This is a genomic window from Tardiphaga sp. 862_B3_N4_1, from assembly GCF_051811085.1.
GTDB lineage: Bacteria > Pseudomonadota > Alphaproteobacteria > Rhizobiales > Xanthobacteraceae > Tardiphaga > Tardiphaga robiniae.
Genome location: NZ_JBPWQB010000001.1, coordinates 2504782 through 2618782 on the forward strand (window position 1 = coordinate 2504782; position 114001 = coordinate 2618782).

Sequence of the window (114001 nt, forward strand, 5' to 3'; positions counted from 1 at the left end):
TAACCGCGCCTCCGCAGCCGGCCTCGTCGCCGCCGGCGGCATCATCGCGCCGGTGATCCCGCCTTCGATCGGATTCGTGATCTTCGGCGTTGCCGCCGGCGTTTCCATCTCAAAATTGTTTCTCGCCGGCGTGGTGCCGGGCCTGATGCTCGGCGGCAGCCTGTGCTTTGCCTGGTGGTGGGTTGCACGCAACGAGAACTCGGTGAGCCCGCCGCGCCAGAGCCTGGCGCAGATCTTTCGCGCGCTGATCGACGGCTTCTGGGCCTTGATGTTGCCGATGATCATCATCGTCGGCCTCCGCTTCGGCATCTTCACACCGACCGAAGCTGCCGTCGTCGTCGCAGTCTATTCCTTCATCGTGGCAACGTTCGTCTATCGCGAGCTAACACTGGCGCAGCTGATGAACATCCTGATCAGTTCAGCCCAGATCACCGCCGTGGTGATGTTCCTGGTCGCGGCAGCGCTGGTGTCGTCATGGCTGATCACGGTGGCCGAAATTTCCGGCCAGATCGTCGAACTGGCCCGTCCCTTCATGGGCAACCAGACGCTATTGATGATCGTGTTGATGATCATTGTCGTCATCGTCGGCACCGCACTCGACATGACCCCGACCATCCTGATCCTGACGCCCGTGTTGATGCCCATCGTCCGCGAGGCCGGCATCGACCCGGTCTATTTCGGGGTGCTGTTCATCATCAACAACGCGATCGGACTGATCACGCCACCCGTCGGCGTAGTGCTCAATGTGGTGTGCGGCGTGGCGAAGGTGAGCATGGACGAGATCATGCGCGGCGTCTGGCCGTTCATGATCGCACAATTGGTGGTGCTGGCGCTGCTGACGCTGTTTCCGTCGCTCGTGATGGTGCCGGCGAAGTGGCTCGGCGGCTAGAAGGAAGTTCGATAATGAAACGCGTGATGATCCTCAACGGTCCCAACCTCAACCTGCTCGGCGTGCGGGAGCCGCATATCTACGGAACCACCACGCTCGACCAGATCAAGGCCAGTTGCGAGGAACAGGCGGTCAAACTCAAATTGACGCTGGCGTTCCACCAGTCGAACCACGAGGGCGTATTGGTCGATCTCATCCAGTCGGCCCGTCAGGATGCCGACGCCATCATCATCAATCCCGCGGGCTATTCGTTCACCTCGATCGCCATGCTCGACGCGATGAAAGCGTTCGAGGGACCGATCCTGGAGCTGCACATTTCGAACATCCACGCGCGCGACAAGTATCATCGCCATTCGGTGCTCTCGCAGGCTGCCACCGCTGTGATCTGCGGTCTCGGACCGTACGGCTATGTCGCAGCGATGCTGGCGGTCGCGCAGATGCCCACGCGTTGATCGCGCCGGGCCGATGCGGCCTTCATTCGCGGATCAACATGCTCTGGGGCTTGGTGAGTACGTCGGGGTGGAGAATGGCGGCAAGGGTCGCTGCAGGTAGCAGACCTTTTTCCAGCACCAGATCGTAGACGCTGCGGCCGGTCGCATGGGCCTCGACCGCGACGGCGGTGGCATTGGCGTAGCCGATATAGGGATTGAGCGCAGTGACGAGACCGATCGAATTCTCGACATAGGCGCGGAGACGTTCGCGGTTCGCGGTGATACCCGCGACACAACGTTTTTCCAGTGTCAGGCAAGCCTCCCGCATATGACTGACGCTCTTGAACAGGCTGTGCGCGATGATCGGCTCGAACGCGTTGAGCTGAAGCTGGCCGGCCTCGGCCGCGAAGGTCACCGTGAGATCATTGCCGATCACCTCGAAGGCAACCTGGTTCACGACTTCCGGAATGACCGGATTCACCTTGCCCGGCATGATCGAGGAACCTGCCTGTACCGCCGGCAGATTGATCTCGTTGAAACCGGCGCGCGGACCGCTCGACAGCAGCCGGAGGTCGTTGCAGATCTTGGAAATCTTGACGGCCACACGCTTGAGCACGCCTGAGAGCTGAACGAACGAACCGCAGTCCTGCGTGGCCTCGATCAGGTTTACAGCGGTGACCAGCGGCATGCCGGTGATGGCAACGAGATGCAGGCAGACCAGACGCGCGTAGTCGGGATGGGACGTGATCCCGGTCCCGATGGCTGTCGCACCCATGTTGATCTCGCAAATCAGCAGTGCTGCCTCGCGGAGCCGGTCCTCGTCTTCGCCAATCATGACGCCATAAGTGCTGAACTCCTGACCAAGCGTCATGGGCACCGCATCCTGCAACTGGGTGCGGCCCATTTTCAGGACATCCTTGAACTCTTCGGCCTTGCGTTCGAAACCCTGGCGCAACACGGCCATCGCATCGATCAGGTGAAACACGCCGTGATAGGTCGCGATCTTCAACGCCGTGGGATACACGTCGTTGGTGCTCTGGCTCATGTTGACCTGTTCGTTCGGGTGCAGGTACCCATAGTCGCCCTTGCCGTGGCCGAGAATTTCCAGCGCACGATTGGCGATCACCTCGTTCGCATTCATGTTGGTGGAGGTCCCGGCGCCGCCCTGGATGACGTCCACCACGAACTGGTCATGCAAGCGGCCGGCGCGAATTTCCTCGCAGGCAGCGATGATCGCATCGCCGCGTAACTTGTCGAGCAGCCCCAGCTCCATATTCGACAGTGCCGCCGCCTGCTTGATCGCGGCGAGCGCGCTGATGAGTTCGGGATAGATGGAAATCGGAATCCCGGTGATTGGAAAATTTTCAACGGCCCTCAGCGTATGAACGCCGTAATAGGCGTCGGCCGGAACATCGCGGTTGCCCAACAGGTCGTGCTCACTGCGCGTGTCGTTGGTCATGTCGGATTTTCCTGAGTTGTCGCTGTGAACAGACGATCGATCTCGTCAGCCGTCCCCGATCATGCCCAGTGAGCTTTCGAAACCTAACATCTCGAACGCACATGTCGCGGCTATATCGTATCCGCCCCAGCCCAATCGATCGAGTACAATCCGGCGCCGCCCTACAAAGCGGGCTCATCCGGGGCGGCACGCCGGACGTGCTTGCCGGTCTCACTGCAAGAGCTGGCGGCTGGAAACAATGCGAGGCCGTGCGCGCCGCAGAGCGGCCCGCACAACCAGTCGTCCAGAACGGGTGAGTTGTTACGAGCCCGGAGTCCAGGCCTGGTAGTCGCCGGTCGCCTTGGGACGCCGGCCGCTGGCCAGAGTCGAACCAGACGGACGATAGGCTGCGGGCGTGCCGGTCAGGTTCGGCTGATGCGGCTTCTGCCATTCGCGCGGCGTATAATTCTCTTCGGTCGGCGGCACGTCCACGGTGTGGTGGATCCAGCCATGCCAGTCCGGCGGGATCTTGGTGGCTTCGGCATAGCCATTGTAAATCACCCAGCGGCGCTCGAAGCCCAGTGTCGGGTCGATCTTGCCGCCCCTGGTGCGGTAATATGTGTTGCCCTGCTCGTCGGTGCCAACCAGTTCGCCGAATCGCGACGTCCACAGGTTCGTCCCGAAGGTCGTCCCGCTCCACCACGTGAAGAATTTCAGCAAAAACTGTTTCATATTTTGAACCGTTCGAAGGTTTTCGTCGGGTTGTTGATGCCATCCGGGCCGCCAAATGTCCAGTTACCGCCGCGACCGATCGCCGCCTGCAACTGATCGTGACAAGCCTCGTATCGGCCTCCCCCGAACCCTACCTCCAAAGTACCGGCGGTCGCAGAAACGGCGCAATCCATTCATGCCGCATACAGTTCCGGACGATCATTCTGTCGTTGCGCAATAACCGCGTGGCGGCAGGGAACGGCAGTCCCTTCAGGGGGTTGAAGATGCATCCCAGACAGGAGCAAACGATGACGAATTTGAAAATCTTGAGTGTCGCAGCAGCCGTCGCTGTGGCCATCCCCGCCTTCGCGGTGACCCCCAGCTACGCACAAAACACCAAGGTCGTGGGCGTCGGCCCCGGCGGTGCGCGCACGATCGGCACGTTCTCTGGCGGCGGTCAGCGCTTTGGTGGCGGAGGTGGCGGCTGGCATGGCGGCCAGCGCCCCGGCGGCGGCGGCTGGAATCACGGCGGCGGCTGGCGCGGTGGTGGCTGGCGTGGCGGCGGTTACGGCCCGGGCTTCGCAGCCGGCGCCATTATTGGCAGCGGTCTGGCCGCCAGCAGCTATTACGGGAATTCCTACGGCTATTACGGCGGCAGCCCGTATTACGGCAGCAGCTATTATGACGACGCGCCGGATGTGGTCGAAGTCGCTCCTGACACCGGCGGCGGCGACGTTGACTACTGCATCCGCACCTACAAGTCGTACAATGTCCGCACGGGCACCTATCTCGGTTATGACGGCCTGCGTCACGCCTGCCCGTAACACGACGATCTAAGCGTTACGCAAAAGACGGTGCCTCGCGGCATCGTCTTTTGTCGTTTCTGGTTTGCGCCTGCTGTCTCAAGGTCTAAGAACGTGGGTGCAGCGTACGGGGGACATTCAGGGAACTCGCGCGTAGTGTTGGTAGACATGTGGACCTATCTACCGGTTCGATGGGTCGACGTCGGGTGTGAGCAGGTTCAGTGGACGCGTCAGACAAGCCGAAGATCGCCAGGCTCCATCCCAATGAAGCCGAACGCCTCAAGGCGCTGCGCTCCTACGGCATTCTCGACACCGCCATTGAGCCATCCTTCGACGACATCACCAAGATCGCCAGCTATGTCTGCCAGACGCCGATCTCGATCATTAGCCTCGTCGATGACGGCCGGCAGTGGTTCAAGTCGGAGATCGGTCTTGGCGTGCGGCAGACGCCGATGGATCAATCGATTTGCGCGCATGCGATCCTCGAACACAGTTTTCTCGAAGTCGAGGACGTCACCAAGGATCCAAGATTCGACTGCAATCCGCTGGTGACCGGCGAGCCCCATTTGCGCTTCTATGCCGGCGCACTGCTGCGCACACCGGACGGCCTGCCGCTCGGCACCGTCTGCGTGCTCGATGACAAGCCGCGCGTGCTGTCGACCGAACAGCGCGAGGTGCTGGCCGCCCTCGCCCGCCAGGTCATGGCGCAGATGGAATTCCGCCGGGCGCTGCATCTGTCGGATCGGCTTCAGCGCAATATCAGTCGCCTGATGGCGGTGGCAGGCCACGACCTGAAGCAGCCATTGCAGGTCATGATCATGGCGATCGACCGCATCCGCAACAAGCTGACCGACGAGAAGGATCGTGAGCGGCTCGGCTATGCCATCGATGCCGGTATGCGGATGGCGGAAGAGCTCGACCGTCTCGCCGAGACATCTGTGCTAGATGCCGGCTTTGGGATTCCGAACCTGCGATCGTTCCCGATCTCTGACGTGTTCGAGTCGATCAGCGCCAACTGGCGCCTGCATGCCGAAGCCAAGGGCCTCGACCTCGTCATTGTGCCGAGCAAGGCGCAGGTGGTCAGCGACCCCGGCATGTTGCGCGCGATCCTTGGCAATCTCGTCGGCAATGCCATCAAATACACCGAACGCGGTCGCGTGCTGGTCGGCTGTCGCAAACACGCCAACGCGGTGACCATCGAGGTGCTGGACTCCGGCACCGGCATTCCCGCCGAACAGCTCACCGCGATCTTCGATGCCTTCCACCAGATCAATCCGGCCAGCGAGGGCCTTGGCCTCGGCCTGTCGATCGTTCGGCGTACGGCCGAAGCGCTCGGCCATGTGATCGAGGTGAAGTCTGACCTCACCCACGGTTCGCATTTCACCGTGAAAGTGCCGTTGGCGGCGAAACCGGCCTAGCGACTACTCGCCCGCATTGGGCGCCTGACGCGAGGGCGACGTAACGGGCGCAAAGCCCCAATCATTGTTGCCGCGCAGGAAGGCGATCCAGCCCCAGGCCGCGCCGGCGTGACGCAGCAACTGAAAACTGAACGGTTCGAGGATCGCCGCGAATACCGCTGCGACAAAACGCGTCCGCGTGCGGCCGCCTGTCAGGCGCCGATAGAGATGCACGGTCCAGAGATAGACCAGGAAATCCGCGACGATCTTCGCGGTGATCAGACCGAATACTGGCACGGCGATGGCGGTCTTGCCGGTGACGAGCAAAGCCAGCAGCAACACGAAGGCCGTGAGGCCGTAGATCGGCTGCAGCGTATCCAGCGCCTTGATCGGCAGCATCCGCAGGCCGAGCCGGCCGTAACGCGCATTGCCGGTCATGTCGCGATTCCAGTATTGCGTCTGCAGGAAGCCCGCGAACCAGCGCCGGCGCTGCCGCAGGAACGTCATGACGTGAGACGGCGCTTCCGTGCGCGCCAGCGACGTGCCGATCATGCGAAGCTGCCAGTCGAGGCCGTGATCGACGGCATAACGATGCATGCGGTGGGTCAGCTCATAGTCCTCGACAAGACACTCCGGATCGAAGCCACCGACGGCCACCAGCGCCTCCCTGCGGAAGCCAGCAAAGGCGCCGGAGATCAACAGCAGGCTGTTGCCGCGCATCCAGGCGAAGCGCGAGATGATGTTGCGGATATATTCGTAGGTCTGGAACCACTGCATCACGCGGCCGCTGGCGCTGTCGTCGCAGACCGGCACGAGAATGCCGCCGGCCGCGACCAGCGCGGAATCCGCTGCAAAGGCCACGCGCATTTCGGCGATGGCATCGTCAGCCAGAAACGTATCGGCATCCAGCGTGATGACGATGTCGGTATCGGCGTTGAGGATCGCCGTGTTCAGCGCCCGCGCCTTGCCCTGATGCGGCAGGCGCAGCCATTGCAGTCTCGATCTGCCAAATTGGCCGATGCTGCTCTGGCCGACCGCCGGAATGGCGAGACCGTAACGGTCACGGAGCAGCGTATCAGTTGCATCGCGCGAGCCGTCATCCGCGATCAGGATCAGATCCGGCGCATCGGATTGCCGCGCGATGGCCGCCAGTGCCTCCGGCAGATTCAGCGCCTCGTTATGCGCGGCTATCAGGATCCCCACCGATGGACGCAATTGCGCAGCAACCGCTCCAGATGGACCACGCGCGGACACTGCCAGCGGCAGCGTCTGCCACACCACATAAAGCATCAGCACTGTGTCATAGGCGATATAGACCATGCCCGCTGACCACGCCCAGATGCTGTTCAAAAAGAACGCGCGGCCGAACAGCAGCGCCCATAGCGCGAGCACGGCGAGATAGATCATCAGGCTGATGAACGGCATCCGGCGCGGTGTGATACGCGGCGATGCGGCGGCGAAGGCCGCCTGAAGGGATATTGTCATGCCGTCAATTCAATCGCGCGTTCGAGCAAACCGATCCTGCGAGAGCTACGCGTGAATCGTGATCGAGTTGCGGAGCCGCGATCAAATAGCGCGTGATTGCGGTCACGACGAACACACAAAGTCGTCATGCCTCAAAAGGCAAATCCTGTTTAAACTTATTCCATGCACGCACAGAAAATGCCGATTCAACGTTACAACCGCATCGCCATGATCCTGCATTGGCTGATTGCCGTTCTGATCACACTCAATGTCGCGCTGATCTGGAGCGTGAACCTCATTCCTGAGGACAACATCCGGTTCGTCATCGATGCGCACAAGTCATTCGGCATCACCGTGCTCGGCCTCGTGCTGATGCGCCTGTTGTGGCGCGCGGCCAACAGGCCGCCTGATCTGCCCGAGACCTATCCGCCCGCCGAGAAGGCCGCCGCACATGGTGCGCATCTCGCGCTCTATGTGCTGATGATCGGACTGCCGCTGTCCGGCTGGATGCACGATTCCGCCTGGAAGGCGGCCGGCGAGATTCCAATGTACCTGTTCGGCCTGTTCCAGTGGCCACGCATCGGCTGGATCATGTCGATCGAGCCGGCCTTCAAGGAACGCCTGCACGACATCTTCGGCGGCATTCACGTGTGGCTGTCCTATGCGCTCTATGCGCTGGTCGGCCTGCACATCGCCGCCGCGCTGAAACATCAGTTCTGGGACGGCCATCCCGAACTGCAGCGGATGTGGCCCGGCGGCGACGCGCCCGCGCCTAGCCCCTTGTCGCCAGCGCAACGCCCGCCAGCGTAAATACCAGAGCCGCGATCTGCATGACGCCGAGCGGTTCCCGCAGGGCGATGGCCGAGCTGACCACGCCGATCACGGGCACCGCCATGGTCCCGATTGCGGCCACCGAGGCCGGCAACTGCTTGAGCGCCGCGAACCAGCAGACGTAAGCGATGCAGAACCCCACCAGCACGACATAGGCGAGCAGCCCCCAGCCCAACGGCGTCAGTGCTGCAAAATGCGGGCTTTCGAAGATCAGACCCAACAACAGCACCGGCACACAACCGATCCCGATCTGCCAGGCGGATGACGTCACCAGTGGCAGCGTGAGCCCGAACTTCTTGGCCAGCACCGTGCCGAGCGCAAAGCCGAACCCACCCAGCAGCGCCAGAGCGATTCCCGGGAGCTTCTCCGCGCTCGCGGCCAGACCACCGCCCCCCATCAACGCGGCGATGCCGGCAAAGGCCATCAGCATGGCCACGATCCGCTGCATCGACAGGCGCTCGCCGAGGATCAGCCAGGCCAGTCCGGCAGCCCAGACCGGCATGGTGAACGCAATCACCGCGGCCTCGCCGGCCGGCAGCCACAGTAGCGACAAGCCGACGAAAGCCATCCAGCCGAACACGTTCAGGCCCGCCAGCACGACCAGATGCAACCATTGATGATGCGGTACGCGGAGACTCTCGCCGCGCCAGACGGCGATCCCGGCCAGCAGCAATGCCCCGACGATGCCGGTGCTGCCGCGCGCCGACAGCGGTGGCCATTCCGACAGCAGCGCTTTCGACACCGGCCAGTTCAGACCCCAGGCGATCGACGCGATGGCGAGCAACACGAGACCGAAGGGAGCGATTCGCGCACGCGAAACGGGGGGACTGGGCATTGTCATGGAGGGAACCGGCTGAGGAATCGGCGAGACCATGCGCGCAGTTGAAGGGTCTGACCACTGCCGGTGGAGGGAACCTGCCCGGCAACCACCGCTGCGCCTGAGTCCCCCCAAACGCAATCCCTGGATGACAAAATAAAGTTGGGCTGTGAACAGTGGGCGCAGCTCGGATTCCGGACAGTTTTAGAAATATTTTTGACTTCCGAATCCATGAGGACTCACTGATACTTGACCTCAATCGAGGCGCGCTCTGCCCCCTTGGTTATCCACCCTTTCCACCATATTTAGTATTTGATTCAGGAACCCCGACTACTCCTTGACGGGTGAGATCGGTTTGGCCTAGTTTTCGAACTGTTCGGCGCGGGTCGTTTTTTGTCCCGTCGGACGCTCCCAAACGGGTTCCAGATTGACCGCTCCGTCCTCCAGTCGAGGCTACGGGATCGGGGATTTGCGTCCTGGAATCCGGGCCGGAAAACCGGCGTTTGGAGCACTAAAAAACGGGCCGGAAACCGGCTCAAACAGCGTGGTGAGGCGTTAGGATCAGGTCGACCCGCAACAGCGAGGAAGCCCGATCCAAGGAAGCATGACCCCGGCAGTCCCGGGTGGCCGAGATGACGGCCAGCACATGCTCCACAGAGAAAACAGGACCGGTTCACCCGGCCAAGCTGCGGCGAATTTGGGGCAACCCGGACGTCGCTAACAGAAATCGCCGATGCCGCCAGATGGGGTGTCGGGCTTAAGACGGGGCACGACCACGATGCAGATTCAACGCCGCTACACCACCGAAGGACAGTCGCCCTATGCCGGGATCGACTTCCGCCACACCACGTCCGAGATCCGTAATCCGGATGGCTCCGTGGTGTTCAAGCTTGAAGGCGTTGAAGTGCCCGACTCGTGGTCGCAGGTCGCCTCCGACGTGCTGGCCCAGAAGTATTTCCGTAAAGCGGGCGTCGCCGCGAAATTGAAGAAGGTCGAGGAAGAGACCGTGCCGTCGTGGCTGTGGCGCTCGGTGCCGGACACCGAGGCGCTGGCCGCACTGCCCGAGAAAGAGCGCTTCGTCAGCGAACTCTCGTCCAAGCAGGTGTTCGACCGCCTCGCTGGCTGCTGGACCTATTGGGGCTGGAAGGGCGGCTACTTCACCTCTGAGGCCGACGCCCACGCCTTCCATGACGAGCTGCGCTTCATGCTCGCCAAGCAGATGGTCGCGCCGAATTCGCCGCAGTGGTTCAACACCGGCCTGCACTGGGCCTATGGCGTCGATGGTCCCGGCCAGGGCCACTACTATGTGGACTGGAAGACCGGCAAGCTGACCAAGTCGAAATCGGCTTACGAACATCCGCAGCCGCATGCCTGCTTCATCCAGGGCGTCGAGGACGATCTGGTCAATGAAGGCGGCATCATGGACCTGTGGGTGCGTGAAGCCCGCCTGTTCAAATATGGCTCGGGCACCGGCTCGAATTTCTCGAAGCTGCGCGGCGAAGGCGAAAAGCTGTCGGGCGGCGGTCGCTCGTCGGGCCTGATGTCGTTCCTGAAGATCGGCGACCGCGCCGCCGGCGCCATCAAGTCGGGCGGCACCACGCGCCGTGCGGCCAAGATGGTCGTGGTCGATGCCGACCATCCGGATATCGAGACCTATATCGACTGGAAGGTGAAGGAAGAGCAGAAGGTCGCGGCGCTCGTGACTGGTTCGAAGATGAACCAGAAGCACCTCAAGGCCATCCTGAAGGCCTGCGTCAATTGCGAAGGCTCGGGCGACGACTGCTTCGATCCCGAGAAGAACCCGGCGCTGCGCCGCGAGATCAAGCTCGCACGCCGCTCGCTGGTCAATGACAACGTCATCAAGCGCGTCATCCAGTATGCCAAGCAGGGCTACAAGGACATCGACTTCCCGATCTACGACACCGACTGGGATTCCGAAGCCTACCTCACCGTTGCCGGCCAGAACTCCAACAACTCCGTCTCGCTGAAGGACGATTTCCTGCGCGCCGTCGAGACCGATGGCACCTGGGACCTGATCGCCCGCAAGGACGGCAAGGTCATGAAGACCATCAAGGCCCGCGATCTCTGGGAGAAAATTGGCTACGCCGCCTGGGCGTCGGCCGATCCCGGCCTGCACTTCAACACCACCATGAACGACTGGCACACCTGCAAGTCGTCCGGCGATATCCGCGCGTCCAATCCGTGCTCGGAATACATGTTCCTGGACGACACGGCGTGTAACCTCGCCTCGGCCAACCTGCTGACCTTCTACGACACCGCTTCGGCCACCTTCGACATCCACGCCTACGAGCATCTCTGCCGTCTGTGGACGATGGTGCTCGAAATCTCTGTCATGATGGCGCAGTTCCCGTCCAAGCCGATTGCCGAACTCTCCTACGAGTTCCGCACCCTCGGCCTCGGCTATGCGAACATCGGCGGCCTGCTGATGACCATGGGTCTCTCGTATGACTCGAAGGAAGGCCGCGCGCTGTGCGGCGCCCTCACCGCTGTCATGACCGGCGTCAGCTATGCGACCTCGGCCGAGATGGCCAAGGAGCTCGGCCCGTTCCCCGGCTACAAGAAGAACGCAGCCCATATGCTGCGCGTCATCCGCAACCATCGCCGTGCGGCGCATGGCGAAACCCGTGGCTATGAAGGCCTGGCCGTCGCCCCCGTGGCGCTGGACCATGCCTCCTGCCCGCAGGCCGACATCGTCACCCGCGCCAAGATCGCCTGGGATCTCGCCCTCGAACTCGGCGAACTCCACGGCTATCGCAACGCCCAGACCACCGTCGTGGCGCCGACCGGCACCATCGGCCTGGTCATGGATTGCGACACCACCGGCATCGAGCCTGACTTCGCGCTGGTGAAATTCAAGAAGCTCGCCGGTGGCGGCTACTGGAAGATCATCAACCGCGCCGTCCCCGCAGCACTGCGCGTGCTCGGCTATCGCGAAAGCGAGATTGCCGAGATCGAGGCCTATGCCGTCGGTCACGGCTCGCTGTCCAACGCGCCGGGTATCAATGCCTCGACGCTGAAGGCCAAGGGCTTCACCGATGAGGCGCTGAAGAAGGTCGAGGCTGCATTGCCGACCGCCTTCGACATCAAGTTCGCCTTCAATAAGTGGACCTTCGGTGAGGACTTCCTGCGCGACACCCTGAAGATCGAGGCCGAGGCCATTGCCGCTCCGGGCTTCGACCTCCTCGCCGCGCTCGGCTTCACCAAGCGCGAGATCGAAGCCGCCAACGTGCACATCTGCGGCGCGATGACGGTGGAAGGTGCCCCGCACCTGAAGGCCGAGCACTACAGCGTGTTCGATTGCGCCAATCCCTGCGGCAAGATCGGCAAGCGCTATCTCTCGGTGGAAAGCCACATCCGTATGATGGCGGCGTCGCAGCCCTTCATCTCGGGTGCGATCTCCAAGACCATCAACATGCCGAACGACGCCACGGTGGAGGACTGCAAGTCCGCTTACCTCCTCTCGTGGAAGCTCGCGCTGAAGGCCAACGCGCTGTATCGCGACGGCTCCAAGCTCTCGCAGCCCTTGAACTCGCAGCTCATCAGCGATGATGACGAGGACGAGGATGCGCTGGAGAACCTGATGGAGAAGCCGATGGCGGCCCGCACCGCCGCGATCTCCGAGAAGGTGGTCGAGCGTCTGGTCGAGCGCATCGTGGTGATGCGCGACCGCGAGAAGATGCCCGATCGCCGCAAGGGTTACACCCAGAAGGCCGTCGTCGGCGGTCACAAGGTCTATCTGCGCACCGGCGAATATGATGACGGCCGCCTCGGCGAGATATTCATCGACATGCACAAGGAAGGCGCGGCGCTCCGCTCCTTCATCAACAACTTCGCCATCGCCGTCTCGCTGGGTCTCCAGTATGGCGTGCCGCTGGAGGAATATGTCGACGCCTTCACCTTCACCCGCTTCGAACCCGCGGGCCCGGTACAGGGCAATGACTCAATCAAGTTTGCGACCTCGATCCTCGACTATGTGTTCCGCGAACTCGCGGTCTCCTACATGTCGCGCTTCGATCTCGGCCATGTCGACGTCTCCGAGTCGGGCTTCGATGCGCTCGGCAAGGGCGAGGATGAAGGCAAGGCACCGGCCGACCAGAACAAGTATGTCTCCAAGGGTCTGACCCGCTCGCGCACCGACAACCTCGTCGTCATGCGCGCGCCGGCTCCGGCCGAGAACACCGACGCCCGCGCGAGCGGCAACGTCACCTCGCTGAACGCGTCGGGCGCCACCGCCCGCCACGGCAGCGGCGATGCCGCCGTGGCCCTCAAGACCGCCGAGCCGGAGCACGCGCTCTCGCCGACCGAAAAGCTCGAGGCGCAAGCCTGGAGCAAAGCGGGAAGCGCCGCAGCCGCCGCGCCCTCCAAGGCCGAACGCCGCGCCGAAGCCAAGGCCAAGGGCTACGAAGGCGACATGTGCGGCGAGTGCTCGAACTTCACGCTGGTGCGGAATGGGACCTGTATGAAGTGCGATACGTGCGGAAGCACGACGGGGTGTTCGTGAGTTCGACCCACGCCGAGCATCGATTCGTAAAAACGGCGCGCCCATGGCGCGCCGCTTCCTTTCAGGCAAACGCTTAAACTCAGGGTGCGATAATCTTTCTGACACGATACACGTCGAGCAAATGATCACTCTCCATAAGCACACCAGAAATTTTGTCGGACTTAATGGCAGGCAACTGCCCCACAGAGACATGATCGACCGCATCGAGCGACAGTCCCACGGCACTGATCATCTCAATTTGAGAATCCAGATCTACAATCAGAGATGGCAAGAAGACCGTATCGCCATTCAATGTGAGAAAACGAGCAAAGCCTACTCTTTCTTTATCTTCAACTGATCGAAATTTTTGTGCCCATTGAAGAGCCGGAACGATGAAAACGCATTGCGCCCCCGCCTTTAACGCCCGCGCAATATTCCCCCAAGCGCTGGGAGAGTTATACGGATCACCTAAAATGGCGAATATCCAATCAAACTCGCGCTCTCCAAATTCCTGACGTTCCACATCGAGCGCGCGTTGCTCGTATGACGTGCTGTTATGAAGCAGCATACCCCGAGACTTATCTACCAACACCAAATCACGGACATTGAAGTCAACGAGCAGTGAGCGACCGCAACCAATGTCCGCAACCCGCCCAGTAGGCAACTCTAGATCAAACAGCCGCGTCAAATATAGAGCGGATGCCGCACGAAAATCCGCGCATGTCGGATGAGCGCACTCATCATAATATTCGGAGGCCACAGCTTCGTAGGTGCCACCATCAGAGGTTTCTAAAGATCTGGATGCGAGACCACGGGGCGAGTTCAAGGTTGATCTCCAGCAAACTTAGCGTCAGTTTCGACTCTCGGATAAGAGAGCGGATCTTTTCTCGAAGCAATGTCTCATTTCCAAACGCGTTCATCAATTTGGAATCAAAAAATATAACTCCGAGAGATTTCCCGCCGCCGTCCAAACGAATTGCTCCGTAGGATTGATACGGACGAATTTTGAACACCTCGTCCAAGGTCAACCCCCATCTCCTAGCAATAAATTTATCCAGGTTCTCTCCGCTTGCAGCTGATCCAAGCTGTGCTCGATCGTCAGCTGATATAAGCTCCCCTTCAATTTCATCGACGCCCGAACGCCACACACGACCTATGACGCCGTATCGAATTGAAAAAGCTCGACCTGACCTTCCCTCAGAAACTCTGTTGCCTTTCTTGTCGTAATATTCCGACAATTGATAGAGACGATCGCTAAACACCAAGTCAGGTACATACAACGTAAGTCGATAGTCTGAAGGACAATTATCTCCAATAGCATCGGCTACTTTTAATGCTAGATCGCCAACCAGCTTATTGATGTCATATCTATCTCGCAGCTGTGATACGTAGATTTTAGCTCCATCATAAGCCTGTTCGATTTCTTTATTAGCCCTCTCAACGGCCCTCTGGGCGTCTCCCATTTCCTTCCGAAAAATGTCAGGAGGGGCTGAACCACCATCAAATTTGAAGCCGCCCGGCAGCTCAAATTTGGCTGAAGACAGCAGATCACGAATCCGATTTGGCCCCCAAGCAATGAGAGCCAAAACGAGAATGAGAAGAATTGGCCAAGGAAAGAGTGATTTTATGATCTCCGCGAGAAAAGAGATAGACGGAACGCAAACCGCATAGAATACGCTGATAAGCAGCGTACGAAATGAAGTGGATTGAAATCCAAGGCGCACATCCAAGGCCGCGAATAAAATTGAGAGGAAAAGAATTATCGTTAAGATTGAAAGCGCCACACATAGAAAGCATGTGCCGCCCACATATAGACACGACGACGTCAACTTCTTCGAGCTGCGATCATCTCTATCTGGTTTCTCGTTCATAGTGTCCTCGCCCATTTGGGCTTCAAACTACTTCGGCATTCAGCAAGAAGACAAGCGGATCGAGCCGGACGTCTTGATCGCTGGACGCGGCGAAAGCACGGAACATACTGCTCATAGGACGGGTTAACATGTCGTCCCCCATCGGCTTCGGATAAGCAGAATAACCTCCCCTATTCCGCCCTACTCCCACTCGCTCACGTCGATATTGCGTGCAGGCCCCGGAGACCCCGAATATCCCGCCCAATTCAAAAACACTCTAGGGAGACTCCAGCCCATGCAATTCGATGACGCGATCCTCGGTCACCGCAGCATCCGCGGTTACAAGCCCGATCCGGTCCCCCAAAAAACTGATCGCTGAAATCATCGCGCTGACGATGCGCGCGCCGTCGTGGATGAACACGCAGCCGTGGAATTTCACTGCCGTCACCGGCGAACCGCTCAACCGGATTCGTGCCGGCAATACCGAGCGGATGATCGCACAGCGCAGGCCGGATTAGCGCAACGTAATCCGCCGCAACTGTCTCTCGGCGCAGTGCCCGGTCAAACCGTCGACGGCCGTGGTCGAGGCATGAGGCGCTGTTGCTTCATCGGAGGTCAGGCACGGCTAGGCGCTGGTGACGCAGCGCCGCGTAATGTGGTTGATGTCCAGCGCACCTACCTGCCGCATGATCGTAATGAACTCATCGTCCAGGATCTGCAGCACCCGGTCCACGCCGGCCTCGCCGAACGACGCCAGGCCCCACACGTATGGCCGGCCAATGCCGACGGCCGTGGCACCCAGAGCGAGCGCCTTCAGGACATCGGTGCCGCGGCGTACACCCCCGTCGATCAGCACCGGGATGCGGCCGCCCACCGAATCCACGACCTCTGCCAACACACCGATCGTCGACTGCCCGCTCTCTTCCGCGCGCCCGCCGTGGTTGGAGACGATCAGGCCGTCCACGCCATGGCGCAACGCCTCCTTGGCGTCCTCGCCCGTCATGATGCCCTTCAGCACGAGCTTGCCCTTGACGATCCCGCGCAGGCGATCGACGAATTCCCACGTCATCCCGGTGCCGTAGAGGTTCGTGACCTTGGAAACATCGATGTCCGAGAAGTTGGCCTTGCGGCTGACCTCGTTGGTGAAGCCCGGCGTGTGACAGCCCGAGCACTCGCGCATGTCCTGGCGCCGCTCGCGGAACAGGGTTTCGGTGTTGCGGCCACCCTGGCGGTCGACCGTGAGGACGATCGCCGGAGAGCCCGCGCTCTCGGCGCGCTGCACCAGCGCGCGCGTCACGTTCCAGTCATCGGTCGGATACAACATGAACCAGGCGGGCCGGCCGTGCGCCTTGTTGACGTCGACGATGCTCGCATTATCGACCGTCGAGAGAATCATCTGATGGTTGCGCTTGGCAGCGGCGCGCGCCACGGTGACCCCGGCCTCGGGATCGTAGGCGCCGAGACTGCTGACCGGGCACATGAAGATGGGGCTGGCCCAGGTCTCGCCGAAGATCTTCACGCTGGTGTCGATCTTTCGCGCATCGATGAGACGCTGGACGCGAATGTTGTACTTCGCGAAGGCGGTGTGGTTGGCGTCGCGCGTCACGTCGCCGTCGACGCCGCTCTGGAGGTAGCCCCAGTGGGCCGGCGCGTCCTGGCTGAGCACGGCCTTCTTCGCCGCCGGCTCGAACTCAAACACGTCCAGCGCATCGGCCGGAGCCGTGATGATGCCGTCCGGGCCGAACGCCCTTCGCGAGCCGCGCAGCACGTCGTAGCTCTGCGCGAGCGCTTGATGCGAGTTAGCCGTCAACAGGGTGGTGATCGCACCGAGAGAGGTCGCCGTGAGAAGAGGACTGGCGGCGAAAAAACGCAGGAGTTGGCGGCGCGCGATCATGGTGCGCTCTGAAACGTCCGGCGCCCCGGCTGCACTTGTCGCCTTCACCAGCGTCGTCCTGCGCGAGAGACCTGTCATCGTGTTCTTTCGAATGCGAATGAGTGCTGCAGGTTAGGCGGATTGGTCTGTATCGTCGTCACGTCTGTATCATCAGGTAGGCGATGACATTCCGGCGATATAATGACAATTCCGGTCGCATGTCCATCGGCAAGCGGTGGCCGGATGGGCGCAGCGTAATCCGCCATCGTCATATCGGCGCAATACGCTTCCGCCTTCGCTCTGCGAGCTACGGCGGACAGGTCGCACTTGCGCCCCACGCGTTGACGTCGGACGTTGCGCCCGTTGGGAGGCGACCGCGTGTCGACCTACGTCATTGACGAGTCCTGCGATGCTCTATCTAGTGCCGCAGTGCCGCCGCGCGGCAGCCCGATGACCGGAATATCAATATGCGCTTTCAAATAGCTCGCTGCCTCACGCGTCTCACCGTCGCAACTCTGCTGTCCGCCGCACTGTCGCTGCCCGCTCACGCGGACACCGGCAAAGTTCGCTTCAAGTTCTTCAAGGCCGGATGGTTCATCGGAGCGCAGGCAGGGAGCGGAATCCTCAGTTTCCGTGGGGAGATGTATCCATTTCGCATCGGCGGCGTGAGCGCGGGCCTGACATTTGGGGGCTCCTCGACCGATCTGGTCGGCGCGGCGCAAAATATGCATCAGGCTTCGGACATCGAAGGCATCTATACGGCGCTCGGTGCAGGTGTGGCGGTCGGCGCAGGCAGGCGCGCCATCCAGATGCGCAACGCCAAGGGCGTCGTCCTGACGCTGGAAGGCGAGCAACTGGGCCTCCAGTTCGATTTCGACCTGAGCGGAATGAGCGTCTCCATCCAGAACCAGTAATCGGATGCACCAATGTCAATGCGTTGGCCTTCACTGCGACATCCAACCAGCAAGCGTCATCCACCAACGTCGGGATGTTTGCTGCCAGTGAAACCATCGCGACCCGCGCGTCACGAAACCCGGCCGCTCGCCGTCTAGCGCCGTGAAGCGGGGCGACTGCGTGTCGCGAAAGCAAGCGTAGCCGGATTACGCGGAGTTTATCATCGGGCGCGCGACGCGCGACCCGTTGGCTTCATCCGGGCTACAGACTATTATAAGTTCTCATGAAACTAAGCCAGAAATCCGACGCTGTCTGGACCTCACAGCAGGACGAAGAATTGCGGCGGCAATTGTCGGTCGGTCGCAGCGTCAACGAGATCGCGATCCGGTTGAAGCGGTCACCGCTATCCGTCCGCACCCGCGTCAAGAAGCTCGGCATCAGCCAGCCGCAGGCGGATTAGCGCGCTGCCATCAGCCATGACGAAGGGCCCATTCATCTTCAGCGCCAAATGCCGTCGTCGCTGGCGGCGCAGCCTGCGCTCGGCGCAACGGAAGCTCGCGAAACTGCCGCGCGCCGTTCAAATAACTGGCGCCGTCGCAATCGTGCTTGTCACCCTCGTGCTGTCCAACCTCATCTATCACGTGATCCACAAGCCGACCGAGTTGTTCTTCTTTGTCGGCCACAGGCTGGACAAGGAGCCGGCCGAGACGTGGCGGCATTACGGGCCGTTGTTTCGCGCCTTTTCGACGCGGTCGATCACGCCCGAATTGCTCGCCGCGCTGGCGCAGGTCGAGAGTTCCGGCAATCCCCTGGATCGCACCTATTGGCGCTGGCGGTTCAGCTTCAATCCGTTCGCGATCTATCGCCCCGCATCCAGCGCCGTCGGTCTCTTTCAAATGACCGATCCGGCCTATGCCGAAGTTTCGCGCTTCTGCATCCGGGCGAACGCGGTTCAGGATACAGGCTGCGGCTTCGGCCCCTATATTCGTGCCATCCCGAGCCATGCCACCGAGCTCGCATCAATCTATCTGGACCGCAATGTCGCCGCCGTCCTCGCGCGCGCCGGCGGCGTGGCGCCGACCCCGCAACAGGTGCAGGATCTCGCCGCCTTCATCCATCTGTGCGGTGGAGGACCCGCCACCGCTTATGCACGCCGGCGCTTCCAGATGACGGCCAGTGAGCGATGCGGCGACCATTCCGTTGCGGGTTACGTCTCCAGGGTCAACGCGCTGAAGCGCAAGTTCCTGCTGATGGCATCCGATAGCGATAAATAGCGCGTAGTTTGGGTCGAGCAAGCGCCGCCGGGATGAAGCTCTTGCGTCATCCGGGATTGATCCCTCAGTGCTTGAACCTGGCCTGGCCAGACTTGCCGTCGGCGGTCTTCAGCGTGACGCTCACCGACGCGCCCTTGGCGATGTCGCCCTTCGCTTCGGCTTTCAATGCAGTCCCGGAGGTGACGAGCGGCAGCGTCTCGCGGTCGCTTCCGGATGTCAGCAGCACGGCGCCGGAAAAGCCGCCGGCCGGGAGCGGTCTGTTGGCCTCGTCGAGGATGTTGAAAGTCAGCACCTTCCCCGTAGCAATCATCTCGACATGCACGCCAGCGACATCCTCCATGGGCCCGCCATTCGGCCCCTTCTGATGGGCATGCTGCGCCATCGCCGGAGCCGCCAGCAACAGCGCGGATACGACGAGCAGGATTGTCTTCATCAATGGTCTCCCTGGGTGGCGTGGACAGACATCGCCTCCACGTGGGCAGGCGACGATTCCCGGCGGAACAGGATGTAGAGCGCCGGAAGAACGAGCAGCGTGAGGATGGTCGACGAGACGATGCCGCCGATGACGACCGTCGCGAGCGGGCGCTGCACCTCGGCGCCCGCCCCCGTCGCGATCGCCATCGGCACGAAGCCGAGCGAGGCCACCAGCGCCGTCATCAGCACAGGCCGCAGGCGGGTCAGCGCGCCTTCGCGCACGGCCTCCACCACCTTTTTTCCTTCGAGGCGCAGCCGCGCGATGAAGGTGATGATGACAAGACCGTTGAGCACCGCGACGCCCGAGAGCGCGACGAAGCCGATGCCCGCGCTGATCGACAGCGGGATGTCACGCAGCAGCAGCGCGAAGATGCCGCCCGTGAGCGCCAGCGGCACGCCGCTGAAGACCAGCAGCGCGTCGGTCACGGATCCGAGGCTGATGAACAGCAGCAGGAAGATCAGCAACAGTGCGATCGGAACCACGATGGTCAGACGCTGCGTTGCCGAGACGAGCTGCTCGAACTGGCCGCCCCAGCCGATCCAGTAACCCGCCGGCAATTTGACCTTCTGCGCGATCTGCTGCTGCGCCTCGCCGACGAAGGAGCCGAGGTCACGTCCACGCACATTGGCGGAGACGACGATGCGGCGCTTGCCGTCCTCGCGGCTGATCTGGTTCGGGCCCGGTGCGACCGAGATCTCCGCCAGTTCCGACAGCGGCGCGTAACGCATCTGGGCCAGCGGCGAGGTGCCGAACGCCGCCGGCATCGCCTTGTTTGGGCTCGGCAGCCCCTCCAGCGGCGGCAGCGGGATCGGCAGCGCCTTGATCGCCTCGATATCCGTCCGCAGTTCGTCCGGAAGGCGCACGACGAGGTCGAAGCGGCGGTCGCCCTCGAACACCAGACCGGCGGTCTTGCCGCCCACCGCAATCTCGACCAGGTTCTGCACGTCCGAGACGCTGATGCCGAAGCGCGCCAGTGCCTTGCGGTCCAGCTTGACCGTCAGCACCGGAAGCCCTGCGACCTGCTCGGTCTTCACGTCCGCGGCGCCCTGGATGTTCTGCAGCGCCGACTGCACCTGCCCCGCGATCCCTGCCAGCACGCCAAGGTCGTCGCCGAAGATCTTGACGCCGACATCGCTGCGCACGCCCGAGATCAGTTCGTTGAAGCGAAGCTGAATCGGCTGCGAGAGTTCGTAAAGACTGCCTGCGACCTCCTCGGATGCGGCCTCGATCTCCTTCATCAGATCGAGCTTCGACTTCTTCGGGTCCGGCCACTGGTCGCGCGGCTTGAGCATGACATAGCCGTCCGAGATCGACGGCGGCATCGGGTCCGTCGCCACCTCCGCGGTACCGGTGCGGGCGAAGGATTCCTTCACCTCTGGAATCCTGGCCAGCCGCCGCTCCAGCGCCATCTGCATCTCGAGCGATTGCGTGAGGCTGGTTCCGGGGATGCGCATCGCCTGGATCGCGACGTCGCCCTCGTCGAGGCTCGGGATGAACTCGCCGCCCATCCGCGTCGCGGCGTATCCGCTTACGACGACGAGCGCCACGGCCGTGGCCGCCACGACGACGCGCAGACGGATCGCGAGATCGAGCAACGGCACGTAGGTCCGGCGCGCGGCGCGCATGAACCAGTTCTCCTTCTCCGAGACCTTGCCGGTCACGAACAGCGCGACAGCGGCTGGAACGAAGGTCATCGACAGGATGCTGGCACCCAGCAACGCCATCAGCACGGTCAGCGCCATCGGCGTGAACATCTTGCCTTCGACGCCGGTCAACGTGAGCACCGGCAGATAGACCACGGCGATGATCAGCGTGCCGAACAGGCTGGGCTTGATGACCTCGCGCGACGCTTCGATGATCGTCTCGAAGCGTTCCTCGCGGGTCAACAGGCGCCCTCGCTTCGCCTGCTCATGGGCGAGCAGACGCAGGCAGTTCTCCACGATGATGACAGCGCCATCGATGATGATGCCGAAATCGATGGCGCCGAGACTCATCAGGTTGGCGCTGACCTTGTTCTCGAACATGCCCGTGATGGTGAACAGCATGGACAGCGGAATGACGAGCGCGGTGGCGAAGGCCGCCTTGAAATTCCCGAGGATGAGGAAGAGGATCGCGATGACGAGCAGCGCGCCCTCGACCAGGTTCTTCTCGACGGTCGCGATGGTCGCGTCGATCAGATGGGTGCGGTCGTAGATCGCGCGGAGAGAGATGCCCTCCGGCAGCGACTTCTGGATCTGCTCCAGCTTCTGCCCGACACGCTGCGCGACGGTCCGGCCGTTTTCGCCGATCAGCAGCATCGCCGTGCCGAGCACAACTTCCTTCCCGTCGACGGTCGCCGCGCCGGTGCGCAGGTCGGTGCCTTCCTTGACCTCCGCGATATCGAGGATGCGGACCGGAACGCCGTTCCGGGAGCCGATGACGATCTGCCGGATCTCCTCGACATCGGCGACCTGTCCGGGCGTGCGCACCAGATACTGTTCGCCGTTCTTCTCGATATAGCCGGCGCCGACATTGGCATTGTTGTTGGCGAGCGACGTCATCACGTCGCGGAAGCTCAGACGGTAGGCCATCAGCCTGGCCGGATCCGGAAGCACGTGGAACTGCTTCTCGAAGCCGCCGATGGTGTTGACCTCGTTGACCCCCTGCACGTTGCGGAGCTGGGGCTTGATGATCCAGTCCTGCACGGTCCGCAGGTCGCTCGGCGTGTAGGGCTTGCCCTCGGCGTTCTTCGCCCCCTCCTTCGCCTCGACCGTGTACATATAGATTTCGCCGAGGCCGGTGGAGACCGGTCCCATCGCCGTCTCGATGCCGGTCGGCAGCGAGTCCTTCACCCGCTGGACGCGTTCGTTGACCAACTGGCGCGCGAAGTAGATGTCGGTGCCGTCCTTGAACACGACGGTGACCTGACTGAGGCCGTAGCGCGACAGCGATCGCGTGTTCACGAGGTTCGGCAGGCCGGCCATCCCCGTCTCGATCGGGAACGTGATGCGCTGCTCCACCTCCAGCGGCGAGAAGCCCGGCGCGTTGGTGTTGATCTGAACCTGGACATTCGTGATGTCAGGGACGGCATCGATCGGCAGGCGTGTGAAGTTCCAGACGCCGAAGGCGCCCATCATCAACACGGCGATCATGACCAGCCAGCGCTGGTGCACGGAGAATGCGAGAAGCCTGTCGATCATGGTTGAATTCCCGGAGCGAGCTCAGTGTTCATGGGACGCCGATCCCTTTCCGAGCTCCGCTTTCACGATGAAGCTGTTCTTCGCCGCGTATCTGTCGCCGTCGAGCAGTCCGAACAGGATCTCGACATTGTCGGAGTCGCGCGCACCGAGTTCGACGTCGCGCGCCTCGAACTTGTCGCCGCTACGGACGAAGACGACGCTGCGGTTCTCGACCGTCTGGATCGCCGACGCCCGAACGGCAATCGCGACCGGCTTGGCCGACAGGATCAGGCGTGCCGAGACGAACAGGCCGGTTCGCAGGCGCATGTCGATATTCGGCACGACGGCGCGCGCGAGCGCGCTCTGCGTATCGCTGCTGCCAACCGGCGAAATGTAGGACAGGCTCGCCTCGATCGGCTTTCCGCCATCGCCGACGTCGATCAGGATCCTGTCGCCGATCCGGACGCGCGGCAGGTTGCGACGGTAGACCGACAGATCGACCCAGACCGTCGAGATGTCGGCGACGATGAAGGCCGGCTTCTGCTCGGAGGCATATTCGCCGAGCGAGATCTGGCGGTCGATCACCGTCCCCGAGATCGGCGCCCGCATCTCATAGACGCTCAGGCTCTGGTTGCTCTCGATCTTCGCGAGGAGTTCGCCCTTCTCGACGGTGTCGCCGATGCGCTTCTTGATCTCGCGCACGACGCCCGGAAAACGCGGGGTCACCTGTACCAGCGTCTCCTGATTGGGCTGCAGGATCCCGTTCAGCACCAGAGAGTCGTGCAGCGTTTCGCTTCTGGCGGAGAGGATTTCGATGTTGGACGAGGCGACGCGCGCGTCGCTCATTTCCACGACGCCCTCGTCACCGTGGCCCTTCTCGTCGTGGCCCTTCTCGCCCTTCACCTTCTCGCCTTTGGCCTTGTCGCCTGGCCTGGCGGCCTTGGAGGTGGCCGCGGTCTGCGTATCGGACTTGCTCGGTGCGGTGGCGTAGACGCCGGCGCCGAGCGCGAAGATCGCGGCGGCGCTCACCAGGACCATGATTGGCTTGTTCATCGTGCGCTCCCCCGCGCCAGTGCAAACGGATTACCGACCAGCCCCTCGATGGTGGCGACGGCGACGTGGAAATTCTGCTGGGCTTCCTGTTCGCGCAGGCGCGCTTGCGCGACGCTGGCCTGGGCGTCGAGCACTTCGAGCAGCGAATAGCGTCCCTGCCCGTAGCCTTCGGAAATCGCGTCGGCCGCGTCCCTGGACTTGGGGATCGCGGTCTCGCGCAGGATGGCGAGTTCGCGCAGCGAGCCCTGCAGCGAGTCGTAGGCGCGGCCCGCCACCACGATCAGCATGTTGCGGTTGCCCTGGCGTTCTGCGGCGGTCTTGGCGAGGCTTTCCTGCGCGGAGAGGATGTTGCCCTGGTTCTGGTCGAACACCGGGATCGGCACCGACAGCGAAAGCCGAACGGCGTTGTCGCCGGTCTCACTGAAGCGGCGCCATCCGGCGGATACCGTGACGTCCGGATAGGGCTTCAGCCGGGCGAGCAGCAGTTCGGCGTTGCGCTGCGCATAGATCGCCTTCCAGCGGACGAGCTGCGGGTTGGCATCGATGGCCGCGACCACCGACTGAAAGGTCGGCGGTCTGCCGGTCGCGTCCAGCCGTCCGGAGACGGCCGCAAATTTCGGCGCGCTATCGCCCATCAGGATCGCCAGTTCACGGCGCGCGCTCGCGAGAGACGACCTGGTGCGCTCGCGGTCGGCCTTGACCAGTGCCGATGCGACCTCGGCACGTCCGGTCTCTGCGATGGACGATGCGCCGGCCTCGACGCGCCGCTGCAGCAGCGGCGAAATCTTGTCGATCGCCTCGCTCTGTTCGTCGAGGATCTGGATCCGCCGCTGCAGGCCGAGCACGCTCACGAAGGCGATCGCGGTCTCGGACAGCACTTCAAGCCGGACGGCCTGGCGTCCGATGCCCGCAGCATCGAGACCTGCCTGACCCGCGGCGACGCGCGCATCACGCTTGCCCCACAGCTCGAACATCTGACTGACCTGCAGCGTGGTCTCCGCCGAGCGGGTTCCCCTATAGGCGCCCGAACCGAACGAATTGTCCTGCTCGTACGAAATCTCCGGATTGATCAGCGCGCCTGACTGGATGCGCTGGCCACGCGCGATCCCGACGTCACGCTCGGCGGCTGTCAGACGCGGGCTGGCGGCGAGCGCGCGTTGAAGCGCAGCACCCATGGTGAGGGTTTGCGAATGAGCTACCCCCGTCAGCGACGAACTGACGAAGAGCACAGCCGCGCACGCGAAATGCGTGGCGATCTTCGAGAACATGATGGAAACCTGACGAATGACGGAGTCTGGGCGCCAAGCGCCCGGCGATGACGGTCAGGTCAGGAATTTGGGTGGGGGAGGATCGATCCCGCGCGGCAGGCTGCGACGTTCGACATCGTGGAAAACCGCAGTGCGGGTCTCGATGGAGACGGGCATTGCCGCGAAGACAAGCGGCTGTGCGGTCACAGAGAAGCAGCCGTGGCAGTGATTGTCCGCGACGACTCCCTTGTCGGAATGGCCGGTCGCCTTCTCCGCGAGCGAGACGGTCGTCGCTCCGGACGGATTGGTCACATCGAATTCGCAGAGACCGTGCATGGCGCCGGCAAAGACGTACGTCGCCAGCACAACCATCACCAACGCACTGCGCGAGATGCGCAGCAGACCATGGCGGAAGATGCGGGCGAAAATCGTCACTTTGAGCGTCTCTTTCAAACTCTGCGAGCGAGGTAGCACGGATCGGCGATTCATGTCGATGCGCAACAATGTAACAACTATGGTTATGCGCAGGGTACGTATTGCCTGCGTGTTACCATGTTAACGAGTAACCAGATCGCAAATGTGGCAAGCGCGACGTCTGGCCACATGGTCATGAACGCGGGACATCGCTGCAGGAGAGGAACTCAATCGGACGGGTTGAGTGCGCTTCGGCCAGTCTCACCGGGACGTGGAAAATTCGTTGCCCTGCATGCCATCTGTCCTGATCTGCCCGAGCAGGCCGTAGATGTCACCGAGCACCCAGAGGTCGCGCACCTTCGGCCCATCGAACGAAAAGATAGGCGCTCCAAGCCAACCAACGAGCTTTCCTGTCGGCGGATTGCCGAACATCGCTTCGCGTTGAACGCCATGGAAGTAGACCTTGCCGGAAACGCGATTGCCCTCCTCGATCATCAGGAGAATGTCCGTCGTGTAATTCTGCAGCACGCCGGTGACCCAGCGGACGTAGTCGGCGAACTGGCCATGTCCGACCAGCACCGGTCCGAGCGATCCCCTGAAGGTAAAATCCTCATGGAAGATTTGCGGGATCAAAGTCACGTCCGCATGGTCCCACATATCCTTGTAGAAGGCGCGGACCACTTCCTTCTGCGGCGTGAGCGTCACGCCATCGAACGTCATTGGCTTTTCAAGATGATCGCTGCGTGTGTTCATCGCCCTCGGTCCGGCATGATGGGATTGAAGAACGACACTAGCAATCGCAGCGCAGATTAGCGAAGCGTAATCCGCCGCCATGGAGATGTTTGCGCAGCGGAATACGCTTCGCTGTTCCGCCCTGCAACTGAACGGCGACCGCCTCCTGCCCCTCACGTCAATCTTGCACACGGCCGAGGAAACCGGGAATATCCCGCCCAATTCAGAAACGCCCCCGGGAGATTCCAGGCCTATGAAGTTCGATGACGTCATTCTCGGCCGCCGCAGCATCCGCGGCTACAAACCCGATCCGGTCCCCAAAAAGCTGATCGAGGAAATCATCAACCTTGCGATGCGCGCGCCGTCATCGATGAACACCCAGCCATGGAATTTCTATGTCGTCACTGGCGAGCCGCTCGACAGGATCCGCGCCGGCAATACCGAACGGATGATCGCAGGTATCCCGCAGTCACGCGAATTTCGCACCGGTCAGGCTTTCGGGGGTCATCACCGCGACCGGCAGGTCGGCGTCGCCAAGCAGTTGTTCTCGGCCATGGGGATCGCCAGGGACGACAAGGAGATGCGGCAGGACTGGGTGCTGCGTGGCTTCCGTCAGTTCGACGCGCCGGTCTGCGTGATCGTGACCTATGACCGCGTGCTGGACGGCAGCGACGATACGCCGTTCGATTGCGGCGCCGTGGCGACCGCCCTCGTCAATGCCGCCTGGTCGCGCGGCCTTGGCGCCGTGATCAACAGCCAGGGCATCATGCAGTCACCGGTGGTGCGCGAGCATGCTGGCATTGCCGACGATCAGGTCATCATGAAAAGCATTGCGCTCGGATGGCCGGATGACAGCTTTCCCGCCAATGCGGTGGTGTCCGAACGCAAGTCGGTCGAGGAAGCGACGGTGTTCGTCGGCTTCGACAATTAACGCGTCGCCTATTGCGGTCCGACTGTGCCGGTGTGTTTCAGGCGGGATGATCTGACCCAGCCTGTGACGCCGCCGCCCGTCGCACGCGCATACATCACCGAGGTCCACCCGTCGCGCGTTTCAGCATAAGCGACCAGATGATCCCTAGGGATGACAAACACACCGGCCATCGCGCAATGCGCGCTTCGCGCCGAATGGAATTGCAGGCGTCCCGTAGGTGACGACGGCGCCGAGCGGCGGCGAAAAGATCGGCGTGTCTTTGGTGCCGGTGCCGGGCTCGTTGCAGGCGGCGAATACCGGAGACGCCAGGAGCGCCAGCGCGATCACCAATGCTTTCGACGTCACGTGCATTCTCCCGGGGCTGATTGAGCGAGGCCGCGTCTCGGTATCAGCTCTCACCCTGGGTTGGTCGGGCAAAACGCATTGCGGTTCAGCAAGCGCTGGGCGGATCGACGTTGCACGCGCCCTATGCGCGCAGCGCGGTTGACGCCCCTGCCTTTCCCGCGCATCCAGCCTCCAACGAGAAACCTGGGGGCGGAACGTGCTTTACCTGATCTGGGCGCTGCCCGCGCTGGCGGTGATCGGCGCTATCGCCAGCGGGCTCGCCGGCACGCTCCCCGCCTCGCTCATCGGCCTCGCCACGGCACTTGCGGTCGCACTGGCCACCGCCCCGCAACTGTTCGGGATTTCTGACGCCTGGACGGCGCTGCTGCGCGGCGCATGGATCGGCTGGATCGTCGTGCCCTACATTCTCGGCGGCTTGCTGTTCTGGCAAATGGCGATCCGCCCTGGCGACGCGGCCATGCCGGTCGAGACGTCGCTGCCGGATGCGCATGCGCGGCGCCGCCTGCTGTTCACCGCCTGCTATCTGATCGGGCCCTTCGCGGAATCCGCCACCGGCTTCGGCATCGGCATCATGGGGACGATGGTGCTGATCCGCCGCCTCGGCCTGAAGCCGATCGAGCTTCTCGCCTTCTCGCTGATCAGCCAGACCATGATCGTGTGGGGCGCCATGGGCAGCGGCGCGGTGGTCGGCGCCGCCTTCGCACGAACCGATCCCACCGCGCTCGCGCTGCACACCAGTCTCATCTATCTCGTGTTCAACATCCTGTGGCTGCCGATCTACTGGCGCATGGCGGAGCGCGCCCGCATCGGAGCAGACTGGCGCGAGCGCGCCAGCGAAGCGCTCTGGCTGCTCGGCAGTCTTGGCCTCGCCATCGTCGCGACAGCGTTCCTCGGCCCGGAGCCGGCGATGCTGGCGGCGTTCGGGCCGGCCATCGTCCTGCGTTATCTCATCGACGAGAAGCCGGACCGCGCAGCGATCACCGCTGCTGTACGGCGCATGCTGCCATTCACGCTGCTGATCGGCTGGCTCGCGCTGACGCGCCTCGTGCCGCCGCTCAATCAACTGCTCCAGACCGCATGGAGCATGCAGCCCTTCGACGGCGCGCCGGTCTGGGCGCCGTTGTTTCACGCCGGCACCTGGCTCGTCGCAGCGGCCGTGCTGACCGCCCTGCTGCACGGCCATCAGCGGGCCTTCCCTGCGGAGATCGCAGCCGCCTGGAAGACCGGCCGGCTCGCGGTGCTTACCGTCATCGTGTTCTCGATGATGGCCGAACTGCTGTCGCGCTCGGGCATCGCCGGCGGCCTCGCCCGCGGCATGTATGACACGTTCGGGGTCTGGTCGGTGACGGTCACGCCGATGATCTCGGCCGTGTTCGGCGCGCTGGCCAATAGCGGCAATGCGGCCAACGGGTTGTTCATGCCGTCGCAGCTCAGCCTTGCGACCGAGGCCGGCCTCGACGTCGCCGCCGTCGTCGCGCTTCAGCACGCCGCGGCACTGTCGCTCAACATGGTCTCGCCGGTGCGGATGTCGATCGTCTGCAATCTCGCCGGCACCCCCGGCCACGAGCGGGACGCCTATCGCGCGATGCTCCCCTTCGTCGTGGTCATCATCGCGGTTCTGCTCGTCATCTCCGTCCTCATCGCCACCCGGCTCATATGAGGTTTGGTGGCTCGAATAAGCCGGAATCCGGTGTCGATCCCCTCAGCTGATCTTGAACTTGCTGTAAGCCTCGCTCGTGCAAATGATCACATGCTCGGCACAGCCGTTGGTCCGGTGCGGGTCGCAGAGATTTTCATAGTCCGGTGACGTCATCATCTCGATGAAGGCTGCAACGGAGGGATAATACACCAGCGCCAGATAGTCCCACTGCTGGTGATCCGGTTCGCCGAGCGCGACAGCCTTGGCGTCGCCGGTCCACAGCAAGGTGCCGCCGCGGGCCTTGATCATCGGCACGGTCAGCGCGCTGTAACGCAGATAGGCGTCCCAGCCCGACCCATCGCCGTCGAGCGAGCGCTCGCGGAATCGCATCAGATTGACCATGACGATCGGGCCCTGATGCTCCAGCTCTTTGAGCCCCTTGATGTTCAAGAGATCGACACCCATGCACAATCTCCTGTTTCAACTGGTGGTAAGCAGATGAGCGCACAGCGCGGTTAGGCCTCGGGATCGACATCGTCCAGGAACGTCGCTGTGGGAACGAAGAACAGCGTCCCTGTCACCGCGCGGCTGAAATCCAGCAGATGGTCGTAAGTGCCCGGCGGGTTGCCGATGAACATGTTCTCCAGCATCTTCTCAATGCGCTGCGGGGAACGGGCGTAACCGATGAAATAGGTGCCGAACTCACCTTTGCCCACTTCGCCGAACGGCATGTTGTCGCGCAGGATTTGAAGCTGCTCGCCGTTCTCTTCAATCGACGTCAGGACGTTGTGCGCATACGGCTTCTTCTCGGAATCGCGCTGTTCGATATCGGAGAGCTTGTACCGGCCAATGATGTTCTCCTGTTCCTCGACAGGCACCTTGTTCCACCGCGCGACGTCGTGCAGATATTTTTGCACGATCACGTAGCTGCCTCCGGCAAAGCCGGGGTCTTCATCGCCGACAAGGGTGGCCGCGTCAGCGGCCTGACCGACAGGGTTTTCAGTTCCGTCAACAAAGCCGATCAGATCGCGGTCGTCGAAGAATTTGAAACCGTGCACCTCGTCCACGGCCGAAACCGCGCCGGCGAGCCGCGACATGATGTGCGTCGCCAGCTCGAAACAGAGATCCATGCTCGCCGCGCGGATGTGAAAGAGGATGTCGCCGGGTGTCGAAACGGCAGTATGCACTCCGCGAATTTCGCGAAACGGATGCAAGTCTTTCGGACTCGGCGCTCCGAACACCCGACTCCAGGCGTCAGAGCCGAACCCCATGATGCAGGACAACTGCCCATTGAGATTGCGGAATCCCACGCCGCGCAGCAGGCTCGACAGGTCGCCGCACAAGCCACGAACCGCCTTCTCGGGGGCCGGTCCGGGATTGATCGTCACGACCAGGAATATCGCCGCCCGCGTCAGCCTGGCAGCGACCGACTGGGACACGGGAGCCGGTAAGCTTGAAACCATGTTCGATCCATTCGATATCCGCTGTGTCACGCATCTTTAGCACGACGAAGACAAGATACGCCGACACGCCTATTGCCGGCTGACATGCTTTGCCGGCAGCTTACCGCCATTCCACTTGCCATCGATCGCCCGCTCGATCTGCGCGGCCAGTTGCAGCAGCAGCCCGTCATTGGCCTGACGCGTCTGCGCCTGGATGCCGAGCGGCAGCCCGTTCTCCTGCGCCGCGAGCGGCAGCGAGATGCCGGGGATGCCGCACAGATTGGCGAGCGGCGTATAGGCGAAATTCTTCCAGAGATTGGCGAACCAGTCATGCACCGACGGATTGGTGCTGGTGGTGAGATATTCTGATGTCCCGACCTTCGGTGTCGGCTTGGCGGTGATCGGCGTCAGGATGATGTCGTAGCGCTCGAAGAAATTGCCGAAGGCCCGCGACGTCGTGTTGAACACCGCCTGCATCGCGTTGCGCTCGGTATAGGACGTGTTCAGCCCGCTCTCCCAGATCTTGATATTGATCGGCTCAAGCAGATCGGTGGTCGGTTTATCCAAACCGAGCCGCGCCAGATGACCGGCGATCACCTGCGCGAAATTGCTGATATAGCAGGTCGTCTGCGCGGCGAACGCGTTGCGGAAATCCACCTCCGGCAATGCCCATTCCACGTGATGGCCGAGCCCTTCGAGCATTTTGCCGACACGCTCCAGCTCTGCAACGAAATGCGGCGGCGCTTTGTAGTCGCCCCACTCATGCGACAGCGCGATGCGCAGTCTGCCCGGGTCGCGCTTGATGAGATCGCTATAGGGTTCGGCCGGTGACCAGAACGGCATGAATTCGCCGGGTGCGCCGCCGCGGCAGTTGTCGACGAAGGCTGCTGTGTCGCGCACGCTGCGGCTGACGCAGCCCTGGATCGAGACCAACCCGGAGAGATCTGACAGCGCGGGCGCCAGCGAATAGACGCCGCGCGAGACCTTCAGGCCGATCAAGCCGTTCACGCCTGCGGGAATGCGGATCGAACCACCGCCATCCGTGGCGTGGGAGATCGGCAGCACGCCGGCCGCGACCATCGCCGCAGAGCCGGCGGAGGAGCCACAAGTGGTGTAGTCGGTGTCCCAGGGATTGCGGGTGACATAGAGCTTGTTCTCGGCAGAACTGCAGACGCCGAATTCCGGCGTGGTGCTGCGGCCAATGATGTTGAGCCCGGCGCCCCGGATCTTGCCGGTCAGGACGCTGTCCTGCGCGGGGCGATGCCCCTGCATGATCATGGAGCCGAATTCCTGCAGCCGTCCCTTCAGGGTCGGGCCGAGGTCCTTCATCAGGTAAGGAACGCCAGCGAACGCGCCCTCGGCATTCATACCGTCCTTGGCAGGATCGGCAACGACGTCGTCGAACACTTCGACGACGGCATCGAGCGCGGGATTAGTCCTGGCGATGCCGGCCGCAGCCTGCGCCGCCAGATCGGCCGGCGTCAGGTCGCCCTTGCGCACGCGCGCCGCCAGCGCCACCGCGTCGTGTTTGGCCCATTCGTCCCAGCTCATCGCCAATGTCATGTCGCACGTCCAATTCGAGATTCGGTTGGTGCGAGCCTAGACCGGATGGCGGTTTTCTCGAAAGCCGTGGCAGATGCCTTGAGCGCGCGGCAGACGCAGGGCAGACCAGCGTGCCGAAGCGCGATCGCCGTCCCCCTCCCCGGCGGCGGTAAATTCCAGCAGGACGTCAGCGTGCGGCACCATAGCCGGGCCAGCATAGCCCCGGTTGTCGCTTCGCTCACCCGGGCACCGCGCCGCTCTCGTCAGTTTGCCGAGAACGGCAGAGAATACGGCCGTCCGAACGGGACCCCGCCGCGCACGGTCTGGATCGCCTTCAGATAGGCCTTACCGGTGCGGGGCTTGTTCGAGGTGTCGAGCAGTTCGACCGGGCCTTCGACGAGTTCGAGAATGGCCACGTCCGCGGGCGCACCGACCTGCAGCGTGCCGAGCTTGGGCACACGGTTGATGACATTGGCCGGCTTGATCGTGGCGGCCGCGATCACCTGATCGAGCGAGAAACCGAGCGCGAGAAACTTGCTGAGCACCCAGGGCAGATACGGCCGGCTCGGTGTGTTCGCCGCGGCCACATGGACGTCGCTGGAAATCGTATCGAACAGCAGCCCCTGCTGGATCGCCTCCTCGGCAATGTCATAGTCGAAGCTGCCGGCGCCATGGCCGACATCGATGATGACGCCGCGCTTCTTCGCCTCCAGCAGCGCCGGAAGCACCTTGCCGTTCTGCACCGTGTTGTTGCCGAGCGCGCTGTAGGGATGCGTGAGGATATCGCCGGGACGCAACGTATCGACGAGCACCGACAGATCGCCCGGTGCATTGCCGATGTGGCACATCACCCGCCCCTTGGTGCCCGAGCGTTCAACGGCCAGAATGGCGCGCTTCAGCGGTTCGATGCCGTTATTGCCGACGAAAGCCAGCGTCTCGCGCACCTTGGCGCCGAGCACGAGATCGGGATTTTCCGCAATCGTGCGCGCCGCGGCATCGACATTGGCGTAATCGATATTCAGCAACTCGCCGACGGGAAAGCCCGCAAGGCCGATGGTCGAGATGTGCACGAAGGCAAACAGCCGGCTGCGCGAATGCCCGACGACATCGCGCTTGAATCCGGCAAAGGTGTTGGCGCCGGCATCTCCGGCGCTCACATAGGTCGTCGTCGCCGAGAACGGCACAAGCTCGTCGGGCGGAATGCCGATCGCCGACCCATAGGGATAGACATGGGTGTGAAGATCGACGAGGCCGGGCGTCACCAGTTTGCCTTTGGCATCGATGCTTTGTTTGGCCCGCTCGACAGGAATGCTCGGCTCGACGGCGGCGACCTGCCCGAACTTGATGCCTATATCGCGAATGCCGCGCAGATTCTGGCTGGGGTCGATGACCTCGCCGCCCCGGATCACCAGATCGAAATTCTCAGTGGGCTGTTGGCCGAACGTCCCCCCGGATGCGCCAAGCGACCCAAGCATGGCCGCGCCACCTGCCAACACGTCACGTCGTGAAATCTTAGCCACTGATATCTCCGCCCCTGAACCATAGTCCTGTCAGGCGAAGATAGTGGCCGGAACTCGAAATGTGCTTTCGTTGATTTTGATTTCACGGCGCTTTTGAACTCCGCCGCGATCAACCCGGAGCAACAGATAGTCGCTGCGATGATTTAATGAGGGTCGCGACAATGTCGACCGAAAGCTTTCACAGGAATCCGGCGCTGCGACATGCGCCGCCTCGCCTAGCCGCAATTCCAGATCGGTCCGATCGGGGTTCGCGTCCAGCATGGGCCCATGCTGCCGCCATTGTACTGGCCGCGATAGAAGCCGGGCCGGCCGAAATAATACTTCTCGCCGTCGGACCAGCGATAATAGACCGGGGTACGGTCGATGTACCAATGGCGCCGATCGCGTTTGGCCATGCGCAGGTCCGCGCGCTTCTGCATGAACAGCGGAACGCTGTTGTTCAGCGGCTGGTGATAACCCGGCAGGAAACCGTAGCCCTTCCACTGCTGCGGCCTCTTGTTCGCCGGCGCCGCCAGCGCAGCGGCGGAGGTAAGCGACAGGACGAGAGCAATCAATAGACAGATGAATCGCGACATGCCCACAGCATAGAGATTTGGGGCGCGGGCGGCCATTCAAATTCGGGTGCGCCGCGCTCAGGTCGATACAGGGGACTCGTTGTGCCGTCCGTAACCTCGCCGCGCATCAGGGATCCACCCTAGGTTGCACTTCACGTGATCCGGGCTACACTCACGGAACATCACGCGAAAGCCATATCGCGACCTGATCCTGAAGGCGTGGCATGACCATTTCGGCAACCAGCGTCCGTTTCGATGACGCAAGCATGTGGGTCGAACTGACCGACGGGCGAACGCTCGGCGTTCCCCTCGCCTGGTATCCGCGCCTGCTGAATGCCACGCCCGAGCAGCGCAATCAGGTTGAGATCGGCCGCCATGGTCTGCATTGGGAAGCCCTTGACGAGGATATCTCAATCGCCGGCTTGATCGCCGGTCGTGGTGACGTCACGCATCGCTCGGAGAGCGCAGCTTAGATCATCCAAAACGTGGGCGGCGTGCAGACGCTGATCAGCTCGCAGGATTTCGCGCCGACGCAGCGAAAGCGATGCGGGCGTCGGCTTTAGAAACAACAGGCATCGCCGGAAGCGAGGATGCGTCGTTCTTCGTGGACGCTCACCTCTCGCGAGCCATCGGCACTTGCACCCTACCTCGCCCCGCAACGTGCCCCTGTGAAACACCTGCGATCGCTGCGACGCGATCCCCGATCAGTTTCGGCTCATGTTGATGGTGACGTTCCGGATGTCGCCTTCGGACGATATCGAGAAAGACTGCTTGTTGCCGCGCGTCGAGAGCGACAGGCTGGCCGAGAAGCCCGGCGCGTCGATGACGGCCGAGATGAGGCCTCCGGACTCCCTGCCCGCGATGCTTCCGCTGATTCCGCGACTGGTTTCGCTCCATGTTCCGGCGATGGTGCCATCCTGGCTGACCACGTCGCTGTTGAGATCGAAGCGGTAGCTGTCGCTCGCGCAACGCAAGCTCTGCAGAAGCCGCCTTTCGCCATTGCTGACCTGGTATGTCGCCTTGCAGCGAAGCCGCTCCTTCGATCCGTCGGACAGCGAGATCGCTCCCGCGCCTGCCCAGGATCCGGTAAGGCCTGTGAACGGCGGCGACTGCGCCGCCGCCGAACCCGAGGCGGCGACGAGCAGGATCGACACCAGCGCAATCCGGCGGGGCGAAACGATCTTGCGAAGCATGGACAGTCTCATGAGGTCACTCCTGTTTCAGCACGCATGTGCCGGGTTTGAACGTCGCATCGCGCATCAGTTGCCGCTTGCGACTTGCCGCGTGATTGCTGTGTGTGACGCCGCCACGGAATCCTGATCGTCGGAGGGCGGGGATTTCGACCACAGACGATTGCCCCGCGCCCTCTCATAACCGTACTGGAACAGCGCGCGCATATAGGCGGTGTCGAAGCCGGACATCGGCGATGGCGGTCGATCGCCCTCGATATAGGTCAGATTGAATCCGAACTTGTTGCGGCGGGCGAAGGCATAGGTGTTGTAAAGGATGGAGCGTGTCTGAATCTTCGTCACGGTCGATGACGCCCGCGCAGCGATTTCGATGGTGGAATTGGGAATGACCTGAAATTCCCGTTCGATCTTGTTGTTGATCAGGACGTAGAGTTGCAGCTTCTCTGCCCTGGCGAATGTGGCGTCGCGCAGCAGGAAGGCCTCCGGCAATGTCAGGACAGGCGCGGTGACGCCGCCATCGACATGCATCTCCTCGAAGCGCTTGCCATTCGCCTCCGCGGTCACCAGCATCGGCGGAAACACCACGGGCAGACTGGCCGAAGCCGCGACAACATCCCGGAACAGGTTCAGTGCTTCGGGCGTACGCAGCGAGGCGATCCGTCCCATGTCCCAGATGGCGGTGCGCTGGGAGTCCAGGTTGGTCGTGACGACGAACAGCATCCGCCCCTTCGCGTGTTCGGCTGCGACAGCCGCGACGAAGGTCTCGTCGATATACTTCGCCACCAGCTCGCGCAGCCGCGTATTGCCGAACAGGCCAGAACCGAAGATCGCGTTGAACGGATTGGGTGCATCGAGCAGGCTCGCGGCGACGCCGCTGGTGTAGACGTCACGCAAGGTCGCGTCATAGTCGGAACCGAGAAACGCGAAGGGCGCGATCAGTGCGCCGGTGCTCACACCGGAGACCATCGAGAACGACGGGCGCGTCCCCGCCTCGGTCCAGCCACTCAGCACGCCGGCGCCATAGGCGCCGTCTGCCCCGCCTCCGGACAGCGCCAGATAGGTTCGAGGCCCCCGCAACACGACCTGGTTCTGACCGCTTCGGAATGTCGAGGCCGGTTCGTCCGCATAACGGCGCAGGTCCGTAAGATCGAGGACGCGCGCACTGGATGCATCCGCGGCGCTATGCGGTGTCCGTGGCAGCGACGAACATCCGGCGAGCAGAAGGCTCAGCGCCGCAGCGACAAGCAACGAAACCGACGGCCGCCAACGGTAGCCACGCATGACATGTTCGGTCAGGAGAGCGCTCACGGGTTCGACGCCCCGTCCATAGAACCGCGTCGCTGGGCGACCTGAAGGGATGCCGCCGCGGGTTGAGCGACGAGTTCGAGGTAGTCCCGGTGGATCGCCTGGACGGTCGTGCGCTCGTCGAACTTCACCCGCCAACTGCTCGGCGAGCCGCGGCCCACGATGACCCCCTGGCGATCGCCGTATTTGGGATGCCGCTCACGACCGAGAACGCTCATCCGGACACGGGCACCGCGGAACAGCCGCGGCGGCGATGCGTCACTATCCGCATTCATCATGCAGCCCTCGCCCGGTTGGGCGCCTGATGGGCAATCAGTGTCGCTTTCGCTGTGGCCACGGTTTCGATCAGCTTGCGTCGCCGATCTGCGTTGCCGGCCGCATCGGCTGGCAACGGAGACATCATGTTGAAAGCACTATGCATTTGACCGCGCGTGTTAAGTGAGCAATCACTCACTATTATTGACTGACTCAAAAGTCAATAGCAGCCCTGCCGGGGATCGATTATCCTGGTCCCATGAATGCTGAGCTGAAGAAGCGCGCCCGACGAAAAGCGGAACGACCGATCGAGATCCTCGACGCGGCCTTCGAGGAATTCGCCAAAAACGGCTATGCCGCCACCCGGCTGGAGGATGTCGCCGCCCGCGCCTCCGTCACCAAGGGCACGATCTATTTCTATTTCGAAACCAAGGAGCGCGTGTTCGACGAGATGATCCGATACAAGTCCCAGGCGTTCTTTCCCGAACTGGAAAGCTATGCCGGGACATTGGAAGGATCATACAACGCACGCCTGCGTGCGCTCATGGTCTTCGTCTATCGCAAGATTGCCGAGGACAGACCTTTCCGCGAAACACTCCGCTTCCTGATCGCCGACGGCTCCCGCTTCCCCGACCTCGTGGACCGGCACTATGACGAGTTCATGCGGCCCGTCATCGACCAGTTCCGAATGGTGATCGAAGCGGGAGTCGCGGCTGGCGAATTCCGCCCGTCGCAGGCAAGCACATTCACCGAAATCGTGATGAGCCCGGCGCTGCTGTTGACCGTGTGGTCACTGTTGTTTGGAACGCGAAGGCAGATCGACGTCGCGGTCTTCACCGATGCCAGTATCGACCTGTTGATGAGAGGGATCGATACCTCCCGTTAGCCCCGACGCGGTTTAGATCCTCAGAATGTCGGCGGCGTACAGGCACTGATGACTTCGCAGGGTTTCGCGCCGACGCAGCGGAAGCGATGCGGACGGCGGCTTTCGAAATAATAGGCGTCGCCGGGATCGAGGATGCGGCGCTCCTCATCGACGGTGACTTCGAGCCGGCCTGACACCACGATGCCGCCCTCCTCGCCGTCATGCACCAGCGGCACCCGTCCGGTGTCACTACCCGGCTCGTAGCGCTCCTTCAGGATCTGCAGGCTACGGCCGAACAGATTGTCGCCAACCTGGCGATAGGAGATTGGCGTCTTGCCGATTTCGGTCAGCTCATCCGAGCGGTAGAATGCCTTGCGCGGCCGGTCCGGCTCGATGGCGAAGAAGTCGGCGAGCCCCATCGGAATGCCATCGAGAATACGCTTGAGCGCGCCAACCGACGGGTTCATCTGGTTGGACTCGATCAGCGAGATCGTCGAATTGGTCACGCCCGCGCGCTTGGCCAGTTCACGCTGCGACAGCTTGTGACGCCCACGCACAAAGCGCAGCCGTTCGCCTAGATCGATGGTCACGCCAAATCCCTGTTGCGAGTGTTTCGGATCGAACAAATATGACCCGGCCCATTCAATAAAATCAACAGGTTAATCAGATCGAGAAAAGGACTTGTTGCATTCGGGCGAACATGATCCAGATGCTGAATCAGCCAAGGGAGCCGCGCCGTGACCGTTCATCAGATTCCGAACACGCTACAACTCGAGTCGTTCTGGATGCCGTTCACGGCCAACCGCCAGTTCAAGGCGGCACCGCGCATGTTCGCATCCGCGCAGGGCATGTATTACACCACCGAAGACGGCCGCAAGGTGATCGACGGATCGGCTGGCCTCTGGTGCACCAATGCCGGCCACGGCCGCCGCGAGATCGCCAGCGCCGTTGAGAAGCAGCTTACCACCCTCGACTTCGCCCCCGCGTTCCAGATGGGCCATCCGCTCGCCTTCGAATTCGCCAATCGTCTGGCCGAGATCGCACCCGCCGGCCTCGACCGCATCTTCTTCACCAATTCCGGTTCGGAGTCGGGCGATACCGCGCTGAAGATCGCGCTGGCCTATCATCGCGCCAACGGCCAGGCCTCGCGCACGCGCCTGATCGGCAGGGAACGCGGCTATCACGGCGTCGGCTTCGGCGGCACCTCCGTCGGCGGCATGGTCAATAACCGCCGCGCCTTCTCGTCAGCCCAACTGCCCGGCACCGATCACATCCGCCACACCCACGATCTCGCACGCAACGCATTCTCCAAGGACCTCCCGGAGCACGGCGCCGAACTTGCCGACGACGTCGAGCGTCTGGTCGCGCTGCATGGCGCCGACACCATTGCCGCCGTCATCGTCGAGCCGGTGCCCGGTTCGACTGGCGTGCTGCCGCCGCCGAAGGGCTACCTGCAGCGTCTGCGCGAGCTCTGCACCAAGCACGGCATCCTGTTGATCTTCGACGAAGTCATCACCGGTTTCGGCCGTCTCGGCACGCCGTTCGCCGCAAATTATTTCGGCGTGACGCCGGACCTGATGACCACCGCGAAAGGCATCACCAACGGCACCGTGCCCTGCGGCGCCGTGTTCGCCAGCCGCAAGATCTATGATGGGCTGATGACCGGTCCGGAAAGCCAGATCGAGCTGTTCCACGGCTACACCTATTCGGCGCATCCCGTCGCCTGCGCCGCGGGCATCGCGACGCTGGACATCTACAAGAGCGAGGGACTGCTGACGCGCGGTGCCTCGCTGTCCGACTACTGGCGCGATAGCCTGCACGCGCTCCGCGACCTGCCCAATGTCATCGACATCCGCAATTGCGGCCTGATGGGCGCCGTCGAACTGGCGCCCCGCAAGGATGCACCGGCTGCGCGCGGCTATGACGTCATGGTCGACTGCTTCAACCGCGGCCTCTATCTGCGCCAGAGCGGCGACGCCTTCGCGATGTCGCCGCCCCTCATCGTCGAGAAGAACCAGATCGACGAGATCGTTTCGATCCTGAGCGACGCCATCAAGCGCGTCGCCTGAGTCCACACACCGTCTGATCCAACAAGGCCCGGATGAAGCGCCTGCTTCATCCGGGCCTTTGTTGTTCAAGAGATCCGGTTGTCGATCAACTCGCGCTGCCATGCGCCCGCGCGCACATCCGTGTCACATGATCCGCGCTCATCACCGGCGTCGGCGCAACGGTGTCGCTCGAACCTGTGCTGGTCGTCCATGAGAGACCGCCGAGCGACGCCATGACAGGCGCTATGGCAAAGCGCGACATCATCGCGACATTCACCATCGCCGGCACGTCGACGCGGGGATGGCTGACGATCGCGTCCACGATCAGGCCGAAGGCGGCCAGTCCCAGTGTTCGCTTGCGAGATCTGATTGAGGTCTTGCGGAATTGGATCGGCATCGCGGGCTCATTGGCTTGAGGATGCGCACGCACCGGAGTCGGAGTGCGCCGACGCGTCGACGTCGCGCGCCATTTTAGCGATCAACTGTGACCATCCGGTCTGATGCCGCGAACAACAAAGCTCGCAACCGATCACGTCGCGACGAGTCGCCCGATATCGGTCATCACATCTTCATGAGGACGGGTAAGCTACATAGGAGAAGCTGACCCGGTGTGGCCCGGATAGAGCCGTTGCGAAATCCGGGAGCTTTGCAATATGCGGGCAACGTTCCGGAATGCGCTCCGCCCCATCCAGGCTACTCTGAACTACGGCTCCGGTCGCCCATACCCGAACAGGTGCGCGGCATCTCGCACCTTGACCAAAGCATGCATACACAACACCATACAACTTCAGCGAGGTTGCCTACCGGCCAACTGCCGAGCGTCCACCATGAGGTCTTGTCGTCTTGCCCAGCCCGCCGCATGCGTTTCACACACCGCAAACATCCTACACAAAGGATGATCTGCTCAGGTCGAGCGAGGGCGGCTATTTCGGTCCGGGCAATGCACAGTTGCCCGCACCGCCGATGCTGATGATGGATCGGATCACAGAGATCACTCTAAATGGCGGCGAATTCGGCAAGGGCCATATCGTCGGCCAGCTGGACGTCGCCCCGAGCCTTTGGTTCTTCACGTGCCATGCCCTCGGCGACCCGGTGATGCCAGCATCCCTCGGTCTAGACGCCATGTGGCAGATGATCGGCTATTGGCTTGGCTGGTCGGGCTCGCCAGGCAAAGGGCGAGCCATCGGCGTTGGCGAGATAACGTTCAGCGGACATGTCACGCCGGACATCAGATGCGTGCGCTATGAGGTGGACATGCGCCAGGTGAGACGCGGCAAATTGACTCTCGGAATTGCGAATGGCCGCGTGCTTGCCGATGACGCATGTGTCTACGTTGCCAAGGATATGCGCGTTAGTCTGGTGACGTCCGCGGATTGATCTGAGTAAGCATTGGATGGGTTGGGCCCTCCGCGAAACTCATCACGGCGCGTCACGCGATAGCGATGGTGCCGCTTCGCTCCGCCCGTCGTACGCATTCGCGAAACTAGTCGCCGAACTCGGGGTGACCAAGCTCGACGCGAGTGTGTGTGGCGCAGACCGCTAGTCTCTTCCCTGCACCGCCTACGCGTCGCCATCGCACTCACTACGAATGAAAATAATCCTTGACGCCACTCCAATACAGATTATATTCCCTTGTATCCCGTCCCACTTTGAGGGGCGTTGCCAGGGACGCTTGTTAGCGCGGGGCGGGATGTGGCGCCTGCGGGCGGGAGGGAGACGTTTCCTCACGCACTCGGGAGGCCTTGGGTCACCGTCCGGCCCCACTACGGGGGTCTGCCACTCATGCTGGCTGGACGTGGCATTGGTGAACGGCGGGAAACCGTCGGGATAAGCGGACTGCGGAGGTCTGCGCCTTTGCCCGGAAGAACGGTCCCGGGGACAGAAATCGCCACGATGGAGCGTCGAAAGGCGTTTCCGCGGCCTCTGCGGTTCGGCGATCCGGACAGCACGCTGCGGCACTGTACCCAAGTCGCGCCTTTCGGCGCTTCATCTCCCTCACTCTTGAGGGAGACCACCGGGACTGCCACGCACGCGCACAGGCGCGGGCATCGATGGCGTACGCCCATCCCCTCACCTGCATCACAGCAATCAACAAGGTCGTCACGGGAGGTCACATGCGTCCGCGTCTCACATCGACAAATTCCACGCTGCGGCAGCAGACGTTAGCGGCCTTTCGTCTACTTTCCCCGTTACCGTGCGATGCGGTAGCCTGCCTACGGGACTCTGCATTCCGCGACATCCGTCACGGCGCAGAACGGGCAGACAACAAGAAGAACGGTCTGCGATCCGAGGCAGGCGCTACGGCGCTCCCGCCGCCTTGGAGCGCGCCGGCAGTCGAGGAAATGAAATGATGAAGAGCTTCGTCCGCGCCGCGAGCGTGATCGCCGTGATGGCCGCCTGCGCCGGCAGCGCCGGAATGGCACAAGCGCAGAGCTGGCCGAACCGGCCGATCCGCATGGTCGTGCCCTATACGCCGGGCGGCTATACCGATCTGATGGCGCGCCTCGTTTCCGAAAAGATGTCGGCGGCGCTGGGCCAGCCGATCGTCATCGAGAACAAGCCGGGCGCGAATGCCGCCATCGGCACCGACGCCGTCGCCAAGGCAGCCCCCGACGGCTACACCTTCGGCACCGTGATCGCGGCGCATTCGGTGAACCCGACGCTCAATCCGAAGCTGCCCTATGATGCGATGAAGGACTTCACCTATGTGTCGCTGACCTCGGTCGCGCCATTGATCCTCATCGCGACGCCGTCCCTGCCCGCCAAGGACATGAAGGAGTTCATCGCGCTCGCCAAGGCGAAGCCCGGCTCACTGAACTTCGCCTCGTCAGGCATTGGGTCGGCCGCACATCTGACCATGGAAATGCTGAAGAGCCGCGAAGGCATCAATCTGCAGCACATTCCCTACAAGGGCACGTCCGGCGCGCTGCAGGATACGGTCGGCGGCCAGATCAATGTGATGTTCGACGTCATCGGCCCGCTGATGTCGCAGGTGAAGTCCGGCAATGCCAAGGCGCTCGCCGTCGCCGCCAAGGAGCGCGTACCGGCGGCCGGCGACGTGCCGACCATGGCGGAAGCCGGCGTGCCTGATTTCGTCTCCGGCACCTGGTCCGGCATCATCGCGCCCGCTGGCACGCCGAAGGAGATCGTGGATCGCGTAGCCGCGGAGGCAAAGAAGGCGCTCACCGATCCCGACCTGAAGAAGAAGCTCGACGATCAGGGCATCGTCCCCATGGGCACCACCCCGGATGAATTCCGCGCCTTCGTCACCGACGAAATCGCGCGCTGGAAGAAGGTGATCACGGACGCCGGCATCAAGATGGAGCAGTAAGCGCCAACCTCGTCATTCCGGGACGCGAGCGCCACTTGGCGGTCGCGGACCCGGAATCTCAAGATGAGAGTCCCTCCTTCCGCCGCGCTGAAGAGTGATGAACACATCAAGATTCCCCGCCACTCCAATTGGAGTGGCTGAGGTTCGCGCCGAACCGCTTCGCGTTTCGCCCCACCCCGGAATGACCGCATAAGGCCTCTCAGCTTTCGCTTCTGGCTTTCAAAATCGCCAGATGCACGAAATGCAGCTTTCCCCTCACCGCCTGTGTGAGATGAAACGGATAGGCGTCACTCATGCCCATCGAACGATTGAGTTCGTTCATGCTGTAGGACACAGCATCCCACAGCGACAGCAGCGCTTCGAAGTCACGCTCGAGATAGGGATCGTCCAGCGTATGACGCGAGCGCTCGTCCAGTGACAGCGGCAGCGAAGACGCGGTGTCCAGCGTCGAGACGATGTGCAGGAAATGCGCAAAGGTCTCGGCCCAGTCTTCCCACGGATGCGATGTCGCATATTCGCTAATGAAGGCATCGCTATTCCAGGAGCGATCGGCGCGATTGTGATAGGCAGCGAGTGCTTCACCGTAGTCGCGGGTTTCATCGCCGAAGATCAGACGGAACGGACTGATGAGCTGCGACTGATCGACCAGCGCTTCCCAGTAAAAATGCCCGACCTCGTGGCGGAAATGCCCGAGCAGCGTTCGATACGGTTCGCGAAACGCCGCGCGCCGCGCCTCGCGCTCGGCATCGTCAGCTTCCGAGAGGTTCATCGTGATCAGCCCCGACAAATGCCCGGTCATGATCGGATGTCCGGCGGTCTCGTCCGAGAGAATGTCGAACGCGATATGCGCGCCGCTCGACACGGCAAGGGGCAGTCTGAGCCGCATCAGGTCGTAGGTCAGACGCCGCTTGGCCTGTTCGACCCGCTTCCAGAGCGCGACATTGCGATCCGACACCAGATTGGGAATCGTGCGCGTAAGCCGGCAGGACGGACAGAACGGATCGCTGTCATCCGTGGCCCAGTTGCAGGCGATCAGATTGCGATTGGCGCAAGACATGACCGACGCGGCGCTGACGACATTGGACCGCGCGGTGTCGAAGATCAGCGCCTCGCCGCACTGCACGCAATCGCTCTGCTCGAAGAAGACGCGCGTCTGGCAGTTGGGGCAGATCAGTTGTTTCATGGGTGAAGTCTAACCCAAAACGGCCGGGATGGTTCAACGCGCTCGCAACATTCGCCGCCCGGCCGTGCCTGTTATGCGCGATGCCGGCATGCAGGAATGGCGCTTGAGGGACCTGCCCAAATCGCGCTTCAATCCCGGCGTTTAAAAGAACCAATAAAAATCGAACCGGGAGGCCATCATGAAGACGCTCGCAGGCGCCGTCTGCGCTCTGGCGCTATTTGCAGGTAGCGCGCAGGCACAGACGGTGAAGGATTTTCTGGCGCAGGTCATGGTCAAGTGGACCGCCCCCTTCGAGCCGTTTCAGCTGATCGACAACATCTATTACGTCGGCACCGACGGCATCGCGGTCTATCTCATCAAGACATCCGACGGCCTGATCCTGATGGACACCGGCGTCCCGCAATCGACCGGGATGATCAAGGAGCACATCGCAAAGCTCGGTTTCAAGGAAGCCGATATCAAGATCATCCTCAACAGCCATGCCCATTTCGATCACACTGGCGGTTTTGCGGAGATCAAGAAGGACACCGGCGCGCAACTGATTGCAGGCCTACGGGACAAGCCGTTGCTCGAGAGCGGCACCTATCCGGGCGATGAAAAGAACACCGATATCGGTTTCCCGCCGGTCAAGGTGGATCGCACCGTCACCGAGGGCGATAAGGTCACGCTCGGCGGCACCACGCTGACGGCGCATGCAACGCCCGGCCATTCGCCGGGCTGCACAAGCTGGGAAATGACCGTGAAGGACGGCAGCGAGAACCGTGAGGTCCTGTTCTTCTGCAGCGGCACCGTGGCGCTGAACCGGCTGGTCGGCAATCCAACCCATGCCGGCATCGTCGACGATTATCGGTCGACCTATGCCAAGGCCAAGTCCATGAAAATCGACGTGCTGCTCGGGCCGCATCCGGAAGTCTATGGCATGCAGGCCAAGCGCGCGGCGATGAAGGACGGCGCGCCGAACCCCTTCGTGAAACCGGGCGAGCTTGCCGCTTACGCTGCAACGCTCGAACAGGATTTCGACAAGCAGCTCGCCAAGCAAACGGCTGCGCTGCAAAGCGGCAAATAGCGACTGCCAGTCGCGGCGAGCGATTTGTCGCAAGCCGCGGCAGTTGTCGGCGATTGCGGTCGGCTGGTAGTTTTGCGCATCAGATGAGGTGCGCCCATGGAACTCGCCTGCCCCTGCAACGCCGTGAAGCTCAGGATTTCAGCCGACCCCATCGCCCATTTCTGGTGCCACTGCGCCGACTGCCAGACCGTCCACGGCGCGGCTTATGTGGCCGAGGCCGTCTATCCGGCTGACGGCGTTGAAGTCGTACAAGGCGACACGACGTCGTTCGCGCTGAAGACGACCCCGCGCCTCAGTTGCGCAAAATGTGCCACGCGGCTGATTATCGAACTCGACGGGATCGGCATGTGCAGCATCAACGGCTATCTGCTCGGGGACGCGTTCAAGCCGAGCCTGCATATCAATTGCAGCGAGGCGATTGCTCCGGTCCGCGACGGCCTGCCACGTTACGCTGCCATGCCGGCGGCGTTCGGCGGCGACGACCGGCTGGTCGACTGGTAGGACACCGAGGTTTTTCCTCGCTAGGGCAGCGCCAGCAGGCCTCCAGCAACAATCATGGTCGCCAGCGCCGACAGCGCCAGCGACCAATGGATCCCGATCATGCTGCCGACGACGCCGACCGAGATGCCGCTGAAGGCGCGCAAGCCCAGGCTCGCCATATTGAACAGACCGATGATGCGGCCGCGCTTGTCCAGGGGTGCATCGAGCTGCACGAGGCTTTGCGCCATCGCGTTGAACGACAATTCGAGAAATCCCGCTGCAAACAGGAACACCAGCGCGATGGCGTAGTGACCGGTCAGCGCGAAGATCGCCAGCGCACCACACCAGAGCAGCGCCAGAATGATCGCCGTACGCGGCCTCGGCGCCAGCAATTGCCTGCCCTCCAGCGCCAGGCCGGCAAGCAATCCGCCGGCTGCGTCAGCCGCCAACAGCATGCTGTAGGACATGCCGGGATCGCCATGGCCGAGATCACTGGCGAAGCCCGGCATCTGCGAACTATAGGCATTGCCGACGAAGAACGAGGCCGCGCCGGCCAGCGCGATCATGGAGACGATCACCGGACGGTGGCGAACGTCGCGCATGGTCTGGACGATGTCCGCAAAGCCCCGCACGGCGCGCTGAGGCGCGGACGCGCCGGTGCGAAAGCGCGGACCATAGGGCGCCTTGATCAGCCACAGCACCAGCGGCAGATAGAAGATGGTGTTGAGCATGATGCCATAGGCCGGACCCAACGCGAGCAGGATCACACCGCCGACCGCTGGGCCAACCATGACACCGAGATAGCGCGCCATCGCGTTCAAACGCACCGCACTCGGCAGGTCGGCGGAACCGACGACGTCGTAGAGCAGCATCTGGTTCGGCGTCTGCCACAGCACGCCGGCACAGCCATGGATCACCAGCAGCACCATCGCCTGCCACATCTGCAGGGTATCGGTGACAAAGAAATAGCCCCAGCCCAGCGACGCGAGAATAAACAGCGCCATGCCGCACTGGATCACGCGCCGCGGGTCGAACCGCTCCGCCAGCGCGCCAGAGGTGACCGAGAACAGCAGGAACGGCAGCCAGTGCGAGACGATGGCAAACCCACCGAGCGCGGGCGACTGGAATTTCTGAAACACCACCCAGTAGCTGATCACATGCTCGATATTGTCGGCCATCATGGCCAGCACATAGGTGATGAACTGGGCGCGAAAGCCCGGGTGATGCAGCGCCGCGAAAGATCGTTTGGCGGGCGGTGCGCCGACGGTCTGCGCTGGGGTGTCGCTCATCGGGAGGGGAATCTTCGCAAGCAGGAGAATCCCGCCATCGGCAGCGACGGCGGTGCGGAGTCGTTACATCGCATGTCTTCGCCCGGCACAAGGCGGCTTCCGGCATAGGACGCCTCGCCATCTTGCATGCAATTGCATTCATCCCTACCTGTCCTCGGCAACCATCAACCCTGCCCCTTTTCCGGAGCCAGCCCGACATGACCGACGCCCCCTACACGCCTCCCAAAGTCTGGACCTGGGACAAGGAAAACGGCGGCAAATTTGCCTCGACCAACCGGCCCATCGCCGGCCCCACCCATGAGAAGGAGCTCCCGGTCGGCAAACATCCGTTCCAGCTCTATTCGCTGGCGACGCCGAACGGCCAGAAGGTCACGATCATGTTCGAGGAACTGCTCGCTGCCGGCCATACAGGCGCGGAATACGATGCCTGGCTGATCCGGATCGACGGCAACCAGTTCGGTTCGGGTTTCGTCGATGTGAATCCTAATTCCAAGATTCCAGCTCTGATCGACCGCAGCGGCGACAAGCCGTTTCGCGTGTTCGAATCCGGCGCGATCCTGGTGCATCTCGCCGAGAAATTCGGCGCCTTCCTTCCAAAGGGCGGCCCGGAACGCGCCGAGTGCCTGTCCTGGCTGTTCTGGCAGATGGGCAGCGCCCCCTTCCTCGGCGGCGGCTTCGGCCATTTCTATGCCTATGCACCGACCAAGATCGAATACGCCATCGATCGTTATGCCATGGAGACGAAACGTCAGCTCGACGTGCTGGACCGTCGCCTCGCCGATAACGAGTATCTGGCCGGCAAGGATTATACGATCGCCGATATGGCGGTGTTCCCCTGGTATGGCGGCCTCGCAGAGAATGCGATCTATGGCGATGCCGGCACTTTCCTCGATGTGCAGAGCTACAAGAACCTGCAGCGCTGGACCAGGACCATCGCGGCACGACCTGCCGTGAAGCGCGGTCGCATGGTCAATCGCACCTCGGGCGACCCGGCCGGCCAGTTGCGCGAACGCCATGACGCCGGCGACTTCGACACGAAGACTCAGGACAAGCTCGAAGCGAAGAGCTGAGACGAAGACTTCGAGTTGACGTCGCTTCAGCCCGGAATCGAAAAGCCCCGCGCGAGCGGGGCTTTTGCGCGTCTGGATGCGTGAGGCAGCAGCCTCAGCCCTTCATGCACTTGTTGACCGATGAGGTCTTGGCGGCGCCGGCCAGTGGCTTGCCCTCGGCGCTCTTGGCGTTGTCCTCGCAGCACTTCTTCATGAAGCTCTTCTTGGCAGCGCCCGCGAGCGGCTTGCCGTCGCCGCTGACGGCGTTGCAGGATTGCGCCATTGCGGGCGCAGCACTGAACAGGCTCAAGAGAACGAGGACAGACAGACGTTTCATGGACCGACTCCCGGTTTGTTGGAGCTGCAGCCTAGCGCAACCACGGGCTCTCGCAAGACCGGCTATGCATCACGTGCCTACCGCTTAAACGCTATGTCGCGGCGCAGCGATTTCGCCGCGCACAGAGGCAACGCCCATCTCGAAACTGTCAGCGATGCGGCGCGCGCGGATCATGAAGGCCTCGGTGACCTCAGCCGGAAATATCTCGCGCGCGGTCTGTTCGAACAGCAAAAGCCAGCGATCGAAATGTTCGCCCTTCAGCGGCAGCACGAGATGTGGACGCATAGGCCGGCCATTGTAGCGGCCGGTCTTCAGCATCATCGACGACCAGAAATCGCTGATCTGCGCGATGTGATGATCCCAGTCGGTCACGGCGCTGTTGAAGATCGGCCCCAGCAAATCATCCTCGCGGGCACGGCCGTAAAAGGTCTGCACCAGACGCGCGATATTTTCTTCATTCAGGGAGGGCTGGAAGCTGGTGAAGCCGATTTCGGAGGTCTGCGTCATGCGCCCTGATGTAGGCGACGGCGGCCAGCTCGGCAACCGCCATCGCCCGAAATCCGTTCTGCAATTGATCCAGCGCAAGCTCAGTTGCGACGACCCGCCGTCTGCGTCCGTTCCATCAGGTCCCCTTCCGAGCGAACGCCATAAAACGCCTGCAGGAGCATCCCCCGACGCAACTTCCCGGGTGTGATGGAGCGGCACCCAGAATTCTTATAGAGCTGCCGAACTCCTCGGAGAGACCGTCCGGTGTCGCATTCGCCAACACGCGGTACTCTCCGGCTTTTTGCGATAGGATGACGCTGATAACCGTGCCCCGAAACCGCAAGGACACCTTCACTTGCCCGAAGCTCTCCTCTCCGCCCGCTCCGGCGAGTTTCCGACCTTTGAAACCTCGGATTTCGCGGGCGAAGGCTCGTTCTACTTCGACCTCGTACGACTGGAGGACCGCGACGACATCCCGCGCGGTTTCCTGCACCGGCACAACTACTACCATCTGCTCTGGATGACCCGGGCGAGCGGCACGCACACACTCGACTTCGCGCATTTCGACGTGCGCGACCACTCAGTGTTCTTTCTTTCGCCGGGCCAGGTCCATGCCTGGACGTCATCGGTCAAGCCTCACGGCTACGTGCTGAACTTCAGCACCGACTTCTTCGCGCGGATGTTTCCGCGCGCCGAAGATGTCGCGAAACTTCCGTTCTTCCACCCTGCGCGCGGCAACAGCGCGCTCTATCTCACGCAGGCCCAGCATGACGGCATGCTGCCACTGCTCTGCGAGATGGAGCGTGAGGCACGCGATCGCCAGCCGGGATTTCCCGATGTGGTGCGGGCCAGCCTGCTGATCCTGCTCACGCGCCTGCGCCGTGTGTGCCCCGACAACGAGCCCGCCGGTGGCGTTGGTCCACACCAGGCGCTCGCGCGCCGTTTCGCGATGCTGGTGGAAACGCACTACCTGCGCTTCGGTACCATCGGCCAGTACGCCGAGGCGCTTGGCGTGAGCGAGCGCCAGCTCAACGATGCGGTCAAGCGCACTGTGGCGCGCACGGCCAGCCAGGTGGTGCAGGAGCGCGTGGTCCTCGAAGCCAAGCGCTGGCTCAGCAACACCGAAACGGGCATCGCCGAGATCGCGTTCCGCCTCAATATCGAGGATCCGGCCTACTTCGCGCGCTTCTTCAAGAAGCAGACCGGCCTCACGCCGGGCGACTTCCGGAGGAAGCATTGCCGTCCACTGGACTGACACGCGAAAAAGTCCAACACAACGTCTGATCCGTCCTAGCGCCGTCGCCGCGCGGCTGCATAGAGTGTCCCGCATGGACGCCTGACCGGGCGCTGCCATCGCCACCTGCGCGTTTGTATGCGCAGGTCGGCATGGCATGACGCCCACCGCCACGACCGCCCCGCATCTGCGGATGCGCGCCGTCGGCAGGACATAAAAACAAGAGGCAGAGGAAACAAAATGCACAAAGCAATCATCCCGTTGCGGAGCCTCGTCGTGGCCGCAGCATTGGCCCTCACCTCAGTCAGCGCGATGGCCGATTATCCAGAACGTCCCCTGCGCGTGATCGTGCCGTTCGCCGCCGGTGGTGCCACCGACGTGATCGCGCGCACCGTGGCGCAAGCCATGTCGGTACGGCTCGGCCAGTCGATCGTGGTGGAAAACAAGGCCGGCGCCAACGGCAATATCGGCGGTGCCGCGGCGGCGCGCTCGGAGCCCGACGGCTATACGCTGCTGATGGCCACATCGAGCCACGCGATCAATGCATCGCTCTACCAGAAGCTCAGCTACAGCCTCACGCGCGATTTCGCGGCCTTGTCAAACCTGGCGTCGGTGCCCCTGCTGCTGGTGGTGCACCCGTCGGTGCCAGTCAATTCGGTGAGCGAACTCGCCGCTTACGCCAAGGCCAATGCCGCGAGCGTCAACTATGCATCGGGCGGCGTGGGCACCGCGTCCCATCTGTCCGGCGAGCAGTTCAGTACACTGGCTGGTGCGAAGATCACGCACGTCGCTTACAAGGGCGGCGCGCAGGCGCTCAACGATATGATCGGCGGCCAAGTGCAGATCATGTTCGCCAACCTGCCCGAAGTTCTCTCTCTGGTGCAGAGTGGCAAGCTCAAGGCGCTGGCGGTGACGGGCAGCACGCGTCACGCCGCCTTGCCCGACGTGCCCGCTTTCTCAGAAACGCCGTTCCCCGGCATGAACGCGCGCTCGTGGTTCGGCCTGTTCGCACCGGCCGGCACGCCCCCCGCTATCGTCGAGAAGCTTGCGCAGACCATTGTTCAGAGCGTGGCTGACCCCGCTGTCCAGGAGCGGCTCAAAGGGCTCGGCGCCGACCCCGTCGGCGACGATCGGGCGACATTCCAGAAATACGTGAACGACGAGGTGGCGCGCTGGGCCGTGCTTGTCGCGCAGTCCGGCGCCACCGCCGAATGACCCTATTGATCCGCCACCGCTCGAGGAAACCCCATGCTGCTTGACGTTCGCACCTACACCTGCCGCCCCGGCACGATCAAGAAACACTTGGCGCTGTATGCCGAGCACGGTTACGAGATCCAGAGCCGCCATCTGGGCAAGCCGCTGGCCTACATGCAAACCGAGACCGGCAACGTCAACAGCTACATGCACATCTGGGTCTATGACAGCCCAGCCGATCGCGAGGCCAAGCGCCAGGCGCTGCAGAAGGACCCGGCCTGGGCCGACTACCTGAAGGTCAGCGCCGAGGCCGCCTATCTCATCAGCCAGGAAAACCAGTTGATGACGCCGGTGTCCTTCTTCAAGCCGTAGGCGGACCTGCAGTCGCGCATCTGACTGCCGAACCTATGATGCGCCGCATTCTTGATGCCGCGCATCCCTTCTGTTCATCAGGTGGATGCCACGCCTGCGGGCCCGGCAGCCGCAGAGCCTGCTAGAGCATGATCCCGAAAAGTGGACACCGGTTTTCGGACAAGATCATGCTCTCATAGAGAAAATAGCTAGAGTCTGATCCATCGAAGATGGATCAGACTCTAGCGCAAGCTCAGTTGCGATAGGACGGATCGACCCGGTCGAGCTTACGGAGCAGCGCCGGCCAGGCCAGTTCGCCACTGAGGCCCGGAACATTATCGCGCGGCTTCATGCGGTCATAGGTATCCTGCAGGACCTTTTGCGGCGGCGTGATGAGCTTGGTGTTGCACGACAGCGCTGCAACCTGAACCTGACAGGCCCGCTCCATCCGGAACAGCACGTTGAAAGCCGCGGCGATGGTCTTGCCGACCACCAGCAGGCCATGATTACGCAGCACCATCGCTTCGTGATTTCCGAGATGCGCAATCAGCCGTTCGCGCTCCTCGGGATTGTCGGCGATACCCTCGAAATCATGATAGGCGACATGAAGGAAGCGCATGCAGGTCTGCGCCACCGGCAGCAATCCGCATTCCATAGCCGACACAGCCATACCGGCCACCGTATGGGTATGCGCGACGCAATCGACATCGTGACGCGCCATGTGGATGGCACTGTGGATCACAAAGCCCGCGGCATTCACGGCGTAGTCGGACGCGTTGAACAGCGTGTTGCCGTCGAGGTCGATTTTCACGAGGCTCGACGCATCGATCTCCTCATAGAGCATCCCATAGGGATTGATCAGGAACTGATCTTCCGTTCCCGGCACGCGGCAGGAGATATGGTTGGCGATCATCTCGGTCATGCCGTACATCGCCGTGAGACGGTAGCAGGCCGCGAGATTGACGCGCGACTGCCACTCCTCGGGACTGACCTGATCCTGCACCGAACGGACGACTTTCACGGCGGGTGAGCTGACGGCTGCATTCATTGATGTTCTCCCTTGATCTTGTTCATGCGGTCAGTCGACCGTGATGTTGGCTTCGCGAATGAGTTTGCCCAGGCGGTCGCGCTCGCTCTTCACATGGGTCTCGAGTTCCGCCGGCGTCATCGGCCATGGTTGATTGCCGATCGGCTCCATCTTCTTTGCAAATTCCGGCGTCCTGACGATGCGGGTGATGGCAGCGCTGAGCCTGTCCAGAACTGGCTGCGGCGTACCCGCGGGCGCGAAGACTGCGAACCATGTCGCGCCGACGATCGAGGGGAATCCGAGCTCCTTGAAAGTCGGCACATCGGGCAATTGTGGAAGACGCTCCTCGGACAGCACGGCCAGCGCGCGGTACATGCCCGCCTTGTGGTTCGGCACCGTATTGGTCAACGCTTCCACATTGCTGTCGACGATGCCCGCAAGCATGTCGTTCATCGCCGGCGCAGCACCGCGATAGTGTAAATGCTGCAGCTTCACGCCGAGTCCGCGGGCCACGATCTCACCCATGAGGTGCACGGTGCTGCCCGGTCCGTTGGTGGCATTATTGACCTTGCTCGGATTGGCCAGCGCATAGGCACGAAACGCCGCGACGTCGGCGGCCGGAAAGTCCTTCTTCACGACGAAGGCAAACGGCACCTTCACCACCATCGCGACCGGCGCGAAATCCTCCAGCTTGTATTTGATGGAGGCCAGCAAATGCGGGTTGGTCGTGAAGGTCGTCGCGCTGGCGAACAGCAGCGTGTAACCATCCTTGTCGGCACCGGCCACGACCTGCGCACCGATCGACGTGCTGGCGCCGCCGCGGTTCTCGATCACCACCTGCTTGCCGAGTTCGGTGCTGAGCTGTTCGGTGAGGATGCGCGCGACGATGTCGGTCGTTCCGCCGGGCGGAAATGGCACGACCATCGTGATGTTGCGCTCAGGATATTGCTGCGCCTGCCCTGGCGCTACGGCGAACAGCGATGCGGCAAGGATCGCGGCGATGGCAAACCATCGCCCCTTCTTGTTGTTGCTCACGTTTTCTCCCTTTGCGCCGGTCCATTGGGCTTTCGCCTGGAACGACATTTTCGGGAGAGGCTAAAACAAGAGCCCAGCCGATGCGACGACTAAATAAGCCGGCCAGCTATCGGATTACACGGGACGCGCAATCGACGAACGGGACGCGGCCGTCTCGGTGAATCAATGCACCGTGGCGTTCGAAAACAGGTTGATCACGACCTGATCCTTCCTGCCGACCGATAGCGGCTGCTCCATGCATTCCGGGGCAGTCAGCACCGCTTTCGCTGCCGATGTCGTATAGAGCCATGCGGGCTATGTCCTCATAGCCTATCCCCGAGAGAGTCCCGTGACCGCTCCGACGCTCCCTGCTTTCGCACTCGATGCACCCTTCTTCAAACTCCTCACTGGGAGCTATCTCCGCACTGTCGGGAAGCCCCTGTTGGCGCCTGGGCAAGATGCAGCGTGGCTCTACAGCGACGCACCATTCGCGGTGCTCGCACATAACACCGACGCCGATCCGGTGTTCACCTATGCCAATCGCACCGCGCAATCTTGCTTCGAATATAAGTGGGACGAATTCGTCACCATCCCGTCGCGCCTCTCGGCAGAAGCGCCGAACCGCGACGAGCGGCAGCGCCTGCTGGATGCCGTCGCGCGTAACGGCTTCATCGACAATTATCGTGGGTTGCGGATCGCCAAGTCCGGCCGGCGCTTCTGGATCGAAGGTGGCATCGTCTGGGAACTGAGAAGTGAGAACGGCGAGCGACGCGGTCAGGCAGCGCTGTTCACGTCATGGACGGATGTGTGAGACACAATACTAGTCGGCGAGTTCCACTTTGTCGCATCGGGGCGGCCAGCAACGGCCGAGCAGACCGTCCGACGGAAATGTCACCACCTGCTGCTGACATATCGACGATCACGCTTTCGTCGCTTTCAGCCTGCGTGGCCACTCCGCCCTTAAACCACCACATGATTTCAGCTATAGAACATCATGACGGTTTTACGACAGCAACGATTCCAATGGCGATTGATCGCTCCACTGCCGGGATTTGCCGCGCTGCTGCTGGCGCCTGGTCTCGCCATTCACTGGGGCTTTCTGCCGTTCGAATATCGCATTCCCGCGTTGCTGCTGGTGTCCGTGCTGTGTATCGCGCTGTGCCTGCTGGCCGGCTTCTCGGTCGCGGAACTCGGCCTCAGCCGTCCCTCTGACATCAGGCACTGGCTGTTCTGTGCCGCGATCACGGCAGGCATCGCGGCAATCATGGTGGCGCAGACCCGGTTTCTCACCTTCGACCACAAGCCACCGGTCTGGCTCAGCTTTGCGCCGTTCTATGTCCTGGTCTCGAGCCCTTGCCAGGAAGTCGTGTGCCGATCGATTCCGAAACTGATGACCGATCGGCTGCAGGTCAGGCCCTGGACCTATGTGATCTATTCCTCGGCGGTATTCTCGCTGATCCACATCGCCTATGGCGACAGCGTGCTGCTGCTCAACACGTTCCTGGTCGGCATCGTCTGGGGTTTCGCCTATCTGCGGATGCGCAACATCTGGCCGGTGATCCTGTCGCATGCCGCGATCGGCACGCTGGCCTTCTCGCTCGGGCTGGCCTGATTCAGATTTGCCTGAGCCTAGCGATCGTATCCGCCGCCGAAGCTGCTCTTGATCTGATGCAGCAGCGTCAGCACCCAGCATAGCGCGAAGGCTCCCGCGAGCCCGTAGGCCGTGCGGCGATCGATCACCGACAGGCCGGTCCAGAGATAGATGCGATAGAGCCAGAGGCCGGCGAGACCGACGCCGAGCAAACACACCAACAGCTTGACGAAGCGCGCATTGGCCACCCCCACCGCGGCAAACAGAATGGTCAGCGGCACCAGAAACAACTGGCAGATGGCGATCAGGCTCTCGTTCACAGGCGGCTCCATTGCGACTCAGAACCGGCAGGTTAAGCGGCCAATTTGAAACAAATGGTTGCGGAAATATGCGGCAGAAAATCGCTGTCGCAGCCCCATGAACCCGCCCGCTGCCGCCGCGACAAAGGATCATGACACCATCCTTGCCTCGCGACCTCCGCACCCTCGCCGTTGCCATGATGATGCTGGCCGCGCTCACATCACACGCGGCAGCACAACAGCCCTGCACCACCGCCCCGCTCGCACAATATGCCGAGGTGAGATCCACGCTTGCCGACGTCGCCAGATGCGGTCTGCGCGGCCGGCACTATTACGAGATCACGTTCAGGACCTCGTTCGACGGCGTCATCGTGCTCGATGCCCAGCGCGCCAAATATCCCGAAGAGATGACGTTCGTGCTGCAGCACCAGTTCGAACGACTGAACGTCACCGCGGATCGCTTCAGCGTCAACCTGTGGTTCAAGGGGATCAAGTCGCGCGTCACGGTGCCGTTCAACGCCGTCACCTATTTCGTTGATCCGTCGGTGAATGACCGGCGCGAATTCGACGTGGGTACGCCGGCGCGCGCCTGCGACAGACCGCAGTCAGGCTAGGCTGATCAGAAGCACATATTGCTGACCACGTTGCCGCGCTTGTCCTTGAGCACATAAGGGCACTTGATGCGTTCCAGCGCCTTCTTCGCATCGTCGTCGCCGAGCGCTGCGGCCTTCTCATAATAGGCCTTCGCGGCATCCTTATCCGACGCACCACCGCGGCCGCTTTGCGCGAACGCGCCCATGCGCTCCAACGCGCCCGCATGGTTCTGTGCTGCCGCCTTCTCGAACAGGCTGCGTGCCGCAACATCGTCTTTCGCGCCGCCGATGCCTTCCGACAGCATCATGCCGAGCTGATATTGCGCCTCGGCATTGGTCTCCGCGGATTTCGCCAGCAATTGCCGTGCACGCACCGGGTCTGAACCCGCGCCTGCGCCTCCGGATAGTGCCGCAACATTGCTTACGCCGCGCGGATTGCCGGCTTCAGCCGCACGCTCGAACAGTTTGCGCGCCTGCGCTTCGTCGCGCGCGACGCCGGTTCCGTTGCCATAGGCGACGCCGAGTTCGACCATGGCGGAGGTACTGCCTTTGTCAGCCGCCTTGCGCCATGCCGCGAGCGCCTCAGCTACCTGCGCATTGGCCGCGTAAGCACGCCCGAGCTGGAACATCGCACGGCGCGACCCGCCGGACGCGGTCCGGCAGAATTTGGTGGCGGTGGCAATATCGGCTTTGGCAATATCGGCCACGCCCTTCACATCGGCAGGCTTGTCGGGATCGGCAGGATCGGCCGCGAGGCGATCGCACAGAACCAGATCGGCGGACTGGGCCTGCGCGCGCGTTGGCGCGGACAGCACAGCCAGTCCGGCCGCGACGCCGAGCAACCAGATCAGAGCGGTCGCGCCGATACGCTGGGTCATGGATTTGTCGCCATCTGTGTCATTCGCCGGTGACATTACGGACAGGCGCGCACCCCATCAAGCCGTGCGCCAGCCTGGAACTTACACGGCCTTGCGGATCAGCTTCAGCACTGCCTGCAACCGCAGGCTCCGTTTGCCGGCCAGCGCCGTGGCTTCCAGTTCGGCGCCGGTTTCGTCGCAGGTGCCGGAAAAGCCGATACCGATTTCATGGCCGCCGAAGACCGGGTTCTCGCCCTTTGTCGGCGTGTGCTCCTGATTGAGCATCTCGCCCTTCCAGCGTCCGTCCGCGGAGGAATAGGCGCCGAGATAATAGAAGAACGCGTCTCCGCCGAGGATGCGCCCGTCATGCAGCAGCATCACGCCGTTGAGCCCGCCATCGATGCCGTCAAGTGTGCGCAGATGGATCGAATACAGCCCGTTGGCGATGCCACCCGCACCGATCGGTCCGGCCGGAGGCATCTCGCCGTCATCGATCGTCGTCATGACCGACTCGAATTTCGCACCCGGCATTTGCGGCGACGAACCCTGAAAACGATAGGTGTCGCCATAGGGCCGGCCGATGACGCTGATGGTCGCCACATCCTGGCCGAGCAGCGAGGGATAGTTGGGATCGTTCATGTGGCGGCGGCTCTCGATCTCCGCCACCACCTCGTCACCCCGGAGCTCATAGCTGCCGATATGGGCAAAAGCGGAATTGCCGCCGAGCATGCTGCCATGCTCGACAAACATCACACTGCGACCGACCGCCTCATCAACCCGGTATTCGCATTTGTAGAAGCCCGTCCGCAACCCGTCATTCCCCTGCAGTGCCTTTCGCATTGTAGCGGAAGATGTGCAGTGGAGGAAAGCGCACCCGGCCAATTGGGGGCGATTCCAACAGCCTTGGACGCAGGCTACGCAATTCCTCGCCTTAGAATGGGTCGAAACGGCGCATTCGTGGACCAGCAGCCCTCATCAGGCGTCTCCTTCCCCGGTCCCGGGTGTTACGAATGCGACGTGGCGTGCGGGCGCGATTGTGCTTCGTGCGATCCCGGTGCCAGCGGCGCCGCCTGATCGACCGTCGCTTCGCCATGCTGGGTCAGCGGACGGTTGCCTGCCATGGCGCGCAGCAGCACATAGAACATCGGCGTGAAGAAGATGCCGAAGGCCGTGACGCCAATCATGCCGGCGAACACCGCGACACCCATGGCATGACGCATCTCCGAGCCTGCGCCAGTGGACGTCACCAGCGGCACGACGCCCATGATGAAGGCCAGCGACGTCATCAGGATCGGCCGCAACCGCAGACGGCTGGCCTCGATCGCGGCCTGGATCGGTGTCCGCCCGGCAAATTCCAGCTCGCGGGCAAACTCCACGATCAGGATGGCGTTCTTCGCCGACAGACCCACCAACACGATCAAACCAATCTGGGTGAAGACGTTGTTGTCGCCCTTGGTCAACCAGACGCCGAACATCGCCGCCAGCAAGCCCATCGGCACAATCATGATGATCGACAATGGCAGTGTCAGGCTTTCGTATTGCGCGGCGAGCACCAGGAACACCAGCAGCATCGCCACCGGGAACACGATCAGCGACGAATTGCCGGCGATGATTTCCTGATAGGTCAGTTCAGTCCATTCGAAGTCGATGCCCTTGGGCAGCGTCTCCTTGGCGACACGCGCCACGGCGTCCTGCGCCTGGCCGGTGGAATAGCCGGGCGCCGCGCCGCCATTGATGTCGGCCGACAGGAAACCGTTGTAGCGCATGGCGCGCTCCGGCCCTGCACTTTCCTTAACGCGCAGCAGCGTCGAGAGCGGGATCATCTCGTTGCTGTCGGAGCGAACTTTCAACTGGCCAATATCGTCGGCCCGCGCCCGGAATTTGGCGTCAGCCTGGACGCGCACCGAATAGGTGCGACCGAATTTGTTGAAGTCGTTCACATAGAGCGAGCCGAGATAGATCTGCATCGTGTCGAACACCGAGGTAACCGGCACGTTGAGCTGCCGCGCTTTGGTGCGATCGACATCCGCATAGAGCTGCGGCACATTGATCTGATAGCTTGAGAACAGACCGGCCAGCTCCTTCTGCTGCATTGCCTTGCCGATAAAAGCCTTGGTAGCGTCGTTCAGCGCCTCATAGCCGAGACCGGCGCGATCCTCGATCTGCAGCTTGAAGCCACCGATCGTGCCAAGACCCGACACAGGCGGCGGCGGGAACATGGCAATAAAGGCGTCCTGAATGCCGGCAAACTTCTTGTTCAGAGACAACGCAATGGCATTTCCGCTCAGGCTCGGATCCTTGCGTTTGTCAAACGCATCCAGACCGATGAAGACGATGCCGGAGTTGGACGAGTTTGTGAAGCCGTTGATCGACAGGCCCGGAAACTGGATCGAATTCTCGACGCCGGGCTCCTTCTGCGCAATCTCGCCCATGCGACGGATCACCTCTTCGGTACGATCCAGCGTAGCGCCGTCGGGGAGCTGCGCAAACCCGACCAGGTACTGCTTGTCCTGACCGGGCACGAAACCGCCCGGGACTGCGTGGAACAGATAACCGGTGACGCCAATCAGCAGAACGTAGATTCCCATCACCGCCGCGCGGCGCGAGACGACGCGCTTCACGCCGCCGCTATACGCGTCAGAGCTTCTGGCAAAGAAGCGGTTGAAGCGGACGAAAAACCAGCCGAGCGTCTTGTCCATGAAGCGCGTCAACGCATCCTTCGGCGCGTCATGGCCCTTCAGAAGCAGCGCGGCGAGTGCTGGCGACAGTGTCAGTGAGTTGAAGGCGGAGATCACCGTCGAGATCGCCACCGTCAGTGCGAACTGTTTGTAGAACTGCCCGGTCAAGCCGGTGATGAAGGCCAACGGCACGAACACGGCGACCAGCACCAGCGCGATGGCGATGATCGGGCCGGTCACTTCGCGCATGGCCTGATAGGCCGCGCTCTTCGGATCGAGCCCGCGCTCGATATTGCGCTCAACGTTTTCCACCACGACGATGGCGTCGTCGACCACAATGCCGATCGCCAGAACGAGGCCGAACAGCGTCAGCGCATTCACCGAGAAGCCGAACACATGCATCACGGCGAAAGTGCCGACCACCGACACCGGCACAGCGATCAGCGGGATGATCGAGGCTCGCCATGTCTGCAGGAACAGGATGACGACGAGCACCACCAGTGCGATGGCCTCGAGCAGCGTATGGATCACCGCCTCGATCGAGGCGCGAACGAATTGCGTGGGGTCGTAGACGATGTCGTAGGTGACACCGTCCGGCATATTCTCCTTCAGCTCCTTCATGGTCTTGCGGACATTGTCGGAGATCTGGATCGCATTGGAGCCCGGCGACTGGAAGATCGGAACTGCCACTGCGGACTTGTTGTTCAGCAGCGAGCGCAGTGCATAGTCGGCGGCGCCGAGTTCGATACGGGCGATGTCGCGCAGCCGCGTCACCTCGCCATTGTCGCCGTTCTTGACGATGATCTCGCCGAATTCCTCTTCGGTCTGCAGGCGCCCCTGCGCATTGATCGAGAGCTGCAGGTCGAGGCCCGGCTCATTGGGCGAACCGCCCACCTGCCCCGCTGCTGCCTGCACGTTCTGCGCGCGGATCTCACGCACGACATCGCTCGGCGACAGGCCGCGCTCGGCGACCTTCTGCGGATCGAGCCAGACGCGCATGGAGTAGTCGCCCGAGCCGAACAGCTGCACCTGACCGACGCCTTCGATGCGCGCGAGGCGGTCCTTCACGTTGAGCACCGCGTAGTTGCGCAGATAGGTCATGTCATAGCGGTCATTCGGCGACAGCAGATGCACGACCATGGTGAGGTCTGGCGCGCTCTTGATCGTCGTCACGCCCAGCGCGCGCACTTCCGCCGGCAAGCGCGGCTCGGCCTGCGAGACGCGGTTCTGCACCAGTTGCTGCGCCTTGTCGGGATCGGTGCCAAGGCGGAAGGTGACGTTGAGCGTCATCCTGCCGTCGGTGGTCGCCTGGCTGCTCATATAAAGCATGTTCTCGACGCCATTGATCTGCTCTTCGATAGGCGTCGAGACCGTTTCCGCAATCACCTTTGGATTGGCGCCGGGATAATTCGCTGTCACCACCACGGTCGGCGGCGCGACTTCCGGATATTCGGAGATCGGCAGCACCGGCATCGACAACAGGCCGGCGAGAAAAATCACCGTCGACAACACGCCGGCAAAGATCGGACGATCAATAAAGAATTTTGAAAAGTTCATGGCGCTATTCCGTGATGATCCAGACCTGCGGGGTACAAGGGCCCCGCGCGGCCGATCGCTCGACCTCGATGACGTGCTGTGTATTAGGAAGAGCGCCCTGCCCGCCTGCGGACAGGGCGGTCGTTATCAGTTCTGCGCGACGGCCTTAATCGAGACGAGAGACGCGGCGTTCATCGCCACCATCTCCGGCTTGATGGTCACACCCGGCCGCACGCGCTGAAGTCCGTTGACGACGATCCGTTCACCGGCTTTGAGGCCGTTGAGGATCACGCGCATGCCATCAACCGAGGGCCCCAGGATCACTTCGCGATATTGCGCCTTGTCCTTGGCATCGACCACCATGACGAACTTCTTATTCTGGTCGGTGCCAACTGCCCGCTCGCTAATCAGCAGCGTCTGTTCTGCCTTCGGCTGACCCATTGTGAGCCGCGCGAACTGGCCGGGCATCAAGCGACCATCGGCATTGTCGAACATCGCACGCACCCGCACCGTGCCGCTGCGCGGATCGACCTGATTATCGATGAACTGCATGCGGCCCTTCACCGGTGCGCTATCAGTGACGGTGGTCATGTGAACCGGGATGCGGTCGATATCGCCCGGCGTCTTCTCGTCTGCCAGCGTCTTCAGCGCGCGCGACACCACCTGTTCGTCGGCATTGAAGCTTGCATAGATCGGATTGACCGAGACCAGCGTCGTCAGCAGCGGCGCGGACGGGCCGGCCGAAATCAGGTTGCCGACGGTGATCTCCACCTTGCCGACCCGGCCCGCGACCGGCGCGCGCACTTCAGTGTAGCTGAGATTGAGCTCGGCGGTCTTGAGCGCGGCTTCTGCAGCCTTGAGGTTGGCTTCGGCCTCACGATACGCATTGATACGATTGTCGAGGTCGCGCTGGGTGATGCTGGAGCTGGTCAGTTGCTGACCGCGGTCGAAATCGGCCTTAGTCAGGATCAGGCGCGCCCGCGACGCGGACACCTGTCCCTGGGCACGATCGACGTCGGCGGCGTAGAGCGCCGGATCGATCAGCACCAGAAGGTCGTCCTTCTTGACCAGCGCGCCTTCGCGAAAGTGGATCTCCTGAACGGCGCCTGCGACGCGGGAGCGAATCTCCACGCGCTCAATTGCCTCAAGGCGGCCCGAGAACTCGTCCGAAGGCGCCGTGGCCTTGGCTTCCACCAGGGCAACCGAAGCCTGAACAGCAGCGGGAACAACCGCACCGGACTCGGCTTGAGCTGCAACGCTGGACAGATTCATCAGCGCCGCACCGCCGCCAACGGCGACCGCTACCAACGCGATTCCGGCGCCAAAAGCGATCTTGCGAGGGAGATTATGTGCCATTGTGAACCCATTTAATCTGCGTGGGCCTTGTAAAGCCCTGTCATTTCAGTAGCTAAGCTGTACATTCCGCGTCTGGCCGGTCCCGCCGGGCATCTCGCTGCAACGCACACATTCGTAACGTCCGGTATAGATGGACTATCGACATCCACTGTCAAGAGACTTATCTACTGAACGGTAGAAAACTTTGGAGGGCCCGTCGTGGCACTGGGACGTCCTCGTGAATTCGATACCGACACGGCCCTCGACCTCGCGCTGCATGTGTTCTGGCGCAAGGGTTACGAAGGCGCGTCGATGGCCGACCTCACCGAAGCCATGGGCATCACCAAGCCCAGTCTCTATGCAGCGTTTGGCAACAAGGAAGATCTGTTCCGCAAGGCGCTGGATCGCTACGTCGATGGCCCCGGCGGCTATTTCCGCACCGGCCTGGAGAAGGCCACGGCCCGCGAAGCGGTCGAACATATCCTCTACGAATCCGTTGAGGCGGTGACTGATCCCAGGAATCCCGGTTGTCTCGCGGTCCAGGGCGCCCTCTGCTGCGGTGATGCCGCGGAGACGATCAAGCAGGAACTGATGGCGCGTCGCTCGAAGAGCGAGGACGATCTGCGCCTTCGCTTCACACGCGCCCTCGCCGAAGGCGATCTGCCAGCCGACGCGGATGCCGGCGATCTCGCGCGCTACGTGTCTGCCATCTTGCAGGGCATGGCCGTGCAAGCCGCAGGCGGCGCACCGCGCGAGCAATTGCGAAAACTCGCCGACATGGCCATGCGCAGCTGGCCTCCGGTCTGAGCCGTCCGCCTGCATTTGCGCTGAAGTCGCACAGTCGGCCTGTTGTCCGCCGACAGCCGCTCCATCGAAACGCCTCTCGACAGTTTGATGACCGAGGCGCGCAATGCTGCCTCCCCCGCGAGGCGGTCGCCAAATCGCTGAGGTCGTGGCACATCTCCTGATATTGCATCGCAATATTTCCGCTCAGGAGATACCCATCCGACTATCCCTTCCTATTCTCGCATTGGCTGCTGCATCTTTCGGCATCGGCACGACCGAGTTCGTCATCATGGGCCTGCTGCCCGACGTCGCGCGCAGCCTGTCGGTGACCATCCCGCAAGCCGGCTATCTCGTGTCGGGTTATGCATTGGGCGTCGTGATCGGCGCACCCATCGTGGCAATGGCGACCGCAGGCATCCCGCGCAAGACTGCTCTCCTGGTTCTGATGGTGCTGTTCACGATCGGTAATCTCGGCTGCGCCCTCGCGCCGGATTACTGGTTGCTGATGACCGCACGCGTGGTCACTGCCTTTGCCCATGGCGCGTTCTTCGGAATTGGCGCCGTCGTTGCCAGCAATCTGGTGCCACGTGAGCAGCGCACGCGAGCGGTGTCGTTGATGTTCGCCGGCCTTACGCTGGCCAATGTGCTCAGTGTGCCATTCGGCACAGCTCTGGGACAGTCCGCCGGATGGCGTGCGACATTCTGGGCGGTCGTGGTGATCGGTATCGTTGCGTTCCTCGCGATCACGCGTTTCGTTCCATCGGGCATGCCGGGCACACGCGGCGGACTGGCGAAAGAGTTTCGCGCCTTGGGCCGCTGGCCGGTGCTGCTGCCGATGCTGATCTCGACCATGGCTTCAGTCAGCATGTTCAGCCTCTTCACCTACATCACGCCGCTGCTCGAAGAGGTCACCGGCCTCACGCCGCATGGCGTCACCGGCGCACTGCTGGCGATCGGCGTCGGCCTCACCATCGGCAATCTGATCGGTGGCCGCCTCGCCGACCGCAACCTGCTCTTGACCATCATCGGTGCATTCATCTGTCTCGTCATCGTGCTCGGCGCACTTGCGCTTGTGGTGCACATGACGCTTCCGACCCTGGTGCTACTGATCCTGTGGGGCGGTATCGCCTTCGCGCTGGTCTCGCCGCTGCAGATCTGGGTGGTCGATGCCGCCACGGATGCGCCAAACCTCGCCTCGACCCTGAACCAGGGCGCGTTCAATCTCGGCAATGCCACCGGCGCATGGATCGGCGGCGTGGCGCTGAATGCCGGCATGCATTATGCGCAGCTTCCGCTGCTCGCAGCGCTCGTTGCCATGGTCGGGCTTGGGCTCACGCTGAGCAGTCTCATTGACCGCCGGATCTTGCCGGCGCAAATCAGTCCGGCAGAATAGCGCCGCGACCGCATAAACACTTTTTCGCATTTTCAAGGAATCGATTTTGGCCCTCAGGCGCGACAGTTTCGCCTTCACCGCCTTTCTGGGCACATTGACCGCATTGCCACCGCTTTCGATCGACATGGGATTGCCGGGCCTTCCGGCGATCGAGGCGAGTTTCGCCGACGCCGCAGGACGCGGGCCGCTGACGCTCAGCCTGTTCCTGGCGGGCTTTGCGATTTCGCCGCTGATCTGCGGCCCCCTCGCAGACCGCTTCGGGCGCCGCGCAACCTTGCTGGATGGACTGCTGCTGTTCTCGATCGCGGCGGGCGCCTGCGCGCTCGCGCCATCCTTCACCGTGCTGCTCGTGTTTCGATTGCTGCAGGGCCTCGCTGCAGGCGCCTGCGCCATCCTGCCCTTCGCCATCGTGCGCGACCTGTTCGAACACGGCACGGCGCGCCACAAGCTGTCGCAAATCGCCGCCGTACTCGGCATCGCGCCGATGATCGCGCCGGTGCTGGGCGGCTGGGTGATGACCGTCAGTGACTGGCGAACGATCTATGCGGTGCAGGCCGCCGTCGGCCTGATCCTGCTGATCGTCGGCGCCATCAGCCTCGACGAATCCCAGCCCGTCGAGAAACGCCGCTCGCTCAACCCTAAGCAATTGCTCGAGAGCTACCGCATGGTGCTGTCCGATCGCATCTTCGTCGGCTTCTCCCTGCTCTACGCCTTCGCCTTTGCCTGCATGTTCGCCTTCATCTCGGGCGCGCCATCCGTGTTGATCGGCAGCCTCGGTCTCTCCACCACGATGTTTGCGCTGCTGTTCGGACTGACCTCCTGCGGCGTGCTGGTTGCCTCGCTGATCAGCGGAAGCCTGAGCCGCCGCCATGTGGCCTCACGCCAGATCATCATGGCCGGTCTGCTGCTGATGATCGCCAGCGCCGTTGCAGCCGTCGCTTTGGTGCCTGCCGGCGCCATCACGACGCTGTCGTTGATGCCGCTGATGGCGCTCACGATCTTTTCCTTCGGCCTGCTTGCACCGAGCACCAACCACGAAGCCTTGCAGAACCTGTCGCATGTGGCAGGTGCGGCAGCCGGCGTGATGCGATGTATGCAAATGGTCATGGGCGCCTTCGCCAGCGCCATGATCGCGGTGTTCGAACCGTTCGGGCATCCGGTGCTGGTGATGACCGGCCTGATGGCCGGCATGGCGCTCGCCGCCGGCGCGATCTATCTGTGGCTATTACCCAGGGCCAATTCCGGGCAGGATCATCGCGCGTAACAGGAGTTCCCCATGAACGGAAAGATCATCGTCATCACCGGAGCGTCCGGTGCGCTGGGTCAGGTCGTGCTCGAACGCGCCGTTAAGAGCGGTGCAACCATTGCCGCCATCGACCATTCCGCCAAGACGCCGGCCTCAACGCCAGATCGCTTGCAGATCGGCGGCGTCGACCTCTCCGATGCCGCGCAAGCCGACGCCGCCATCGCTGCAGTGGTCAAACAATTCGGCAAGATCGACGTGCTGATCAATATCGCCGGCGCATTCACCTTCGAGAATATTGCCGACGGTAACAACAAGAGCTGGGAGACGATGCATCGGCTCAACCTGCTCACGGCTCTCAATGCCTCGCGCGCGGCAATCCCGCATCTGACGTCGTCGAAGGCCGGACGGATCATCAATATCGGTGCGATGGGTGCGCTACAGGCCGGCGCCGGCATGGGGCCTTACGCCGCCTCGAAGGCTGGCGTGCATCGGCTGACGGAAACGCTCGCCGCCGAGCTGAAGGGCAAGGTCACGGTCAATGCCGTATTGCCGTCGACGATCGACACAGCCGCGAACCGCCGCGATATGCCCAATGCCGATTTTTCAAAGTGGGTCACGCCGGACGAACTCGCCAGCGTGATCCTGTTCCTGGCGAGCGATGCGGCGAGTGCGTTGACCGGCGCGCTGCTGCCGGTAAGCGGACGGGTTTAGCCACTATTTGTCCCACGCTCCGCCCTCATCCTGAGGAGCGGCCGCTTGGCCGCGTCTCGAAGGATGATTGCATATCACCAACTCATGGTTCGAGACGCGCGCTAAAGTAGCGCGCTCCTCACCATGAGGTCGGAGCCCAGACTACCCGGCGTTGCCCCAGATCTTTTTCTTCTTGCCGAAAGCCGGCTTGGCAGCTGGCGCACCGCCATCGCGCTTGGCCTTGGCGACGTAGGGCGGCTTGTCCGCGCGTGGTTTCTTTTCGAACTTCGGCTTGCCTTCGTAACGCGTGTCTTCGCTGCGGGGCTTTGCATAAGCCGGCTTGTCGGCGCGCACCGGATCGTATTTCGGCTTGCCGTCGAACTTGGGCTTGCCTTCATACTTCGGCTTGTCGTCGAAACGCGGTTTGCCCTCGTAGCGCGGCTTGTCGCCCTGGTAAGGCTTGTCGCTCTTCGGCTTGTCCTTCCAGGACTTCTCCTTATAGGCACCCTTGTCCTTGAAGTCCGGACGGTCGCCATCGGATCTGAAGCTGGGCTTGCGCGGGCGCTTGTTGGAATAGTCGCGATCTTCCGGCGCCGTGCGGCTCGATGCGACCGCGCCTTCCGGACCGTTAGCTAGCGGCTCGATGTGGATATTGTCTTCCTTGTCCGGACGCTTGATCATGGTCGCGAACTTCTCAGCCGCGGCTGCCGAAATCTCGAATTCCGAATTGCCGTCATAGATCTTGATCGCGCCGATATCGGCCTTCTCGATGCCGCCGCGACGGCAGATCATCGGCAGCAACCAACGCGCTTCGGCATTCTTCTGCCGGCCGATGGCGACGCGGAACCACTTGGCGCCCTCGCCCATCGGTTCGCTCTTCTTCGGGGTCTTGCGGACCGGAGCGCCTTCTTCGTCCCGGCGACGGCTGCCGGGGCGATCCTCGCGACCGCGGAACGTGCCGGGATCCTGCACATCTTCCGGCGACGGCAGACGCGAACGATACAGCCGCGCCAGCGCCGCTGCGATCTCCTCGGCCGAACGCTCGGCGAGCATCGCGCGCGCCAGCGTCAGATCGTCCTCGGTGGACTCTTCAGTGAACAACGTATCCTGCAGCATGCGCTGCTGATCGAGCACGCGGATTTCCTCGACGGTCGGCGCTGATCCCCAGACGGCATCCGTGCCAGCGAGATTGAGCAGCATCTCGGCGCGGCGACGGCGCGATGGTGGCACCAAGAGAACACTGACGCCCTTGCGGCCGGCACGGCCAGTACGACCCGAGCGATGCTGCATCACTTCCGGATCGTTCGGCAGGTCGGAGTGAATGACGAGACCGAGATTGGGCAAATCGATACCGCGCGCAGCCACGTCGGTGGCGACGCAAACCCGTGCGCGACCATCGCGCAGCGCCTGCAGCGCGTGAGTACGCTCGTTCTGGGACAGTTCGCCCGACAGAGCGACAACCGAGAAGCCGCGCTCCAGCAGAACGGTCTGCAGATGGTTCACCGCATTGCGGGTGTTGCAGAACACGATGCTGCTCGGCGATTCAAAATAGCGGAGCACGTTGACGACAGCGTGTTCGACGTCGTTCGGCGAAATCCGGATCGCACGATATTCGATGTCGGAGTGGCCACCTTCGGTGCCAGCGACTTCGACGCGGAACGCCTGCTGCTGATACTGCTTGGCCAGATTGGCGATGCCGCGCGGCAACGTTGCCGAGAACAGCAGCGTACGGCGGGATGCCGGCGTGGTCTTGAGGATGAACTCCATGTCCTCGCGAAAGCCCATGTCGAGCATTTCGTCGGCTTCATCGAGTACCACGGCCTTCAGTTCGGAGACGTCGAGGCGGTTGCGACGCAGATGGTCGCATAGACGGCCGGGCGTACCGACGACGATATGCGCGCCTGCGGCCAACTCGCGCTGCTCCTTGCGTGGATCCATACCACCGACGCAGGAAACGACGCGTGCGCCGGCATATTGATAGAGCCAGGTCAGTTCGCCATGCACCTGCAGCGCGAGTTCGCGCGTCGGTGCGACGATCAGCGCCAGCGGCGATCCAGCCTTCGGCAGCTTCTCCGCGCCTTCGAGCAGATTTTCGGCGATCGCCAGACCATAAGCGACGGTCTTGCCGGAGCCAGTCTGCGCAGACACGAGAAGATCACGACCGACAGCATCGTCAGCGAGGACGGCGGCCTGGACGGGGGTGGATTCATTGTAGTTGCGCTCAGCCAACGCGCGGGCGAGCGACGGACCAGTCGAGAGAAATGACACAGATGTAAACCTTGGTTGCAGCGGACCGCGTCGCGGTCGGACTCATTGAGATCCACGGGATCAATACTTGGGACCAAACGGAAACGAATCTGCCGCCCTTCAGTTGGCGGTCACGTCGGGTCCAGGAGTCCGGTGCGTATCGGGATCGACGGAGCTTTACGCTGCTTCGCAGCAAAAGGCCAATCATTGCTGCCATGTGCCGGCGAAATCGGGCGAATTGAGGTTAACCCTCACAGAATTGCGCCAGCACCGGTATTTTGTCGCTCAAATTTCGCTGGGAGGCTTTTTAACGTCCTCTTCCGTCTTTGGCCCCTCCTGCTTGAAAGGTACCAGGAGCCAAAGAGTCAGGAAGGTGAACAGCGAGATGACGACCGCCACGTCATAGGCGCCGAGGCCCACGGCAGCGCCAGTTGCGCCGGTTGCCCACAGACTGGCTGCAGTGGCGGTACCACGCACCGAGCCGTTGTCTTTCAAAATGGCGCCGCCGCCGATAAATCCCATGCCGGTCATCAGGCCTTCGATGATACGCGCCGTGCCTTCGGGATGACCGTTCAGAAACCCCTCGGTCGCCTGGACGATGCCGCAAGTGGCAAGCGCCACCAGCGGAAAGGTCCGCAGCCCGGCGCTGCGCTCGGCGCGCTCGCGATTCCAGCCGATGGGCAGCGCCAGAACATAGGCGATCGACATGGCGATCAGATGCGGCAACAGACGAAAGCTGTCCGACATTTCCAGAAGGGTCTTCACCGCGGGTCTCCGATCGCACAGGGATAAGGCGCCTCGGGTGTCGCCGCGGGCCAACCCGGATAAACTCGGCCGGTGAGTCGCGGTTGCAGCGGCGCATCGTCTCATGGACCTCGGCTTGGACGTTCGATTTGGAAACTTCGCTCTACCTTCCGGTGAAACACTTCCTTGAAGGCCTTGGCTTTTCGGTCAAAGGCGAGATTGGCGGTTGCGATCTCGTGGCCCTGAATGGTGATGATCCGCCGATCGTCGTGATCGGCGAGCTCAAGCTCAGCTTCAATCTCGAATTGATCCTGCAGGCCGTCGATCGCGCTAGCGCTAGCGATGAAGTCTGGGTGGCGGCCAAGCTTTCGATCAAGGGCAAGGGCCGTGAAAGCGATGCGCGCTACCGCAACCTCTGCCGCCGACTTGGCTTCGGGATGTTGGGAATCACCGATGCCGGCGGCGTCGAGGTTCTGGTCGCGCCTGCCACTGTCGCGCCCCGACGCAATCCGAAGAAGCGTTCACGCCTCATCACCGAGCACAAGAAGCGCCAAGGCGATCCTGCGCTGGGTGGGAGCACCCGCGCACCGATCATGACGGCCTATCGCCAGCAGGCGCTGGCCTGCGCTGCGATGCTTGTCGTCGGTCCGCGCAAGGTGCGCGAGCTCACGCCTGATTATCCGGACGCGCAGAAGATCCTGCATCGCAACGTCTATGGCTGGTTCGAAAGTCCCGCGCGCGGCACCTACGCGCTCACCGATGCCGGCCACGCGGCGCTGAAACGCTGGCCGCAACCCCAACGGGATACCGCCCCGCCATCCGCTTTGTCGTAAAGCTACTGACCAAACTCTTTCTCGTGTTCCGGGAACAAGTTTGCATGGCTGCTTTGTCGCGGTAATTCCATATTGCAATGCAACAACTGCTCGCTTAGGTATCGCAAATCAACACTGAGGCGAGCGATGAGCGAAGACTGGAACACGAAATATGGAACGCGGCGCGTACGGCGCGATCCCCCGACCCTGGAAGAAGCCATCTTCGCCGCGATGGGTATCACCGAGGACCTCGATCAGCAGGCGGAGATCGCCGCCTCGCTGATGGGCATGCCGTTCGACGCCGTGCAGGCTGAAGTGAAGAAGGCCAATCGTTCGACCGGCACGCTGCGCGTGACCCGCGTTATCGCAGGCGAGCAAGGTGCTCAGCGTTCGGTGGTCGTGGAACGTCGCGTGACGCGCAAATTCGGTAACGACAAGCGCATCTGATTTTGAGGGCGCTCACAGCCCTCCCCGCAGTCGCAAAAAAGGCCTCGTTCACCACGAGGCCTTTTTCTTTGTCGCGATAGTTTCTTGGCTCAGGACGATTTGCCCCAGCCGGCGAGCTTCAACCACAGACCCCAGTAAGCCCGGTTATAGTCGGCCACCGCGCGCGCCACATCGAGCGCCGAGGTCTTGGGCTGCGGCGCGACACCAGCGCCCATGGGATCGCGCAGGTCTATAACTCCCGTGGATTCGCCGTGCCGGAACGACAGGTGCGCACCAAACTTGTTGGCCAGTGCACGCATCGCATCGTTCTGCGCGCCGGTGGTGATGCGCAGCTTCGTATAGCCCATCGACTGCGCCTTCGCGATCAGCTTCGTGAACAGGATGCTGCCAACGCCCTTGCGGCGCACGATGGCTTCAACGCTGAAGGCAATCTCGGGCAGCGAGTCCGGCGACAGGTCGGCTTGATGCAATTCGGCGGCGCCGCGCACGATGCCATCCTCGAAGTAAACGAGAATGACGGTGCCGGTATTGACGGACTTCTCGGCGTAACGTGCGACCCATTCGTCGTCGAGCGAACCGTTGAAACGATCGCGGCGGCTCTCGCGATCCAGTCTCAAGAGATGTTCGCGGAACAGCGGCAGCTCGCGGGCTGCAAGGACACGCACATGTCCGCGGGCCGGAGCCCGAGTCGAAATGGCAATGGTGGTGGCTGCGTCTAACATGGTCAAAATCCTCAAGTTGCCCTCGAGGAAAGCGTCGATTCCCTAGACACCCTATATTGTGCGACGCACCATGAAATTCAAGGGCGTAGATGCCGCACCTGCCAGCACCCACTGCAAGTGAGCCATGCAATTATCCAGCATTAACAAAACCTTAAGCGCGACACACCACCGCCTTACAGCACCAGTTGGGTCTGCGTCACGACGCCCACCAGCTTGCCCTCTTCGGTCTCGATTCGGGTCTGCCATACCTGCGTTCTGCGCCCCCGATGAACCGGCGTTGCGATCGCGCGCACGGTGCTTCCTGCTTTCGCCCCGCCTGTGAAATTGGTCTTACTCTCGATGGTCGTCGTTCCCTTGGCGCCCTCCGGCAGATTGATGACCGTCGCCGCCGCACCAACCGCATCGGCGAGCGCCATCACCGCGCCGCCATGGATCGTATGGCCGAGTGTGCACAGGTCCTCGCGCACCAGCATCGTGGCAACGACGCGCTCCAGGTCGGCGTCGGTAAAGGTCACACCCATCGAGACGGAAAACGGCATCGCGAGGCTGTGGATCTTGTCGAGCGGCGTCATGCTGGCCTCAACTCCCTGGGGTTTGTCTTGCCCATCATCATGCGGGCTTGATGAAATTTCACGACACAACACCCTGCCGTGACAAGCTCTTTGTTAACAGGCATATCGACGTCATGCGCCACTTCCCGCCACGCCGGATCGTCTGCCTTACGGAAGAGACCGTGGAGACGCTGTATCTACTCGGCGAGCAGGATCGCATCGTCGGCGTTTCCGGCTATGCGGTGCGGCCGCCGCAGGTGCGGCGCGAGAAGCCGCGGGTGTCCGCGTTCATCTCAGCCGATGTGCCGAAGATCCTCGCACTCGATCCTGACCTTGTGCTGTGCTTCTCCGATCTGCAGGCTGAAATCGCCGCAGACCTGACGCGCGCTGGCATCGCCGTTCATGTATTCAACCAGCGCGACATCGCCGGCATTCTGGCGATGATCCGCACGCTCGGCGCGATGGTGGACGCCAGCGAACGCGCAAATCAGCTCGCAACGCGCTTGGAGCTGCGACTTTCCAGCGTCAATGCTGCAGCAAACTTGCGGCAAAACAAGCCGCGCGTCTATTTCGAGGAATGGGACGAGCCGCTGATTACCGGGATCGGCTGGGTGTCCGAACTGATCGAGATCGCCGGCGGCGAAGACGCTTTTCCGCAGCTTCGACATCAGAAGGCAGCGAAGGATCGCATCGTCATGCCTGCCGACGTGATTGCCGCGGCCCCCGATGTGATCCTCGCTTCGTGGTGCGGCAAGAAAGTCGTGCCCGATAAAATCCGGCAGCGACCGGGCTGGAACACGATTCCTGCCGTGCGCGACAATCGCATCGTCGAAATCAAATCGCCGCTGATCCTGCAGCCAGGACCAGCAGCGTTGACGGACGGACTCGACGCGATCGTCGCGGCGCTGTGGCCGTAACCGGCACGAGCACCGACGCCGTCATCTGCGATGCTCGCCCCTTACCCCTTCGGGAATTGCAGAAAATAGGCATCTGTCAGCGCATCTTCGAGCAGCCGGCCTTCCGAATATGCTTGCAAGGATGCAGGCCGTTCGACGCCGGGCAACAACCGCGGACACGGCTCCGGCGCACCGATCACCGTCCTCACCGGAATGCGCTCGGCATAGATCGGCAGTTCGTAATCCTCCTCATCGTCAGCCACGCCCTTGGCGCGAATTTTTGCCGACGCCTCCTCGATCTCCATGGCGATGAAGGACGTCGCCTTCATCTCCTGTGCCGTGGTCTCGCGCAGACTTGCCGTACGATCCGGAAAGAAACGGTCGACCATGGCGATGCCAGCCTGCTCCTTCTCGTCGGGATCGGTGACGAGATAAGCGTTTCCGAATGCCATCACCGCACGGTAGTCCGCTGAATGATTGAAGCCGCAACGTGCCAGCACGAGGCTGTCGAGAAAGGCCACCGTGAGACAGACCCGTTGCTGCGCGTTCTGGTTCTTCAGCATGCGGCTCGCGCTACTGCCGTGCCAGTACAGTTTCGTGCCTTCGCGCCAGAAGAAGGTCGGCGTGCAATAGGGCTGCCCGTCGATCACGTAGGACACATGGCACATCATCGATGCGTCCAGAATTTGATGCACGGTCTCGTGGTCATAGAAGCCGCGGTCATGGCGTCGCTTCACGCGATTGCGCGCCGTGAGCGGATATGACGCGATGTCTGCGTTCGTCGGTTCATCGGTCTTCAGTTCGGCTGTGGTCACGGCAATTCCCCGTCAATTGGAAGCGTTCGAATGTGTTGTACCGCCACATTTGGTCTGCGATAGTGCCAATTCCATGCGAAAAATTCCGACCAATTCAGCGAAGCCAATTTCGAAGCCCGAGCTGCCGCTCGATCTCACGGGCGCGCATATCACCGAAGGATCGTCCTCGCAGGATCGGCTCTATCAGGCGCTGTGTCATGCCATCACCGGCGGCGTCGCCAAGCCCGGCGAAGCTTTGCCGCCGTCCCGTATTCTCGCCAAGCAAACCGGCATTCAGCGCAACGCCGTCACCAATGCCTATGAGCGGCTGATCGCCGATGGCTTTGCCATTGCACGCGTCGGCTCCGGCACTTTCGTCGCCGCGCGTATCCCGACGCGGAGCAGCAGCAAGCCGACAAAGACCCTCGCCATCGACGCACCGCAGCGGGGCACGCTCGCGCTCGGCTGCACGCATATCGACGAACACGCGCTGCGCCGCTTTCGCGCATTCGCCGGCCGCCGCCTGCGCGCATTCGGCAGCGAGCATCTGCATTACGGCGATCCGCGCGGCAGCTTTGAGCTGCGCACCGCCATCGCCAATCATCTTCTGTCAGCGCGCGGGCTGCGCTGCGATCCCGATCAGATCATGCTGACATCGGGCACACAGCATGGGCTGCGCATCGTGCTCAGTGCTATCCTCAAGCCAGGCGAACAGATCTGGTGCGAAGACCCCGGCTATCCTGCCGCTCGAAAGTCGATTGAACATTGCGGCGCGCGGCCGGTGTCGGTCCCGGTCGATGACTTCGGCCTGATCGTCGCCAGGGGCCGTGCCACGGCGCCATCTGCGCGCGCGGCCTATGTCACGCCCTCGCATCAATTTCCACTCGGCGTGCAAATGGCGATGCCGCGGCGTCTTGAATTGCTCGACTGGGCGAAGGACGCCGGCGCATGGATATTCGAAGACGATTACGACAGCGAGTTTCGCTATGACGGCGCGCCGTTGCTGTCGCTCGCCGGCATCGATCACCTGCAACGCGTGATCTATATGGGCACGTTTGCCAAGACTCTGTTTCCCGGTCTGCGCATCGGCTACTGCGCCCTGCCCGAACGCCTGATTGGCCCGGTCACGACGGCGCGCGCGGCGATGGACCGCTTTCCCGGCACATTGATGGAAGGCGCCGTCGCCGACATGTTGAACTCCGGCGCCTTCGCAGCCAACCTGCGCAAGATGCGGAACATCTATCGCGAGGCGCGCGACGCTCTGGCGACGACGTTGACGGATGCGTCGGACGGGCAACTGACCGTGCCGGTGCCGTCACAGGGCCTGCATCTGGTGGCGAAGTTCGCGCCCGCGACGTCGCTTGAGATCGCCGCAGAGGCCAAGGCTGCGGCCGGCGTCGAGGGCTGGTTGCTGGCTGACACCTATCTGCGTGCCCGCCCTGCGCCGGGCTTCGTGCTCGGCTTCGCCGGCCATCCCATTCGTCAACTTGTCGCATCGGCGGAAAAACTGGCGAAAGCCTCAGCGGCGAGTTTGCGCGCGCACCGCAAGCCTGCGGCAAAGACGCGTGGAACCCGCGCGGGGGGCTAAAACTTAAGGCTGGCTGGCACTCAGTGCCGGCGATCGCTGCGCTTCTAGAATCGGATGCGCCTCCCTACAATCCAGGCAGACAGAATGCCCAGCAGGCAGATCTGCCGCCCAACGGAGACCTCATGTCCGGCAATCGCAACGTGCTCTATCTGATCATCGGCGCGCTGATCGTCGGCATCGGCGTGCTCGGCTACAATCTCTACCAGACCAAGAAAGAACCCAGCGGGCTGCAGATCAATGTCGGCCCCGACGGCCTCAAGATCCAGAACAAGTAATAAAGGTCGCACAATGCGCTCGGCAATTTGGCTATCAGGAATTCTGGCTTCGCTTGCGTTGACGACGCCGGCGCTGGCGATCGATCAGGTCAACCGCGAACAGGACATTGTTGATGTCCGCCTCGGCCAGCGCATTCTGGTCGATGACGGCTCTTGCCCCACCGGCCAGATCAAGGAAGTGTCCGGCACGACGCTGACCACGTCCGGTGTGACGCGTGTTCGCAAATGCGTTCCCCGCGCGGGTACCAAGACGCGCTAGTCCAAGAGATGCTCATCAATGCCGCAGTGGCTCGCTTGGCGGCACCGGTGAACCGGTCTGGCCCACACTCGCACCGCCATCGATCGCCAGCGTAATCCCCGTGATCCAGCGCGCCTCGTCGCTGGCAAGAAACAGAACACCATACCCGATATCCCAGCCGGTCCCTTCGGTACCCAGCAGTGTGCCCGCTGCGCGCGCCTTGCGCATCTCATCGCTCATGCCACGCGACGCCACCATCGGCGTATAGACCGTGCCGGGAGCGATGCAGTTGACGCGAATGCCGTCGCGGCCGTGATGTGCCGCCATCGCTCTGGTGAGGCCGATCACCGCCGATTTCGACGTTGGATACAACAAGCTCGGATGGCCACCACGCAGGCCGGCGATCGACGTCAGGTTGATGATCGAGCCGCCGCCGGATTTCATCATTTCCGGAATCGCATACTTCGCCATCAGCATCATTGAGGCAACGTTGATACGCATGGCGCCGTCCCAGGCGCGGTCGTCGACCTCGATGGCGTCGCCGCGCGGCCCGGTGAGGCCAACATTGTTGACGAGGATATCAAGACGGCCAAAGCCTTCGACGGTGCGTTCGACGATCGCCTCGCATGACGCGCGATCACTGACATCGCCGTCATAGATCTGCGTGATGCCGCCCTCCACAGCGATCAATCGCGCGGTTTCTTCGGCAGCGTCTACGTCGGTGTCGACCAACGCGACGCGCGCACCGTGCCGTGCAAGTAGCACCGCCGCGGCACGTCCGTTGCCAATGCCATCGCCGCGGGAACCCGCGCCGGTGATAATGGCAACCTTGCCTTTCAATCGATCGTCACGCTGGGGCCGGGCCATATCCATCAGAACATGCCGTTGCTGTTTGCGGACTTTTCCGGGATCGGTTGAACGGCATCCCAATGCTCGACGATCTTGCCATTCTCAAGCTTGAAGATGTCGATGATCGCGTTGCCGCGCGTGCCCTTTTCGCGCACGGCATGGACATGCAGGATCACATAATCACCGTCGGCGAAGACCTGCTTGATCTCGCTATGCGAGTCCGGGAATTTCTCCCGCAGGAAACCAATAAAGCCTTTGAAGCCCTCGATGCCGTCAGCCGCATTGGGATTGTGCTGAACGTAACGCGGACCGAAATATTTGGATGCCGCCTCGAAGTCCTTTTGGTTGAGGCCCTTCTCATAGAATTCGACGACGGTTTTCTTGTTGGTGTCCTGGGTGCTGGCATCTGCGGCCAACGCCGCGCTGGACAGAAACATTGACACACAGGCGAAGCCGATCGAAACAAATCGCATAAAAAATCCCTCGGTTCCCACCAATTCAATTAGTAGCGAATCCACCCACCTAACGGTGGTGTAGCAAAACGCTATCATCGGCAGTAACGGGATGACGAGAGGGAAAGACAGAAATCCGCGATCATTTTGGCGCGACGACGCAGCGCAAAAAGATCACGCGAACTAACTGAGTGGTTCAATCCAGCGGCGCCGGATCATACATGCATTGCAGGGTCGGCTTCGCGATCTGCGTGAAGGTCGCGCTGATCATCGACTGCTTGGATGCCGGGATCCAGTCCTTCTCGATGGCAGGCACGCCGCGCTCGCTAATGCCCCGCAGCAGTGCCTCGCGCAAATCGACGTCTTCCACCGTTGCTACAGCATGGTCATGCAGGCAGCCGCACACTTCTTCTGGATGCGCCCATCGCCCGACCATATGCGGCGAGCACAGGCGGACGAATTCGCCGCGCTGGTCCGGCAATTTCCGCCACGACCAGATCTGCGCCTGCGCTGCACTTCCCGTGATGGAACTTGCAAGGGTGGCAGCGACAACAATGGCGGTCAGAACACGTGGTCGGGTCATTTCAAAACTTTTCTTGTTGTTTCTCGGTTGTCTACCCGCGATCGAAATCAGCGTACGTAGGCCACAACCATCGGCGCAGCAGCACTGATCGCGGGCGAACCGGTAAAGGCGAACGTACCGATACCGGGTAGGTTACCATCGGTGGAACCGGCCATCGACGGGCCGGCCAGGATGAAGGCGAAAGCGAGGATGAAGCTGATGGTGCGCATCTGACGTCTCCAGTTCGGCAGCGCTTCCCGCCGCGTCGTTGGCAAATGGATAACCAATGGCGGTTTCGGCACGTCTGCGACCCAAGAGGAAAATGGTTTCGTCTGCCTGCTCAATTGTTTCGTCGCGCCCATCCGACGACACAATCCGGGCGGTTACTATGCGAACGGCTCGAAAAGAACGCCTTGGAAAGGATGTCTCGAAAGTTCGTCTGGCTGTCGCACGCCCTTAACAAAACTGAACCTAAACGCGGCTAAAGCGACTTCAGGAGAGCGTATGCAACCTTTTCAGGCGACTGCGCGTTTCTGTTCACTTGGAAGAGAAGGAATGCAGTCGTGGGAACTGGCAACAACGACGTTGGCAAGGATACCCCGATCAGCGCCCCCGGACGGCCACTGATCTCCACGGTACACGCGCGCGCTAAATGCCAAGGCGCCATGTCGCAGCAGGGCTACGGCTCGCACGGCAACGAGTGCTATCCGCAGCAGCTGGTCCAGCTCGTGGGCTATCGTGACCCGCAGCCGCAGCAGTCATGGGACCGCTTGCGCACGAAACGCGTCATCACCCACTCCGTTGAATAGCGAAGCACAGCTAAGTTCTAGCGGCCAATAGCTCGCTTATTTGATGAAGTCGCCGCATTTCTGCACGGCGGCGTCTGACTGCCCCCAGGGCATGATCGGAACTGATGACGTCGAGTTCTTCGGCGAACCCTCGATGATCCGGTCCGAATACACCATGTAAACCAGCACGTTTCGCTTGGCGTCGCAGCCGCGGACGATTTGCATTTTCTTGAAGAAAAGGCTGCGGCGCTGACGGAACATGTCCTCGCCCTGATCGCTCTTGGCCTTGAACGTGATGGGACCGATCTGCCGGCACGCGAGCGAGATGTCCGAGACTTCTTCGGCCAGACCGAGCCAGCCCTTGAAGCCGCCTTTTTCCGGCACCGTGAAGTGACAGGCCACGCCGTCGACTTCGGGGTCGTCGACGCCATAGGTCGCCAGCTTGTCGTTCGGACTGAGCCATTTGAACACGGTGGAGCGCCGAAAGATCAGATCCGGCTCGTCCGCAGCGTGTGCCGGGACAATTGCCAACGCCGCGAATGCCGAAAGCGCCAGGACGCCGCGCCGCAACATCTTGGTGAGCCCGCCAGATCCATTAAACGTCATGCAACTCTCCGTGACCGATCCAGAATATGTAGGCATTCCAACCGGATTCGGAAGCCAGGATGCCCCTCTGTTAATTCAATGTGAGGCTTTTTTGCTAGGCTGATCCCGACTCAGCGGTAGCCAGATCACTCATGCTGGTGAACCCATCTCGCGCCTGCGAGACTAATGTTTTCAGATGGATTCGAGGATATTGGACGTGGGTGTATTTCAGTTGTCGTGGAGATCAACGGACAAGAGCCACTTTCTGGGCAGCACGATTTTTTCCGGCAGCTTCCTGCGGATCGCACTCGTCGCCATGGCCGGCATGACCGTGGCGGCGCCTGCCGATGCGGCGGTGTTCTGGACCGACGAAAATCCAATGATCATGCGGGAGATCGAACCGCCGGCGCCGCAACCGCAGCAGCGCCAGAAAAAGCTGAAGCGCCTTGGCGCCAAACTCGAGAAACAGGTCAAGGAACACGCCAAGCCGGTCGGCCCGCTGGTGATCGCCATCTCGATCGAGCGACAGTCCCTGCGGGTATTCGACGCCAATGGCCTGTTCGCGGAGACGCCGGTCTCCACCGGCATGCGCGGCCATTCGACGCCCATGGGCGTGTTCAGCATCATCCAGAAGAACAAATGGCACCGCTCCAACATCTATAGCGGCGCGCCGATGCCCTACATGCAGCGCATCACCTGGTCGGGCATTGCTTTGCATGCCGGCGCGCTGCCAGGCTATCCGGCGTCCCACGGCTGCATCCGCATGCCGATGGCCTTTGCGACCAAGATCTGGGGCTGGACCCGCATGGGCGCCCGCGTGATCATCGCGCCCGGCGAAATCTCCCCGGCGGAAATCTCGCATCCGCTGCTCGCCGCTCAGAAGGCCGCGCCGGGTCCAGTCGCGGCAGCGGCGCCTCAAGACGTCCAGGCGTCGCCCAAGGCTGATAAGGCATCGGCAGATGCGAAGCTCCAAGACCTCGGTCTGAGGCCATCCGCCGCCGACCGCTCCAAGACTCAGGACAAGACCCAGACCGCCGATGCCAGCAATGCGATGACAAAACCGGCGCCTGCGACTGTGATGTCGGACGCCACACCTACAAAGGTCGAAACCGCCGTCAAAGCCGCCGAGCCCGAGATCATGACGCGCCGCGATCTCGACGCCGCGATCGCCAAGGTCGTCGAATTGCCGACCCCCGAGGTCAAATCGGCAGAGACCGTCGCGGAAGCGCCAGCCAAGCTTGAGCCTGCCAAAACGGAAGCCCCGAAGGCGGAAATCGCAAAAGCTGATGTCGCACCGGTCGCCGCCAGCGTACCCGACGTCAAGAAGGACGAAACGCGCCCCGCCGATTCAGCCAAGGCCGAGATGCCTGCCGCCGATGCGACGCCAAAGCGGTCCGGCCAGATTGCCGTGCTGGTCAGCGGCAAGGACGGCAAGCTCTATGTGCGGCAGAATTTCGCGCCGCTGTTCGAGACGCCGATCGCCATCAAGCCCAGCGATCGCCCGCTCGGCACTCACGTCTTTACCGCCCGTACCGACAAGGATCATGCCAAGGCATTTCACTGGACTGCAGTCTCGCTGCCTGCCGTCCCGCGTCGCGCCGACGAGGACGACAATGTTTCGCGTCGCCGCAAATCCACTGGCGCGGTTGAAGTGAAAACCCGTCCTCTGCCAAACAGCGCCGCAGAGGCGCTCGACCGCCTGACGATCCCTGCGGACGCGATGGCCCAGATCACCGAAGCGCTCGCGAGTGGCGGCTCCATCGTGGTGTCCGATCAGGGCATTGCCGCCGGCGGCGAGACCGGCCAGGGCACTGAATTCGTGGTGCCGCTGCGCTAGCTTCGTTCACTCCGGCCCTGTAACAGCTTGTTGAGTGCGTCATCTCGGAGATGACGCTACTCTGCTCGCGAAACAGGCTGGGCTACGACGAATGGCGATGATCAATCGCAGGCAGATACTGACAACGGTATTGGGCGCGGCAAGTGCCGTAGCGGTCGCGCGTCACGCCTCGGCGCAAGGCGCCGTGAGCCGCATGACCGCCTATGGCTTCGTGTTTCCCGGCCTCAAGGGTGGCGACATCAAACTTGCCGACTATGCCGGCCGCCCGATCATGGTGGTCAACACCGCCTCGCAATGCGGCTTCACCCCGCAATATGCCGGGCTTCAGACACTGTGGACCGAGTTCCGCGAGCGCGGCTTGATGATCGTCGGCGTGCCCTCCAATGACTTCGGCGGACAGGAGCCGGGGGGCGCCAAGGAGATCGCCGACATTACCGAGGGACATTTCGGCATCGGTTTCCCGATGGCCGCCAAGACAATCGTGAAGGGACCGAACGCGCACCCCTTCTACAAATGGGCGGCCGAGGCACGGCCGCGCGACCTGCCGCGGTGGAACTTCCACAAATATCTGGTCGGCCGCGATGGCTATCTCACCGACTCCTTCGCCTCCGAATTCGAACCGACCGATACACGCATCAAGACCGCCGTCGGACGTGCCCTGACCGCGGCTTGAGCGGTTCAATATCGATCCAGCCACTGACTGGGGATAAGGGCCGTTGCCATAGCGGTACCGCCTGAAATCGCGCTAGAATTGCTGCCACGACCATCTGGATCAGCCCGGCCACCTCGCTGACGACGCTGGTCGTAGGTCAAGGGGAACGTGATGCGCAGTGCGGCAGGTCTGATTTTTGCGAGCGCGATTTCATTGTGGGCGGCAGGCGCACAGGCGCAGACACCCAAAGCCGGAGCCCCAGCGCCCGCCCCCACGGCAACGCCCGCGCCGCCACCGGCGCCCGCGGCTGCACCTGCTCCCGCCAAATCGACCTGCGCCAATCCCGATGCGCTCGGCGTCAGCCGTGTGGTCGAGATCGACACGACGGGCGGTCCGGGCTTCGGCTTCGAACATTTCAAGCAGCTCGACTTCCTGCGCGACAAGGAAGTGGTGCTGACCTTCGATGATGGTCCATGGCAGACCACAACGCCGACCGTGTTGAAGACGCTGGCCGACGAATGCGTCAAGGCAGTCTTCTTTCCGATCGGCAAGCACGCTACCTATTATCCGGAGGTGCTCAAGCAGGTCGCTGCGGCCGGCCATACCATCGGCGGACACACCTGGGCCCATATCGCGCTGACCAACAAGAAACTGACCCAGCAGCAGCGTATCGATGAAATCGAGAAAGGCTTCAGCGCCGTGAAGTGGGCACTCGGCTCAGCCCCAGCACCGTTCTTCCGCGCTCCGGCGCTGCAGCACCCGCCGGAAATCGTCACCTATCTGGGCACGCGCAACATGGCGATCTTCTCCTGTGACATCGACTCGTTCGACTTCAAGACGCGCAAATCCGAACAGGTCATCACCAATGTGATGACCAAGCTCGACAAGCTCGGCAAGGGTATCATCCTGATGCACGACTTCCAGAAGCACACCGCCGAAGCGTTGCCGACCCTGCTGCGCAAGCTCAAGGCCGGTGGCTACAAGGTCGTGCATATGCGTGCCAAGGCGCCCGTGCAGACCATCGCGTCCTATGATGAAGCGATCGTCAAAGACGCCAAGCTGCCGACGGTCAGCAGCCGTCCTGTGAACAGCGTCGTCCAGACGATCTCGGAATAATGAGGACTCGTCGACGCCCCTGATGCCTGCATTTCGCTTCAACGGCTACGTCATCGTCTCGGCGGACGGCATGCTCGCCGACGCCAGTGGCGTGATGCCCGATACCCTCAAATTTCCCGGCGACCTCGCCTTTTTCACCGCAGGTCTCGACCGTGCCGACCTGATCGTGCACGGCAGGCATTCGTTCGAGGATCAGCCGAACTCACCGAAGCGCAAGCGCATCATCGTCAGCCGCAGCATCGCTGCCGTAGGCCCCGATCCCGAAAACAACAAAGCCACGCTGTGGAATCCGGCCGGCGCATCTTTCGAAGACGCTTGCGCGCATGCGAGCGTTTATGCCGGCACCGTCGCCGTCATCGGCGGCCCCAGCGTATTCGAGATGTTCTTTGATCGCATCGACGTGTTTTGGCTGTCGCAGGCGCCGCATGTCCGCCTGCCCGGCGGCGAGGGATGCTTCCCCGGCGTCCCCGAACGATCACCGCAGGACATTCTCTCCAGTCACGGCCTGCAAGCGAGCGAGGTCCAGATCCTCGACTCCGCGCATGAAGTCACAGTAACGGCCTGGCGGCGGGTGTCCTGAGCGAGGACTATACTTCGTTGTAGCCGCCCGGCAGCCGCGCGCTGCGGCCGATACCGGCGATCATGAAGAGGCCGCCGATCAACGACAGGTTCTTCAGCGCGTGGATCATCTGGTTCTTGGCCTCAGGGCCTGCCAGGTTCCAGAAGTCGTGGAAGTAGAACGTTGCGGCCATCACGAACAGCACCAGCACCAGAGCGAAGAAGCGCGCGCCCAGGTTCAGCGCGACGAGGATACCACCGACCAGTTCCAGTGTTGCAACGGCGATTGCGAGAATCTGCTTCAATTCCATGCCTGCCAGCCCTTCGAGCTGCGTCGCATAGGGCGTCACAACCGTGGGGATCGTCGGGATAACCTTGTTCGCGATCGCATCTGCCGTTGCGCTGAGGTCGAGAAACTTGGATGCGCCGGACGCAATGAAGATCACGGCAAAGAGAATGCGCCCGAAAGTAATAAACGCTGGCATTGGTCGGCCTCGCTGGACTGCAATGAATACTTGTCGAAATACGTGACGAGTATGATCATTCCATCACATTTTTCAAACGAACAAATGGATGACCTCGTTGGCGTCATCCATTTGTCGCGATGCCTTTCAGATCGGCGAACTATCCAAAAGCGCAACGGCCGGGAAGCATCCAGCCAGCGCGAGGCTGACTGAACGCGCTAGCCGAAAAGGCTCGCCTGCGGACGCCCAGCCCGCTCCTGCGCCTCGACAGCCGCAACCGCCGTCATGTTGAGGATACCACGCGCTGTTACCCCCGGCGTCAGGATATGCGCCGGACGCGCCGGGCCGATCAGGATCGGGCCGACCGGGAGCGCATCCGCCAGCGTCTTGATCATCTGATAAGCGACATTGGCGGCATCGAGCGTCGGCATGATGAGGACATTCGCCGAGCCCTCGAGTTTCGAATGCGGCAGCACGATCTTGCGGGCTGCTTCCGACAGCGCGGTGTCGCCCTGCATTTCGCCATCGGACTCGATTTCCGGATGCTTCTCACGCAGCAATGCTGCGGCGCGGCGCATCTTGCGCGAAGAGTCCGTATCGTAGCTGCCAAAGTCAGAATGCGACACGAAAGCGATCTTCGGCTTCATGGCGAAGCGCTGCACGTGGTTGGCAGCGAGCGCCGCGATTTCCGCGAGTTCTTCCGCGCTCGGATTCGGACGCACCTGCGTATCAGCGATGAAGTGCGCACCCTTGCTGGTGATCATCAGCGACAGCGCTGCAAAATCGCTGACGCCCGGCAGGAAGCCGATGATCTCGCGCACATGGCGCAGATGGCTCATGTAGCGGCCTTCGACGCCGCAGATCATTGCATCCGCCTCGCCGCGGATCACGGCGAGCGCGGCGATCACCGTCGCATTGGTGCGGACGACCGTGCGCGCCGCATCCGGCGTCACGCCGCGACGGCCAGCCACGTCGATATAGGACTGCACGTAAGAGCGATAACGCGGATCGTCCTCGGGATTGATCAGGTCGAAATCCTGTCCGGCCTGGATCGCCAGACCGAACCGCTTGATGCGGGCTTCAACGACCGACGGACGGCCAACGAGAATCGGACGCGCCAGCTTCTCTTCCAGCACCACCTGCACGGCGCGCAGCACGCGCTCGTCTTCGCCTTCGGCATAGATCACGCGCACCGGCTGGGTCTTTGCCTTCGCGAAGACCGGCTTCATCACCAAACCGGAGCGGAATGCGAAACGCTCGAGACCTGCGGTGTATTCCTCGAAATTGGCGATCGGGCGCGAGGCCACGCCGGATTCCATCGCCGCCTTGGCGACGGCCGGCGCGATGCGCAGGATCAGGCGTGGATCGAACGGGCTCGGGATCAGCGACCCCGGACCGAAGCCCTGGGTCTCGTTGTCGAAGCCGGCGGTCACAGCATCCGACGGCGGGTCTTGCGCAAGCTGCGCGATGGCATCGACGGCAGCGATCTTCATTGCCTCATTGATCGCCGTCGCACCACAATCGAGTGCACCGCGGAAGATAAACGGGAAACAAAGGACGTTATTGACCTGGTTCGGAAAGTCCGACCGGCCGGTGCAGATCATCGCGTCCGGGCGTGCCTTGCGCGCTTCGTCCGGCATGATCTCCGGCGTCGGATTGGCCAGCGCCATCACCAGCGGCTTGTCGGCCATCGCCTTGACCATCTCGGGCTTCAGCACGCCCGGAGCGGAGACGCCCAAGAAAATATCGGCGCCGGCGATGACATCGCCCAGCACGCGCGCATCGGTCTTCTGCGCATAGACCGCTTTCCAGCGATCCATCAGGGTGTTGCGGCCCTCATGCACGACACCGTCGATATCGCAGACCCAGATGTTCTTCTTCTGCGCGCCCAGCGACACCAGAAGATTGAGACAGGCGATCGCCGCAGCGCCAGCACCCGAGCAGACGATCTTGACGTTCTTTATGTTCTTGCCGTTGAGCAGCAGCGCATTCTTGATCGCGGCGCCGACGATGATGGCGGTGCCATGCTGATCGTCGTGAAACACCGGGATCTTCATCCGCTCTTTAAGCTGCGCCTCGATCTCGAAACATTCCGGACCCTTGATGTCCTCAAGGTTGATGCCACCGAAGGTCGGCTCCAGTGCCGAGACGACCTCGACCACGCGCTCGATGGTGTCGGCGGCGATCTCGATGTCGAACACGTCGATGCCGGCGAACTTCTTGAACAGGACCGCCTTGCCTTCCATTACCGGCTTCGACGCCAGCGGACCGATATTGCCGAGACCGAGGACGGCCGTGCCGTTGGAGACGACGGCCACGAGATTGGCGCGCGAGGTCAGCGAAGCGGCTTCGTTGGGGTCGGCTGCGATCGCGAGACACGGCGCGGCTACGCCCGGCGAATAGGCCAGTGCCAGATCGCGCTGGTTGGCAAGCGGCTTGGTGGCCTGGATTTCCAGCTTACCCGGCCTGGGAAGGCGATGATAGGCAAGCGCCGCGCGCGAGAGATCGTCAGAAGATGAAGAAGACATGCGTGCTCCCGCGCGTCATAAAACAAAAGTTAGGTAGAAGGGCGTTTCTTCTTGTTGGTTTGCCGGACTACTTGTCCTGCAGATTGAGACGGATATGCGCTTCACGCAACTGCTTCGGCGAAGCCTCTGACGGCGCGCCCATCAACAAATCTTCAGCACGCTGGTTCATCGGGAAGAGCGAGATCTCGCGCAGGTTGTTCGTACCGCAGAGCAGCATCACGATACGATCGACGCCTGCCGCCATGCCGCCATGGGGCGGTGCGCCGTACTGGAAGGCGCGATACATGCCGCCGAAGCGCTCGACCACCGTCTCCTCGCCATAACCGGCGATCTCGAACGCCTTCACCATTGCTTCCGGCTTGTGATTACGGATGCCGCCCGACGCGATCTCGTAGCCGTTGCAGGTGATGTCGTATTGGAAAGCCTTGATGGTCAGCGGATCCTGACCTGTCAGCGCATCCATGCCACCCTGCGGCATCGAGAACGGGTTGTGCGAGAAGTCGACCTTCTTGTCGTCCTCGTTGTACTCGTACATCGGGAAATCGACGATCCAGGCCAGCGCGAAGCGCTCCTTATCGATCAGGTTGAGCTCTTCGCCGACCTTGGTGCGTGCGAGACCGGCGAACTTGTAGAATTTCTCGGGATCGCCCGCGACGAAGAACGCGGCATCGCCGGCCTTCAGGCCGAGCTGCTGACGGATCGCTTCGGTACGCTCCGGTCCGATGTTGTTGGCCAAGGGACCAGCGCCCTCACCGCCCTCGCGCCACATGATGTAACCGAGGCCCGGCTGGCCTTCGCCTTGCGCCCAGGAATTCATGCGGTCGCAGAATGCACGGCTGCCGCCACCGGGACCGGGGATCGCCCAGACCTGATTCTTGTCGTCTTCGAGCATGCGCGCGAACACCTTGAAGCCGGAGCCGCGGAAGTGCTCCGCCGTGTTCTGCATCTCGATCGGGTTGCGCAGGTCCGGCTTGTCGGTGCCGTATTTGCGGAGCGACTCTGCGTAGGGAATCTTCGGCCAGTCCTTGTTGACCGGCTTGCCCTTGGCGAACTCCTCGAACACGCCGGTGATCACGGGCTGCACCGCCGCGAACACGTCTTCCTGTTCGACGAAGCTCATTTCGAGATCGAGCTGGTAGAACTCGCCCGGCAGACGATCGGCGCGCGGATCCTCGTCGCGGAAACATGGCGCGATCTGGAAGTAGCGGTCGAAGCCCGACATCATCAGCAGCTGCTTGTACTGCTGCGGTGCCTGCGGCAGCGCGTAGAACTTGCCGGGATGGATGCGCGACGGCACCAGGAAGTCGCGCGCGCCTTCCGGCGACGACGCGGTGAGGATGGGCGTCTGGAATTCGAAGAAGCCCTGCTCCTTCATCCGCTTGCGCATCGAGTCGACGATGGCGCCGCGGGTCATGATGTTCTGATGCAGCTTCTCGCGACGCAGGTCGAGGAAGCGATATTTAAGCCGGATGTCTTCCGGATAGTCCTGATCGCCGAATACCGGCAGCGGCAATTCGGCTGCGGGGCCGAGCACCTCGATGGCATCGATATAGATCTCGACATCGCCGGTGGGCAGTTCGGCATTCTCGGTGCCGCCAGGACGACGACGCACCTTTCCGTCGATCTTCACGACCCATTCCGAACGCAGCGTCTCGGCGACCTTGAACGCCGGCGAGTCCGGATCGGCGACGCATTGCGTCAGGCCGTAATGGTCGCGCAGATCGATGAAGAGCACGCCGCCATGGTCGCGGATACGATGGCACCACCCCGACAGGCGAACGGTCTGGTCGATATGGCTGTCGCGGAGCGCGCCGCAGGTGTGAGACCGGTAGCGATGCATGGGTATCCTGGAAATACGTCAGAGGGCGGAATCGGGTTCGCGATCAAGCGCGAAGCGCAGGGTTTACCCGACCGCATCCGACGCGGCAACCAAAGCTCGGCGATCAGATCGCCCGAATTTGCGGGCCGCGACTGCATCACCGGAGGCCTCCGACCGATGAATTTCGGACTACCATTTCCAAATGCAATCGAGCGATCGGAAAACCTCCCGCAACGCGGGAACTACATGATTGCACACGCAATAACCAGCTACCTCGGGTCAAGCACCATCGGCACCCGGATACGTCGCGTCGGTATTTCAGCACCAGATTCAACTACTTAAAGCGGTATTTGTGTCAAAATTTACTGAACGTTGACGACCACCATTCACTGTCTTGCCGTGAACCCAGCCCGTTTTGAAGGCAGGTGATTCAACTGGAACTTGCTGCTTCTTGCCCTGCCGCAACCCAAGGCAGCCGCCATTTCGGCTGACCGGCGTCGCAGCCTTAGAACCGCCGAGGAATATGTTCGTGCTCGCCAGATATTCGATCAGTACCAAGCTGTTTGTCATTGTTGCTTTTCTTTTCGTCGTGATCGCGGGCATCGGCACCCTCGCCTTCATGCAGATGCGAGCCATCAACGCAGCGACCCAGGATATCCAGACGCAATGGCTCCCGAGCGTCCGCTGGATCGGTGAGATGCGCGTTCAGTCGGCGCGGTATCGCGCTGTGCTGCGCGACCACCTGATCGTGGCCGATGCCGACCGTCCGGATGTCGACAAGAACCTCGCCGCCCGCAAGTCTGACTTCGACAAGGCCGCGAAGGCCTACGCCCCGCTGGTATCGTCGCCAGCCGAACGCGAACTGGCCGATAAGCTTGACGCGGAATGGAAGGCCTTCATCGCCGCCGGCAACGACGTCCAGGCCCTCGCCAACAAGGGCGACGTGGCGGCAGCCAAAGAGATCAACGCCAAGAAGGTCGTTCCGACCGGCCGCGCCATGGACGGCACATTGGCCAAGCTCGTCGAGCTGAACGACAAGGGCGCCGAAGTGGCCGGCAGCAACGCGAACGCCACCTATGCCAACGCGATCTGGATGATGGTTATCATTCTCGGCGCCTCGGTCGTGCTCGGTCTCAGCGCTGCCATGTATCTGGTGCGCGACATCTCCGGCGGCATCGCCTCGATCCTGAAGCCAATGGGCCAGCTGACCGATGGTCAGTTGGAGGCCGTCATTCCGCATCAGGGCGAAAGCACCGAGATCGGCCGTATCGCCAGCGCGTTGCAGATCTTCAAGGACGCCCTCATCGCCAAGCGTGCTGCGGATCAGGCTGCCGGTGCCGAGGCCGCCATCAAGGCCGCCCGTGCAGAAACCATCACGAAGGCGACCAGCAACTTCGAGTCGATGATCAGCGAACTGGTGGGCTCCTTGTCATCGGCCTCGACCGAACTCGAAGCCTCTGCCACCACGCTGACCCGCACGTCGGATATCACCATGACGCTGTCGGGCTCGGCAGCGTCTGCATCGCATACGGTGTCGAGCAACGTTCAGTCGGTGGCCGCGGCAACGGAAGAAATCACCTCGTCGGTGAATGAAATCGGCCGCCAGGTTCATGAATCGAATCGTATCGCTTCGACCGCCGTGCTGCAGGCCGAGAAGACCAATGAAAGCATTACCAAACTCACGCAGGCCACTGCACGGATCGATGACGTCGTGAAGCTCATCACCGCCGTTGCCGAACAAACCAACCTGCTGGCGCTCAACGCCACCATCGAGGCGGCGCGCGCCGGTGACGCCGGCCGCGGCTTCGCAGTCGTCGCCGCCGAAGTGAAGGCGCTGGCGTCGCAGACCGCCAAGGCCACCGACGAAATCAGCATGCAGATCGCCGGCATGCAGGCGGCCAGTGCGGAGACGATCGAGACCATCAAGGAGATCGGCTCGACCATCACGCTGATTTCCGAAGTCTCGTCGGCCATCGCAGCGGCGGTTGAGGAACAGGGCGCAGCGACACAGGAAATCGCGCGCAATGTCCAGCAGTCGGCCCAGCTCAGCACCCAGGTCGCCAGCGAGGTCACCGAGGTCAATCGCGGCGCCAGCGAGACTGGCTCCGCATCGACCCAGGTGCTGGCCGCAGCGCAGTCGCTGTCGCTCGAAAGCAATCGCCTGAAGGATGAAGTCGACCGGTTCCTCGACACGGTTCGCGCCGCCTGAGACCGCTTTCAGCGGTTGCCTAACACGTCGTGGCCCCCCATCTTGGGGCCATGACAGTCCACTTCCCGTTCGACAACAGCTATGCCGCCCTGCCCGCGAATTTCTTCGCCCGCGTTGCACCGACGCCGGTGACAGCGCCGAGGCTGATTAAGCTGAACCGCGCGCTGGCCGACCAACTCCGCATCGATCCTGACTGGCTGGCCAGTCCCGAAGGCGTCGAAGTCCTCGCCGGCAAGCGCGTGCCGGATGGCGCCGATCCCCTCGCGATGGCCTATGCCGGACATCAGTTCGGACATTTCGTGGCGCAGCTCGGCGATGGCCGCGCGATCCTGCTCGGCGAGGTCATTGACCGCGACGGTGTGCGCCGCGACATCCAGCTTAAAGGCTCCGGTCCAACGCCTTTCTCGCGCCGCGGCGATGGCCGTGCTGCGCTTGGTCCAGTGATCCGGGAATATATCGTCAGCGAAGCCATGGCGGCCCTGGGCATTCCCACAACGCGCTCCCTCGCCGCCGTCCTCACAGGCGAACGGGTTCAGCGTGAGACGATGCTGCCGGGTGCCGTGCTGACGCGCGTCGCCTCAAGCCACATCCGCGTCGGCACCTTCCAGTTTTTTGCCGCGCGCGAGGATATCGCCGGGGTGAAACAACTCGCCGATCATGTGATCGCCCGGCACTATCCCGACGCAGCCGAAGCCGAACATCCTATTCGCGCGCTACTCGATGCGGTGATCCGCCGTCAGGCCGAACTTGTCGCACGCTGGCTCCATGTCGGCTTCATCCACGGCGTGATGAACACCGATAACTGCTCGGTATCCGGTGAGACCATCGATTACGGCCCCTGCGCCTTCATGGACGCCTACGATCCCGCGACGGTGTACAGCTCGATCGACGAGATGGGCCGCTACGCTTATGCGAACCAGCCGCGCATCGCGCTGTGGAATCTGACGCGCTTCGCCGAGACGCTGCTGCCGCTGATCGACAGCGATGAGAAGACCGGCATAGAGATTGCGCAGGCCGCATTGGGCGAATTCTCCGATATTTTCGACACGGCCTATCAGGCCGGTCTCCGCCGGAAGCTCGGGCTGTTCACCAGCCAGCCGGACGATGCCGCATTGGCGCAGGATCTGCTTACCGCCATGACGGTCAATCAGGCCGATTTCACCCTGACCTTCCGCCGCCTCGGCGCCGCCGCGGTTGACGCAGACAGCGACGAAGCCGTGCGCGGCCTGTTCATCGATCCGACAGCGTTCGACGCCTGGGCCATGAACTGGCGGCAGCGACTCGGCCGGGAGTCGGAGACCTCCGAGGCACGCTATCAGGCCATGCAGGCAGTTAATCCGGCCTTCATCCCCCGCAATCATCGCGTCGAGGCGGTGATCCAGGCGGCGCTGGCCGACGACTACGCGCCGTTCGAGAAATTGCTGGCCGTGCTGGCGAAACCCTATGAAGATCAACCGGAGATGGCGGATTACGCCGAGCCGCCGGAGCCGGATCAGCGCGTACTGAAGACCTTCTGCGGCACCTAAACACCCTCATTCTATCGGAGCAGACCTCCAATCTGCCCGAAACACCTTGACTCAACAGGTTTTTCGGCCGAACGCCTTGGCAAAAGCGTTATGGACCGTCCATGGAACTGATCACGACCACTGCCCAGCTGACCGCCGCGTGCGAGCGACTTGCCAAGCACCCCGTCATTACGGTCGATACGGAATTCCTCCGCGAGACCACTTATTACCCGCTGCTCTGCGTGGTCCAGATGGCCAGCGCGGAAGACGCGGTGGTGATCGACACGCTTGCCGAGGGCATCGACCTCACGTCGTTCTTCGACCTGATGGCCAACGAGGCCGTGCTGAAGGTCTTCCATGCCGCGCGGCAGGACATCGAAATAATCGTGCACCGCGCCGGCGTGGTGCCGCATCCGATCTTCGACACCCAGGTCGCAGCCATGGTGCTCGGCTACGGCGACAGCATTGCCTATGACCAACTCGTCGAACGCGTCACCGGCCACCGCCCCGACAAGACCCACCGCTTTACCGATTGGTCGCGCCGTCCGCTGACCGAAGAGCAGTTGCACTACGCCGTCTCCGACGTCACCCATCTGCGCGACGTGTTCGCCAAGCTCGATGCCGATCTGAAGAAGCGCGACCGCAGCGACTGGGTCAGCGAGGAAATGGAAATTCTCACCTCGCCAAAGACCTATGATTTCCATCCCGAGCGCGCCTGGGAACGGCTGAAGACCCGCGTCCGCAAGCCGAAAGAGCTCGCAGTGCTGATGGAAGTCGCTGCCTGGCGCGAACAGGAAGCACAGAGCCGCGATGTGCCGCGCTCGCGCGTGCTGAAGGACGATGCCGTCGGCGATATCGCGACCCATGCGCCGACGTCACTGGAGAAGCTTGCCAATCTGCGTTCCCTGCCGAAGGGCTTTGATCGCTCCAAGTGGGGCAGCGACATTGTTGCCGCCGTCCAGCGTGGCGTCGCCCGCGATCCCGCCACGTTGCCGAAGATCGAGAAGCCGCGCGGCAATTCCAATGGCGCGGCCACCGTCGAACTGCTGAAAGTGCTGCTACGCATGACGTCGGAACGTCACGCCGTCGCCAGCAAGGTCATCGCCACCGTCGACGATCTCGAGCAGATCGCCACCGACGACAATGCCGACGTCGGCGCCCTGCACGGCTGGCGGCGTGAGTTGTTCGGCGAGGCCGCCCTGGCGCTCAAGCATGGCCGCCTTGCATTGGCGATGGAAAAAGGCCGGGTGATCCGGGTGGATCGCGCGTAGGCTACGTCGTCCAAGGTAGCGTTCTAATTGGCTGCCGCAAACAGCAGGACGGGGCGTACCAGACCTCGCCCTGCGAGACGCAATGACGATCGCTTTACGCCGCCGATCTGTTCTTGATGGCTCCGACGATTGCCGTCAGCACCGCACCCGCGACACCGCCTCCGGCCACCTGACCGATCAGCGAACCGATATCGGTGGTCGCCGATGCGTTTGAAAGCATAGGAATCAGCATTCCGAGAATTTGACCGCCAACGCCGCCACCTATTGCACCTGCGATCGTGTTGCCGATTGTACCAAGATCGACAGACTTCGATGCACCGCCGGCAACATTTCCGCCAATCGCGCCGCCAATCAGTTGAACGATAAGGTTGATCAGAAGGGCTGACATTTCGACTCTCCCGGTCCGGAAATCGTATGTACTTGCCGCGTGGACCAAAACGGCCGCGCCGGAAAAGGGTATACGCACGGAAACCGAGAGTCACGCCGCGCTGCAATCAGTAGTGTCATTCAGAATGAGCGACGGTGGCTATCGCCTGACGATCGTCCCGGACTTCCCCACTAATCGTGCCAGCTGCTTGAAGCGGCTGCCGACGCGGTCGGCGACGAGATCGACCATGCGATGCTCGAAGACGAGCATCATCTTGCGATCCTTGGTGGCGAAATGCGTGGCGGGCAGCACGCCCGGCCGCGCCGCCGAAATGAGATGCGCGACCCTGAACAACGCGCCGAGCAAACGGGCGCGTTCGACCTGCGCCGGCGAGACAAGCGCGCGGACCAGCTCCGGGGGCTCGTTCTCGGCGCCGAATCCTGCGTAGCGGTAGTACACACAGAGCGCGAGGAATGCGCGACCGTGATGATCGACGGAGCCGAAATTGCCGTTCGTGATCAGACTGAGCGTCTGCTCGCCGCGATGATCCGGATGGACCCGCCAGCCGATATCGGACAACAGACACGCCACCCGGCGTAGCCGACGATCCTCGTCGGTCTCTTTGAGCTTGGCGACACGGGCGAACCGATCACTCCAGTCGCTCAGCTCCTGCGCGTGGCGGGCCGAACGCGACATCAACTCGTTCATGGTCTGCGCGGCGCCGACCAGACCATCTTGCATGCGCTGCGCTTGCGGCAGCATTTCGTACAGCAAGCCTTCACGGACGCCATAGGTCGAGAACACGATAGTCTTCGGCTTGGCGGTGCGAATGACATATTCAAGCACGAGCGCCGCGTAGACCAGCAGAGGCTGGCGCTGTTCGGCTATGGCTTCGATGTTGGCAAGAATGTTGGCTGTTGCGAGCCGGCGCAAGCGGCGCACGAAATCGAGCGCTTCGGTGGCCGGGATCGAATAGCCATGCATCACACGTAGCGGATAGCCGCTCTGGATGATGTGCAGCCGCGCCAATGCACGCCAGGTGCCGCCGACCGCATAGAAATTGCGACCTACGCCCGCCTTGAGCTGCGCGACGTCAGCCAGCGCCAGCCTGACGATGCGCTCCGCCTTCTTCGGTGATTTCTGTGAGGCATCCTGCAATGCGAGACTGCCGAGCGGCAGCGTCACGCCCTGCCGGACCGCATTGCCTTTGACATCGATCAGTTCGAGCGAACCGCCCCCGAGATCGCCAACCAGGCCATCCGGCTTGTGCACGCCCGAAATCACGCCCAGCGCCGAGAGCTTCGCTTCGCGCGGCCCCGATATGATCTGGATCTCGCAGCCGCAGATTTTCTCGGCTGCTGTGATGAAGGCAGGTCCATTGCTCGCATCGCGCGCCGCAGCGGTCGCGATGGCGTAGACGCGACCGACCTTCATGACCCTGCACAGCGCACGGAAGCGCCGCAGCGCCGTCAGCGCCTTGTCGACAGCGTCCTTGGCCAGCAGTCCAGTGCTCTGCACTTCGCGGCCGAGACCGCACAGCGCCTTCTCATTGAAGAGCGTAACAAGGCTTCGCGTCAGCGACTCGTAGACAACGAGACGCACCGAGTTGGAGCCAATATCGATGACGGCGACGCTGGTCGCGCGTTGATTGGCACGCGCTACCACGTTGCTGGTTCCTTACGAGGATTGGTGACGCTCCGAACGGCGGGTGAGCCGGCGCGGGGATGATTTCTCAAGCGACTTTCCACGGCCAGACAGACTCGGATTCGTCATGAAGTAATTGTGCACATTGAAGGGTTCCTCGCCCTTCGCTGCCTTCATACGCGTTGACGACCCGTCCGGCAACAATTGCCAGCTCTGTTCCGTATCCTTGAGATTGGCCACCATGATCTGCTCGAGCACCTGGGTATGCACGGTGGGGTTCTGCAGCGGACACAGAACCTCGACGCGGCGATCCAGATTGCGCGGCATCATGTCAGCCGACGATATGTATATCGCCGCCTTCGGGCTCGGCAGGCCATTGCCCATACCGAAGCAATAGATTCGACCATGTTCAAGGAAGCGGCCGATGATCGACTTGACGCGAATGTTTTCGGACAGGCCGGGCACGCCCGGCCGCAGGCAGCAGATGCCACGCACGATCAGTTCAACGGATACACCGGCATTCGACGCCTCATAGAGCGCATCGATGATTTCCGGATCGACCAGCGAATTCATCTTGAGCCAGATCGCACCGGGCTTGCCGCTGCGGGCGAATGCCGCTTCGCCGCGGATGTGTTCGAGCATGCGCCCGCGCAAGGTCAGCGGCGATACGGCCATCTTCTCGATGTCGCTCGGCTCGGCATAACCGGTGATATAGTTGAACACGCGTGCGGCATCGCGACCGATGATCGGGTCGGATGTGAAATATGACAGATCGGTGTAGATGCGCGCGGTGACCGGATGATAGTTGCCGGTGCCGGTGTGCACATAGGTCGTGAGCGAGCCGCCCTCGCGGCGCACCACCAGCGACAGCTTGGCGTGGGTCTTCAATTCCAGGAAGCCATAGACCACCTGGACACCGGCGCGTTCGAGATCGCGCGCCCAGCGGATATTGGCCTCTTCATCAAACCGCGCACGCAGTTCGACGAGCGCCGTTACCGACTTACCGGCCTCAGCGGCCTCCACCAGCGTGCGGACAATCGGCGAATTGTTGGAGGTGCGATACAGAGTCTGCTTGATCGCCACCACATCCGGATCGCGCGCGGCCTGCTGCAGGAACTGCACGACGACGTCGAAGGACTCATAGGGATGATGGACAATCAGGTCCTTCTGACGGATCGCCGCAAAGATGTCGCCGCCATGATCGCGGACACGTTCCGGATGACGCGGCACATAGGGCACGAATTCGAGATCGGGCCGATCGAGCCGCGTGAGCTGCGAGACCTCGTTCATGGCGAGAATGCCGTCGACCAGCAGGATTTCGTCATCCGAGGTCGCCAGCGCGCGCTGCACGAAGGCACGGAGTTCTGCCGGCATGCCGGCTTCGATTTCGAGGCGGATCACCGACCCTCTGCGGCGACGCTTCAGCGCAGTCTCGAACAGCCGGACCAGATCCTCGGCCTCTTCTTCGACTTCAAGTTCACTGTCGCGGATGATGCGGAAGGCACCCTGCCCCTGAACAGTGTAGCCCGGGAATAGACGCGCGATGAACAGGCCAGTGGCCTGTTCCAGCGTGATAAGGCGGACCGCGCCGTCCTTGCCGGGGGTCGGCAGGCGGATGAAGCGATCGATCTTGCCGGGCATGCGGATCAGCGCGTTCATCGTCTTGCCGTCGGACACCCGCGACAGATGCAGCGCGATGGTGAAGCCCAGACTCGGAATGAACGGGAACGGATGCGCCGGGTCGATCGCCAGCGGCGTCAGCAGCGGGAAAATATTGTGGAGGAAGTGGTCCTCGATCCAGGACCGGTCGGCTTTGCTGACCTCCTTGCCGTCGAGCAGCACGATTCCGACATCGGCCAGCATGCCGCGCTGGTCGCGCCAGATCGCCTGCTGGTCGCTGCCGAGCTTGGAGACCGCGCTGTTGATCAGCACCAGTTGCTCGGCCGGGGTCAAGCCGTCCGGACTGCGCTCGCTGATTCCCTCACGGACCTGCGCTTTGATACCGGCGACGCGGACCATGAAGAATTCATCAAGGTTGTTTGCGGAAATCGACAGGAAGCGGACGCGCTCCAGCGCCGGATGGCCCGGATTGACGGACTCCTCAAGGACGCGGCGATTGAAATGCAGCCAGGACAGCTCGCGATTGATGAAGCGCTCGGGACCCGACGCGACCACCTCTGCCGGCTTCGCTTCGCCCTTTTTCTCTTCAATAACAATCTCTTCTGCGGAGTCCATGAGACAGCAATCCATCCAGTTCAAGCAGCGCTATAGTGCCGGCAAATCACAGCGGACATTGCGTCAGTTGCGTGACGCTTCGATGACATTGAGGAACCTGCCTGCCGCGCCGTCAAGGCACGGTGTGACGCGCCGCGTTTGACGTCCAAGGCTAAGTCAGGCGTCGCGCAGCAGTTCCGCAGCCAATGCACGGGTCACCGGCCGCCCAAGCCGGAGCGCCTCGCTATCCAGCAATTCCACCGTATGGCGGGCGGCGGCGAATGACCGCTCGATGCGGCTGGCCACATAGCTGACCACGCTCTCGTCGATGCTGAGCTGGCGGTCGGCGCAAAACTTCACGATCAGCGCCCGAAACAACCCGTTATCCGGCGGCAGCAGATTGACTACCGGGATCGCACGGAGCCGCGACCGCAGATCGCGCAACTCGACCTCCATGGCGGCCGGGGCGACCCGCGCCGTAATCAGCACATAGGCGTTGTCCTGACGTGCCAGATTAAGAAGATGGAACAGCGCCCGCTCGTCGAAGGCACCGGCATTGAGATCCTCCACCACCAGTGCGTTGGTCACCAACTCAGCCGGAACCGTCGCAGCCGTCAGGCTGTGCGCCATGGTGGAGCGTGCCCCGGCCTCCTCGGCCCAGATCGCCGCCAGATGGCTCTTGCCGGACCCTTCCGGGCCGACAAGGAGCATGACCCGGTTCGGCCAGTCCGGCCAGCAGTCGATCAGTCCCAGCGCCTCGGCATTGGCCGGGCCCTCAAGGAAGTTGTCGCGGGACAGACTCTCCGCATGGGGCAGCGCGAACGCCAGTTGACGGGGTTGGACGCGGGCGACCACGCAAATACTCCTGCCGGCTCCGCCGGCGAACGTCACGAATACCGGTTTACCGGGGCTCTTGACCGGGTTCGATGGTGCTCATGTGTCGCATCCACTCGACGAGATAGAAGGACACAGAGAGCAGCGTCAAGACGGTCACAAAGCCCATTAAAATCAAATCGTAAGGCGAGGATTTGAAACCAAATCCGAGGGCAGCAAGAACCAAGGCTGCGAAGGCCACCTGCGCCACCGTATTGAGCTTCGATACCATCAGCGGCTTCATCGGGATCGGTTTGCCGAACAACCACGACACAATGACGGCGCCCACGATCATGATATCCCGCGACACCACGAGAATCACGATCCAGCGCGGAACTGCCCCCCATATCCCCAGGGAGACATAGATCGAGACCAGCAGCGCCTTATCGGCCAAGGGGTCGAGCAGCGCACCGAGTTCGCTGGCCATGTTGAAACGCTTGGCGAGAAAGCCGTCCACGGCATCGCTGACCCCCGCAATCACGAAGATTGCAAAGGCGATTTCCATCTGGTTCGAGGCAATCGCCCAGACGATCACGGGCACCAGCAGGATGCGCCCGAGGGTGATTAAATTGGGGATACTCACGCGGCGCTTCCCGGCTCCGGCCTGTTTCGCAATCCGAGCTTGGGGGCTCCGACCGGCTTACCGCCTACATAGTAATCGGGATAGCGTTTACGAGCCATTGCGCAGGCGGGGATTCCGACGTAACCAGCCGAAAATACACAGTTTCGCAGCTCCGGCAGGATACCCGGCATGACCGACCAGAAAAAAGGCCTCACTTACGCGGACGCGGGCGTCGATATCGATGCTGGCAACCGTCTGGTGGACCTCATCAAGCCGATGGTTCGCGCAACCGCCCGTGCCGGCGCTGACGCCGAGATCGGCGGCTTCGGCGGACTGTTCGACCTCAAGGCCGCCGGCTTCAAGGATCCGGTTCTCGTCGCCGCTACCGACGGCGTTGGCACCAAGGTCAAGATCGCTATCGAAGCCGGCATCCATAACGGCATCGGCATCGATCTCGTCGCCATGTCGGTCAACGACCTCGTGGTCCAGGGCGCCGAGCCGCTGTTCTTTCTCGACTACTTCGCATGCGGCAAGCTCGACCCAGAAGCCACCGCCTCAATTGTTGCTGGTATCGCAGAGGGCTGCCGTGAGTCCGGCTGCGCGCTCATCGGCGGCGAGACCGCCGAGATGCCCGGCCTGTACAAAGACGGCGACTACGACCTCGCAGGTTTCTCGGTCGGCGCTGCCGAGCGCGGCACGCTGCTGCCGACCAATGATATCGGCGTGGGCGATGCCGTCATCGGCATGGCCTCGTCTGGCGTCCACTCCAACGGCTTCTCGCTGGTCCGCAAGATTGTCGAGCGCACGGGCCTCTCTTACGCCGACAAAGCGCCGTTCTCGCCGGTGATGACGCTTGGCGGTGCGCTGCTGACCCCGACCCGGCTCTATGTGAAATCCTGCTTGCGCGCGATCCGCGAGACCGGCGCCGTGAAGGGCCTCGCGCATATCACTGGCGGCGGCTTCACGGACAACATCCCGCGCGTGCTGCCAAAGAACCTCGGCGTTCGCATCGACCTGCCCTCCCTCACCGTCCTGCCGGTGTTCAAGTGGCTGGCAAAGGAAGGCGATATCGCCGAACTCGAGCTGCTGCGCACCTTCAACTGCGGCGTCGGCATGATCGCCATCGTCAAGCGCGAAGCCGTGCAGCAGGTGATGGACATCCTGCGCGAGGGCGGCGAGACCGTGTCGCTGCTCGGCGACGTCATCGAAGCTGAGGGCGACGAGCGCGTCGTCTATGACGGACATCTCGAACTCAACCTGTGAGGCCGTGATGCGTCGCGTCGCCATCCTGATTTCCGGCCGCGGGTCGAACATGACCGCATTGATCGAGGCCGCCGCAGCAGATGGCTTCCCGGCCGAGATTGCGCTGGTGATTTCCAACAGGGTTGACGCTCCCGGCCTCGCCACTGCGCAGGCCAATGGCGTCAAGACGCTGGTGATCGAGAGCAAGCCGTTCGGCAAGGATCGCGCAGGCTTCGAGAAGCTGCTGCAGGCGACCCTCGACGAGCACAAGATCGAGCTGATCTGCCTCGGCGGCTTCATGCGCCTGTTCACGGCGGAATTCGTGCGACACTGGTACGGCCGGATGCTGAACATCCACCCGTCGCTGCTGCCCTCCTTCCCCGGCCTCGATCCGCACGGCCAGGCATTGCGCGCCGGCGTCAAGATTTCCGGCGCCACGGTGCATTTTGTCATTCCAGAGACCGATGCCGGCCCGATCGTGATGCAGGGCGCCGTGGCCGTGGCCGATAACGACACCCCCGACACCCTCGCCGCGCGCGTGCTCGACATCGAGCACAAGATCTATCCGCAGGCATTACGGCTGTTGGCCACCAACAGCGTCGGCATCACCGGCGACACCTGCACCACCAGTACCGGCGCCAGCGCCAGCCGCGACGACACGCTGATCTCACCGACGGTGATCTAGGCGAGACGTCCCGGGTCGCACTGCCCCGCACTGCAGCCCGGCAGGTCAGATTACGACGTCATCCATATCGTTGATCCACCGGGTTCTTCGCGTCGATTCCAGCGTCCCGTGTGCATCGAACGGCTTCACCACCGAGAAATCCAGACCGGTCGCCTCCTCGATCGCCACGATCGTGGTTTGAATCCTGCGCTTGCGCATTTCATCCACGGTGTACGGCTTCAATCCGGAGAACACCTTGGCCTCATACAGCGCCTGGACATACTGGGTCTGCCCGACGATGAACGCCGCCGCGGCGATCTTGGTCGTCGTCTTTTGCAGCACCGCCACTTTCCAGAACGAGAGCGGCACCTTCCACGGTCCGCCCTTGCGACCCTTGCCATAATAGGGATCGTCATCGCGATAGATCGGTCCGGTAAAAACCGTCAACCGCTTCTCGGAGGTCTGCGCCTTATCCAGCAGATAGTCCTCGAGATTGCCCCAGTCGATATCGTTGTAGCTTTGCACCTGCGGCGCTGCATTGGTGTAGTGGAACGTATCCTCGGAACCCGCTTGGGCTTCCTCAAGACGTTCCACATCGTCGGATAGTGCGCTCCAGCATGGATCGAGCAGACGGACCTGATGCCCCCGGCTGAATTGAACTGGATCGTTACCCTTGGCCTTTTCGTAGAAGGCACCGTCCGGCTGATACTCGTCCGCGATCCGCGCGTCGCGCCGCCACGTATCCTTTCGCTTACCGGGATGGATGAGTTTCCCCCCGGCAATGTTGACCGCCGTGATCAGTGGAAACTTGCGCTCTTCATGGATCACCGACGTAAAATGATGATAGGCCAGTTCATATCCCGAGCCATCCAGCAATGGCGCAACCTTGCCGGCGGCAAGCAGCGGTGCATAGATCGTCGCAAGATCGATGGGATTGCTCTTGAAGAACCCCGCATCATAGCCACGAACACCTGCCCAGCGTGACACTTGAAGCGGCTTACGGTCAGCCTCCAGAAGCGTCTCGCCAACCGATATGCCCTGGGACATCGGACTGAGGCCGAGCGACTTGTCGAGCCTGTCGAGAACGAGCCCTGCCTGCCGTTTTGCAAATCGTTCCTTTTCGAGCAGTGAAAAGATGGCACTGATCCGAATGCCTTCATTGGCGATCCATACCGGATCCTTGACGACTGCGCCGGGCTTGCTCGGCGCAGGAACCGCCTTGTGATGCAACGCCAGCACCTGCCACTGGTCATTCAGCACTGGCGCGCCCGAAGACCCCGGTTGCGTATCTGTCGAATAATGGATGAACTGACTAAGGTCGATCCCGACAGCCGAGGTTGGGTCAAGCGTGACGATCTGGCTGGCGCGGATCGCGATCTGCTTCGGTTCGCTGCCCGGATGCTGAATGATCGTGACCCATTCGCCATCGACTGCTTTGCCCGACAGCGGGATCAGTGGAAGCCGGCCGTAGCGGTCGAGCGGTACGCCGTCATCCGACAACGGCGTAATCGCCACAAAGGTGATATCGAGTTCGGCGTTGGTATAGAATATTTCATGCGGACGCAGGTTGAAGCAGACCGGATCGCGCAACACGCCATCGATGTCGTGCTCGTAGCCGAACTCGGCCTCACACTGGCTCGCCTCGTCTTCGTCGCCAAGCACGTGATGATTGGTGAGCAACAGTCGTGGTCCGACCAAAAAGCCGGTGCCGTACCACGCCCCGCCGTCACTCGGCACTCTGATCCGGCACACGGCCGCCGCTGCACGCTTGCCTCGATCCAGAAAATTGATCGACAGCAGATCGCTTTCGCCGATGATACGCTCGAACGCATTGGGATCGCTGCGCGGCGCCTCGAGGAAATTCTTGCGGATAGCAAAACGATCATCTGCCCCTTGGCTCGGCTGCGTCGTTTGGCGCGCGCTGAAGGCGGCACATAACTCGAATCCGCCCTGGATATGATCTTCTCCAGCTGTGCGGACAGTGCCGTCGATGTCGTTGCAACAACGTCTTTCTGAGACTCACTCGCTTCGTGACCGGAATCCATTGCGCGTCCCCACAAACCGCCCAAAAAATGCATCGTCAACAAAGCGCCCGTACCAAGTCGGCACGGCGCGCGCTATCAAAGGTTGCATATTGGCCTGATCGTAACTTTTCCGCAACGAGGACAACGCATTTATTGTTCGGCAGGCGCCCCGAACTGTCATATCCCGGTCATCAACGAGGGACCGCTCAGTTCGCGAGCGCCGGTCGCAGGACCATTAAAGACAATGTGAACGACGCAACACGCACTGCGTCGTTCACACTGGTTCGTTTAGCTGCGAACAAATGCCAGCAGATCCGGGTTGATCACATCCGCATGGGTGGTCAGCATGCCGTGCGGGAAGCCCGGATAGGTCTTCAGCGTGCCGTTCTTGAGCAGCTTCACCGTCAGTGGTGCAGCGTCGGCATAAGGCACGATCTGGTCATCATCGCCGTGCAAAACGAGCACCGGCACATCGATCGCCTTCAGGTCTTCGGTGAAGTCGGTTTCCGAAAATGCCTTGATGCAATCATAGTGCGCCTTGGCGCCGCCGATCATGCCCTGCCGCCACCAGTTGTCGATCACGCCCTGATAGACTTTCGCGCCCGGCCGGTTGAAGCCGTAGAATGGCCCGGCCGGGACATCGACGTAGAACTGCGCGCGGTTGGCAACAAGCGCAGCACGGAAGCCGTCGAACACTTCGAGCGGCAGGCCGCCGGGATTGTTCTCGGTCTTGAGCATGATCGGCGGCACGGCGCTGACCAGCACCGCCTTGGCGACGCGTCCCTTCTTGGCACGTGCGACGTAACGCGCAACTTCGCCGCCGCCGGTGGAGTGACCGATATGCACGGCGTCCTTGAGATCGAGTGCATCGGTGAGTTCGGCGACGTCGGCCGCATAGGTGTCCATCTCATTACCGGTCGCGGTCTGGCTGGAGCGACCATGGCCACGGCGGTCGTGCGCGATGACGCGATAGCCCTGATTGAGGAAGAACATCATCTGGTTGTCCCAGTCGTCCGCACTTAGGGGCCAGCCGTGATGAAACACGATCGGCTGCCCGGTGCCCCAATCCTTGTAAAAAATCTCGGTGCCGTCTTTGGTGGTGATGGTTCCCATGATCCAGACTCCTTTGAGTGGGTTGCGGGCAAGCGCGACTTCGAATTCGCAGCGGCTTATGCGGACAACTTGGCCGCTTTCCGCCTCTGCGCCGATGACAGGCCAGTGAATAGACTAACGGGCCGCAAGTCTCTTGTACGTTTCGAATACAAAAACAAGATGTCGCCGAGCCGCCAACGGGCGACGACCAGCTCCATGCTATTCAGGCGGCAATGCCGAAGTTTCGGCATTGCGCTCTTCGCCAATTAATATACCAATAGTACAGTTATTAAATTTTGTCGAGCGGATCGCTTGTCGCACCCTCGGCAAGCGTCAACGGACCTTCCGGAGCTGCAGCATGAATACGCCGAACGACTACCAGATCTTCGAGGCGGGTGACGTGCTGCTGCAATCCGGCCAGCGGCACCCGCGCCTGCAGCTTGCCTACAAGACCTATGGCGCACTCAATGCTGCCAAAGATAACGTCATCCTCTATCCGACGTCGTTCGGCGCACAACACTACGACACTGAGTGGCTGATCGCGCCGGGCGCCGCACTCGATCCGGACCGCTACTTCATCGTCATCCCCAATCTGTTCGGAAACGGGCTGTCGTCATCGCCATCGAATTCGCTGGAAGCTCTGGCTGGCGCCCCCTATCCGAACATCAGCTATCATGACGCTATTTCGATCCAGCATCGCCTGCTGACCGAGCAATTCGGCATCGCCCGTCTGGCACTAGTCTATGGCTGGTCGATGGGCGGCATGCAGGCCTATCACTGGGCCGCCCGCTATCCGGACATGGTGGCACGCGCGGCAGTGGTCTGCGGCAGCGCCCGTTGTTCGCCGTTCAACGCCGTGTTTCTCGAAAGCGTGCGGGCCGCTCTAACGACCGATCCTGCCTTTGTCGATGGCCGCTTTGCTTCGAAACCATTGGCCGGTCTCCGCGCCATGGGACGCGTCTATGCAGGCTGGGCGATGTCGCACGGCTTCTACCGCGATGAGCTCTGGCGTGAGGCCGGCTTCACCTCACTGGGAGACTATCTGACACGATCATGGGATGTCGCCTTTGCGCATCGTGATGCCAACAATCTGCTCGCTCAACTCTGGACCTGGCAAAATGGCGATATCAGCCGCTGCGATGAATTCCGTGGCGACTTCCGGAAAGCCATGGCTGCTATCAAGGCGCGCGTTCTGCTGATGCCCGGACAAACTGACAACTATTTTCAGGTTGGCGACAACGAAGACGAACTCCCCCTGCTAACCAACGCACGCAAGGCCGAACTGTGTCCGATCCCCTCGCTGCACGGACACCGCGCCGGCAATCCCGTCAAGATTCCAACCGACGCAGCCTTCATCAACATGAAGGTCTCCACGCTGCTCGCCGCCGACGCCTGAACCGAGAACGGAACGAACCGATGACGATGGATGCAGTTGGCCATGGCAAGATCGAAACCCGCGCCCTAACGCCCGCACAGCTGAAGGACCTGTCGGTTCGCGCCAATCTTCCGGGGCTCATTCGCTCGATCAGCCATTATGCCTTGATCGCTTTGGTTGGAACGCTGATCTGGCAGGTCGCCACCCGCTACGGCGTGGTGTGGGCGATCCCGCTGATCATCATCCAGGGTTATCTCATCGCCTTCCTGTTCATGGCGGTGCACGAGGCCGCGCACAAGACTGTGTTCACCAGCCGGCGGCTGAACGAGGCCCTCGGCCATGTCTCGTCGCTGATGATCGTTCTACCCTATGAACACTATGCGCTATTTCACTGGGACCATCACCGCTTCACGCAGGATCCCGACCGCGATCCTGAACTCGTCACCGCGACAATTCCATCGTCGGATACCAGGCTCGCGATTGCCTATACCGGCATCGTGCAACTGACCAACCGGATCCGCCTGCTGGTCCGGCGTGCCGTGACCGGACAAGCCGTAGCGCCGTGGATCCCGGAATCCAAGCAAGGCATGGTGGTGCGCGAAGCCCGCATCTATGCCCTCGTCTATCTGGCGCTGCTGATCGCTTCTATCGCCTTCTCCAGCACGATGCTGCTGTGGTGCTGGCTCGTCCCGCTCTATGTCGGCCAGCTATTCCTGCGGCCCTATCTCTATGCCGAACACACCGGCTGCGAGCATACCCGCAGCGCCTATGAGAACACCCGCACGACCTATACCGATAGGCTGACGAAGTGGTTCACCTGGAACATGCCATTCCATGTCGAACATCACGCCTATCCGTCGGTGCCCTTCCACGCATTGCCAAAGCTCAACGCCATCATCGACGAACGTATCACGCATCGCGGTTGGGGTTACCGGGCCGTCACACGCGAAACCTGGCGCTGGTTTCGCCGCGCGCGGCAAGGCGGCATCTGACTATTGCACCGACAACACGGATTTGACGAGCTTGCGGGCATAGTCGGCCGTCAGCGGCCGAAATCCAAAGACATACTCATAAAACAGCGTGCCATAGATCCGATCATAGAGATCGCCGGCTGGCTCCGAAGCAACGATGCTGCCGTCCTTCTGGCCGTCCTTGATAATCGCCAGCGATATGTCCCGGCGGATACCGAGATAGCGTTCGGAGAAGATTTTCGCTGAACCGGTCCGCGAGATGCATTCGGCGATGACAGCGAGCTGTACCTTGCCAAAATCGCTGTTCAGCGCCACGGCATAGGCGGTGGCATGTTTCGTGATGCGCGTGAACGGATCGCCGCTCTCGGAAAGCGGTAGCATGGTCGACGCCTGCCGCAGAAATGCGTCGATCAGTACCGCTTCGCGCGACGGCCACCATTTATATATCGTCATCTTGGAAACGCCGGAATCCCGCGCAATCGCATCGATGGTCGTCGCAGCAAGCCCCTCAGCCGCCATCATGCGATAGGCGCTGTCCAGGATCGCATCCTCGGTCTCGACCGATCGAGGACGACCTCGCCGCACCGGGGTCACGTCGGTCATCGTCGCAATATTTCTCTGTTGGCTGCCATGCGTTCACTATAGCGCGGCCCCCTTAGATCAAACAGGGAAATTGGCGTGGCGATCAGACGCGGCGACGGAATGTTGGTCTCGCGCACCGAGCAACTCATAGATCTGCACTTCCGCGGCAAAGCCTTTCGGCTTGATCCGGGCGACGCTGCGGAAAAGGAACAGGGAGTCCACCCGCTCCTTGACGGCTTCGCTGACCAGGACGCTGGTTCCGTAGTCCTTGTTCAGCGTCTCGAGCCGTGACGCGAGATTTACGGTCGCGCCGAGCGCCGTGTAGTTCATGCGGTCGGGTGACCCGATATTGCCGATCATGACATCGCCGACATGCAGGCCAAACCGGGTCCTGTAGACGGGCCAGCCCTCACGCTCGAATTCCTCATTGAGCTTCCGATTGGCTTCGACGCAATCGAGCACAGCGGCGCAAGCCTGCGCGACATGGTTGGTGTGCTCGACGGGTGCGTTCCACAGCCCCATAACCGCATCGCCGATATATTTATCGACCGTGCCCTGATGCGTAGCAATGACGTCCGAAATCGCAGCGAAATAGCGCGACGTGTAGAGCATCACCCGGGTCGGATCTTCGTTCTCCGTCATTCCCGTGAAATTCTCGACATCCGTGAACAGGATGGTCGCTTCGCGGCGCTCTCCGCCCAATTGCATGGCCGTGCCGGTTTCGACCAGTTGCTGAACCAGACGCTTAGGAACGAAATTCGAGAATGTCTGCACCAGCGTACGCATGGTGAAGACCGATCGGCCGAGATCGTCGATTTCGCGGATCGGCGAACGCAGTTGCGGCATCGACGAAAACCGGAAATTCTGGATGCGATCGACCTCGCGCGCCAAAATTCGCAGGGAGAGCGACAGCTTGTTGCCGATCCAGAACGCAATCGGTACGGCCGCGAGCACAAAACAAAATGCGAGAATGAAGAGCGTGCGCTTTTCTTGCTCGATCTCGGCATAGAACTCATCGAGCGGAGCGAAGAAGCCAACGCGAAGATTGGCCGATCCAGCCATCTCTACAGGCCTGAATGCCGCCGCATAGGCACGCCCGGTTCCGTCATCGAAGAACTGTTGTTCAACGCCGGTCTGGCGCCACGCCTTGATAGCCGCAGTAGCGCCGATCGTATCGACATCGCTCAGTCGCGGCAGCTCCGACAGTTTGTTCGGCACACTCGTGGCTTCAAGCCAGCGGGACATCTCGGGATGCGCCAGCACCCGGTCGGCATCGTCGAACAGATAGGCCACCCCCGAATGCCCAAGCTGCTGCTTGCGCAGCATGGCCTCGGCTTCACTGAGCAGGATATCGCCGGCCACAACACCCCGCTGCCCCTCGACAATGGGCATCCGCAGCGTGTAGCCGATGTCACCGGTCTGATAGAAAATATAGGGCTCGGTCAGCAGACTGGCATTGGGCTCGAAGGCGCCGCGATACCACGGCCGAACGCGAGGATCGAAATCGACAGGCCCGGGCAGACTTGCCAAAGGCCGCAGCGCATCGTCGAGATAGGAGGTCGTGGTCTGAAGCGGTCCAAAATCGCCTGCTTTCACGATCGTGAACAGGCGAAATCTGGCCCCGTCCGGCGCCCCGAAGCGCGCTTTCACCCCAGCTCCCGTTCGGTCGATCAGGTCCATTTCCAGGAACGAGCCGTCCTCATATCCCATGTACAGGCTGAAGAGCTGCTTGTTGTTGCGCAGCATCGACGCCAGCAGGATGTTCAGCCGCGGGTTATTCTTGAGCTCCGCGGACTGGACCGATGTGATACCGCGCAGGATATCCAGATTGTCGTGAACGCTCTTGAGCTGCGCATCGATGCGATCGGTCGCAGCCTGCGCGACCACGCTGAGATACGACGAAGCCGCGGTCCGGATGATCGTATTGACCCTGCTGAAGCTGAGATAAACCAGCGCCAGACCGACCGTCAGGACGACGCCGACGAACAAGGCAATGATCGACGTCCTGAAGCCAATCCGGAAACGCGATCTCGCCGGCACCGTCATCGCAGGATGCTCCACACGCCAGCCAATCTGGCACCGCATATCGACAGGCCAGACCTGGCTGCGCCGGACGGGACGTCTCGCGGTATCATGATTCCGCCACGCAAGCGCAATTGCCGAGTATCTTTACGGTAAAGAAACCCGATCCGTGCTTACGACATCGGACAATGAGCTCACCTCGTCCAGTACGCCGGCAAGCGCCACGAGCTGCGACGATTGCAATGCCTCAATGGCAACTGCATAATTGAAACAATTGACTATTTTGGCTGTCACTTAAGGAAATGAAGAATGACGGGCGCCGATCTGGATGTGATCATCCGGCAGACTGCTAAGCAGCAAAACAAGACACTGATGGCAGCCGTCAAGGCACAACGCGATCGCTATGCGGGCCTGGCCGTAAAGGCCAAGGACAAGACCGCCAAGGACCGTTTCAAGCAACTGGCGAAGGACGTGACGGAGCAAGGCATGGCCGCCGCCAAGCGCCTTCAGATGTCCGCCGATAATGCCGCCGATAGCTATGCGCGATCGATGCGTAAGGCCGTTGAAGCACTTCAGATCGCAGAAGCAGCGCAAGTGATGAAGGCTCAGAACGCCGAAAAGGACACGGCCCCCAAGAAGGCTGTACCCGCCAAGAAAACGGCCAAAAAGGCGAAGAAGCCAAAGAAGCGATAATGCGGGCATAACCTCGCCCGCTCGGCACGATCCGCACCGGAGCTACAAAAGGCCCGGCTTGCGCCGGAGTTACATCAGTCGGCCGGCCCATATGTATGTCAGGGTCGGCACAGCAAGACTTAGTTATGAGACCTTGAGGTTCTCGGCAGACGCCTTGCCGCGATTTTCCACCAGGTCGTATTCGATGGTCTGATTTTCATTGAGGGTGCTAAGGCCCGCGCGCTCCACGGCGGAGATGTGCACGAAGACATCCTTGTCGCCGACAGTCGGCTTGATGAAGCCATAACCCTTGGTGGGGTTGAACCATTTGACGGTGCCCTTCTGCATCGCCTGTCTCCCGATCTAGATACAAAAAAGACGCGGCCACGCATCATGCGTACCACGCCACAAGCGGGCTTCCCGGTGTCTGCTGAATGTCCTGCTCGCAAAACGCACAGTCGAACGGCCTCAATCCGATTGCGCAAGAATTCCAACATGAAAATTTTGGCTACGCAAGTCTTCGGCTTTTTACGGCAGAGGTTTTGATATCCCCGGCCGCGTTCAAACGTACCTATCGAAAGCCGCTGACCGGACCCATGAGCAGACGTGCCGGATTGAAACATCGTCGGCCCGTCCTGCGTGAATGGCCATAACGTGATGAAAAGCGACACGAATCCGCTGTGGCAATCGCACAACAATACGCGTCAATCGCCACCGGAGGCGCTCAATGCGCAGCGGCAATGCTCATTGGATCGCGTATGCTCTGCCGCAGTCGAACGGCACTGCAGCGACAATTTCGAAACGAGTAACAATGCGCGATCCATCGCGATACGCCCAAACGGACAGGCGCCCGGCTGCCAGTCGGCAACGCCGGACCATTGTACTCGGCCTTGCCGTCGCGCTTGTCGTTGCGCCTTCGCTTGCATCCGCCCAGGTCGCGCCGCCGCCTACCACGCCGCCCCCAACCACGCCGCCACCGCCAGCAGCCGCACCGGTGCCCTCATCGACCGACTTCAACGCCGGGCAATCCGCCGGCATCGCCATCAGCGATCTCGGTAGCCAGTTCCTGCGCCGCCTCGGCGATCAGGCAAGCTACGGCTTCAACCGCGCGTCGCGCGCCAATCCCGGCGGCGGCGGTGCGTCGGAGACCACCGAGACGCCCCGCTTCCGAAGCTGGGCCGAATTCTATGGCGTTGGCGCGCATACCAGCACGATCGGGGATTTCGTCGGCGACAAGCGCCGGACCATCGGCGGCGTCGCCGGGATCGGCGCGCGGCTGATGCCGGGTGTCAATGTCGGGCTGTCGGTGGACCAGAGCCACACCACGATCGATGTTCCGCTGGCGCTGCAATCAGCGACGCTCGACCTCACGCAAATCGGAGTCAACGCTTCGGTCGACCAAGGCGCCTGGACCTGGGCAATCGCATTGGTGCACGGCTTCGGCGACATCAGCTCGCGCCGCGACACGGGTCTGGGGCTCGCGAGCGCCGGCTACAATGCGCGGATCGACGGCGCGCTCACCGAGCTGAGCTATTACTGGAGTTACGAACAGGCACGGATCGTGCCCAAGGCTGCTTTCGAATACACCCGCGCGACGACCGGCGCGATGCAGGAGCTTGGCGGCCTCAATCCTGTCAACGCGAGCGGCGCCTCAGCCGAGCGTGCGCGTATCCTGATTGGCGCAGAAGTCGGTCGTTACTGGATATTCGATCAGAAGATTCTGGATCTGTCGGGCTATGCCAAATTCGTCGACAACGTGCATCAGCGCTTTAGCAACGTCACGGTTAGCCTGGGTTCCGAGAGCATCACCGTTCAGGGGATTGGCGAAAGCCAGTACGGCGCGGATGCCGGCGCATCGGCGTCGCTGAGCCTCAGCAACACCGCGCGTCTCTATCTCAATTATGACGGCAAGTTCCGCGCCTATTCGCAGTCCCACCAAGGAACGCTGGGCGTCGAATTCAAGTTCTAGAAATGATCAGGTTCTAGAAACAAAAAAGTGGGCGAAAGGCAAATACCCCTCGCCCACCCTGCGCTTTTAATGCGTTAGGCTGCCTGTTCGGCGTGCCCTGCCATGCTGCGACGACGCCACAACGTTCCGACAGCGAGCACCACAGCGACACCAATCAGACCGCAGACGATCTCGCCACCATGTCCCCCATTGGTGAAACGAACGCCAAGGCCCAGCGATGACATCAGGCTGTCGAGGCCAGTGCCGACCGAGCCGCTGAAGAAGCTGTGCATCAGCGGCAGGACCGCAGGATCCGTCGCGATCACTTCGCCGGCGACCCAGCCCAGCAGGGCCGCACCGAGCCAGACCAGAACGGGCAGACGGGTCAGCAGCGCCATGATCAGCGCCGCGCCGGCGACGATCAGCGGGACGCTGATGGCCAGGCCAAGGATCAGCAGCGGCACGCTGCCATTGGCAGCGGCAGCAACTGCAATGACGTTGTCGAGGCTCATCACGATGTCGGCAACGACGACGATCTGCACGGCGGCCCACAGATGCGAGGCAGCCTTTACGCCGTCCTCTTCTTCCTGCTCGGGGACCAGCAGTTTGGCCGCGATCACGATCAGCGCGAGACCACCCACCAGCTTGAGGTATGGCAGTTCCATCAATGTGGCGACGATGCCGGTGAAAATGATGCGCAGGATGACGGCCGCAGCGGCACCGAGGATCATGCCCCACATGCGCTGCTTCGGTTCGAGACCGCGGCAGGCCAGTGCAATCACCAGCGCGTTGTCGCCGGACAGCAGAACGTTGATCCAGATGATCTTGCCAACGGCTACCCAGAATGCGGGCTGCTGCATTTCGACCTGAAACTGAACGAAAACCGACTTGATCGTCGCCGGATCGAGAATATGCAGCAACCAGTCCACAGCGCGCCCCTTTGTTTGTTCGTTTTGATTGGAAAGGTCGGCGCGCCCCCGCGCGCCGACCGGTCGTCAATTCGGCTGGAAGTTTAGCCGACGATCTCGTTGCCCGAGAAGAACTGTGCGATCTCGATCGCCGCAGTTTCCGGAGCGTCCGAACCATGAACCGAGTTCTCGCCGATCGACTTGGCGTGAAGCTTGCGGATGGTGCCATCAGCAGCCTTCGACGGATCGGTTGCGCCCATCACATCGCGATGCTTGAGGACGGCGTTCTCGCCTTCCAGCACCTGCACGACAACCGGACCCGAGGTCATGAAGTCCACCAGTTCGCCGAAGAAGGGGCGTTCCTTGTGAACGGCGTAGAAGGTGCCGGCCTGTTCGCGGGTCATGCGGATGCGCTTTTGCGCGACGATCCGCAGGCCGGCCTTTTCGATCAGCGCGTTGATCGCACCGGTCAGATTGCGCTCGGTCGCGTCGGGCTTCAGAATCGAAAAGGTACGCTCGATAGCCATGATTTATCCTTGAATAACAGTCGCTGGAAGATGGCGGCTTATATCGACGCCATCCGGGAACGGCAAGCGATCCGTCTAAATGTCGCAGGCCCCTTTTTGGCCAATCCCGTGCCGAAATTACCGAGATGTCATCCACATGAACCATTCCTGACAGGATTGGCGCGATCCGGTTCAGCTTCCTCCTCCTAGACTGCCTGCAATGACCCCGGCCAACGGCATTTGCCCCCGGTGCCATGTTCACGGCAGGCGCAACACGCGCCGTACCAGAGGAGATGAGAATGTTCCGCAAGATCGCACTGACTTTGGTTGCAGCGGCCTCATTGGGCGCCGCGGCGCTGGCTCCGACCTCGGCTTCCGCCTGGGGCGGCCACGGCGGATGGCACGGCGGTGGCTGGCATGGCGGCGGATGGCATCGCGGCTGGGGCGGGCCACGCTTCGTCGGCGGGCCGGTTTACGGCTATGGCGGCGGCGGATGTCTCGTCCGCCGGGTCGTTCCGACCCCGTGGGGACCGCGTTGGCGACTGGTCAATCGCTGCTACTGACGCTCCACGAGCAGAGAAATACCGCCCGGCCGTTCCCTCGGCCGGGCTTTTTCTTGGCAGATCCATCGACGATTCATCGAATTTTGACTCAAACAGCCTCAAATCCATAAATCTTGAAACAATTTCGGCCCGGACGACTTGCCTTAGTGTCATTCAACTGCCACGAGCGCCGGGAAGACAATGCAGAACCAGTTCATCAATGATGGCGAAGAACACATCGACCGCACCACCAGCGTGGCGATCTGCAATGCCATCGGCGAGCGGTTGCGCCGTGATATCGGGTCGGATGATGACACCCTGCCCTCCCATCTCCAGACGTTGATCGACCGG

Annotated in this window: 112 protein-coding genes and 2 pseudogenes (2 of these 114 running past the window's edge); 52 read left to right on the top strand and 62 right to left on the bottom strand. The window is 62.0% G+C overall.

Annotation, left to right across the window (positions count from 1 at the left end):
- Positions 1-889: the 3' portion of a TRAP transporter large permease subunit gene (locus tag AB8B02_RS11800; RefSeq protein ID WP_068736733.1), read on the top strand. 392 nt of this gene lie to the left of the window's left edge; 889 of the gene's 1281 nt are visible here — the last part of the coding sequence; its start codon lies off the left edge, out of view; its stop codon occupies positions 887-889.
- Positions 890-903: 14 nt separating this feature from the next.
- On the top strand, positions 904-1341 hold the full coding sequence (locus AB8B02_RS11805; RefSeq protein ID WP_439063992.1) for a type II 3-dehydroquinate dehydratase: 438 nt from the start codon (positions 904-906) through the stop codon (positions 1339-1341).
- Between the two features lie 22 nt (positions 1342-1363).
- Here AB8B02_RS11805 and aspA read toward each other — a convergent pair whose 3' ends face one another.
- A complete protein-coding gene (gene aspA, locus AB8B02_RS11810; RefSeq protein WP_089264088.1) occupies positions 1364-2779 on the bottom strand; it encodes an aspartate ammonia-lyase in 1416 nt (471 codons plus the stop codon).
- 300 nt (positions 2780-3079) lie between these two features.
- Positions 3080-3490 carry an NADH:ubiquinone oxidoreductase subunit NDUFA12 gene (locus tag AB8B02_RS11815; RefSeq protein WP_439063993.1) on the bottom strand — a complete coding sequence of 137 codons (411 nt, stop codon included), beginning with the start codon at positions 3488-3490 and terminating at the stop codon, positions 3080-3082.
- 287 nt (positions 3491-3777) lie between these two features.
- Between AB8B02_RS11815 and AB8B02_RS11820 the strand changes: the two genes are divergently transcribed.
- Both AB8B02_RS11820 and AB8B02_RS11825 read left to right on the top strand, forming a co-directional pair.
- Positions 3778-4293, top strand: a complete 516-nt coding sequence (locus tag AB8B02_RS11820; protein ID WP_093758378.1) for a BA14K family protein — start codon at positions 3778-3780, stop codon at positions 4291-4293.
- Between the two features lie 200 nt (positions 4294-4493).
- Positions 4494-5690 carry a GAF domain-containing sensor histidine kinase gene (locus AB8B02_RS11825; protein ID WP_093758377.1) on the top strand — a complete coding sequence of 399 codons (1197 nt, stop codon included), beginning with the start codon at positions 4494-4496 and terminating at the stop codon, positions 5688-5690.
- A 3-nt stretch (positions 5691-5693) separates the two neighbouring features.
- Here AB8B02_RS11825 and AB8B02_RS11830 read toward each other — a convergent pair whose 3' ends face one another.
- Positions 5694-7154 carry a glycosyltransferase family 2 protein gene (locus tag AB8B02_RS11830; RefSeq protein WP_439063994.1) on the bottom strand — a complete coding sequence of 487 codons (1461 nt, stop codon included), beginning with the start codon at positions 7152-7154 and terminating at the stop codon, positions 5694-5696.
- Between the two features lie 177 nt (positions 7155-7331).
- On the opposite strand from AB8B02_RS11830, the gene AB8B02_RS11835 reads away from it, so the two are divergent.
- Positions 7332-7943: a cytochrome b gene (locus tag AB8B02_RS11835; RefSeq protein WP_439063995.1), complete on the top strand. Its 612-nt coding sequence runs from the start codon at positions 7332-7334 to the stop codon at positions 7941-7943.
- Here AB8B02_RS11835 and AB8B02_RS11840 read toward each other — a convergent pair.
- Positions 7906-8805 carry a DMT family transporter gene (locus AB8B02_RS11840; RefSeq protein WP_439063996.1) on the bottom strand — a complete coding sequence of 300 codons (900 nt, stop codon included), beginning with the start codon at positions 8803-8805 and terminating at the stop codon, positions 7906-7908. The genes AB8B02_RS11835 and AB8B02_RS11840 overlap by 38 nt on opposite strands.
- Before the next feature lie 754 nt (positions 8806-9559).
- Here AB8B02_RS11840 and AB8B02_RS11845 point away from each other — a divergent pair.
- A complete protein-coding gene (locus tag AB8B02_RS11845) occupies positions 9560-13303 on the top strand; it encodes a vitamin B12-dependent ribonucleotide reductase (protein WP_089264082.1) in 3744 nt (1247 codons plus the stop codon).
- A 79-nt stretch (positions 13304-13382) separates the two neighbouring features.
- Here the strand turns inward: AB8B02_RS11845 and AB8B02_RS11850 are convergent, their stop codons facing one another.
- The gene (locus AB8B02_RS11850; RefSeq protein WP_139285827.1) at positions 13383-14108 is read right to left on the bottom strand and encodes a class I SAM-dependent methyltransferase; all 726 of its coding nucleotides are present in this window, start codon (positions 14106-14108) and stop codon (positions 13383-13385) included.
- Positions 14062-15153 carry a hypothetical protein gene (locus AB8B02_RS11855; RefSeq protein WP_139285826.1) on the bottom strand — a complete coding sequence of 364 codons (1092 nt, stop codon included), beginning with the start codon at positions 15151-15153 and terminating at the stop codon, positions 14062-14064. The genes AB8B02_RS11850 and AB8B02_RS11855 overlap by 47 nt, the downstream gene beginning before the upstream one ends.
- A 274-nt stretch (positions 15154-15427) precedes the next feature.
- Between AB8B02_RS11855 and AB8B02_RS11860 the strand changes: the two are divergent.
- A pseudogene (locus AB8B02_RS11860) lies at positions 15428-15632 on the top strand (nitroreductase family protein); the annotation flags it as partial.
- Positions 15633-15757: 125 nt separating this feature from the next.
- Here AB8B02_RS11860 and AB8B02_RS11865 read toward each other — a convergent pair.
- On the bottom strand, positions 15758-17104 hold the full coding sequence (locus AB8B02_RS11865; RefSeq protein WP_439063997.1) for an alpha-hydroxy acid oxidase: 1347 nt from the start codon (positions 17102-17104) through the stop codon (positions 15758-15760).
- A gap of 368 nt (positions 17105-17472) precedes the next feature.
- Here AB8B02_RS11865 and AB8B02_RS11870 point away from each other — a divergent pair, with 368 nt between their 5' ends.
- The 3 genes from AB8B02_RS11870 to AB8B02_RS11880 all read left to right on the top strand — a co-directional run bounded on the left by AB8B02_RS11870 (position 17473) and on the right by AB8B02_RS11880 (position 19173).
- Positions 17473-17919, top strand: coding sequence for a hypothetical protein (locus AB8B02_RS11870; RefSeq protein ID WP_089264036.1), 447 nt, complete (start codon positions 17473-17475; stop codon positions 17917-17919).
- Between the two features lie 263 nt (positions 17920-18182).
- On the top strand, positions 18183-18359 hold the full coding sequence (locus AB8B02_RS11875) for a hypothetical protein (RefSeq protein WP_158005736.1): 177 nt from the start codon (positions 18183-18185) through the stop codon (positions 18357-18359).
- 16 nt (positions 18360-18375) lie between these two features.
- Positions 18376-19173, top strand: coding sequence for a lytic transglycosylase domain-containing protein (locus AB8B02_RS11880; protein ID WP_439063998.1), 798 nt, complete (start codon positions 18376-18378; stop codon positions 19171-19173).
- A gap of 64 nt (positions 19174-19237) precedes the next feature.
- On the opposite strand, the gene AB8B02_RS11885 is transcribed toward AB8B02_RS11880, so the two are convergent.
- The 6 genes from AB8B02_RS11885 to AB8B02_RS11910 all read right to left on the bottom strand — a co-directional run bounded on the left by AB8B02_RS11885 (position 19238) and on the right by AB8B02_RS11910 (position 26273).
- Positions 19238-19606 (bottom strand): hypothetical protein, encoded by a 369-nt coding sequence (locus AB8B02_RS11885; protein WP_439063999.1) that lies wholly within the window; start codon positions 19604-19606, stop codon positions 19238-19240.
- Entirely contained in the window at positions 19606-22827 is a 3222-nt protein-coding gene (locus AB8B02_RS11890; protein ID WP_439064000.1) for an efflux RND transporter permease subunit, read from the bottom strand. The genes AB8B02_RS11885 and AB8B02_RS11890 overlap by 1 nt, the downstream gene beginning before the upstream one ends.
- Positions 22828-22848: 21 nt before the next feature.
- Positions 22849-23859, bottom strand: a complete 1011-nt coding sequence (ihpB, locus tag AB8B02_RS11895; protein WP_439064001.1) for a divalent metal ion exporter adaptor subunit IhpB — start codon at positions 23857-23859, stop codon at positions 22849-22851.
- Positions 23856-25127 carry a divalent metal ion exporter subunit IhpA gene (gene ihpA / locus AB8B02_RS11900; RefSeq protein WP_439064002.1) on the bottom strand — a complete coding sequence of 424 codons (1272 nt, stop codon included), beginning with the start codon at positions 25125-25127 and terminating at the stop codon, positions 23856-23858. Before ihpA ends, ihpB begins: the two co-directional genes overlap by 4 nt.
- A 54-nt stretch (positions 25128-25181) precedes the next feature.
- On the bottom strand, positions 25182-25610 hold the full coding sequence (locus AB8B02_RS11905) for a hypothetical protein (RefSeq protein ID WP_439064003.1): 429 nt from the start codon (positions 25608-25610) through the stop codon (positions 25182-25184).
- Between the two features lie 171 nt (positions 25611-25781).
- Positions 25782-26273, bottom strand: a complete 492-nt coding sequence (locus AB8B02_RS11910; protein ID WP_439064004.1) for an ester cyclase — start codon at positions 26271-26273, stop codon at positions 25782-25784.
- A 232-nt stretch (positions 26274-26505) separates the two neighbouring features.
- Here AB8B02_RS11910 and AB8B02_RS11915 point away from each other — a divergent pair, with 232 nt between their 5' ends.
- Positions 26506-27183: a nitroreductase gene (locus AB8B02_RS11915; RefSeq protein WP_120292480.1), complete on the top strand. Its 678-nt coding sequence runs from the start codon at positions 26506-26508 to the stop codon at positions 27181-27183.
- Between the two features lie 144 nt (positions 27184-27327).
- Here AB8B02_RS11915 and AB8B02_RS11920 read toward each other — a convergent pair whose 3' ends face one another.
- Positions 27328-27528: a hypothetical protein gene (locus AB8B02_RS11920; protein ID WP_439064005.1), complete on the bottom strand. Its 201-nt coding sequence runs from the start codon at positions 27526-27528 to the stop codon at positions 27328-27330.
- Positions 27529-27724: 196 nt separating this feature from the next.
- On the opposite strand from AB8B02_RS11920, the gene AB8B02_RS11925 reads away from it, so the two are divergent.
- Entirely contained in the window at positions 27725-29188 is a 1464-nt protein-coding gene (locus AB8B02_RS11925) for an L-lactate permease (RefSeq protein WP_439064006.1), read from the top strand.
- Positions 29189-29230: 42 nt separating this feature from the next.
- Here the strand turns inward: AB8B02_RS11925 and AB8B02_RS11930 are convergent, their stop codons facing one another.
- The 5 genes from AB8B02_RS11930 to AB8B02_RS11950 form a co-directional block, all read right to left on the bottom strand.
- On the bottom strand, positions 29231-29632 hold the full coding sequence (locus AB8B02_RS11930) for a DUF1330 domain-containing protein (protein ID WP_439064007.1): 402 nt from the start codon (positions 29630-29632) through the stop codon (positions 29231-29233).
- Between the two features lie 50 nt (positions 29633-29682).
- Positions 29683-30630 carry a Dyp-type peroxidase gene (locus tag AB8B02_RS11935; protein ID WP_439064008.1) on the bottom strand — a complete coding sequence of 316 codons (948 nt, stop codon included), beginning with the start codon at positions 30628-30630 and terminating at the stop codon, positions 29683-29685.
- 69 nt (positions 30631-30699) lie between these two features.
- Positions 30700-32172 carry an amidase gene (locus AB8B02_RS11940; RefSeq protein WP_439064009.1) on the bottom strand — a complete coding sequence of 491 codons (1473 nt, stop codon included), beginning with the start codon at positions 32170-32172 and terminating at the stop codon, positions 30700-30702.
- Between the two features lie 242 nt (positions 32173-32414).
- Entirely contained in the window at positions 32415-33671 is a 1257-nt protein-coding gene (locus AB8B02_RS11945; RefSeq protein ID WP_439064010.1) for an amidohydrolase family protein, read from the bottom strand.
- A gap of 215 nt (positions 33672-33886) precedes the next feature.
- On the bottom strand, positions 33887-34246 hold the full coding sequence (locus AB8B02_RS11950; RefSeq protein WP_439064632.1) for a hypothetical protein: 360 nt from the start codon (positions 34244-34246) through the stop codon (positions 33887-33889).
- Positions 34247-34449: 203 nt separating this feature from the next.
- Here AB8B02_RS11950 and AB8B02_RS11955 point away from each other — a divergent pair, with 203 nt between their 5' ends.
- Entirely contained in the window at positions 34450-34698 is a 249-nt protein-coding gene (locus AB8B02_RS11955) for a DUF2442 domain-containing protein (RefSeq protein ID WP_184517300.1), read from the top strand.
- Here AB8B02_RS11955 and AB8B02_RS11960 read toward each other — a convergent pair.
- The 4 genes and pseudogenes from AB8B02_RS11960 to AB8B02_RS11975 form a co-directional block, all read right to left on the bottom strand.
- A pseudogene (locus tag AB8B02_RS11960) lies at positions 34695-34853 on the bottom strand (cupin domain-containing protein); the annotation flags it as partial. The gene AB8B02_RS11955 and the pseudogene AB8B02_RS11960 sit on opposite strands and share 4 nt — an antisense overlap.
- Positions 34854-34929: 76 nt before the next feature.
- The gene (locus AB8B02_RS11965) at positions 34930-35418 is read right to left on the bottom strand and encodes a hypothetical protein (protein ID WP_175365496.1); all 489 of its coding nucleotides are present in this window, start codon (positions 35416-35418) and stop codon (positions 34930-34932) included.
- Positions 35419-35484: 66 nt separating this feature from the next.
- Positions 35485-36696, bottom strand: a complete 1212-nt coding sequence (locus tag AB8B02_RS11970; RefSeq protein ID WP_439064633.1) for a patatin-like phospholipase family protein — start codon at positions 36694-36696, stop codon at positions 35485-35487.
- A 23-nt stretch (positions 36697-36719) separates the two neighbouring features.
- Positions 36720-36998 (bottom strand): hypothetical protein, encoded by a 279-nt coding sequence (locus AB8B02_RS11975; RefSeq protein WP_231080520.1) that lies wholly within the window; start codon positions 36996-36998, stop codon positions 36720-36722.
- Positions 36999-37234: 236 nt separating this feature from the next.
- Between AB8B02_RS11975 and AB8B02_RS11980 the strand changes: the two genes are divergently transcribed.
- Complete coding sequence (locus tag AB8B02_RS11980; protein WP_120292463.1) at positions 37235-37861, top strand: TetR/AcrR family transcriptional regulator; 627 nt, start codon at positions 37235-37237, stop codon at positions 37859-37861.
- A gap of 20 nt (positions 37862-37881) precedes the next feature.
- Here AB8B02_RS11980 and AB8B02_RS11985 read toward each other — a convergent pair whose 3' ends face one another.
- Complete coding sequence (locus tag AB8B02_RS11985) at positions 37882-38430, bottom strand: cupin domain-containing protein (protein ID WP_089264656.1); 549 nt, start codon at positions 38428-38430, stop codon at positions 37882-37884.
- Positions 38431-38577: 147 nt separating this feature from the next.
- Between AB8B02_RS11985 and AB8B02_RS11990 the strand changes: the two genes are divergently transcribed.
- Positions 38578-39909 carry an aspartate aminotransferase family protein gene (locus AB8B02_RS11990; RefSeq protein WP_244528215.1) on the top strand — a complete coding sequence of 444 codons (1332 nt, stop codon included), beginning with the start codon at positions 38578-38580 and terminating at the stop codon, positions 39907-39909.
- Positions 39910-39994: 85 nt separating this feature from the next.
- Here AB8B02_RS11990 and AB8B02_RS11995 read toward each other — a convergent pair whose 3' ends face one another.
- Positions 39995-40285 (bottom strand): hypothetical protein, encoded by a 291-nt coding sequence (locus AB8B02_RS11995; protein ID WP_093758352.1) that lies wholly within the window; start codon positions 40283-40285, stop codon positions 39995-39997.
- A 446-nt stretch (positions 40286-40731) separates the two neighbouring features.
- Between AB8B02_RS11995 and fabA the strand changes: the two genes are divergently transcribed.
- Together fabA and AB8B02_RS12005 are read left to right on the top strand one after the other, a co-directional pair.
- The gene (gene fabA / locus AB8B02_RS12000; RefSeq protein ID WP_439064011.1) at positions 40732-41265 is read left to right on the top strand and encodes a bifunctional 3-hydroxydecanoyl-ACP dehydratase/trans-2-decenoyl-ACP isomerase; all 534 of its coding nucleotides are present in this window, start codon (positions 40732-40734) and stop codon (positions 41263-41265) included.
- 973 nt (positions 41266-42238) lie between these two features.
- Entirely contained in the window at positions 42239-43219 is a 981-nt protein-coding gene (locus tag AB8B02_RS12005; RefSeq protein ID WP_439064012.1) for a Bug family tripartite tricarboxylate transporter substrate binding protein, read from the top strand.
- 199 nt (positions 43220-43418) lie between these two features.
- Here AB8B02_RS12005 and AB8B02_RS12010 read toward each other — a convergent pair whose 3' ends face one another.
- The gene (locus AB8B02_RS12010) at positions 43419-44402 is read right to left on the bottom strand and encodes a zinc-binding metallopeptidase family protein (RefSeq protein WP_439064013.1); all 984 of its coding nucleotides are present in this window, start codon (positions 44400-44402) and stop codon (positions 43419-43421) included.
- Between the two features lie 178 nt (positions 44403-44580).
- On the opposite strand from AB8B02_RS12010, the gene blaBJP reads away from it, so the two are divergent.
- Positions 44581-45468 carry a BJP family subclass B3 metallo-beta-lactamase gene (gene blaBJP / locus AB8B02_RS12015; RefSeq protein WP_439064014.1) on the top strand — a complete coding sequence of 296 codons (888 nt, stop codon included), beginning with the start codon at positions 44581-44583 and terminating at the stop codon, positions 45466-45468.
- A gap of 96 nt (positions 45469-45564) precedes the next feature.
- Positions 45565-45969 carry a GFA family protein gene (locus tag AB8B02_RS12020; RefSeq protein ID WP_439064015.1) on the top strand — a complete coding sequence of 135 codons (405 nt, stop codon included), beginning with the start codon at positions 45565-45567 and terminating at the stop codon, positions 45967-45969.
- Between the two features lie 20 nt (positions 45970-45989).
- Here AB8B02_RS12020 and AB8B02_RS12025 read toward each other — a convergent pair whose 3' ends face one another.
- Positions 45990-47237, bottom strand: coding sequence for an MFS transporter (locus AB8B02_RS12025; protein ID WP_439064016.1), 1248 nt, complete (start codon positions 47235-47237; stop codon positions 45990-45992).
- A gap of 197 nt (positions 47238-47434) precedes the next feature.
- Between AB8B02_RS12025 and yghU the strand changes: the two genes are divergently transcribed.
- Positions 47435-48307 (top strand): glutathione-dependent disulfide-bond oxidoreductase, encoded by an 873-nt coding sequence (gene yghU / locus AB8B02_RS12030; RefSeq protein WP_439064017.1) that lies wholly within the window; start codon positions 47435-47437, stop codon positions 48305-48307.
- 94 nt (positions 48308-48401) lie between these two features.
- Here the strand turns inward: yghU and AB8B02_RS12035 are convergent, their stop codons facing one another.
- Together AB8B02_RS12035 and AB8B02_RS12040 are read right to left on the bottom strand one after the other, a co-directional pair.
- Positions 48402-48623 (bottom strand): hypothetical protein, encoded by a 222-nt coding sequence (locus AB8B02_RS12035; RefSeq protein WP_093758344.1) that lies wholly within the window; start codon positions 48621-48623, stop codon positions 48402-48404.
- An 84-nt stretch (positions 48624-48707) separates the two neighbouring features.
- Complete coding sequence (locus tag AB8B02_RS12040; RefSeq protein ID WP_439064018.1) at positions 48708-49130, bottom strand: group III truncated hemoglobin; 423 nt, start codon at positions 49128-49130, stop codon at positions 48708-48710.
- Positions 49131-49464: 334 nt separating this feature from the next.
- On the opposite strand from AB8B02_RS12040, the gene AB8B02_RS12045 reads away from it, so the two are divergent.
- The 3 genes from AB8B02_RS12045 to AB8B02_RS12055 all read left to right on the top strand — a co-directional run bounded on the left by AB8B02_RS12045 (position 49465) and on the right by AB8B02_RS12055 (position 51909).
- Entirely contained in the window at positions 49465-50364 is a 900-nt protein-coding gene (locus tag AB8B02_RS12045; RefSeq protein ID WP_089264011.1) for a helix-turn-helix domain-containing protein, read from the top strand.
- A 219-nt stretch (positions 50365-50583) separates the two neighbouring features.
- Positions 50584-51558: a Bug family tripartite tricarboxylate transporter substrate binding protein gene (locus tag AB8B02_RS12050; RefSeq protein ID WP_089264010.1), complete on the top strand. Its 975-nt coding sequence runs from the start codon at positions 50584-50586 to the stop codon at positions 51556-51558.
- A gap of 33 nt (positions 51559-51591) precedes the next feature.
- Positions 51592-51909: an NIPSNAP family protein gene (locus AB8B02_RS12055; RefSeq protein WP_439064019.1), complete on the top strand. Its 318-nt coding sequence runs from the start codon at positions 51592-51594 to the stop codon at positions 51907-51909.
- A 232-nt stretch (positions 51910-52141) separates the two neighbouring features.
- On the opposite strand, the gene AB8B02_RS12060 is transcribed toward AB8B02_RS12055, so the two are convergent.
- Entirely contained in the window at positions 52142-52936 is a 795-nt protein-coding gene (locus tag AB8B02_RS12060; RefSeq protein WP_068736808.1) for a class II aldolase/adducin family protein, read from the bottom strand.
- Between the two features lie 30 nt (positions 52937-52966).
- Positions 52967-53950 carry a Bug family tripartite tricarboxylate transporter substrate binding protein gene (locus AB8B02_RS12065; protein ID WP_439064020.1) on the bottom strand — a complete coding sequence of 328 codons (984 nt, stop codon included), beginning with the start codon at positions 53948-53950 and terminating at the stop codon, positions 52967-52969.
- A gap of 328 nt (positions 53951-54278) precedes the next feature.
- Between AB8B02_RS12065 and AB8B02_RS12070 the strand changes: the two genes are divergently transcribed.
- Positions 54279-54740, top strand: coding sequence for an MEKHLA domain-containing protein (locus tag AB8B02_RS12070; RefSeq protein WP_089264006.1), 462 nt, complete (start codon positions 54279-54281; stop codon positions 54738-54740).
- 183 nt (positions 54741-54923) lie between these two features.
- Positions 54924-55541, top strand: a complete 618-nt coding sequence (locus tag AB8B02_RS12075) for a CPBP family intramembrane glutamic endopeptidase (protein WP_184517320.1) — start codon at positions 54924-54926, stop codon at positions 55539-55541.
- A 17-nt stretch (positions 55542-55558) separates the two neighbouring features.
- On the opposite strand, the gene AB8B02_RS12080 is transcribed toward AB8B02_RS12075, so the two are convergent.
- Complete coding sequence (locus tag AB8B02_RS12080) at positions 55559-55840, bottom strand: hypothetical protein (protein WP_089263998.1); 282 nt, start codon at positions 55838-55840, stop codon at positions 55559-55561.
- Positions 55841-55971: 131 nt separating this feature from the next.
- Here AB8B02_RS12080 and AB8B02_RS12085 point away from each other — a divergent pair, with 131 nt between their 5' ends.
- Complete coding sequence (locus AB8B02_RS12085) at positions 55972-56433, top strand: ClpXP protease specificity-enhancing factor SspB (protein WP_439064021.1); 462 nt, start codon at positions 55972-55974, stop codon at positions 56431-56433.
- A 5-nt stretch (positions 56434-56438) separates the two neighbouring features.
- On the opposite strand, the gene AB8B02_RS12090 is transcribed toward AB8B02_RS12085, so the two are convergent.
- The 4 genes from AB8B02_RS12090 to AB8B02_RS12105 form a co-directional block, all read right to left on the bottom strand.
- Positions 56439-57290, bottom strand: a complete 852-nt coding sequence (locus AB8B02_RS12090; protein ID WP_439064022.1) for a tetratricopeptide repeat protein — start codon at positions 57288-57290, stop codon at positions 56439-56441.
- Positions 57291-57371: 81 nt separating this feature from the next.
- Complete coding sequence (locus AB8B02_RS12095) at positions 57372-58079, bottom strand: GrlR family regulatory protein (protein ID WP_439064023.1); 708 nt, start codon at positions 58077-58079, stop codon at positions 57372-57374.
- Positions 58080-58273: 194 nt separating this feature from the next.
- Positions 58274-61504 (bottom strand): efflux RND transporter permease subunit, encoded by a 3231-nt coding sequence (locus tag AB8B02_RS12100; RefSeq protein WP_439064024.1) that lies wholly within the window; start codon positions 61502-61504, stop codon positions 58274-58276.
- A 126-nt stretch (positions 61505-61630) separates the two neighbouring features.
- A complete protein-coding gene (locus AB8B02_RS12105; protein WP_093758336.1) occupies positions 61631-62839 on the bottom strand; it encodes an efflux RND transporter periplasmic adaptor subunit in 1209 nt (402 codons plus the stop codon).
- A 198-nt stretch (positions 62840-63037) separates the two neighbouring features.
- On the opposite strand from AB8B02_RS12105, the gene AB8B02_RS12110 reads away from it, so the two are divergent.
- The 4 genes from AB8B02_RS12110 to fabG all read left to right on the top strand — a co-directional run bounded on the left by AB8B02_RS12110 (position 63038) and on the right by fabG (position 66954).
- Positions 63038-63625: a TetR/AcrR family transcriptional regulator gene (locus tag AB8B02_RS12110; protein WP_068736841.1), complete on the top strand. Its 588-nt coding sequence runs from the start codon at positions 63038-63040 to the stop codon at positions 63623-63625.
- Positions 63626-63848: 223 nt separating this feature from the next.
- Positions 63849-64997 (top strand): MFS transporter, encoded by a 1149-nt coding sequence (locus AB8B02_RS12115; protein ID WP_439064025.1) that lies wholly within the window; start codon positions 63849-63851, stop codon positions 64995-64997.
- Between the two features lie 46 nt (positions 64998-65043).
- Complete coding sequence (locus tag AB8B02_RS12120; protein ID WP_439064026.1) at positions 65044-66261, top strand: multidrug effflux MFS transporter; 1218 nt, start codon at positions 65044-65046, stop codon at positions 66259-66261.
- 12 nt (positions 66262-66273) lie between these two features.
- A complete protein-coding gene (gene fabG, locus AB8B02_RS12125) occupies positions 66274-66954 on the top strand; it encodes a 3-oxoacyl-ACP reductase FabG (protein ID WP_439064027.1) in 681 nt (226 codons plus the stop codon).
- Positions 66955-67095: 141 nt separating this feature from the next.
- Here the strand turns inward: fabG and AB8B02_RS12130 are convergent, their stop codons facing one another.
- Both AB8B02_RS12130 and AB8B02_RS12135 read right to left on the bottom strand, forming a co-directional pair.
- Positions 67096-69201 carry a DEAD/DEAH box helicase gene (locus AB8B02_RS12130; protein ID WP_439064028.1) on the bottom strand — a complete coding sequence of 702 codons (2106 nt, stop codon included), beginning with the start codon at positions 69199-69201 and terminating at the stop codon, positions 67096-67098.
- A gap of 264 nt (positions 69202-69465) precedes the next feature.
- On the bottom strand, positions 69466-69945 hold the full coding sequence (locus tag AB8B02_RS12135; RefSeq protein WP_093758331.1) for an MgtC/SapB family protein: 480 nt from the start codon (positions 69943-69945) through the stop codon (positions 69466-69468).
- 128 nt (positions 69946-70073) lie between these two features.
- Between AB8B02_RS12135 and AB8B02_RS12140 the strand changes: the two genes are divergently transcribed.
- Positions 70074-70757, top strand: a complete 684-nt coding sequence (locus AB8B02_RS12140; protein WP_439064029.1) for a DUF2161 domain-containing phosphodiesterase — start codon at positions 70074-70076, stop codon at positions 70755-70757.
- A gap of 126 nt (positions 70758-70883) precedes the next feature.
- Entirely contained in the window at positions 70884-71183 is a 300-nt protein-coding gene (locus AB8B02_RS12145; protein ID WP_089263988.1) for a hypothetical protein, read from the top strand.
- Between the two features lie 89 nt (positions 71184-71272).
- Here the strand turns inward: AB8B02_RS12145 and AB8B02_RS12150 are convergent, their stop codons facing one another.
- Together AB8B02_RS12150 and AB8B02_RS12155 are read right to left on the bottom strand one after the other, a co-directional pair.
- A complete protein-coding gene (locus tag AB8B02_RS12150; protein WP_309945721.1) occupies positions 71273-71905 on the bottom strand; it encodes a GNAT family N-acetyltransferase in 633 nt (210 codons plus the stop codon).
- A 173-nt stretch (positions 71906-72078) separates the two neighbouring features.
- Positions 72079-72477: a PaaI family thioesterase gene (locus tag AB8B02_RS12155; protein ID WP_093759062.1), complete on the bottom strand. Its 399-nt coding sequence runs from the start codon at positions 72475-72477 to the stop codon at positions 72079-72081.
- A gap of 113 nt (positions 72478-72590) precedes the next feature.
- On the opposite strand from AB8B02_RS12155, the gene AB8B02_RS12160 reads away from it, so the two are divergent.
- Positions 72591-73373, top strand: a complete 783-nt coding sequence (locus AB8B02_RS12160) for a cobalamin-binding protein (protein ID WP_439064030.1) — start codon at positions 72591-72593, stop codon at positions 73371-73373.
- Positions 73374-73414: 41 nt separating this feature from the next.
- Here AB8B02_RS12160 and AB8B02_RS12165 read toward each other — a convergent pair whose 3' ends face one another.
- Positions 73415-74122, bottom strand: a complete 708-nt coding sequence (locus AB8B02_RS12165; RefSeq protein ID WP_439064634.1) for a pyridoxamine 5'-phosphate oxidase family protein — start codon at positions 74120-74122, stop codon at positions 73415-73417.
- A 118-nt stretch (positions 74123-74240) separates the two neighbouring features.
- Between AB8B02_RS12165 and AB8B02_RS12170 the strand changes: the two genes are divergently transcribed.
- The 3 genes from AB8B02_RS12170 to AB8B02_RS12180 all read left to right on the top strand — a co-directional run bounded on the left by AB8B02_RS12170 (position 74241) and on the right by AB8B02_RS12180 (position 76268).
- Positions 74241-75734, top strand: a complete 1494-nt coding sequence (locus AB8B02_RS12170) for a PLP-dependent aminotransferase family protein (protein ID WP_439064031.1) — start codon at positions 74241-74243, stop codon at positions 75732-75734.
- Between the two features lie 122 nt (positions 75735-75856).
- Positions 75857-76009 (top strand): hypothetical protein, encoded by a 153-nt coding sequence (locus tag AB8B02_RS12175; protein WP_165826841.1) that lies wholly within the window; start codon positions 75857-75859, stop codon positions 76007-76009.
- A 13-nt stretch (positions 76010-76022) separates the two neighbouring features.
- Positions 76023-76268, top strand: coding sequence for a DUF6719 family protein (locus AB8B02_RS12180; protein ID WP_439064032.1), 246 nt, complete (start codon positions 76023-76025; stop codon positions 76266-76268).
- A 15-nt stretch (positions 76269-76283) separates the two neighbouring features.
- Here AB8B02_RS12180 and AB8B02_RS12185 read toward each other — a convergent pair whose 3' ends face one another.
- From AB8B02_RS12185 to AB8B02_RS12200, 4 genes are all read right to left on the bottom strand, one after another.
- Entirely contained in the window at positions 76284-77120 is an 837-nt protein-coding gene (locus AB8B02_RS12185) for an SDR family NAD(P)-dependent oxidoreductase (protein ID WP_439064033.1), read from the bottom strand.
- Positions 77120-77533 carry a nuclear transport factor 2 family protein gene (locus AB8B02_RS12190; protein ID WP_439064635.1) on the bottom strand — a complete coding sequence of 138 codons (414 nt, stop codon included), beginning with the start codon at positions 77531-77533 and terminating at the stop codon, positions 77120-77122. The genes AB8B02_RS12185 and AB8B02_RS12190 overlap by 1 nt, the downstream gene beginning before the upstream one ends.
- 211 nt (positions 77534-77744) lie before the next feature.
- Positions 77745-78131 carry a hypothetical protein gene (locus AB8B02_RS12195; protein ID WP_439064034.1) on the bottom strand — a complete coding sequence of 129 codons (387 nt, stop codon included), beginning with the start codon at positions 78129-78131 and terminating at the stop codon, positions 77745-77747.
- A gap of 47 nt (positions 78132-78178) precedes the next feature.
- Entirely contained in the window at positions 78179-78340 is a 162-nt protein-coding gene (locus AB8B02_RS12200; protein ID WP_175366113.1) for a hypothetical protein, read from the bottom strand.
- A 333-nt stretch (positions 78341-78673) separates the two neighbouring features.
- Between AB8B02_RS12200 and AB8B02_RS12205 the strand changes: the two genes are divergently transcribed.
- Entirely contained in the window at positions 78674-78919 is a 246-nt protein-coding gene (locus tag AB8B02_RS12205; protein WP_439064035.1) for a hypothetical protein, read from the top strand.
- 36 nt (positions 78920-78955) lie between these two features.
- On the opposite strand, the gene AB8B02_RS12210 is transcribed toward AB8B02_RS12205, so the two are convergent.
- Positions 78956-79471 (bottom strand): CreA family protein, encoded by a 516-nt coding sequence (locus tag AB8B02_RS12210; RefSeq protein ID WP_439064636.1) that lies wholly within the window; start codon positions 79469-79471, stop codon positions 78956-78958.
- 229 nt (positions 79472-79700) lie between these two features.
- On the opposite strand from AB8B02_RS12210, the gene AB8B02_RS12215 reads away from it, so the two are divergent.
- From AB8B02_RS12215 to AB8B02_RS12230, 4 genes are all read left to right on the top strand, one after another.
- Positions 79701-81320 carry a L,D-transpeptidase family protein gene (locus tag AB8B02_RS12215; protein WP_439064036.1) on the top strand — a complete coding sequence of 540 codons (1620 nt, stop codon included), beginning with the start codon at positions 79701-79703 and terminating at the stop codon, positions 81318-81320.
- A 97-nt stretch (positions 81321-81417) separates the two neighbouring features.
- Complete coding sequence (locus AB8B02_RS12220) at positions 81418-81993, top strand: glutathione peroxidase (protein WP_439064637.1); 576 nt, start codon at positions 81418-81420, stop codon at positions 81991-81993.
- A gap of 150 nt (positions 81994-82143) precedes the next feature.
- Positions 82144-83088, top strand: a complete 945-nt coding sequence (locus AB8B02_RS12225; protein WP_439064037.1) for a polysaccharide deacetylase family protein — start codon at positions 82144-82146, stop codon at positions 83086-83088.
- A 22-nt stretch (positions 83089-83110) separates the two neighbouring features.
- Positions 83111-83668, top strand: coding sequence for a dihydrofolate reductase family protein (locus AB8B02_RS12230; RefSeq protein ID WP_439064038.1), 558 nt, complete (start codon positions 83111-83113; stop codon positions 83666-83668).
- 7 nt (positions 83669-83675) lie between these two features.
- Here AB8B02_RS12230 and AB8B02_RS12235 read toward each other — a convergent pair whose 3' ends face one another.
- From AB8B02_RS12235 to AB8B02_RS12250, 4 genes are all read right to left on the bottom strand, one after another.
- Positions 83676-84131, bottom strand: coding sequence for a DoxX family protein (locus AB8B02_RS12235; protein ID WP_439064039.1), 456 nt, complete (start codon positions 84129-84131; stop codon positions 83676-83678).
- Between the two features lie 197 nt (positions 84132-84328).
- Positions 84329-86638: an NADP-dependent malic enzyme gene (locus AB8B02_RS12240; protein WP_068731100.1), complete on the bottom strand. Its 2310-nt coding sequence runs from the start codon at positions 86636-86638 to the stop codon at positions 84329-84331.
- Positions 86639-86705: 67 nt separating this feature from the next.
- A complete protein-coding gene (aspS, locus tag AB8B02_RS12245) occupies positions 86706-88478 on the bottom strand; it encodes an aspartate--tRNA ligase (protein WP_175366117.1) in 1773 nt (590 codons plus the stop codon).
- Positions 88479-88787: 309 nt separating this feature from the next.
- Positions 88788-89015 (bottom strand): hypothetical protein, encoded by a 228-nt coding sequence (locus AB8B02_RS12250; RefSeq protein WP_158596856.1) that lies wholly within the window; start codon positions 89013-89015, stop codon positions 88788-88790.
- Between AB8B02_RS12250 and AB8B02_RS12255 the strand changes: the two genes are divergently transcribed.
- The 3 genes from AB8B02_RS12255 (at position 88987) to rnd (ending at position 93442) form a co-directional block, all read left to right on the top strand.
- Entirely contained in the window at positions 88987-90666 is a 1680-nt protein-coding gene (locus AB8B02_RS12255) for a methyl-accepting chemotaxis protein (RefSeq protein WP_175366118.1), read from the top strand. The two genes, AB8B02_RS12250 and AB8B02_RS12255, sit on opposite strands and share 29 nt — an antisense overlap.
- 50 nt (positions 90667-90716) lie before the next feature.
- Positions 90717-92192 (top strand): protein adenylyltransferase SelO, encoded by a 1476-nt coding sequence (locus tag AB8B02_RS12260; RefSeq protein ID WP_439064040.1) that lies wholly within the window; start codon positions 90717-90719, stop codon positions 92190-92192.
- Positions 92193-92293: 101 nt separating this feature from the next.
- A complete protein-coding gene (gene rnd, locus AB8B02_RS12265; RefSeq protein ID WP_089263971.1) occupies positions 92294-93442 on the top strand; it encodes a ribonuclease D in 1149 nt (382 codons plus the stop codon).
- A gap of 94 nt (positions 93443-93536) precedes the next feature.
- Here rnd and AB8B02_RS12270 read toward each other — a convergent pair whose 3' ends face one another.
- The 5 genes from AB8B02_RS12270 to AB8B02_RS12290 form a co-directional block, all read right to left on the bottom strand.
- The gene (locus AB8B02_RS12270; protein WP_089263970.1) at positions 93537-93830 is read right to left on the bottom strand and encodes a hypothetical protein; all 294 of its coding nucleotides are present in this window, start codon (positions 93828-93830) and stop codon (positions 93537-93539) included.
- 138 nt (positions 93831-93968) lie between these two features.
- Positions 93969-95474, bottom strand: coding sequence for an exopolyphosphatase (ppx, locus tag AB8B02_RS12275; protein WP_439064041.1), 1506 nt, complete (start codon positions 95472-95474; stop codon positions 93969-93971).
- A 12-nt stretch (positions 95475-95486) separates the two neighbouring features.
- Complete coding sequence (locus AB8B02_RS12280) at positions 95487-97688, bottom strand: RNA degradosome polyphosphate kinase (RefSeq protein ID WP_089264645.1); 2202 nt, start codon at positions 97686-97688, stop codon at positions 95487-95489.
- 156 nt (positions 97689-97844) lie between these two features.
- Positions 97845-98522: a chromosomal replication initiator DnaA gene (locus tag AB8B02_RS12285; protein WP_439064042.1), complete on the bottom strand. Its 678-nt coding sequence runs from the start codon at positions 98520-98522 to the stop codon at positions 97845-97847.
- Positions 98523-98568: 46 nt separating this feature from the next.
- Positions 98569-99123 carry a CDP-alcohol phosphatidyltransferase family protein gene (locus AB8B02_RS12290; protein ID WP_068731090.1) on the bottom strand — a complete coding sequence of 185 codons (555 nt, stop codon included), beginning with the start codon at positions 99121-99123 and terminating at the stop codon, positions 98569-98571.
- 168 nt (positions 99124-99291) lie between these two features.
- Here AB8B02_RS12290 and purM point away from each other — a divergent pair, with 168 nt between their 5' ends.
- Together purM and purN are read left to right on the top strand one after the other, a co-directional pair.
- Positions 99292-100365, top strand: coding sequence for a phosphoribosylformylglycinamidine cyclo-ligase (gene purM, locus AB8B02_RS12295; RefSeq protein WP_439064043.1), 1074 nt, complete (start codon positions 99292-99294; stop codon positions 100363-100365).
- Positions 100366-100372: 7 nt separating this feature from the next.
- Positions 100373-101029: a phosphoribosylglycinamide formyltransferase gene (gene purN, locus AB8B02_RS12300; protein ID WP_439064044.1), complete on the top strand. Its 657-nt coding sequence runs from the start codon at positions 100373-100375 to the stop codon at positions 101027-101029.
- 45 nt (positions 101030-101074) lie between these two features.
- Here the strand turns inward: purN and AB8B02_RS12305 are convergent, their stop codons facing one another.
- Both AB8B02_RS12305 and AB8B02_RS12310 read right to left on the bottom strand, forming a co-directional pair.
- Positions 101075-102760, bottom strand: coding sequence for a DNA/RNA non-specific endonuclease (locus AB8B02_RS12305; RefSeq protein WP_439064045.1), 1686 nt, complete (start codon positions 102758-102760; stop codon positions 101075-101077).
- A gap of 560 nt (positions 102761-103320) precedes the next feature.
- Positions 103321-104145, bottom strand: a complete 825-nt coding sequence (locus AB8B02_RS12310; RefSeq protein WP_439058599.1) for an alpha/beta fold hydrolase — start codon at positions 104143-104145, stop codon at positions 103321-103323.
- A 337-nt stretch (positions 104146-104482) separates the two neighbouring features.
- Here AB8B02_RS12310 and AB8B02_RS12315 point away from each other — a divergent pair, with 337 nt between their 5' ends.
- Both AB8B02_RS12315 and AB8B02_RS12320 read left to right on the top strand, forming a co-directional pair.
- Entirely contained in the window at positions 104483-105520 is a 1038-nt protein-coding gene (locus AB8B02_RS12315; RefSeq protein ID WP_231080487.1) for an alpha/beta fold hydrolase, read from the top strand.
- Positions 105521-105540: 20 nt separating this feature from the next.
- A complete protein-coding gene (locus AB8B02_RS12320) occupies positions 105541-106491 on the top strand; it encodes a fatty acid desaturase (protein ID WP_439064046.1) in 951 nt (316 codons plus the stop codon).
- On the opposite strand, the gene AB8B02_RS12325 is transcribed toward AB8B02_RS12320, so the two are convergent.
- Positions 106492-107073 carry a TetR/AcrR family transcriptional regulator gene (locus AB8B02_RS12325; protein ID WP_439064047.1) on the bottom strand — a complete coding sequence of 194 codons (582 nt, stop codon included), beginning with the start codon at positions 107071-107073 and terminating at the stop codon, positions 106492-106494.
- Between the two features lie 57 nt (positions 107074-107130).
- Complete coding sequence (locus AB8B02_RS12330; protein ID WP_439064048.1) at positions 107131-109098, bottom strand: adenylate/guanylate cyclase domain-containing protein; 1968 nt, start codon at positions 109096-109098, stop codon at positions 107131-107133.
- Positions 109099-109383: 285 nt separating this feature from the next.
- On the opposite strand from AB8B02_RS12330, the gene AB8B02_RS12335 reads away from it, so the two are divergent.
- Positions 109384-109767: a hypothetical protein gene (locus AB8B02_RS12335; protein ID WP_439064049.1), complete on the top strand. Its 384-nt coding sequence runs from the start codon at positions 109384-109386 to the stop codon at positions 109765-109767.
- A 123-nt stretch (positions 109768-109890) separates the two neighbouring features.
- Here AB8B02_RS12335 and AB8B02_RS12340 read toward each other — a convergent pair whose 3' ends face one another.
- Positions 109891-110094, bottom strand: a complete 204-nt coding sequence (locus tag AB8B02_RS12340; protein ID WP_089263958.1) for a cold-shock protein — start codon at positions 110092-110094, stop codon at positions 109891-109893.
- Positions 110095-110557: 463 nt separating this feature from the next.
- Here AB8B02_RS12340 and AB8B02_RS12345 point away from each other — a divergent pair, with 463 nt between their 5' ends.
- Positions 110558-111715 carry an autotransporter outer membrane beta-barrel domain-containing protein gene (locus AB8B02_RS12345; RefSeq protein ID WP_439064050.1) on the top strand — a complete coding sequence of 386 codons (1158 nt, stop codon included), beginning with the start codon at positions 110558-110560 and terminating at the stop codon, positions 111713-111715.
- Between the two features lie 74 nt (positions 111716-111789).
- On the opposite strand, the gene AB8B02_RS12350 is transcribed toward AB8B02_RS12345, so the two are convergent.
- The gene (locus AB8B02_RS12350) at positions 111790-112623 is read right to left on the bottom strand and encodes a TerC family protein (protein WP_093758307.1); all 834 of its coding nucleotides are present in this window, start codon (positions 112621-112623) and stop codon (positions 111790-111792) included.
- An 83-nt stretch (positions 112624-112706) separates the two neighbouring features.
- Positions 112707-113129 carry a nucleoside-diphosphate kinase gene (gene ndk / locus AB8B02_RS12355; RefSeq protein WP_068731078.1) on the bottom strand — a complete coding sequence of 141 codons (423 nt, stop codon included), beginning with the start codon at positions 113127-113129 and terminating at the stop codon, positions 112707-112709.
- A 278-nt stretch (positions 113130-113407) separates the two neighbouring features.
- On the opposite strand from ndk, the gene AB8B02_RS12360 reads away from it, so the two are divergent.
- A complete protein-coding gene (locus AB8B02_RS12360) occupies positions 113408-113671 on the top strand; it encodes a sulfur globule protein precursor (RefSeq protein ID WP_068731077.1) in 264 nt (87 codons plus the stop codon).
- A gap of 180 nt (positions 113672-113851) precedes the next feature.
- Positions 113852-114001, top strand: the 5' portion of a protein-coding gene (locus AB8B02_RS12365) for a hypothetical protein (protein WP_175366131.1). It continues 27 nt past the right edge of the window; the window shows 150 of its 177 coding nt (coding positions 1-150); the start codon lies at positions 113852-113854; its stop codon lies beyond the right edge, outside the window.

Excerpts from the sequence above, each read along its gene's own strand:
- AB8B02_RS11805 (WP_439063992.1), top strand. The coding sequence starts at position 904 with ATGAAACGCGTGATGATCCTCAACGGTCCCAACCTCAACCTGCTCGGC.
- aspA (WP_089264088.1), bottom strand. The coding sequence starts at position 2,779 with ATGACCAACGACACGCGCAGTGAGCACGACCTGTTGGGCAACCGCGAT.
- AB8B02_RS11815 (WP_439063993.1), bottom strand. The coding sequence starts at position 3,490 with ATGAAACAGTTTTTGCTGAAATTCTTCACGTGGTGGAGCGGGACGACC.
- AB8B02_RS11820 (WP_093758378.1), top strand. The coding sequence starts at position 3,778 with ATGACGAATTTGAAAATCTTGAGTGTCGCAGCAGCCGTCGCTGTGGCC.
- AB8B02_RS11830 (WP_439063994.1), bottom strand. The coding sequence starts at position 7,154 with ATGACAATATCCCTTCAGGCGGCCTTCGCCGCCGCATCGCCGCGTATC.
- AB8B02_RS11835 (WP_439063995.1), top strand. The coding sequence starts at position 7,332 with ATGCCGATTCAACGTTACAACCGCATCGCCATGATCCTGCATTGGCTG.
- AB8B02_RS11840 (WP_439063996.1), bottom strand. The coding sequence starts at position 8,805 with ATGACAATGCCCAGTCCCCCCGTTTCGCGTGCGCGAATCGCTCCCTTC.
- AB8B02_RS11845 (WP_089264082.1), top strand. The coding sequence starts at position 9,560 with ATGCAGATTCAACGCCGCTACACCACCGAAGGACAGTCGCCCTATGCC.
- AB8B02_RS11855 (WP_139285826.1), bottom strand. The coding sequence starts at position 15,153 with ATGAACGAGAAACCAGATAGAGATGATCGCAGCTCGAAGAAGTTGACG.
- AB8B02_RS11865 (WP_439063997.1), bottom strand. The coding sequence starts at position 17,104 with ATGACAGGTCTCTCGCGCAGGACGACGCTGGTGAAGGCGACAAGTGCA.
- AB8B02_RS11870 (WP_089264036.1), top strand. The coding sequence starts at position 17,473 with ATGCGCTTTCAAATAGCTCGCTGCCTCACGCGTCTCACCGTCGCAACT.
- AB8B02_RS11875 (WP_158005736.1), top strand. The coding sequence starts at position 18,183 with ATGAAACTAAGCCAGAAATCCGACGCTGTCTGGACCTCACAGCAGGAC.
- AB8B02_RS11880 (WP_439063998.1), top strand. The coding sequence starts at position 18,376 with ATGACGAAGGGCCCATTCATCTTCAGCGCCAAATGCCGTCGTCGCTGG.
- AB8B02_RS11885 (WP_439063999.1), bottom strand. The coding sequence starts at position 19,606 with ATGAAGACAATCCTGCTCGTCGTATCCGCGCTGTTGCTGGCGGCTCCG.
- AB8B02_RS11890 (WP_439064000.1), bottom strand. The coding sequence starts at position 22,827 with ATGATCGACAGGCTTCTCGCATTCTCCGTGCACCAGCGCTGGCTGGTC.
- ihpB (WP_439064001.1), bottom strand. The coding sequence starts at position 23,859 with ATGAACAAGCCAATCATGGTCCTGGTGAGCGCCGCCGCGATCTTCGCG.
- ihpA (WP_439064002.1), bottom strand. The coding sequence starts at position 25,127 with ATGTTCTCGAAGATCGCCACGCATTTCGCGTGCGCGGCTGTGCTCTTC.
- AB8B02_RS11910 (WP_439064004.1), bottom strand. The coding sequence starts at position 26,273 with ATGAACACACGCAGCGATCATCTTGAAAAGCCAATGACGTTCGATGGC.
- AB8B02_RS11915 (WP_120292480.1), top strand. The coding sequence starts at position 26,506 with ATGAAGTTCGATGACGTCATTCTCGGCCGCCGCAGCATCCGCGGCTAC.
- AB8B02_RS11930 (WP_439064007.1), bottom strand. The coding sequence starts at position 29,632 with ATGGGTGTCGATCTCTTGAACATCAAGGGGCTCAAAGAGCTGGAGCAT.
- AB8B02_RS11935 (WP_439064008.1), bottom strand. The coding sequence starts at position 30,630 with ATGGTTTCAAGCTTACCGGCTCCCGTGTCCCAGTCGGTCGCTGCCAGG.
- AB8B02_RS11940 (WP_439064009.1), bottom strand. The coding sequence starts at position 32,172 with ATGACATTGGCGATGAGCTGGGACGAATGGGCCAAACACGACGCGGTG.
- AB8B02_RS11950 (WP_439064632.1), bottom strand. The coding sequence starts at position 34,246 with ATGTCGCGATTCATCTGTCTATTGATTGCTCTCGTCCTGTCGCTTACC.
- AB8B02_RS11955 (WP_184517300.1), top strand. The coding sequence starts at position 34,450 with ATGACCATTTCGGCAACCAGCGTCCGTTTCGATGACGCAAGCATGTGG.
- AB8B02_RS11965 (WP_175365496.1), bottom strand. The coding sequence starts at position 35,418 with ATGCTTCGCAAGATCGTTTCGCCCCGCCGGATTGCGCTGGTGTCGATC.
- AB8B02_RS11970 (WP_439064633.1), bottom strand. The coding sequence starts at position 36,696 with ATGCGTGGCTACCGTTGGCGGCCGTCGGTTTCGTTGCTTGTCGCTGCG.
- AB8B02_RS11975 (WP_231080520.1), bottom strand. The coding sequence starts at position 36,998 with ATGATGAATGCGGATAGTGACGCATCGCCGCCGCGGCTGTTCCGCGGT.
- AB8B02_RS11980 (WP_120292463.1), top strand. The coding sequence starts at position 37,235 with ATGAATGCTGAGCTGAAGAAGCGCGCCCGACGAAAAGCGGAACGACCG.
- AB8B02_RS11995 (WP_093758352.1), bottom strand. The coding sequence starts at position 40,285 with ATGCCGATCCAATTCCGCAAGACCTCAATCAGATCTCGCAAGCGAACA.
- AB8B02_RS12005 (WP_439064012.1), top strand. The coding sequence starts at position 42,239 with ATGAAGAGCTTCGTCCGCGCCGCGAGCGTGATCGCCGTGATGGCCGCC.
- AB8B02_RS12010 (WP_439064013.1), bottom strand. The coding sequence starts at position 44,402 with ATGAAACAACTGATCTGCCCCAACTGCCAGACGCGCGTCTTCTTCGAG.
- blaBJP (WP_439064014.1), top strand. The coding sequence starts at position 44,581 with ATGAAGACGCTCGCAGGCGCCGTCTGCGCTCTGGCGCTATTTGCAGGT.
- AB8B02_RS12020 (WP_439064015.1), top strand. The coding sequence starts at position 45,565 with ATGGAACTCGCCTGCCCCTGCAACGCCGTGAAGCTCAGGATTTCAGCC.
- AB8B02_RS12025 (WP_439064016.1), bottom strand. The coding sequence starts at position 47,237 with ATGAGCGACACCCCAGCGCAGACCGTCGGCGCACCGCCCGCCAAACGA.
- yghU (WP_439064017.1), top strand. The coding sequence starts at position 47,435 with ATGACCGACGCCCCCTACACGCCTCCCAAAGTCTGGACCTGGGACAAG.
- AB8B02_RS12035 (WP_093758344.1), bottom strand. The coding sequence starts at position 48,623 with ATGAAACGTCTGTCTGTCCTCGTTCTCTTGAGCCTGTTCAGTGCTGCG.
- AB8B02_RS12040 (WP_439064018.1), bottom strand. The coding sequence starts at position 49,130 with ATGACGCAGACCTCCGAAATCGGCTTCACCAGCTTCCAGCCCTCCCTG.
- AB8B02_RS12050 (WP_089264010.1), top strand. The coding sequence starts at position 50,584 with ATGCACAAAGCAATCATCCCGTTGCGGAGCCTCGTCGTGGCCGCAGCA.
- AB8B02_RS12055 (WP_439064019.1), top strand. The coding sequence starts at position 51,592 with ATGCTGCTTGACGTTCGCACCTACACCTGCCGCCCCGGCACGATCAAG.
- AB8B02_RS12060 (WP_068736808.1), bottom strand. The coding sequence starts at position 52,936 with ATGAATGCAGCCGTCAGCTCACCCGCCGTGAAAGTCGTCCGTTCGGTG.
- AB8B02_RS12075 (WP_184517320.1), top strand. The coding sequence starts at position 54,924 with ATGACGGTTTTACGACAGCAACGATTCCAATGGCGATTGATCGCTCCA.
- AB8B02_RS12085 (WP_439064021.1), top strand. The coding sequence starts at position 55,972 with ATGACACCATCCTTGCCTCGCGACCTCCGCACCCTCGCCGTTGCCATG.
- AB8B02_RS12090 (WP_439064022.1), bottom strand. The coding sequence starts at position 57,290 with ATGACCCAGCGTATCGGCGCGACCGCTCTGATCTGGTTGCTCGGCGTC.
- AB8B02_RS12100 (WP_439064024.1), bottom strand. The coding sequence starts at position 61,504 with ATGAACTTTTCAAAATTCTTTATTGATCGTCCGATCTTTGCCGGCGTG.
- AB8B02_RS12105 (WP_093758336.1), bottom strand. The coding sequence starts at position 62,839 with ATGGCACATAATCTCCCTCGCAAGATCGCTTTTGGCGCCGGAATCGCG.
- fabG (WP_439064027.1), top strand. The coding sequence starts at position 66,274 with ATGAACGGAAAGATCATCGTCATCACCGGAGCGTCCGGTGCGCTGGGT.
- AB8B02_RS12145 (WP_089263988.1), top strand. The coding sequence starts at position 70,884 with ATGAGCGAAGACTGGAACACGAAATATGGAACGCGGCGCGTACGGCGC.
- AB8B02_RS12150 (WP_309945721.1), bottom strand. The coding sequence starts at position 71,905 with ATGTTAGACGCAGCCACCACCATTGCCATTTCGACTCGGGCTCCGGCC.
- AB8B02_RS12155 (WP_093759062.1), bottom strand. The coding sequence starts at position 72,477 with ATGACGCCGCTCGACAAGATCCACAGCCTCGCGATGCCGTTTTCCGTC.
- AB8B02_RS12160 (WP_439064030.1), top strand. The coding sequence starts at position 72,591 with ATGCGCCACTTCCCGCCACGCCGGATCGTCTGCCTTACGGAAGAGACC.
- AB8B02_RS12170 (WP_439064031.1), top strand. The coding sequence starts at position 74,241 with ATGCGAAAAATTCCGACCAATTCAGCGAAGCCAATTTCGAAGCCCGAG.
- AB8B02_RS12175 (WP_165826841.1), top strand. The coding sequence starts at position 75,857 with ATGTCCGGCAATCGCAACGTGCTCTATCTGATCATCGGCGCGCTGATC.
- AB8B02_RS12180 (WP_439064032.1), top strand. The coding sequence starts at position 76,023 with ATGCGCTCGGCAATTTGGCTATCAGGAATTCTGGCTTCGCTTGCGTTG.
- AB8B02_RS12185 (WP_439064033.1), bottom strand. The coding sequence starts at position 77,120 with ATGGATATGGCCCGGCCCCAGCGTGACGATCGATTGAAAGGCAAGGTT.
- AB8B02_RS12190 (WP_439064635.1), bottom strand. The coding sequence starts at position 77,533 with ATGTTTCTGTCCAGCGCGGCGTTGGCCGCAGATGCCAGCACCCAGGAC.
- AB8B02_RS12195 (WP_439064034.1), bottom strand. The coding sequence starts at position 78,131 with ATGACCCGACCACGTGTTCTGACCGCCATTGTTGTCGCTGCCACCCTT.
- AB8B02_RS12200 (WP_175366113.1), bottom strand. The coding sequence starts at position 78,340 with ATGCGCACCATCAGCTTCATCCTCGCTTTCGCCTTCATCCTGGCCGGC.
- AB8B02_RS12210 (WP_439064636.1), bottom strand. The coding sequence starts at position 79,471 with ATGTTGCGGCGCGGCGTCCTGGCGCTTTCGGCATTCGCGGCGTTGGCA.
- AB8B02_RS12220 (WP_439064637.1), top strand. The coding sequence starts at position 81,418 with ATGATCAATCGCAGGCAGATACTGACAACGGTATTGGGCGCGGCAAGT.
- AB8B02_RS12225 (WP_439064037.1), top strand. The coding sequence starts at position 82,144 with ATGCGCAGTGCGGCAGGTCTGATTTTTGCGAGCGCGATTTCATTGTGG.
- AB8B02_RS12230 (WP_439064038.1), top strand. The coding sequence starts at position 83,111 with ATGCCTGCATTTCGCTTCAACGGCTACGTCATCGTCTCGGCGGACGGC.
- AB8B02_RS12235 (WP_439064039.1), bottom strand. The coding sequence starts at position 84,131 with ATGCCAGCGTTTATTACTTTCGGGCGCATTCTCTTTGCCGTGATCTTC.
- AB8B02_RS12240 (WP_068731100.1), bottom strand. The coding sequence starts at position 86,638 with ATGTCTTCTTCATCTTCTGACGATCTCTCGCGCGCGGCGCTTGCCTAT.
- aspS (WP_175366117.1), bottom strand. The coding sequence starts at position 88,478 with ATGCATCGCTACCGGTCTCACACCTGCGGCGCGCTCCGCGACAGCCAT.
- AB8B02_RS12260 (WP_439064040.1), top strand. The coding sequence starts at position 90,717 with ATGACAGTCCACTTCCCGTTCGACAACAGCTATGCCGCCCTGCCCGCG.
- rnd (WP_089263971.1), top strand. The coding sequence starts at position 92,294 with ATGGAACTGATCACGACCACTGCCCAGCTGACCGCCGCGTGCGAGCGA.
- AB8B02_RS12270 (WP_089263970.1), bottom strand. The coding sequence starts at position 93,830 with ATGTCAGCCCTTCTGATCAACCTTATCGTTCAACTGATTGGCGGCGCG.
- AB8B02_RS12280 (WP_089264645.1), bottom strand. The coding sequence starts at position 97,688 with ATGGACTCCGCAGAAGAGATTGTTATTGAAGAGAAAAAGGGCGAAGCG.
- purM (WP_439064043.1), top strand. The coding sequence starts at position 99,292 with ATGACCGACCAGAAAAAAGGCCTCACTTACGCGGACGCGGGCGTCGAT.
- purN (WP_439064044.1), top strand. The coding sequence starts at position 100,373 with ATGCGTCGCGTCGCCATCCTGATTTCCGGCCGCGGGTCGAACATGACC.
- AB8B02_RS12310 (WP_439058599.1), bottom strand. The coding sequence starts at position 104,145 with ATGGGAACCATCACCACCAAAGACGGCACCGAGATTTTTTACAAGGAT.
- AB8B02_RS12315 (WP_231080487.1), top strand. The coding sequence starts at position 104,483 with ATGAATACGCCGAACGACTACCAGATCTTCGAGGCGGGTGACGTGCTG.
- AB8B02_RS12320 (WP_439064046.1), top strand. The coding sequence starts at position 105,541 with ATGACGATGGATGCAGTTGGCCATGGCAAGATCGAAACCCGCGCCCTA.
- AB8B02_RS12325 (WP_439064047.1), bottom strand. The coding sequence starts at position 107,073 with ATGACCGACGTGACCCCGGTGCGGCGAGGTCGTCCTCGATCGGTCGAG.
- AB8B02_RS12330 (WP_439064048.1), bottom strand. The coding sequence starts at position 109,098 with ATGACGGTGCCGGCGAGATCGCGTTTCCGGATTGGCTTCAGGACGTCG.
- AB8B02_RS12335 (WP_439064049.1), top strand. The coding sequence starts at position 109,384 with ATGACGGGCGCCGATCTGGATGTGATCATCCGGCAGACTGCTAAGCAG.
- AB8B02_RS12340 (WP_089263958.1), bottom strand. The coding sequence starts at position 110,094 with ATGCAGAAGGGCACCGTCAAATGGTTCAACCCCACCAAGGGTTATGGC.
- AB8B02_RS12345 (WP_439064050.1), top strand. The coding sequence starts at position 110,558 with ATGCGCGATCCATCGCGATACGCCCAAACGGACAGGCGCCCGGCTGCC.
- ndk (WP_068731078.1), bottom strand. The coding sequence starts at position 113,129 with ATGGCTATCGAGCGTACCTTTTCGATTCTGAAGCCCGACGCGACCGAG.
- AB8B02_RS12360 (WP_068731077.1), top strand. The coding sequence starts at position 113,408 with ATGTTCCGCAAGATCGCACTGACTTTGGTTGCAGCGGCCTCATTGGGC.